This is a genomic window from Rhabdothermincola salaria (assembly GCF_021246445.1).
Taxonomy (GTDB): Bacteria; Actinomycetota; Acidimicrobiia; order Acidimicrobiales; family Acidimicrobilacustridaceae; genus Rhabdothermincola_A; species Rhabdothermincola_A salaria.
Genome location: NZ_JAJQXW010000002.1, coordinates 1 through 114,080, shown reverse-complemented (window position 1 = coordinate 114,080; position 114,080 = coordinate 1). Strand labels below are relative to the sequence as shown.

At 71.5% G+C, this 114,080-nt stretch carries 103 protein-coding genes and 1 tRNA gene (1 of these 104 running past the window's edge); 62 read left to right on the top strand and 42 right to left on the bottom strand.

The window, feature by feature from the left end; all coding sequences use genetic code 11:
* Window positions 1-55, top strand: the end of a protein-coding gene (locus LUW87_RS09815; RefSeq protein ID WP_232670998.1) for an ATP-binding protein. 3,326 nt of this gene lie to the left of the window's left edge; only the last 55 of its 3,381 coding nucleotides appear in the window; its start codon lies off the left edge, out of view; its stop codon occupies window positions 53-55.
* Between the two features lie 43 nt (window positions 56-98).
* Here LUW87_RS09815 and LUW87_RS09810 read toward each other — a convergent pair whose 3' ends face one another.
* Both LUW87_RS09810 and LUW87_RS09805 read right to left on the bottom strand, forming a co-directional pair.
* Window positions 99-1,904 carry an MFS transporter gene (locus LUW87_RS09810; protein WP_232670997.1) on the bottom strand — a complete coding sequence of 602 codons (1,806 nt, stop codon included), beginning with the start codon at window positions 1,902-1,904 and terminating at the stop codon, window positions 99-101.
* 146 nt (window positions 1,905-2,050) lie between these two features.
* Window positions 2,051-3,124, bottom strand: coding sequence for an NAD(P)H-dependent amine dehydrogenase family protein (locus LUW87_RS09805; protein ID WP_232670996.1), 1,074 nt, complete (start codon window positions 3,122-3,124; stop codon window positions 2,051-2,053).
* Window positions 3,125-3,278: 154 nt separating this feature from the next.
* Here LUW87_RS09805 and LUW87_RS09800 point away from each other — a divergent pair, with 154 nt between their 5' ends.
* Window positions 3,279-4,199 carry a carbon-nitrogen hydrolase family protein gene (locus tag LUW87_RS09800; RefSeq protein ID WP_232670995.1) on the top strand — a complete coding sequence of 307 codons (921 nt, stop codon included), beginning with the start codon at window positions 3,279-3,281 and terminating at the stop codon, window positions 4,197-4,199.
* Window positions 4,200-4,475: 276 nt separating this feature from the next.
* Here the strand turns inward: LUW87_RS09800 and LUW87_RS09795 are convergent, their stop codons facing one another.
* Window positions 4,476-5,318, bottom strand: coding sequence for an SDR family NAD(P)-dependent oxidoreductase (locus LUW87_RS09795; RefSeq protein WP_232670994.1), 843 nt, complete (start codon window positions 5,316-5,318; stop codon window positions 4,476-4,478).
* 339 nt (window positions 5,319-5,657) lie between these two features.
* A tRNA-Leu gene (locus tag LUW87_RS09790) sits at window positions 5,658-5,741 on the bottom strand.
* A gap of 123 nt (window positions 5,742-5,864) precedes the next feature.
* On the opposite strand from LUW87_RS09790, the gene LUW87_RS09785 reads away from it, so the two are divergent.
* From LUW87_RS09785 to pknB, 6 genes are read left to right on the top strand one after another with little or no spacing between them, the layout of a single operon-like run.
* Window positions 5,865-6,524, top strand: coding sequence for an FHA domain-containing protein (locus LUW87_RS09785; protein ID WP_232670993.1), 660 nt, complete (start codon window positions 5,865-5,867; stop codon window positions 6,522-6,524).
* A gap of 4 nt (window positions 6,525-6,528) precedes the next feature.
* The gene (locus tag LUW87_RS19215; protein WP_232670992.1) at window positions 6,529-7,014 is read left to right on the top strand and encodes an FHA domain-containing protein FhaB/FipA; all 486 of its coding nucleotides are present in this window, start codon (window positions 6,529-6,531) and stop codon (window positions 7,012-7,014) included.
* Window positions 7,011-8,306 (top strand): Stp1/IreP family PP2C-type Ser/Thr phosphatase, encoded by a 1,296-nt coding sequence (locus LUW87_RS09775; protein ID WP_232670991.1) that lies wholly within the window; start codon window positions 7,011-7,013, stop codon window positions 8,304-8,306. Before LUW87_RS19215 ends, LUW87_RS09775 begins: the two co-directional genes overlap by 4 nt.
* The gene (locus tag LUW87_RS09770; RefSeq protein WP_232670990.1) at window positions 8,303-9,652 is read left to right on the top strand and encodes an FtsW/RodA/SpoVE family cell cycle protein; all 1,350 of its coding nucleotides are present in this window, start codon (window positions 8,303-8,305) and stop codon (window positions 9,650-9,652) included. The genes LUW87_RS09775 and LUW87_RS09770 overlap by 4 nt, the downstream gene beginning before the upstream one ends.
* A complete protein-coding gene (locus LUW87_RS09765; protein WP_232670989.1) occupies window positions 9,649-11,121 on the top strand; it encodes a peptidoglycan D,D-transpeptidase FtsI family protein in 1,473 nt (490 codons plus the stop codon). The genes LUW87_RS09770 and LUW87_RS09765 overlap by 4 nt, the downstream gene beginning before the upstream one ends.
* Window positions 11,122-11,166: 45 nt before the next feature.
* Window positions 11,167-13,017, top strand: coding sequence for a Stk1 family PASTA domain-containing Ser/Thr kinase (pknB, locus tag LUW87_RS09760; protein WP_232670988.1), 1,851 nt, complete (start codon window positions 11,167-11,169; stop codon window positions 13,015-13,017).
* 66 nt (window positions 13,018-13,083) lie between these two features.
* Here pknB and LUW87_RS09755 read toward each other — a convergent pair whose 3' ends face one another.
* Window positions 13,084-13,665, bottom strand: coding sequence for an anthranilate synthase component II (locus tag LUW87_RS09755; RefSeq protein ID WP_232670987.1), 582 nt, complete (start codon window positions 13,663-13,665; stop codon window positions 13,084-13,086).
* Between the two features lie 66 nt (window positions 13,666-13,731).
* Here LUW87_RS09755 and LUW87_RS09750 point away from each other — a divergent pair, with 66 nt between their 5' ends.
* Window positions 13,732-14,064 (top strand): cell division protein CrgA, encoded by a 333-nt coding sequence (locus LUW87_RS09750; protein ID WP_232670986.1) that lies wholly within the window; start codon window positions 13,732-13,734, stop codon window positions 14,062-14,064.
* 181 nt (window positions 14,065-14,245) lie between these two features.
* Here LUW87_RS09750 and LUW87_RS09745 read toward each other — a convergent pair whose 3' ends face one another.
* The 3 genes from LUW87_RS09745 to LUW87_RS09735 all read right to left on the bottom strand — a co-directional run bounded on the left by LUW87_RS09745 (window position 14,246) and on the right by LUW87_RS09735 (window position 17,904).
* Window positions 14,246-14,572 (bottom strand): hypothetical protein, encoded by a 327-nt coding sequence (locus tag LUW87_RS09745; RefSeq protein ID WP_232670985.1) that lies wholly within the window; start codon window positions 14,570-14,572, stop codon window positions 14,246-14,248.
* 39 nt (window positions 14,573-14,611) lie between these two features.
* Window positions 14,612-16,624, bottom strand: a complete 2,013-nt coding sequence (locus tag LUW87_RS09740; protein WP_232670984.1) for an oxidoreductase — start codon at window positions 16,622-16,624, stop codon at window positions 14,612-14,614.
* Window positions 16,625-16,710: 86 nt separating this feature from the next.
* Window positions 16,711-17,904, bottom strand: a complete 1,194-nt coding sequence (locus tag LUW87_RS09735; RefSeq protein ID WP_232670983.1) for a thiolase family protein — start codon at window positions 17,902-17,904, stop codon at window positions 16,711-16,713.
* A 234-nt stretch (window positions 17,905-18,138) separates the two neighbouring features.
* Here LUW87_RS09735 and LUW87_RS09730 point away from each other — a divergent pair, with 234 nt between their 5' ends.
* Both LUW87_RS09730 and LUW87_RS09725 read left to right on the top strand, forming a co-directional pair.
* A complete protein-coding gene (locus tag LUW87_RS09730) occupies window positions 18,139-19,953 on the top strand; it encodes an AMP-dependent synthetase/ligase (RefSeq protein ID WP_232670982.1) in 1,815 nt (604 codons plus the stop codon).
* A gap of 18 nt (window positions 19,954-19,971) precedes the next feature.
* On the top strand, window positions 19,972-20,850 hold the full coding sequence (locus LUW87_RS09725; protein WP_232670981.1) for a PIG-L deacetylase family protein: 879 nt from the start codon (window positions 19,972-19,974) through the stop codon (window positions 20,848-20,850).
* 24 nt (window positions 20,851-20,874) lie between these two features.
* Here LUW87_RS09725 and LUW87_RS09720 read toward each other — a convergent pair whose 3' ends face one another.
* Together LUW87_RS09720 and zwf are read right to left on the bottom strand one after the other, a co-directional pair.
* Window positions 20,875-21,459: a histidine phosphatase family protein gene (locus LUW87_RS09720; protein WP_232670980.1), complete on the bottom strand. Its 585-nt coding sequence runs from the start codon at window positions 21,457-21,459 to the stop codon at window positions 20,875-20,877.
* Complete coding sequence (gene zwf, locus LUW87_RS09715) at window positions 21,456-22,865, bottom strand: glucose-6-phosphate dehydrogenase (protein ID WP_232670979.1); 1,410 nt, start codon at window positions 22,863-22,865, stop codon at window positions 21,456-21,458. The genes LUW87_RS09720 and zwf overlap by 4 nt, the downstream gene beginning before the upstream one ends.
* A 124-nt stretch (window positions 22,866-22,989) precedes the next feature.
* Here zwf and LUW87_RS09710 point away from each other — a divergent pair, with 124 nt between their 5' ends.
* The 4 genes from LUW87_RS09710 (at window position 22,990) to LUW87_RS09695 (ending at window position 29,248) form a co-directional block, all read left to right on the top strand.
* Window positions 22,990-24,852 carry a glycoside hydrolase family 15 protein gene (locus LUW87_RS09710; protein ID WP_232670978.1) on the top strand — a complete coding sequence of 621 codons (1,863 nt, stop codon included), beginning with the start codon at window positions 22,990-22,992 and terminating at the stop codon, window positions 24,850-24,852.
* Window positions 24,853-25,134: 282 nt separating this feature from the next.
* Window positions 25,135-27,855 (top strand): cation-translocating P-type ATPase, encoded by a 2,721-nt coding sequence (locus tag LUW87_RS09705; RefSeq protein ID WP_232670977.1) that lies wholly within the window; start codon window positions 25,135-25,137, stop codon window positions 27,853-27,855.
* A gap of 62 nt (window positions 27,856-27,917) precedes the next feature.
* Window positions 27,918-28,838, top strand: a complete 921-nt coding sequence (locus LUW87_RS09700; RefSeq protein WP_232670976.1) for a M48 family metalloprotease — start codon at window positions 27,918-27,920, stop codon at window positions 28,836-28,838.
* Window positions 28,838-29,248: a PGPGW domain-containing protein gene (locus LUW87_RS09695; protein ID WP_232670975.1), complete on the top strand. Its 411-nt coding sequence runs from the start codon at window positions 28,838-28,840 to the stop codon at window positions 29,246-29,248. The genes LUW87_RS09700 and LUW87_RS09695 overlap by 1 nt, the downstream gene beginning before the upstream one ends.
* A gap of 63 nt (window positions 29,249-29,311) precedes the next feature.
* Here the strand turns inward: LUW87_RS09695 and LUW87_RS09690 are convergent, their stop codons facing one another.
* Both LUW87_RS09690 and LUW87_RS09685 read right to left on the bottom strand, forming a co-directional pair.
* A complete protein-coding gene (locus tag LUW87_RS09690) occupies window positions 29,312-30,040 on the bottom strand; it encodes a maleylpyruvate isomerase family mycothiol-dependent enzyme (protein WP_232670974.1) in 729 nt (242 codons plus the stop codon).
* 31 nt (window positions 30,041-30,071) lie between these two features.
* Complete coding sequence (locus LUW87_RS09685; RefSeq protein WP_232670973.1) at window positions 30,072-31,370, bottom strand: class I SAM-dependent methyltransferase; 1,299 nt, start codon at window positions 31,368-31,370, stop codon at window positions 30,072-30,074.
* A gap of 171 nt (window positions 31,371-31,541) precedes the next feature.
* Between LUW87_RS09685 and LUW87_RS09680 the strand changes: the two genes are divergently transcribed.
* From LUW87_RS09680 to LUW87_RS09670, 3 genes are all read left to right on the top strand, one after another.
* Entirely contained in the window at window positions 31,542-33,251 is a 1,710-nt protein-coding gene (locus LUW87_RS09680) for a sensor domain-containing protein (RefSeq protein ID WP_232670972.1), read from the top strand.
* Between the two features lie 91 nt (window positions 33,252-33,342).
* Window positions 33,343-34,575: an amidohydrolase family protein gene (locus LUW87_RS09675; protein WP_232670971.1), complete on the top strand. Its 1,233-nt coding sequence runs from the start codon at window positions 33,343-33,345 to the stop codon at window positions 34,573-34,575.
* A gap of 32 nt (window positions 34,576-34,607) precedes the next feature.
* Window positions 34,608-35,075, top strand: a complete 468-nt coding sequence (locus tag LUW87_RS09670; RefSeq protein WP_232670970.1) for a MarR family winged helix-turn-helix transcriptional regulator — start codon at window positions 34,608-34,610, stop codon at window positions 35,073-35,075.
* Window positions 35,076-35,100: 25 nt separating this feature from the next.
* On the opposite strand, the gene LUW87_RS09665 is transcribed toward LUW87_RS09670, so the two are convergent.
* Window positions 35,101-36,015, bottom strand: a complete 915-nt coding sequence (locus LUW87_RS09665) for an SDR family oxidoreductase (protein ID WP_232670969.1) — start codon at window positions 36,013-36,015, stop codon at window positions 35,101-35,103.
* Between the two features lie 3 nt (window positions 36,016-36,018).
* Complete coding sequence (locus LUW87_RS09660) at window positions 36,019-36,801, bottom strand: enoyl-CoA hydratase/isomerase family protein (RefSeq protein ID WP_232670968.1); 783 nt, start codon at window positions 36,799-36,801, stop codon at window positions 36,019-36,021.
* A gap of 133 nt (window positions 36,802-36,934) precedes the next feature.
* On the opposite strand from LUW87_RS09660, the gene LUW87_RS09655 reads away from it, so the two are divergent.
* The gene (locus LUW87_RS09655; protein ID WP_232670967.1) at window positions 36,935-37,267 is read left to right on the top strand and encodes a hypothetical protein; all 333 of its coding nucleotides are present in this window, start codon (window positions 36,935-36,937) and stop codon (window positions 37,265-37,267) included.
* 61 nt (window positions 37,268-37,328) lie between these two features.
* Here LUW87_RS09655 and LUW87_RS09650 read toward each other — a convergent pair whose 3' ends face one another.
* Window positions 37,329-37,748 (bottom strand): Zn-ribbon domain-containing OB-fold protein, encoded by a 420-nt coding sequence (locus LUW87_RS09650; protein ID WP_232670966.1) that lies wholly within the window; start codon window positions 37,746-37,748, stop codon window positions 37,329-37,331.
* Window positions 37,745-38,908, bottom strand: coding sequence for a thiolase family protein (locus LUW87_RS09645; protein WP_232670965.1), 1,164 nt, complete (start codon window positions 38,906-38,908; stop codon window positions 37,745-37,747). The genes LUW87_RS09650 and LUW87_RS09645 overlap by 4 nt, the downstream gene beginning before the upstream one ends.
* Window positions 38,909-39,041: 133 nt before the next feature.
* Between LUW87_RS09645 and LUW87_RS09640 the strand changes: the two genes are divergently transcribed.
* The 5 genes from LUW87_RS09640 (at window position 39,042) to LUW87_RS09620 (ending at window position 44,235) form a co-directional block, all read left to right on the top strand.
* Complete coding sequence (locus LUW87_RS09640; RefSeq protein WP_232670964.1) at window positions 39,042-39,995, top strand: alpha/beta hydrolase; 954 nt, start codon at window positions 39,042-39,044, stop codon at window positions 39,993-39,995.
* Window positions 39,996-40,126: 131 nt separating this feature from the next.
* The gene (locus LUW87_RS09635; RefSeq protein WP_232670963.1) at window positions 40,127-41,317 is read left to right on the top strand and encodes an amidohydrolase family protein; all 1,191 of its coding nucleotides are present in this window, start codon (window positions 40,127-40,129) and stop codon (window positions 41,315-41,317) included.
* Complete coding sequence (locus LUW87_RS09630) at window positions 41,317-42,615, top strand: amidohydrolase family protein (RefSeq protein WP_232670962.1); 1,299 nt, start codon at window positions 41,317-41,319, stop codon at window positions 42,613-42,615. The genes LUW87_RS09635 and LUW87_RS09630 overlap by 1 nt, the downstream gene beginning before the upstream one ends.
* 38 nt (window positions 42,616-42,653) lie before the next feature.
* Entirely contained in the window at window positions 42,654-43,397 is a 744-nt protein-coding gene (locus LUW87_RS09625) for a class II aldolase/adducin family protein (protein WP_232670961.1), read from the top strand.
* 79 nt (window positions 43,398-43,476) lie between these two features.
* Window positions 43,477-44,235 (top strand): SDR family oxidoreductase, encoded by a 759-nt coding sequence (locus tag LUW87_RS09620; protein WP_232670960.1) that lies wholly within the window; start codon window positions 43,477-43,479, stop codon window positions 44,233-44,235.
* A 34-nt stretch (window positions 44,236-44,269) separates the two neighbouring features.
* Here LUW87_RS09620 and LUW87_RS09615 read toward each other — a convergent pair whose 3' ends face one another.
* On the bottom strand, window positions 44,270-45,196 hold the full coding sequence (locus LUW87_RS09615) for a Rieske 2Fe-2S domain-containing protein (protein WP_232670959.1): 927 nt from the start codon (window positions 45,194-45,196) through the stop codon (window positions 44,270-44,272).
* Between the two features lie 109 nt (window positions 45,197-45,305).
* Entirely contained in the window at window positions 45,306-46,910 is a 1,605-nt protein-coding gene (locus LUW87_RS09610; protein ID WP_232670958.1) for a FadD3 family acyl-CoA ligase, read from the bottom strand.
* Window positions 46,911-47,110: 200 nt separating this feature from the next.
* Here LUW87_RS09610 and LUW87_RS09605 point away from each other — a divergent pair, with 200 nt between their 5' ends.
* Window positions 47,111-48,742, top strand: a complete 1,632-nt coding sequence (locus tag LUW87_RS09605; protein WP_232670957.1) for an AMP-binding protein — start codon at window positions 47,111-47,113, stop codon at window positions 48,740-48,742.
* A gap of 160 nt (window positions 48,743-48,902) precedes the next feature.
* Here the strand turns inward: LUW87_RS09605 and LUW87_RS09600 are convergent, their stop codons facing one another.
* Together LUW87_RS09600 and LUW87_RS09595 are read right to left on the bottom strand one after the other, a co-directional pair.
* Complete coding sequence (locus LUW87_RS09600) at window positions 48,903-49,694, bottom strand: enoyl-CoA hydratase-related protein (protein WP_232670956.1); 792 nt, start codon at window positions 49,692-49,694, stop codon at window positions 48,903-48,905.
* Between the two features lie 130 nt (window positions 49,695-49,824).
* Window positions 49,825-51,102, bottom strand: coding sequence for an amidohydrolase family protein (locus LUW87_RS09595; protein WP_232670955.1), 1,278 nt, complete (start codon window positions 51,100-51,102; stop codon window positions 49,825-49,827).
* 167 nt (window positions 51,103-51,269) lie between these two features.
* Between LUW87_RS09595 and LUW87_RS09590 the strand changes: the two genes are divergently transcribed.
* From LUW87_RS09590 to LUW87_RS09565, 6 genes are all read left to right on the top strand, one after another.
* Window positions 51,270-52,613 (top strand): ABC transporter substrate-binding protein, encoded by a 1,344-nt coding sequence (locus LUW87_RS09590; protein WP_232670954.1) that lies wholly within the window; start codon window positions 51,270-51,272, stop codon window positions 52,611-52,613.
* 36 nt (window positions 52,614-52,649) lie between these two features.
* A complete protein-coding gene (locus tag LUW87_RS09585; RefSeq protein WP_232670953.1) occupies window positions 52,650-53,303 on the top strand; it encodes a TetR/AcrR family transcriptional regulator in 654 nt (217 codons plus the stop codon).
* 30 nt (window positions 53,304-53,333) lie between these two features.
* Window positions 53,334-54,176: a MaoC/PaaZ C-terminal domain-containing protein gene (locus tag LUW87_RS09580; RefSeq protein ID WP_232670952.1), complete on the top strand. Its 843-nt coding sequence runs from the start codon at window positions 53,334-53,336 to the stop codon at window positions 54,174-54,176.
* Between the two features lie 99 nt (window positions 54,177-54,275).
* The gene (locus LUW87_RS09575; RefSeq protein ID WP_232670951.1) at window positions 54,276-54,947 is read left to right on the top strand and encodes a GntR family transcriptional regulator; all 672 of its coding nucleotides are present in this window, start codon (window positions 54,276-54,278) and stop codon (window positions 54,945-54,947) included.
* Window positions 54,948-55,032: 85 nt separating this feature from the next.
* Window positions 55,033-55,821 carry an SDR family NAD(P)-dependent oxidoreductase gene (locus tag LUW87_RS09570; protein ID WP_232670950.1) on the top strand — a complete coding sequence of 263 codons (789 nt, stop codon included), beginning with the start codon at window positions 55,033-55,035 and terminating at the stop codon, window positions 55,819-55,821.
* Between the two features lie 77 nt (window positions 55,822-55,898).
* The gene (locus LUW87_RS09565; RefSeq protein ID WP_232670949.1) at window positions 55,899-56,897 is read left to right on the top strand and encodes a phosphotransferase family protein; all 999 of its coding nucleotides are present in this window, start codon (window positions 55,899-55,901) and stop codon (window positions 56,895-56,897) included.
* A 52-nt stretch (window positions 56,898-56,949) separates the two neighbouring features.
* Here the strand turns inward: LUW87_RS09565 and LUW87_RS09560 are convergent, their stop codons facing one another.
* Both LUW87_RS09560 and LUW87_RS09555 read right to left on the bottom strand, forming a co-directional pair.
* Window positions 56,950-57,921, bottom strand: a complete 972-nt coding sequence (locus tag LUW87_RS09560; protein WP_232670948.1) for an acyl-CoA dehydrogenase family protein — start codon at window positions 57,919-57,921, stop codon at window positions 56,950-56,952.
* Window position 57,922: 1 nt separating this feature from the next.
* A complete protein-coding gene (locus LUW87_RS09555; RefSeq protein WP_232670947.1) occupies window positions 57,923-59,113 on the bottom strand; it encodes an acyl-CoA dehydrogenase family protein in 1,191 nt (396 codons plus the stop codon).
* Between the two features lie 135 nt (window positions 59,114-59,248).
* Between LUW87_RS09555 and LUW87_RS09550 the strand changes: the two genes are divergently transcribed.
* A complete protein-coding gene (locus tag LUW87_RS09550; RefSeq protein ID WP_232670946.1) occupies window positions 59,249-61,015 on the top strand; it encodes a DEAD/DEAH box helicase in 1,767 nt (588 codons plus the stop codon).
* 31 nt (window positions 61,016-61,046) lie between these two features.
* Here LUW87_RS09550 and LUW87_RS09545 read toward each other — a convergent pair whose 3' ends face one another.
* The gene (locus LUW87_RS09545) at window positions 61,047-61,784 is read right to left on the bottom strand and encodes a hypothetical protein (protein ID WP_232670945.1); all 738 of its coding nucleotides are present in this window, start codon (window positions 61,782-61,784) and stop codon (window positions 61,047-61,049) included.
* Between the two features lie 94 nt (window positions 61,785-61,878).
* On the opposite strand from LUW87_RS09545, the gene LUW87_RS09540 reads away from it, so the two are divergent.
* Genes LUW87_RS09540 through LUW87_RS09520 form a run of 5 tightly spaced genes read left to right on the top strand, consistent with a single transcriptional unit; the run spans window position 61,879 to window position 67,028 of the window.
* Window positions 61,879-63,114, top strand: coding sequence for an amidohydrolase family protein (locus LUW87_RS09540; protein WP_232670944.1), 1,236 nt, complete (start codon window positions 61,879-61,881; stop codon window positions 63,112-63,114).
* Window positions 63,115-63,156: 42 nt separating this feature from the next.
* On the top strand, window positions 63,157-63,969 hold the full coding sequence (locus LUW87_RS09535; protein WP_232670943.1) for an enoyl-CoA hydratase/isomerase family protein: 813 nt from the start codon (window positions 63,157-63,159) through the stop codon (window positions 63,967-63,969).
* A gap of 1 nt (window position 63,970) precedes the next feature.
* A complete protein-coding gene (locus tag LUW87_RS09530; RefSeq protein WP_232670942.1) occupies window positions 63,971-65,308 on the top strand; it encodes an acyl-CoA dehydrogenase family protein in 1,338 nt (445 codons plus the stop codon).
* 2 nt (window positions 65,309-65,310) lie between these two features.
* On the top strand, window positions 65,311-66,195 hold the full coding sequence (locus LUW87_RS09525) for an enoyl-CoA hydratase/isomerase family protein (RefSeq protein WP_232670941.1): 885 nt from the start codon (window positions 65,311-65,313) through the stop codon (window positions 66,193-66,195).
* Window positions 66,192-67,028: an enoyl-CoA hydratase/isomerase family protein gene (locus tag LUW87_RS09520; RefSeq protein ID WP_232670940.1), complete on the top strand. Its 837-nt coding sequence runs from the start codon at window positions 66,192-66,194 to the stop codon at window positions 67,026-67,028. Before LUW87_RS09525 ends, LUW87_RS09520 begins: the two co-directional genes overlap by 4 nt.
* Before the next feature lie 5 nt (window positions 67,029-67,033).
* Here the strand turns inward: LUW87_RS09520 and LUW87_RS09515 are convergent, their stop codons facing one another.
* Entirely contained in the window at window positions 67,034-67,747 is a 714-nt protein-coding gene (locus LUW87_RS09515; RefSeq protein WP_232670939.1) for a 3-keto-5-aminohexanoate cleavage protein, read from the bottom strand.
* A gap of 84 nt (window positions 67,748-67,831) precedes the next feature.
* Between LUW87_RS09515 and LUW87_RS09510 the strand changes: the two genes are divergently transcribed.
* The gene (locus tag LUW87_RS09510) at window positions 67,832-68,188 is read left to right on the top strand and encodes a hypothetical protein (RefSeq protein WP_232670938.1); all 357 of its coding nucleotides are present in this window, start codon (window positions 67,832-67,834) and stop codon (window positions 68,186-68,188) included.
* Window positions 68,189-68,285: 97 nt separating this feature from the next.
* Here the strand turns inward: LUW87_RS09510 and LUW87_RS09505 are convergent, their stop codons facing one another.
* Window positions 68,286-69,119 (bottom strand): enoyl-CoA hydratase/isomerase family protein, encoded by an 834-nt coding sequence (locus LUW87_RS09505; RefSeq protein ID WP_232670937.1) that lies wholly within the window; start codon window positions 69,117-69,119, stop codon window positions 68,286-68,288.
* Between the two features lie 72 nt (window positions 69,120-69,191).
* Here LUW87_RS09505 and LUW87_RS09500 point away from each other — a divergent pair, with 72 nt between their 5' ends.
* Entirely contained in the window at window positions 69,192-70,112 is a 921-nt protein-coding gene (locus LUW87_RS09500) for an SDR family NAD(P)-dependent oxidoreductase (RefSeq protein ID WP_232670936.1), read from the top strand.
* A gap of 11 nt (window positions 70,113-70,123) precedes the next feature.
* Window positions 70,124-71,302 carry a thiolase family protein gene (locus tag LUW87_RS09495; protein ID WP_232670935.1) on the top strand — a complete coding sequence of 393 codons (1,179 nt, stop codon included), beginning with the start codon at window positions 70,124-70,126 and terminating at the stop codon, window positions 71,300-71,302.
* A 22-nt stretch (window positions 71,303-71,324) separates the two neighbouring features.
* Here the strand turns inward: LUW87_RS09495 and LUW87_RS09490 are convergent, their stop codons facing one another.
* Together LUW87_RS09490 and LUW87_RS09485 are read right to left on the bottom strand one after the other, a co-directional pair.
* Entirely contained in the window at window positions 71,325-71,996 is a 672-nt protein-coding gene (locus LUW87_RS09490) for a DUF998 domain-containing protein (RefSeq protein ID WP_232670934.1), read from the bottom strand.
* 154 nt (window positions 71,997-72,150) lie between these two features.
* The gene (locus tag LUW87_RS09485) at window positions 72,151-73,623 is read right to left on the bottom strand and encodes an aldehyde dehydrogenase family protein (RefSeq protein WP_232670933.1); all 1,473 of its coding nucleotides are present in this window, start codon (window positions 73,621-73,623) and stop codon (window positions 72,151-72,153) included.
* A 167-nt stretch (window positions 73,624-73,790) separates the two neighbouring features.
* Between LUW87_RS09485 and LUW87_RS09480 the strand changes: the two genes are divergently transcribed.
* The 3 genes from LUW87_RS09480 to LUW87_RS09470 all read left to right on the top strand — a co-directional run bounded on the left by LUW87_RS09480 (window position 73,791) and on the right by LUW87_RS09470 (window position 77,628).
* A complete protein-coding gene (locus LUW87_RS09480; protein ID WP_232670932.1) occupies window positions 73,791-74,618 on the top strand; it encodes an SDR family oxidoreductase in 828 nt (275 codons plus the stop codon).
* A 3-nt stretch (window positions 74,619-74,621) separates the two neighbouring features.
* Complete coding sequence (locus LUW87_RS09475; RefSeq protein WP_232670931.1) at window positions 74,622-75,812, top strand: cytochrome P450; 1,191 nt, start codon at window positions 74,622-74,624, stop codon at window positions 75,810-75,812.
* A 112-nt stretch (window positions 75,813-75,924) separates the two neighbouring features.
* Window positions 75,925-77,628 (top strand): class I adenylate-forming enzyme family protein, encoded by a 1,704-nt coding sequence (locus LUW87_RS09470; protein WP_232670930.1) that lies wholly within the window; start codon window positions 75,925-75,927, stop codon window positions 77,626-77,628.
* 69 nt (window positions 77,629-77,697) lie between these two features.
* On the opposite strand, the gene LUW87_RS09465 is transcribed toward LUW87_RS09470, so the two are convergent.
* Entirely contained in the window at window positions 77,698-78,786 is a 1,089-nt protein-coding gene (locus LUW87_RS09465) for an ecdysteroid 22-kinase family protein (RefSeq protein WP_232670929.1), read from the bottom strand.
* A gap of 179 nt (window positions 78,787-78,965) precedes the next feature.
* Here LUW87_RS09465 and LUW87_RS09460 point away from each other — a divergent pair, with 179 nt between their 5' ends.
* The 4 genes from LUW87_RS09460 (at window position 78,966) to LUW87_RS09445 (ending at window position 85,111) form a co-directional block, all read left to right on the top strand.
* Window positions 78,966-80,150, top strand: coding sequence for an amidohydrolase family protein (locus LUW87_RS09460; RefSeq protein WP_232670928.1), 1,185 nt, complete (start codon window positions 78,966-78,968; stop codon window positions 80,148-80,150).
* A 313-nt stretch (window positions 80,151-80,463) separates the two neighbouring features.
* Window positions 80,464-82,617: an acyl-CoA dehydrogenase family protein gene (locus tag LUW87_RS09455; protein WP_232670927.1), complete on the top strand. Its 2,154-nt coding sequence runs from the start codon at window positions 80,464-80,466 to the stop codon at window positions 82,615-82,617.
* Window positions 82,618-82,664: 47 nt separating this feature from the next.
* Complete coding sequence (locus LUW87_RS09450) at window positions 82,665-84,020, top strand: class I adenylate-forming enzyme family protein (protein ID WP_232670926.1); 1,356 nt, start codon at window positions 82,665-82,667, stop codon at window positions 84,018-84,020.
* 23 nt (window positions 84,021-84,043) lie between these two features.
* On the top strand, window positions 84,044-85,111 hold the full coding sequence (locus tag LUW87_RS09445) for an NAD(P)H-dependent amine dehydrogenase family protein (protein ID WP_249420163.1): 1,068 nt from the start codon (window positions 84,044-84,046) through the stop codon (window positions 85,109-85,111).
* 41 nt (window positions 85,112-85,152) lie between these two features.
* Here LUW87_RS09445 and LUW87_RS09440 read toward each other — a convergent pair whose 3' ends face one another.
* Complete coding sequence (locus tag LUW87_RS09440) at window positions 85,153-86,403, bottom strand: hotdog family protein (protein ID WP_232670924.1); 1,251 nt, start codon at window positions 86,401-86,403, stop codon at window positions 85,153-85,155.
* A gap of 224 nt (window positions 86,404-86,627) precedes the next feature.
* Here LUW87_RS09440 and LUW87_RS09435 point away from each other — a divergent pair, with 224 nt between their 5' ends.
* A complete protein-coding gene (locus LUW87_RS09435; RefSeq protein WP_346742549.1) occupies window positions 86,628-86,825 on the top strand; it encodes a ribbon-helix-helix protein, CopG family in 198 nt (65 codons plus the stop codon).
* The gene (locus LUW87_RS09430) at window positions 86,822-87,208 is read left to right on the top strand and encodes a type II toxin-antitoxin system death-on-curing family toxin (RefSeq protein ID WP_232670922.1); all 387 of its coding nucleotides are present in this window, start codon (window positions 86,822-86,824) and stop codon (window positions 87,206-87,208) included. The genes LUW87_RS09435 and LUW87_RS09430 overlap by 4 nt, the downstream gene beginning before the upstream one ends.
* Window positions 87,209-87,284: 76 nt before the next feature.
* Here LUW87_RS09430 and LUW87_RS09425 read toward each other — a convergent pair whose 3' ends face one another.
* The 4 genes from LUW87_RS09425 to LUW87_RS09410 form a co-directional block, all read right to left on the bottom strand.
* Window positions 87,285-87,725, bottom strand: a complete 441-nt coding sequence (locus tag LUW87_RS09425; protein WP_232670921.1) for a hypothetical protein — start codon at window positions 87,723-87,725, stop codon at window positions 87,285-87,287.
* Window positions 87,726-87,780: 55 nt separating this feature from the next.
* On the bottom strand, window positions 87,781-88,800 hold the full coding sequence (locus LUW87_RS09420; RefSeq protein ID WP_232670920.1) for a Vgb family protein: 1,020 nt from the start codon (window positions 88,798-88,800) through the stop codon (window positions 87,781-87,783).
* Between the two features lie 472 nt (window positions 88,801-89,272).
* Window positions 89,273-90,109, bottom strand: coding sequence for an enoyl-CoA hydratase/isomerase family protein (locus LUW87_RS09415; protein ID WP_232670919.1), 837 nt, complete (start codon window positions 90,107-90,109; stop codon window positions 89,273-89,275).
* 43 nt (window positions 90,110-90,152) lie between these two features.
* Window positions 90,153-91,718, bottom strand: a complete 1,566-nt coding sequence (locus tag LUW87_RS09410; protein WP_232670918.1) for a class I adenylate-forming enzyme family protein — start codon at window positions 91,716-91,718, stop codon at window positions 90,153-90,155.
* A 133-nt stretch (window positions 91,719-91,851) separates the two neighbouring features.
* Between LUW87_RS09410 and LUW87_RS09405 the strand changes: the two genes are divergently transcribed.
* Both LUW87_RS09405 and LUW87_RS09400 read left to right on the top strand, forming a co-directional pair.
* Complete coding sequence (locus tag LUW87_RS09405) at window positions 91,852-92,637, top strand: DUF2889 domain-containing protein (protein ID WP_232670917.1); 786 nt, start codon at window positions 91,852-91,854, stop codon at window positions 92,635-92,637.
* A gap of 105 nt (window positions 92,638-92,742) precedes the next feature.
* Entirely contained in the window at window positions 92,743-93,864 is a 1,122-nt protein-coding gene (locus tag LUW87_RS09400; protein WP_232670916.1) for an NDMA-dependent alcohol dehydrogenase, read from the top strand.
* Window positions 93,865-93,957: 93 nt separating this feature from the next.
* Here LUW87_RS09400 and LUW87_RS09395 read toward each other — a convergent pair whose 3' ends face one another.
* Entirely contained in the window at window positions 93,958-96,414 is a 2,457-nt protein-coding gene (locus LUW87_RS09395) for an MMPL family transporter (protein WP_232670915.1), read from the bottom strand.
* 75 nt (window positions 96,415-96,489) lie between these two features.
* On the opposite strand from LUW87_RS09395, the gene LUW87_RS09390 reads away from it, so the two are divergent.
* Together LUW87_RS09390 and LUW87_RS09385 are read left to right on the top strand one after the other, a co-directional pair.
* Window positions 96,490-97,461, top strand: a complete 972-nt coding sequence (locus LUW87_RS09390) for a magnesium and cobalt transport protein CorA (RefSeq protein ID WP_232670914.1) — start codon at window positions 96,490-96,492, stop codon at window positions 97,459-97,461.
* A 16-nt stretch (window positions 97,462-97,477) separates the two neighbouring features.
* Complete coding sequence (locus tag LUW87_RS09385; RefSeq protein WP_232670913.1) at window positions 97,478-98,410, top strand: alcohol dehydrogenase catalytic domain-containing protein; 933 nt, start codon at window positions 97,478-97,480, stop codon at window positions 98,408-98,410.
* 33 nt (window positions 98,411-98,443) lie between these two features.
* Here the strand turns inward: LUW87_RS09385 and LUW87_RS09380 are convergent, their stop codons facing one another.
* Window positions 98,444-98,851, bottom strand: coding sequence for a cupin domain-containing protein (locus tag LUW87_RS09380; protein ID WP_232670912.1), 408 nt, complete (start codon window positions 98,849-98,851; stop codon window positions 98,444-98,446).
* Window positions 98,852-98,909: 58 nt separating this feature from the next.
* Entirely contained in the window at window positions 98,910-100,124 is a 1,215-nt protein-coding gene (locus LUW87_RS09375) for an RDD family protein (protein WP_232670911.1), read from the bottom strand.
* A 132-nt stretch (window positions 100,125-100,256) separates the two neighbouring features.
* On the opposite strand from LUW87_RS09375, the gene LUW87_RS09370 reads away from it, so the two are divergent.
* The 3 genes from LUW87_RS09370 to LUW87_RS09360 are packed head-to-tail and all read left to right on the top strand — an operon-like array spanning window position 100,257 to window position 102,898.
* Complete coding sequence (locus tag LUW87_RS09370) at window positions 100,257-101,474, top strand: phytanoyl-CoA dioxygenase family protein (RefSeq protein ID WP_232670910.1); 1,218 nt, start codon at window positions 100,257-100,259, stop codon at window positions 101,472-101,474.
* Window positions 101,475-101,523: 49 nt separating this feature from the next.
* On the top strand, window positions 101,524-102,237 hold the full coding sequence (locus LUW87_RS09365; RefSeq protein ID WP_232670909.1) for a PIG-L deacetylase family protein: 714 nt from the start codon (window positions 101,524-101,526) through the stop codon (window positions 102,235-102,237).
* 58 nt (window positions 102,238-102,295) lie between these two features.
* Window positions 102,296-102,898, top strand: coding sequence for a hypothetical protein (locus LUW87_RS09360; RefSeq protein WP_232670908.1), 603 nt, complete (start codon window positions 102,296-102,298; stop codon window positions 102,896-102,898).
* 59 nt (window positions 102,899-102,957) lie between these two features.
* Here the strand turns inward: LUW87_RS09360 and ehuA are convergent, their stop codons facing one another.
* From ehuA to LUW87_RS09335, 5 genes are all read right to left on the bottom strand, one after another.
* Window positions 102,958-103,797, bottom strand: a complete 840-nt coding sequence (gene ehuA / locus LUW87_RS09355) for an ectoine/hydroxyectoine ABC transporter ATP-binding protein EhuA (protein ID WP_283251044.1) — start codon at window positions 103,795-103,797, stop codon at window positions 102,958-102,960.
* A complete protein-coding gene (gene ehuD / locus LUW87_RS09350; RefSeq protein ID WP_232670907.1) occupies window positions 103,781-104,677 on the bottom strand; it encodes an ectoine/hydroxyectoine ABC transporter permease subunit EhuD in 897 nt (298 codons plus the stop codon). The genes ehuA and ehuD overlap by 17 nt, the downstream gene beginning before the upstream one ends.
* Complete coding sequence (locus LUW87_RS09345; RefSeq protein ID WP_232670906.1) at window positions 104,677-105,411, bottom strand: amino acid ABC transporter permease; 735 nt, start codon at window positions 105,409-105,411, stop codon at window positions 104,677-104,679. The genes ehuD and LUW87_RS09345 overlap by 1 nt, the downstream gene beginning before the upstream one ends.
* Before the next feature lie 96 nt (window positions 105,412-105,507).
* Window positions 105,508-106,392 (bottom strand): ectoine/hydroxyectoine ABC transporter substrate-binding protein EhuB, encoded by an 885-nt coding sequence (gene ehuB / locus LUW87_RS09340; protein WP_232670905.1) that lies wholly within the window; start codon window positions 106,390-106,392, stop codon window positions 105,508-105,510.
* Between the two features lie 308 nt (window positions 106,393-106,700).
* Window positions 106,701-107,186 (bottom strand): RrF2 family transcriptional regulator, encoded by a 486-nt coding sequence (locus tag LUW87_RS09335; RefSeq protein WP_232670904.1) that lies wholly within the window; start codon window positions 107,184-107,186, stop codon window positions 106,701-106,703.
* Window positions 107,187-107,307: 121 nt separating this feature from the next.
* Here LUW87_RS09335 and cysD point away from each other — a divergent pair, with 121 nt between their 5' ends.
* Entirely contained in the window at window positions 107,308-108,222 is a 915-nt protein-coding gene (gene cysD, locus LUW87_RS09330) for a sulfate adenylyltransferase subunit CysD (protein ID WP_232670903.1), read from the top strand.
* Entirely contained in the window at window positions 108,222-110,153 is a 1,932-nt protein-coding gene (gene cysN, locus LUW87_RS09325; RefSeq protein ID WP_283251043.1) for a sulfate adenylyltransferase subunit CysN, read from the top strand. The genes cysD and cysN overlap by 1 nt, the downstream gene beginning before the upstream one ends.
* 22 nt (window positions 110,154-110,175) lie before the next feature.
* Here the strand turns inward: cysN and LUW87_RS09320 are convergent, their stop codons facing one another.
* Window positions 110,176-110,997 (bottom strand): enoyl-CoA hydratase/isomerase family protein, encoded by an 822-nt coding sequence (locus tag LUW87_RS09320; protein ID WP_232670902.1) that lies wholly within the window; start codon window positions 110,995-110,997, stop codon window positions 110,176-110,178.
* Window positions 110,998-111,167: 170 nt separating this feature from the next.
* Between LUW87_RS09320 and LUW87_RS09315 the strand changes: the two genes are divergently transcribed.
* From LUW87_RS09315 to LUW87_RS09300, 4 genes are all read left to right on the top strand, one after another.
* Window positions 111,168-112,064 carry an SDR family NAD(P)-dependent oxidoreductase gene (locus LUW87_RS09315; RefSeq protein ID WP_232670901.1) on the top strand — a complete coding sequence of 299 codons (897 nt, stop codon included), beginning with the start codon at window positions 111,168-111,170 and terminating at the stop codon, window positions 112,062-112,064.
* Window positions 112,065-112,190: 126 nt separating this feature from the next.
* Window positions 112,191-112,406, top strand: a complete 216-nt coding sequence (locus LUW87_RS09310; protein WP_232670900.1) for a YgaP family membrane protein — start codon at window positions 112,191-112,193, stop codon at window positions 112,404-112,406.
* Window positions 112,407-112,491: 85 nt separating this feature from the next.
* Entirely contained in the window at window positions 112,492-113,265 is a 774-nt protein-coding gene (locus LUW87_RS09305) for a sigma-70 family RNA polymerase sigma factor (protein WP_232670899.1), read from the top strand.
* 518 nt (window positions 113,266-113,783) lie between these two features.
* Window positions 113,784-114,080 (top strand): hypothetical protein (locus LUW87_RS09300; RefSeq protein ID WP_232670898.1); only part of this gene is annotated, 297 nt, incomplete at its 3' end.

The window sequence follows — 114,080 nt, the reverse complement described above, 5'->3', positions numbered from 1 at the left end:
CCGGGAGCGGATGGCGGAGCTGGGGGTGCTGGTGCCCGCCCGTCCGCCCGGCTGACCGGCTGACCGGCTGACCGGCTGACCGGAGCAGGCGGCAGGTCCTAGACGCTGCTGGGGCCGCTCACCTGGACGTGCACCTCGTGGCGCAGGAAGTCGGTGATGTCGTCGGCGACGTCCTCGGGGTCGATGTCGAGCGCGATGCGGTCGAGCACGAGCCGGGGTCGGGAGGGCGTGTCGGCCTCGTCGGCGGTGGTGACCTCGGCGGGATCGTCGACGAGGACCACGATGGCCTCCACCCGGTCGGGGTGCTCGGTGGCGAACCGCTGCGCCATCGCGGCCCCGCTGCCGCAGCCGACGACCGTGATCCACGGCAGCTCCAGGTGGCGCAGGACCCCGAGCAGATCGTCGAGGTCCTGGCGGTCGGGTTCGGCGGGCACGTCGTCGGCCGCGGTCGTGTCGTCGCGACCGCCGAGGAACGGGGCGATGGCCCGCAGGCCGTCGGCGGCGAGGGCCGGAAGGAGACCGGCCATGGAGGCGAAGCCGCGGTCGTGGTCGTGGATGAGGACCACGGGGGCACCGTTGCCCCTCTCGCGGTAGGTGAACCCCCGCCCGTCGAGCACGACGACCCCCTCGTGAGGGGGGTACAGCTCGTCGACGTCGGTCTCGACGAAGGGGGTGGTGGCGCCGAGGCCCACCGGCGAGGGCACGAATGGCGCCCGCTCGTCTTCGCTCACCGCCGCGCGGCGGGTCATGCGGTAGACGGCGTAGACGGCGATGACGAGGTAGGCGATCGCCACCACCACGAAGAGGCCACCGGGCCCGAACGCGCCCACCGCGGTGGCGCCGAGAATGGGGCCGGCCACCGAGCCGATGCCGTTGACGAGCACCATGCGGGCCCCGCCGGCCACCACGAGGTCGGAGTCGAGGTAGTCGTTGAGGTGGGCATTGCAGAGGGCGTACAACGGGAAGGTCACCCCGCCGGCGACCATGGTCATGGCGATGATGATCAGGCGTCGGTCGGCGTCGATGGTGGCGGCCACCAGGGCGACGACGGCCGCCAGCGTGGCGGCGACGGCGATGACGACCCGTCGATCGGTCCGGTCCGACCAGGCGCCGAGAGGCAGCTGCAGGAGCAGGCCGCCGGCGAGGGTGGCGGCGATGAACAGGGCCGTCGCGATGTTGTCGAAGCCGGACTGGGCGGCGTAGACCACGCCGGCGCCGATCATGGCCGCGCCCGTGAAGCCGGACAGCGCCGCGCCCACGGCGGCCAAGGGCGCAGTGGCGACCAGGGCCCGGAACGACAGCGGCGCCGGGTCCACCGTCGGTGGGGCCACGACGTCGGCCAGCGAGATCGGCACGACGGCGAGCGACACGAGCACCGACGCGATCACGAAGGCGCCGAACCCGGCGGGGTCGGTGACCGAGAACAGCAGCTGTCCGCCGAGCAGCGAGCCGCCCACGACGACCATGTAGATGGAGAACAGCGTGCCTCGGGTGCGGTTGGTGGCCGCGCCGTTGAGCCAGGTCTCGGTCACCACGTACAGCCCGGAGATGCAGATGCCGGTCACGGCGCGCAGGAGGAACCAGGTCAGCGGCTCGGGTCGGATGACGTGCAGGAGCACGGCGGCCGAGGCCAGGGAGGCGAGGCCGGCGAAGACCCGGACGTGGCCCACGCGGGTGATCGTGCTGGGAGCGACCATCGAGCCGACGGCGAAGCCGAGGTAGTACCCGGCCAGCACCACACCGACGATCCCGGGGGCGAAGCCCTCGAGCCCGGCTCGGATCCCGAGCAGGGTGGACGTCAGCCCGTTGCCGGCCATCAACAACGCCACGGCGACCAGCAACGGCACGGCGGCGAGCAGCGAGCCGCGCAGGTGCCGCTCGGAGCGTTCGAGCGTGGCGGTCATCCGGGTTGGAAGAGGGGTGTGGGCGCGAAGCCGCGCCGCCCCGATGGGAGAGGCACGAGACCGAACCTAGTGACGTGGCGAGCCGACGCCTCCCGGGACGGGCGTGGCGATCGCCACAACCGTTGGGCCGTGGAGGGCTCGCGCCCTCAGGAGTGCATCAGGCCGGTGGCCTGGGCGAGCGGGAGGTCGCGCACCGAGACCAGACCCGGTGGCGCGTCGCAGACGGCCTGGATGGCGTTGACGGCCTTGGCCGCGGTGGCGATGACGCCGGCGGTGTTGACGTCGGTGTCGCCCAGGCCGACGTGGGTGTTGATCTCGATGCCGGGATCGCCGGTGACGACGCAGCGGTGGACCCCGAGGTGTCCCTCCGGAGGGTAGGGCCAGTCGGGGGCGGCCGCCGGGGTGAGTCGGTTGACGTGCTCCATGACGATGGCCGGGCGACCGTCGACGATGCCCTCCACCGAGAAGCGCACGGCCGCCACCCGGCCGGGCTCGACTCTCATCATCGTGCAGTCGATGGGCTCGGGGGTGACCCACTTCTCGAGGTGCTCCTCGATGCCGTCGAGCTCCACGCCCAGTTCGTCGGCGAGCAGCCGGACGGGGCCGCCCCACATGGACGTGAGGACGCCGGGGTGGAACATGAGCGGCGTGTGGTCGGGGTCGGTGCCGAAGCCCATGGCCGCACCGGTGAACTCGGCGTCGTCGTAGGTGCCGTAGTCGCAGATCTCCTGGACCCTGATGGTGTCGGCCCGGGTGGTGAGGCTCAACGCGGCGAAGGCGAGGACGTCGCCCGAGAACCCGGGGTCGATGCCGTTGACGTACATGGTGGTGCCGCCCGCGAGGCAGGCCTCGGTGAGCGGGTTCACCAGCCAGGCATCGGCGTGAGGCGGGTAGATCAGCCAGACGAGTGACGTGGCCACGACGTTGGTGCCGGCCCGCAGGAAGCGGGTGAGCTCGGCGAGCGCCTCCTGGGGGCGCATCTCGGCCTGGGACGTGTAGACGACGCACTCGGCTTCGAGTGCCAGCAGCTCCTCGATGTCGTCGGTGGCGATGACGCCGGTGGGTTCGTCGAGCCCGCAGAGCCGGGCGGCGTCGCACCCGATCTTGTCGGGACTCGAGGCGTGGACCCCCACCAGCTCGAGGTCGGGTCGCTCGATCAGGGCCCTGAGGGCGTGGCGCCCCACGTTGCCCGTCGAGAACTGGATCACCCGTCGTGCCATCGTGCCCCTCACCTCGTGGAACCCCTGGCCCGGCAGTCTGGCCGACTGCGCCGAGGTGTGCTCCCCGCGGCAGGTGCGTCGGGGCCGGGAGAAGTCCCGGTCCGCTCGACGGGGGGCTCGGGGCGGACGCGATCGCCGTCGGGTGCCTTCTGCCATGATCGATCGCGTGCGTCCCGACGATCCTGCTCTCGGTCCCAGCGTCGTCACCGTGGCCTGCGCCAACTTCGCGTCGGTCCCTCGGGACAAGAAGGCGACGGTCGCCAAGGTCGTGTCCGTCATGGGCGAGGCGGCCGCCGGTGGGGCCGACCTGGTGGTGTTCCCCGAGCTGGCGCTCGGCACGTGGGGGGAGTGCGCCGACTGCGCGGCGGCCCATGCCCCGTGCGGTTGGCACCTCGAGCAGGCGGAGGTGGCCGACGGCCCGTCCTGCGGGACCATCGCCGAGGCGGCCCGCTCGCTCGGCGTGCACGTGATCTACGGCTTCGAGGAAGCCGACGCCCACGACCGCGGGGTCCTCCACAACTCGGCCAACGTGGTGGCTCCCTCGGGCCTGGTGGGCACCTACCGCAAGCTGCACCTCGGCATCCCGCTCGAGACCGACCGCTTCACCCCCGGCGACGCGCTGCCCGTGTTCGACACCGAGCTCGGCCCGATCGGGATCTCCATCTGCTACGACTTCTACAACAACCCCGAGCTGTGCCGGGTGCTCGCCCTCAAGGGAGCCCGGTTGCTGGTCAACCCCACCGGGCGGTCCGACCTCCCGCGTGCCCGCCAGAACCTCGAGCACGCCACGCTGGTCCGGGCCCAGGAGAACCTGGTGTTCGCGGCGTCGGCCAACCGGGTGGGCGACGCCCATGGCCCACCGACCTGGGCGGGGGGCAGCGTGATCGGTGGCCCCGAGTTCCCCGGGTTCGGCGTGGTGCTGGCCCAGGCCGGCGCGAACGAGGAGCTCATCAGCGCCGAACTCGACTTCCGCGCCCTGGCCCGCTGGTACGACTGGCTCCCCTGGCGCGAGTGGCGACTCGGGCCGCAGCGCGACATCACCCGACTCGTCGCCGACGAGCTCGGGCGCCTCTGACCGACGGGCCACCCGGGCTCCGACGTCCTGGAGATGGTGAGACGCGAGGTGCTCCGCCGGGGACTCCTGGAGCCGAGGCCCTCAGAAACCTGAGGACCCCGTCGTGGGGTCCTCAGAGAACCGCAATCGGACTGCTGTCGTTGGCGTCGCCAGCCCAGGCCGATTGATCCTTCACACGTCCGGAGCCGGCGCTTCACACCCTTCGATCCCGGTGCATGGGCCGCTACAGCTGGCCGAGCAGCTCAGGGTTCGTGACGTTGCGTGCCAGCTCGTTCGTCACCAGGCGGGACGATCGACGGCAGGCCAGTGGCCGGCGTACTCCCCGCCGTCGACCCGTAGGGCCACGCCGTTGACCCACCGGCTCGCGGGAGTGCAGAGGAAGACGATCGCAGAGGCGATCTCGGATGTCTCGGCGATGCGTCCTGCGGGGATCCCTGCGGCGACGTCACCGAGCAGATCAGCCAGGCCCGCCATGTCCTCTATGGGTCCAGCCTCGTTGTCGAGCATTCCCGCCGTGTCGACCGTGCCCGGGGCCACGGCGTTGACCCGGACGCCCGCCCTCCCGGCGAACTGAGCCAGGCTCTGGGTCAGGTTGACCACGCCTGCCCTGGCTGCGCCCGAGTGGACGAAGGCTGTCGCGCCGCGCTCGAAGCTGAAGATGTGCACGATGTTGACGATCGAACCTCTGCCGGCCTCGACCATGAGCGGCGCGATCCGACTGATCACGTTCCATGTCCCGTTGAGGTTGAGGTCCACCACGGATCGCCAGCCGCGGTCGCTGATGGAGCCGGGATAGGCCGGGAACTGGCCACCGGCGTTGTTCACGAGGATGTGGGGTGAGCCGAACCGATCCACCACGGCCTCGCGGAGTCGATCGACGTCGTCGGTGTCGCGGATGTCGGTGGGCACGGCCACGCAGGATCGTCCCGACGCCTCGATCTCCTGGGCGGTGACCTCCAGGTTCGAAGGGTCTCGCGATGCGATGACGAGGTCGGCGCCCAGCCGGGCGAGGGCGAGTGCCACCTCGCGCCCGAGTCCTGTGCCTCCGCCGGTCACGATCGCCGTCTGTCCTTCGAGGATGTCCGGGGCGAAGCAGTCGAGGGGACCCACGTCGTCCATGGCGCTCATTCTTGCACGGCAATCATTTCCTCGCCCGTGACTGGGGTGCCGCTCGCAGCCACGGAGGGAGGGCACCACCCACCGGCGCTTCGGCCGGTCGGCGGACTGGCGGCGGCGGAGGACCTGATTCGGGGCAGGTACGACGAATGGTTGGACGCGAAGGGACCAGCCCGATCGCCTGGGTCCGGTCTCCAGTCCGAGTGGGCCGACGATGGCCAAACGCCGGCGGTCCAAGACGCTGTCCAGCGGCCGGTCACCGAGCCCCGCCCCGGTTGCCTGAGCGCGAGGCCCTCAGAAGCCTGAGGACGCCGTCGTCGTCGTGTCGTCGTCGTCGTGTCGTGCGCGAGGGGGGACTTGAACCCCCACGTCCTTTCGGACACAGGAACCTGAATCCTGCGCGTCTGCCAATTCCGCCACTCGCGCGAGTGGAATCGTCAGGCTAGCCGGAGCCGGCTGACCCCACGAATCGTCGTGGCGGGGCAGCGCCAGGGAGTCGGAGGGAGCCGTGGCGACCGGTGCCGCAAGAGCCTGGGTAACGTGTCGGCCGTGGGACTGAAGGGCTTCGAACGCCGCCTCGAGCATGCCGTGGAAGGCATGTTCTCGCGGGTCTTCAAGAGCGGCGTGCGCCCGATCGAGATCGGGCGGCGCCTCACGCGGGAGATGGACGACCACCGATCGGTCGACGTCCGGGGCCGCGTCGTCGCCCCCAACTCCTTCACCATCCACATCTCCACCGACGACCACGACAGCTTCGCCGACATCGCCGACACGCTCTGTAGAGAGCTGTGCGACGCCGCTCGCGAGCACGCCCGCGACGAGGGCTACGCGTTCCTCGGCCCGGTCGAGGCCGAGCTGGTGGTCGACCCCGAACAGCGCACCGGCACCTTCCACATCGACGCCCGGCTCCGCGAGGGCCCCGGTGGCACGGGCGCCGGCTCGCTCATGTTGCCCACCGGCGAGCGCTACGTCCTGCGGGAGGGCACCATCAGCGTCGGCCGCCTGCCGGAGTGCGACATCACCGTCGTCGATCCCAACGTGAGCCGGCGTCACGCCGAGATCCAGTCGCGGGGCGACGGCTTCGTGGTCGTCGACCTCGGCTCGACCAACGGCACCCGGGTCAACGGGGTGCGCGTCACCGAGCGGGAGCTCCGCGACGGCGACGAGCTCGGCTTCGGCAACGTCCGCCTCACGTTCCAGGCGTCGTAGCCGGGTGTCCGACCAGCTGCTCTTCGTCCTGAAGCTGTGCCTGCTGGCGCTGCTCTACCTGTTCTTCTTCCGTGTGCTGCGCGCCGTGTGGGCCGAGCTGCGAACACCCGCACCCACTGCGGCCCCGGCTGCGCCGGCCGCCGGCCCGACCGCGGCGCCGCCTGGCCGGCGGGCCCGCAAAGCGGCCGAGAAGGCGGCCAAGGCGGTGCCCGAGCTGGTGGTGGTGGACCCCGCCGACCAGCGGGGCCGCGCCTACCCGCTGGGCAACGAGGCCTCGATCGGTCGGGCGGCCGGTTGTCAGATCACCGTGGACGACACGTACGTGTCGCAGATCCACGCCCGCGTCTTCACCCGCGACGGGCAGTGGCTGGTCGAGGACCTCGGCTCGACCAACGGCACCTGGATGAACCGCCAACGGGTCTCGGGCCCGATGGTCGTGCAGCGGGGTGACCGGGTCCAGGTCGGCAACACGGTGCTGGAACTGCGGTGACGCGCTTCGCCTGGGGTTCGGCCACCGACACCGGCAGGGTGCGTCAGGCCAACGAGGACGCGCTGCTGGCCGTCGACGGGCTGTTCGTCGTCGCCGACGGCATGGGCGGCCACCGCGGTGGGGCCACGGCCAGCGAGCTGGCGGTGCGCACCGTGCAGGAGCGCTTCACCTCGGCCGGCACCGAGGTCCTGGTGCAAGCCGTCCAGGACGCCAACGAGGCCGTGGTGGCCGAAGCCACCGCTGACCCCGACCTCGAGGGCATGGGCACGACGTTGTGCGCCATGGCCCTCGTCGACGACGACGGCAACGACGCCATCGCCGTGGTCAACGTGGGCGACTCGCGCCTCTACCTGCTGTCCGACGGCGAGCTCACCCAGATCACCGAGGACCACAGCCTGGTGGCCACCATGGAGCGCCAGGGCCGGTTGACCCGGGCCGAGGCCGCCGTGCACCCCCAACGCAACATCCTCACCCGGGCGCTCGGCATCGACACCAAGGTGATGGTGGACTCCTGGGAGATCACCCCGGTCGAGGGCGACCGCTACCTGGTGTGCAGCGATGGTCTCTTCAACGAGGTCGACGACAACCGGCTGGCGGCCACGCTGCGCCGACTCGCCGATCCCCAGGAAGCAGCGCACGAGCTCGTCCGTCTGGCTCTCGAGGGCGGTGGCCGCGACAACATCACGCTCCTCGTCGTCGATGTCCTCGCCGATGGCGGGCCCGGTCCCTCCGGCGCCCGCCCGGCGACCCGCATCACCGCCGCCGTCGCTGGGGAGGACCGCGTCGATGGTGCCGGGCCGCCCGACGGGGACGGGGAGGAGGCGGCGGTCGCCGACAGCGGCGCGGACGACGGGCAGGGTCGAGGCGACCTCGACCGCCCCCGAAGCCGCGTCACCTGGCGGGTGGCGGTGTTCGCGGTGGCCCTGTTGGCGGTCGTCGGCGTGGCCGTGGGCGCGGTGGTGTGGGCCGGCACGGGCACCTACTACGTGGCGCTCGACGGCGACCAGGTCGCCATCTACCGGGGCAAGCCCGGCGGGGTGCTGTGGATCCAGCCCGAGCTGGCCGAGACCACCGAGCTCGACGCCGACCAGGTGCCGGCCGCCTTCCGCCAGGACGTCGAGGCCGGCCACGAGACCTCCAGCCTCGACGACGCCCGCCGCTACGTCGCCAACCTCGTCGAGCAGTACGAGCGGACCACGACGACCACGACGACGACCACCACCACCACCACGACCACCGTCCCCGTCGAGCCCGCCGACCCGGTCACCCTGGGGCCGGTGATCGTGCCGTGACCAACCGGCGCAACACCGAGCTGGGGCTGATGCTCCTGGCCGTCATCATCACCGCCGGCGCCTACGTCCTCGCCAGCCTCGGGGCCGAGGCCCGCATCCCGGCCAACGTGGTGCCCTTCCTCGTGATCGTGCTCGGCCTGCTGCTCGGGGCCCACGTGGCGCTGCGTCGCCTGGCCCCGGACGCCGACCCGATCCTGTTGCCCGTCGCTGCCGTGCTCAACGGGCTCGGCTACGTGCTCATCGCCGGCCTGCCCCCGATGCCCAACATGCCCTCCGGCGAGGAGCTCGCCCGCCAGCAGGCGTTGTGGACCGCCATCGGTGTCGGGGCGTTCATCGCCACCCTCGTGGTGGTGAAGCGCCCGCGCGACCTCGAGCGCTACCGCTACACCTTCGCCCTCGTGGGCATCGGCCTGCTGCTGTTGCCTCTCATCCCCGGCATCGGCAGGGAGATCAACGGCAGCCGCATCTGGGTGGGCCTCGGGCCGGTCAACTTCCAGCCCGGCGAGGTGGCCAAGGTGGTGCTGGCGCTGTTCTTCGCGGCCTATCTGGCCGACCAGCGCGAGCTCATCGCCACCAGTGTGTGGAAGCTCGGCCCCCTTCGCCTCCCGGATCCCAAGTACCTCGGTCCGGTCGTCATCGCCTGGCTCGTGACCCTGGTGGTGATGGTGTACCAGAAGGACCTGGGGTCCTCGCTGATGTTCTTCGCCCTGTTCGTGGTGATGCTCTGGGTGGCCACGGACAGACCCTCGTTCCTCGTGCTCGGCGGCGGGCTGTTCGCGGCCGGGGCCTGGTTCGCGTGGTCCGCCTTCAGCCACGTGCGCCAGCGCGTCGACATCTGGCTCGACCCGTGGCAGGACCCGAGCGACTCCGGCTACCAGATCATCCAGGGCCTCTTCGCCATGGGGTTCGGTGGCCTGGCCGGCACCGGCCTGGGGCTGGGCAGCTCGGTGCGCATCCCGGCCAGCGAGAGCGACTACATCTTCGCCGTGGTGGTCGAGCAGCTGGGCCTGCTGGGCGGCACCGTCGTCATCGTCGCCTTCTTGTTGATGGTCGGCGCCGGGCTGCGCATCGCCTCGCTGGCCGAGCACGCCTTCGACAAGCTCCTCGCCACGGGGCTCACCCTGCTGCTCGGCGTGCAGGCCTTCCTCATCATCGGCGGCGTCACCCGCCTGCTCCCCCTCACCGGCGTCACCTTGCCGTTCATGTCCTACGGCGGTTCGTCGCTGGTGGTGAACTACGTGCTGCTGGCCCTGCTCCTGCGCATCAGCGACCGCAGGCGGGCCACGGTGCCGTCCGTGGACGCCGACACCGGCGCCATGCCCGCCGTGGGCGGGGGGCACGGGTGAACCGCAACATCCGGCGCCTCGGGGTGGCGCTGATGCTCTGCTACGTCGCGCTCTTCGTCAAGCTCAACTGGATCCAGGTCATCGACGCCGACGACCTGGCCAACAACCCCCTCAACACCGCCCCCATCCGCCAGGACTTCAACCGGGCCCGGGGCGCCATCACCTCCGGCGACGGCGTCCTGCTGGCCGAGAGCATCCCGAACCCCGACGTCGACTCCGAGTTCGACCGTCTCCGCGTGTACCCCGAGGGCGAGCTGTTCGGCCACGTCACCGGCTACTTCTCCTTCCAGTTCGGGGCGTCGGGCCTCGAGCGCGAGTACTCCGAGGAGCTCACCGGCCAGACCTTCGGCCAGCAGGTCCGGGGCTTCGCCGATCTCTTCGTGGCCAACGAGAACGTCGGCAACATGACCGTCTCGGTGCGCCAGGACCTCCAGCAGATCGCCAGGGACCAGCTCGGCGAGCGTGAGGGCTCCGTCGTGGCCATCGACCCACGCACCGGCGAGATCCTCAGCTTCTGGAGCTACCCGACCTTCGACCCCAACGCCTTGTCGGGCACCGACATCGAGGCCACCGAGCAGGCCTGGGCGCTGTACAACCTGGCTCCGGGCACGCCCCTGCGAGCCCACCAGTACCAGGACCGCTACTTCCCCGGCTCCACCTTCAAGGTGGTCACCGGGTCCGTCGGCCTCGAGACGGGCACCGTCACCAACGACGAGCCGTCCTACCCGTTCGTCTCGGGCTACACGGCGCCGCAGACCGACCTGGTCATCTCCAACTTCGGGGGGCGGGTGTGCGGTGGCACGCTGCCCGAGATCCTCGCCGTGTCCTGCAACTCCTCCTTCGCCCAGATGGGCACCGAGACCATCGGCGGCGAGCTCATGGTGCAGGGATCCGAGTCGTGGGGCTTCAACCGCGACGTGCCGATCGACATGCCGGCTCCGGCCCAGTCGTTCTTCCCCCCCGACGTGGTGTCCAACCCGCCCAAGCTGGCGCAGTCCTCCATCGGGCAGAGCGACGTCCAGGCCACCCCGTTGCAGATGGCGATGGTGGCGGGGGCCGTCGCCAACGGGGGCACCATGATGCGGCCCCACCTCATGACCGAGATCCGCAACCGCCAGGGCAGCCTCGTCGACGAGGCCGACCCGGAGCCCTGGCTCACCCCGCTGTCGCCGACCAACGCCGAGACCATGCGGGTCGACATGATCGGCGTCGTCGAGGACGGCACCGCCACTGCCCTGCGCATCCCCGGGTTCGAGGTGGGCGGAAAGACCGGCACCGCCCAGCTGGGCACCGATCCGCCCCGCAGCCACACCTGGATCATCGGGTTCGCGGGCCCGCCGGGCCAACCCGCCACCGTGGCTGTCGCCGTGGTGGTGCTGGACCAGGACGGCGGCAGCGAGGCCACCGGCGGTCGCGTCGCCGGGCCCATCGCCCGGGCCGTCCTCGAGGCTGCGCTGGCCCGTCCCTGAGGGTGCCCCGGTGGCCAGGGGGGCCATCGGTAGTGTGGCGGCCGTATGTCCGACACGCCGACGGGGCCCACCGTCTTCAACGACCGTTACGAACTGCACCGCAAGCTCGCCCGGGGCGGCATGGCCGACGTGTACCTCGCCCGCGACCTGCTGCTCGACCGCCCGGTGGCGGTCAAGGTGCTGTTCGCCGAGAACGCCAAGGACGAGACCTTCGTCGAGCGCTTCCGGCGTGAGGCCCAGGCGGCGGCCAACCTGAACCACCCCAACGTGGTCGCCGTCTACGACTGGGGCGCCCAGTACGACACCTACTTCATCGTCATGGAGTACGTGGAGGGACGCCCGCTGTCGGAGATCATCCGCTCCGACGGCCCGCTGCACCCCGACCGGGCCGCCGAGATCACGGCCGACTGCGCCGCCGCCCTCGCCTTCGCTCACCGCAACGGCGTGGTGCACCGCGACGTCAAGCCCGGCAACATCCTCATCACCTCCGCCGGTCAGGTGAAGGTGGCCGACTTCGGCATCGCCCAGGCCGGCCAGGCCGGCGAGGCTGCCGTCAACCTCACCCAGGCCGGGTCGGTCATGGGCACCGCCACCTACTTCTCACCGGAGCAGGCCCAAGGGCACGCCGTCGATCCCCGCAGCGACGTCTACAGCCTCGGGTGCGTGCTCTACGAGATGCTCACCACCCGGCCGCCGTTCACCGGCGACACCCCGGTGGCCATCGCCTACAAGCACGTGCAGGAGGCGGTGGTCCCGCCGACGCGCATCAACGCCAACGTGCCCGCCGCGCTCGAGGCCGTCACCCTGAAGGCGCTCGAGAAGGCACCCGCCGGGCGCTACGCCTCAGCCGAAGACCTGCGGGCCGACCTGCGCCGCTTCCTCGAGCGCAAGCCCGTCGTCGCCCTGAGCGGGGCCGCGGCCGCCGCCGCCGGCGCGGCCGCCGGGCTCGCCGCCGCAGGGGCGGGTGCCGATGCCACCGTGGCCGTCCCCGCCACCGGCGCCGGTGGCCCGGTGCTCACCCCGCCGCCCACCGGGCCCGTGGGCCCCGTCACCCCCGGGCAGGGCACGCCGGCCTACCCACCGTCCGACGACAAGCCCAAGCGCACCGGTCTCTACGTCGCCATCCTCATCTTGTTGCTCATCGTGCTCGGCGCCGGCCTGTTCTTCATCGGCTCGCAGCTCGACCAGCCCTCGGCCGAGGTGACGGTGCCCGACGTCGTGGGCCTGCAGATCGCCGATGCCGTGCCCCGCATCGAGGACGAGGGCTTCCGCACCGACATCCGGGAGGAGGCCAGCGACCGCCCCGTGGGCGAGGTGTTCCAGCAGACGCCGGAGGGCAACACCAAGGCCGAGGACGGCTCCACCGTCGTGCTGCGGGTCAGCTCCGGGCTGGGCGAGGTCGAGGTGCCCGACGTGGCGGGTCGCACCCGCGCCGCCGCCGAATCGCTGCTGCGCACCGAGCAGTTCGTGCCCGAGGTGCGCGAGCAGCCCGACTCCGAGGTCCCGGCCGGCGACGTCATCAGCCAGAACCCGGCGGGAGGCTCCATGGCCGAGAAGGGCTCGGTGGTGCAGCTGATCGTCTCGTCCGGCCCGCCGCAGGTGACCGTCCCCGACCTGTTCAACCAGAGCTCGTCGGCCGCGGCCAACACCCTGGGTCAGCTGGGGCTGCAGGTCGACACCCGCGAGGAGCCGTCGACCTCGGTCGCCGCCGGCAACGTGATCGGCACCGAACCGCCTTCGGGCACCGAGGTGGCCGAAGGATCCAGGGTGGTCCTGATCGTGTCGACCGGCCCGCCGCCCACGACGACGACGACCACCACCACCACCACCACGACCGCGCCGCCCACGACGACGACCACCACGGCGCCCACCACCTCGACCACCGCGGGCGGCTGATCCGTCGCCTCGGGGACGATCCGGTGCCGGCCCGACCGGCATCGCCGGGGCCGACCGGACCCGGGTTCAGCCCTCGCAGCGCTCGAGGAAGTTGGCCACCAGCTGGTGCCCGGACGCCGTGAGGATGGACTCCGGGTGGAACTGCACCCCTTCGACGTCGTGGGTGCGGTGGCGCAGACCCATGACCAGCCCCTCGTCGGTCTCGGCGGTGATCTCGAGCTCGTCGGGGACCGAGGCGCGGTCGACGACCAGGGAGTGGTAGCGGGTGGCCTCGAGCGGTTGGGGCAGCCCGGCGAAGACCCCGTGACCGTGGTGGCGCACCAGCGAGGTCTTGCCGTGCATGATCTCGGGGGCGCGGACGACCTCGCCGCCGAAGACCTGCCCGATGCACTGGTGGCCGAGGCACACGCCGAACACGGGACGACGCCCGGCGAAGTGGCGGATCACGTCGTTGGAGAGCCCGGCGTCCTCGGGTCGCCCGGGCCCGGGGGACACGAGCACGCCGTCGGGTTCGAGCTCCACGATCTGTTCGAGCGTGAGTTCGTCGCTGCGGTGGACGAGCGGCTCGGCCCCGAGCTCCCCGAGGTACTGCACCAGGTTGAACACGAACGAGTCGTAGTTGTCGAGCACGAGGATCCGGGCGGCCATCGCCCGCCAAGGTACCCGTGTCCCCGCGCCGTCCCTGCACGGGTTGGGCCGAAGTAGATTCCCGGCATGGCCAGCAGCGACAAGCGCCCCGCTCCCACCCGCCGCACCGGCGGGCGGGTCACCCCCAAGGGCGGCCCGTCCCCCAAGAAGGGTGATCCCGCGTCGGGAGCCGGTGGGCCCGAGGCGTCGACCCGCTACACGCCGCCGGTGCCCAAGTCCCAGACGGTGAGCCCCGTCTGGGTGCCCTGGCTGATGTTGGCGCTGTTCGCGCTCGGCGTGGTGGTGATCTTCCTGCACTACACCGAGGCGCTCCTGCCCGGTGCGGCCAGCAACTGGTGGCTCTTCGGCGGCCTGGGCTTCATCCTGGCCGGCATCATCACCGCCACCCAGTACCGCTAGCCGCGCCGGCCCGGCCCGGGCGCTCGGCCGGCGGCAGAAGGCCCGTCCGTGCTCTCCACAGGCTGTGGACAGCACTGGGGAGGGTCACATCGATGTAACTTGCCCGCCGCCCAGTTGTCACGTTCGTCGCACGGACGTCGTCTGGCCGTCGCCCTGGGCGGCTCGGTCGGCCCGGGACGCCTCAGAGGTCCTCGACGGGGGTCATGAGCGTCATCTCCTCCTGGCAGTGCCGGGGAGGATCGGGCTCCATGTCCGGCGCGATCGTCATGCGGACCTCGGTTCCGCAGATCTCGCAGCGGTAGGCGATCTTCACCTTGCGCAGCTCGCCGGCGGGTGGGGGCTCGGGGATCGGGCGGGCCATGCCCCCGAGCATCAACACGCCCACGCGCAGGATCAGCCAGCAGGCGAGGGCGGCCACGACCACCCGCCAGAGCTGGAACCCAGCGAGCAGGGCGGCCGCGGCGGCGAGGGCGACGAAGCCGAGGATGGCGGGGTGGCGCAGGCGCATCGCGGTCCAGGCTAGGGGGCCGGAGGGACGCCGCCGCCCTCAGAGGGCCAGGGCGACCCGGGCGCCCTCGAGGGTGGCGTGCATCATCCGTCGGGGCGCGAGGGCATCGCCCACCACGTGGACCTCGGGGACCCGACCCCGGAGCTCCCGGGCGAGCCGGTCGTCGGGGAGCGACCCGCAGGCCAGCACCACGGTGGCGTCGGCCAGGTGGCGTCGCTCGCGGGTCAGGGTGTCCTCGACGACGGCGCCGGCCTCGTCGACCTCGACGAGGCGGTGCAGCAGCGACACGGTCACGCCCTTGCCGGCCAGGCGCTGGCGCAGGGGCAGGCGGGTCCCGTCCTCGGCGCCGGACGCGAAGTCGAACTGCTGGGAGACGAGCTCGACCTGTGCGCCCCGGTCGGCGAGGAACTCGGCGACCGTGGGGGGCCCGAGGTGCTTCTCGAACTCGCCCACGACCAGCGCGGTCGAGCCGACCGGGGTCCCGCCGAGCACGTCGAGGGCGGTGACGACCCTTGGGTCGGCGATGCCGGGCACGTCGGGGACGAGGGGTCGGGCGCCGGTCGCCACCACCACCACGTCGGCCCCGAAGTCGACCAGCTCGTCGGCGGTGACCGCGTTGCCCAGCACGAGCTGCACGCCCAGGCGTCGCAGCTCCCCCTCGAACCAGGCGGCGTGGTCTCGCAGGTTGCGTCGGTTCGGGTCGAGGGCCAGCACCGCCGGGGTGCCGCCCAGCTGGCGGGAGGCGTCGGCCAGCCACACCTCGTGGCCCCGCTCCGCGGCCACCCGCGCCGCCTCCATGCCGGCCGGCCCGGCGCCGACGACCACGACCTTGCGGGCGGTCTCGGTGGGCACCAGCTCCATCTCGTCCTCACGGGCGGCCGCCGCGTTGACCGCGCAGGTGACGGGGACCCGGTGCGAGCCGATGGCGTGGCACTCGGACATCCCGAGGCACATGCGCACCTCGTGGGCCCGTCCCGCCCGGGCCTTGTTGGGCAGGTCGGGATCGGCGATGAGGGCCCGGACCATGCCGACCAGGTCGGCGTGGCCCTCGGCCAGCACGCTCTCGGCGATGGCCAGGTCCGCGATGCGCCCGGTGACGAGGACGGGCACGTCGGTGGCGGCGCGCACCGCGGCGGCCGCGGCCACGTTGAAGCCGGGCTCGCGGTACCAGGGGCTCACGTAGGCGACCTCGGGGCCGTCGCCGAACCCGGCGTAGTTGCCGCCGCTCACGCTGACCCACGCCACCTCGTCGCCCAGGTCGCCGGCGATGCCGGCCAGCTCCTCGATGGTGATCCCCCGCGACTCGCCGTCGCCGTCGGCGCCGATGCGGATGCCGATCGGGAAGTCGGGCCCGACCATCGCACGAGCCGCGGCGAGGACCTCCCGCACGAACCGGAGCCGGCGCTCCCGATCCCCGCCCCATCCGTCGGTGCGGCGGTTGGCCCAGGGGGAGAGGAACTGGTTGACCAGGTAGCCGTGGGCGCCGTGGATCTCGGCGGCGTCGAGACCGGCCTCGGCGATGCGTCGAATGGAGTGGGCGAACCCGACCACCAGCTCGGCGATCTCGTGCTCGTCGAGAGGGTGCGGGACCAGAGCCTCGTAGGGGTCGGCGACGGCGGAGGGCGCCATGAGCGGTCCGGGGATGGCCCCGTGGCGAGCCGCGCCCGAGTGGTAGACCTGCCCGTACCCGAGCGCCCCCTCGGCGTGGATCACCTCGGCCCGACGGCGCAGGGCGGGGATCGTGGTCTCGTCGTAGAAGGCGATGCCCGCAGCGCTCACGGGCGAGAGGGCCTTGTGGTCCCAGTCCGGTGCGGGTGCCTCCGGCCCCGGGCCGAGGGCGTAGCCGTAGACGCCGCCCCCACCGTGCACACCGAGCAGGCCCGCCCCGCCCCGGGCCCGCTCCTGCAGGTAGCGCACGTCGCGGTCGGCACCCAGCCCGGTGCCGTGGGTGGTGTTGACGATGCGGTTGCGGACGGTCAGGGGGCCGATGCGCAGGGGGCTGAAGAGCCGCGGGAAGGCGGCTGGTGCGGTGTTGCGCTCGTCATTCGGCATGTGGACCCCCATGGTGTGGCGGTCCCCATCATTGCAATCATTGGCACCGACCGCGGCACGGTCGCCGGAGTCAGCGGAGGGGCGAGTCAGCCCAGGCGTTCGATGATGGTGGCGTTGGCCAGGCCGCCGCCCTCGCACATGGTCTGCAGGCCGTAGCGGCCGCCGGTGCGCTCGAGCTCGTTGAGCAGGGTGGCCATGAGCTTGGTGCCCGAGGCCCCCAGGGGGTGGCCGAGGGCGATGGCCCCTCCGTTGACGTTCACCTTGTCCATGTCGGGGTGGAGCTCCTTCTCCCACGCCAACACGACCGAGGCGAAGGCCTCGTTGATCTCCACCAGGTCGATGTCGTCCATGGAGAGCCCGGACTTGTCGAGGATCTTCTGGGTGGCGGGGATGGGCCCGGTGAGCATGGTCACCGGGTCGACACCGGCCAGGGCGAAGCTGTGGAACCGGGCACGGGGGGTGAGGCCGAGCTGCGCGGCCTTCTCCTCGCTCATCACGAGTAGCGCCGAGGCCCCGTCGGTGATCTGGCTGGAGTTGCCGGCGGTGATCTTGCCGTCGGGCTTGAAGGCGGGCTTGAGGTTGGCGAGGGTGTCGGCGGTCGTGGTGTCGCGGATGCCCTCGTCGGCGGTCAGCGTGGCGTCGGACCGGATCAGCTCGCCCGTCTCCTTGTCGCGGGGCTTGGCCGCGACCGCGAGGATCTCGCGTTCGAAGCGACCCTCGTCGCGAGCCGTTGCCGCCCGCTGCTGGGACCGGGCGCCGTAGGCGTCGAGGTCCTCGCGGGACAGGTCCCAGCGGTCGGCGATGATCTCCGCCGAGATGCCCTGGGGCACGAGGCCGCCGGCTTCGGCGTAGCGGGCCTCCATGCGGGGTCCGAACGGGAAGCCCACGTTCTTGGAGACCGAGGCCCCCATCGGCACCAGGCTCATGACCTCGACCCCGGCCGCGATCACGACGTCGTGCACCCCGGCCATCACGGCTTGGGCCGCGAAGTGGGCCGCCTGCTGCGAGGAGCCGCACTGGCGGTCGATGCTGGTGGCCGGCACCGACTCGGGGAAGCCGGCGGCCAGCACGGCGTTGCGTCCGATGTTGAGGGCCTGGGCGCCGGCCTGCATCACGCAGCCCATGATCACGTCCTCGACCAGCGCCGGGTCGAGGTCGTTGCGGTCCACGAGGGCCCGGAGCGTCTCCGCGGCCAGGTCGGCGGGATGCCAGCCCGACAGGGAGCCGTTGCGCTTGCCGCCGGGGGTGCGGATGGCATCGACGATCACCGCGGTGGTCATGGTGGGTCCCTTCGGGCCGAGGAGCGGGAGCGTTCTTGACCGTTCGGTCAAGACTCTGCGGGGCCAAGTGTGCCGCCTCGTCGTCGGTCCCCACAACCGAGCGGCCCGGCCCGCCGCGGTGCCGCGCGCTCGCTGACGGAATCGTCACCCACGACGGGACAGGCCGGCCGACACTGGGCCACAATGGGCCCCTACTGTGACCCGCGACACAGCCCGTCGACCCGAGGAGACCCCATGGCCGTCACCGAGGTGACCGAATCCGACCTGGACGCGCTGGCCGACGGCCGCACCATCCCCGGGGAGTTCGCCGCGCTCAGCGCCCGCATCCCCGACCAGGTGGCCCTCCGCTGGCGCGGCGACGACGAGACCTGGCACCACTGGACCTACGCCGAGTACCGCGACCGCGTGGCCCGGTTGGCCACCGGCCTGCGCGACCTCGGCGTGCGGTCGGGCGATCGGGTGGTGCTCATGTTGCGCAACGTCCCCGAGTTCCACGTCGTCGACCTGGCCGTCGCCTCGCTCGGCGCCACCCCCGTGTCGATCTACAACTCGTCGTCGCCGGAGCAGATCGCCTACCTCGCCGGCCACTGCGAGGCGGTCGTGGCCGTGGTGGAGGACCGCGGTTTCCTCGACCGCTTCCTGGCGGTGCGCGACGAGCTGCCCCGCCTCCGCCACCTCGTGGTGGCCCAGCCCGACGGCGAGCTGCCCGACGACGGTGTCGCGCTGGCCGACCTCCTGCAGAGCGAGCCGCTCGACCTCGAGCCCGCCTCCGCCGAGGTCGACCCTGCCAGCCTGGCCACCATCATCTACACCTCGGGCACCACCGGGCCGCCCAAGGGCGTCACCATCACCCATCGCAACGCGGTGTGGACCCTCGAGAGCCTCAAGCCGCTCCTGCCGTGGGACGACCACGTCGGCAAGCGGGTCGTGTCGTACCTGCCCATGGCCCACATCGCCGAGCGGGTCACCTCCCACTACGCCGGGCTCATGCTCGGCTACGAGGTCACCACCTGCCCCGACCCCTCCCTGTTGTCGACCTACCTCAAGGAGGTGCGTCCCCACTTCCTGTTCGGTGTGCCGCGGGTCTTCGAGAAGATCCACGCCGGCGTGAACGCCGCCCTCGGCCTCGACCCGGAGAAGAAGCAGCAGTTCGACGACGCGATCGCCGCGGCCACGCCCATCGCCCGGGCCATCGACTGGGGGGAGGCCACCGAGGAGCAGCTGGCGACGTGGGCCTTCCTCGACGAGGTCGCCTTCCGACCCGTCCGTGAGCTGGTCGGGCTCGACCAGGTCCTGGGGGCCGTGAGCGGAGCGGCGCCGATCCCTGCCGAGGTGCTCACCTGGTTCCGCGCCATCGGTGTGCCCATGTCGGAGATCTACGGCATGTCGGAGTCCACCGGTCCGATGACCTGGACCCCCACGCGGGTCAAGGCGGGCACGGTCGGACCGGCGATCCCCGGGACCGAGGTGGCCCTGGCCGACGACGGCGAGGTGGTCTTCCGGGGCGGCAACGTCTTCGGCGGGTACCTCGACGCGCCGGAGAAGACGGCCGAGGCGCTCGACGACGACGGCTGGCTCCACTCCGGCGACATCGGCGTGATCGACGAGCACGGCTACCTGCGCATCGTCGACCGCAAGAAGGAGCTCATCATCACCGCCGGTGGCAAGAACGTGAGCCCGGCCAATCTCGAGGCCTCCCTCAAGCTCGTGCCGCTCATCGGGCAGGCCTGCGCCATCGGCGACAAGCGTCCCTTCGTGTCCGCCCTCGTCACCCTCGATCCCGAGGTGGCGCCCGTGTGGGCCAAGGGGCAGGGCATCGAGTTCGACGACCTCGACGACCTGGCCGCCCACCCCGAGGTGGTCGCCGCGGTCGACCAGGGCGTGCGGGAGGTGATGGCCGAGTTCAACAACGCCGAGGCCGTCAAGAAGGTGGCCATCCTCGGCGAGGAGTGGCTGCCGGACACCGACGTGCTCACCCCCACCTCCAAGCTCAAGCGGCGCGGGGTGCACGCCCGCTACGCCGATCGGATCGAGGCGCTCTACGCCTGAGGCCACCACACTGGGCGGGTGAGTCGCCTGCCCGCCTTCCTCGTCGAGCCCGGTCGCACGGTCGACGTGCTCGTGCCCGACGGCGCCGGCGTCGACGACGCGCTGGCGCGCACCACGGTGGTGGCCGTCGGGGCCCACCCCGACGACGTCGAGCTGCTCGGCCTGGCCGACATCGGTGCGTGCCGCGACGATCCCCTCCGCTGGTTCACGGGCCTGACCGTCGCCGACGGTGCGGGTGCCCCCGGTCCGCAGGCCACCGACGCGGCCGATCGCGACGGGCTGCCGGCGCGTCGTCGCCAGGAGCAGCGCAACGCCGCCCGCATCGGCCGCTACGGGCTGCAGCTCCAGCTCGGCCGGCCCAGTGCCGAGATCCTCGACCCACGAAGCCGCCTCGCCGTGGTGGGCGAGGTCGCCGAGCTCCTCCGCGCCGCTCGACCGACCCGGGTCCTCACCCACTCGCTCCTCGATCGCCACCCCACCCACGTGGCTGTCGCCCTCGCCGTGATCGACGCCTGCCGGCGACTGGGCCACGACGAGCGCCCCGCGGAGCTGTTGGGGGTGGAGGTCTGGCGGGGGCACGACTGGTTACCTGATGCGGCCAAGGTCCGCCTCGACGCCTCCGGCCACGGCGAGCTCGGGGCCCGCCTCCTGGCCGCTCACGCCAGCCAGGTGGCGGTCAAGCCCTACGACGTCGCCGCCGCCGCCCGACGGCGGGCCAACGCCACGTTCGACGATCCCCACCGGGCCGACGCGGCCGGCGAGGTGGTCCTCGCCGCCGACCTCACGCCTCTCCTCGACGAGGAGGGCCCGGACCCGGTCACCTACGTCGACGACCTCGTCGATCGCCTCCGCGACGAGGTCGTCGGCCTGGTGCGCTCGCTGCGAGGCGGCGACTGAGGTCGCCACCCGGTCGAGCCGCCCTCAGCCCCTGGCGTTCCAGAGGTGGACGCAGGGCATGTCGTGCTCCCAGCCCAGGCGCGACAGGGTGGCGGTGCCCAGCACGAACCGCCGCCCCTCGACCGGGTCGAGGCGGCACCATCGGGCGGTGAACACGCGCAGGAGGTGGCCGTGGGCGACGACGAGGCTGTCGCCGTCGACGGCCCGGAGGCGTTCGATCACCCGATCGCAGCGGGTCGCCACCTCCGCGAGGGTCTCTCCCCCGGGGATGGGACCCGACCAGACCGTCCAGTCGGGCACCGTGCGCTGGATCTCCCGGCTGGTGACCCCCTCGTAGTCGCCGTAGTCCCACTCGACGAGGTCGTCGTCGACCTCAGCGGCGGCGTGGCCGGCCAACTCGGCGGTGCGACGGGCCCGTTGCAGCGGGCTGGTGAGCACGGTCGAGAAGGTGCGACCGGCGAGCAGGGCGCCGGTCGCCCGGGCCTGCTCCTCGCCCTCGGGCAGCAGGGGGATGTCGGTGCGGCCGGTGTGACGTCCGTCGCGACTCCACTCGGTGGCACCGTGGCGGACGAGGTAGACGTCGGGCGGTCCGGCCGAACCGTCGCTCACTGGTGCTCCCCGGGGGGCTCCTCTGGCCAGCCCCCGTGGTGGCGCACGAGGTCGGCGGCCCGACGGGGCCCCCACGACCCCTGGCTGTAGCGCTGGACCTCGGGGTACTCGTCCAGGATCCGGTCGACGACGCGCCACGACTCGAGCACCGAGTCCTCGCGGGCGAAGAGGGTGGGATCGCCGGTCATGGCCTCCTCGATGAGGAGCTCGTAGGGCTCCGGGCCGATGTCGGCGCGCTCGTCGGGGGCCGGCGCCAACGTGACGGCGGTGGGCATCATCTCGTCGCCGGGCTCCTTGCGCAGCCAGGTGAGAGCGGCGAAGTTCTCGGGCTTGACCTCGATGCGGATCGAGTTGTGGGGCAGGTGCGAGTGCTCGGGGATCCACATCGGTCGGGGCGGAGCCTTGAACTCGATGGTCATCTCGGTGACGGTGCGCTCGAGCGCCTTGCCCGCCCGCAGGAAGAAGGGCACGCCGCTCCAGCGGGGGCAGTCGATGTCGAGGCGGAAGGCGGCGTAGGTCTCGGTGTCCGAGCCGGGACGGACACCGGGGACCTCGAGGTAGCCGTCGTACTGGCCTCGCACGAAGTGGGTCGGATCGACGGGCCGGCAGGCTTCGAGCACCTTGGCCTTCTCGTCGCGCAGGGAGCGGGCGTCCTCCTTCACCGGCTGCTCCATGGCCAGCAGCGCCACCATCTGCAGCAGGTGGTTCTGCATCACGTCCCGCATGGCACCGACCGAGTCGTAGAAGGCGCCACGGTCTTCGACCCCGAAGGCCTCGGCCATGGTGATCTTCACCGCGGAGACCACGTTGCGGTTCCAGAGCGGCTCGACGATCGCGTTGGCGAAGCGGGTGACCAGCAGGCTCCGCAGCGCCTCCTTGCCCACGAAGTGGTCGATGCGGAAGATGGCCGACTCGGGGAAGTGCTGGTGCAACGTGTCGTTGAGCTCGACGGCGGAGTCGTGGTCCCGTCCGAACGGCTTCTCGATGACGAGCCGGGCGCCGTCGGCCAGGCCGACCCCGGCGATGCCGTCGGCCACCGTGGCGAACATCGACGGGGGGATGGCGAAGTGGAAGATGGGGTGCTCGGCGGGCCCGGCGGCGGCCCGGAGCTTCTCGAACGTGGCCGGGTCGGTGTAGTCGCCCGACACGTACCGCAGGTTCGCCGCCAGGCGCTCGAAGGCGTCGTCGTCCCACTCCTCGCCTTGCTCGGCGATCGAGGCGCGAGCGTGATTGCGCAGGTCGTCGTCGGTCCAGTCGTCGAGCGCCACCCCGATGACCGGGATCCCCAACAACCCCCGCCGCTCCAGCCGGTAGATGGCAGGAAACAGCTTCTTCTTGGCCAGGTCACCGGAGGCACCGAACATGACCAAGAGGTCCGATCGCGGCCGATCCACGGAAAGGGGCATCGTCACTCCAGGCGAGGTGGGCGGTCGGAGTCACCGTACCGGTTGGGCACGCAGCGGACCGGCGGACCCCTCCGGTGTCGATCCCGGCTCCGTCGGCGCGGGACGACGATGCCAGGCTCTCGGAATGGCCCCCATCGAGGACTACGCACTGATCGGTGACGCGCGCACGGTCGCCCTGGTCGGCAAGGACGGCTCCATCGACTGGTGGTGCGCACCTCGCTTCGACTCGGCGGCCTGCTTCGCGGCCCTCCTGGGCGGACCCGAGCACGGTCGCTGGCGCATCGCCCCGACCGACGAGGTGGTGGAGGTGACGCGCTGCTACCGCGAGGACACCCTGGTGCTCGAGACCACCTTCACGACGGCGACCGGCCGAGCGATGGTCATCGACTTCATGCCCCGCCACGACCTCGAGCACCCGTCGATCCTGCGGATCGTCCGTGGCCTCGAGGGTGAGGTCGCCTTCCAGAGCGACATGGCGATCCGCTTCGACTACGGATCGCTGGTGCCCTGGGCCCGGCGCCACGACGGGGGCATCGAGGCTCGCGGCGGCGCCGACGGCGTGGTCTTCCACGCATCCGTGCCGACCCGGGGCCACGACATGACCAGCGTCAACACGTTCGGCGTCGATGCCGGCCACGAGGAGACGTTCGCCCTGGCCTGGTTCCCCTCCCACGAGGACCCTCCCGGCTTCCCTGCCCCCGACGAGGCGCTGGCGTCGACCGAGCAGTGGTGGCGGGACTGGGCCGGCGCCTGCCTCGACGTCGGGCGGTGGAGCGGCGCAGTGCGCCGATCGCTCATCACCCTCAAGGCCCTCACCTACGAGCCCACGGGCGGCATCGTGGCCGCCCCCACCACCTCGCTGCCGGAGTGGATCGGGAGCGTGCGCAACTGGGACTACCGGTACTGCTGGCTGCGCGACGCCACCTTCACCCTCGATGCCCTCGTGGAGTGCGGCTACGACGAGGAGGCACTGGAGTGGAGCGAGTGGCTGCGACGGGCCGTGGCGGGCAGCCCCGAGAAGATGCAGATCATGTACGGCGTGGCCGGGGAGCGCCGCCTGACCGAATCGGAGCTCGACTGGTTGCCCGGCTATGAGGACTCGACGCCCGTGCGCATCGGCAACGGGGCCCACGGCCAGTTCCAGCTCGACGTCTACGGCGAGGTCATGGACATGTTCCTCACGACCTCGCGCGCCCTCGACCGACCGCTGCCCCCGGACGCCTGGGCGCTGTCGCGCATGCTGGTCGAGCACGTGGCCGAGGTGTGGCGCCGGCCCGACGACGGCATCTGGGAGGTGCGGGGCCCGCAGCGGCACTTCGTGCACTCCAAGGTGATGGCCTGGGTGGCCATCGACCGGTGGGTGAAGCTCTGCGAGGAGGCCGAACGCCACGACGGCCTCGACCGTTGGCGAGCCCTGCGCGACGAGATCCACGCCGAGGTGTGCACCGAGGGGTGGAACGACGAGGTGGGGGCCTTCACCCAGTACTACGGCTCCTCGGCCCTCGATGCGTCGCTGCTCATGTTGGCCCTGGTGGGGTTCCTCGAACCCGACGACAGCCGCATCGTGGCCACCATCGAGGCCATCGAGCGCGACCTCCTCGTCGACGGCTTCGTCCTGCGCTACCACACCGACGTCATCGTCGAGGAGGAGGACCTCGACGGACATGACAACCCCCACGGAACGGTCGACGGCCTGCCCCCCGGGGAGGGCGCCTTCCTCCTCACCACGTTCTGGCTGGTGGACAACCTCGTCCTCATCGGTCGCGCCGACGACGCCGAGCGCCTCTTCGAGCGGCTGCTGTCGTTGCGCAACGACGTGGGCCTGCTGGCCGAGGAGTGGGAGCCCGACAGCCGGCGCCAGCTGGGCAACTTCCCACAGGCGTTCTCGCACATCGGTCTGATCAACTCGGCCGTCAACCTGCACCGGGGGATGGAGGGACCGGCGGCCCACCGCAGTGGCCGCACACCCTTCCGCCACCCCGGATGACGCCCCTTCGGTCACCTCTCGTGCGCCGCGGCGCCGGGGTGGGTGTCGACCGCGGCGGGGTTGGGGCATACTGCCCGGCAGTGAGGGGAGTACCCCGTCTCGATGGTGTCGTCATCACGGCGCCGGCCTCGGTCGGCACCCGGTGCCATCGGCCTTCACGGGTGGGGGAGACCTCCGGTCGCATCGAACAGGCCCGTCGGGTCCGTTCAAGCCACGTCACCACCTGACCGGAGTCCGTAGATGCCCGATCCCACCCCGTCCGCCTCGACCGAGGGCGGGTCCGTGTCCGTCGCCGAGGCCACCCCGCCGGACTGGCACGTGCTGGCCGCCGCAGAGGCGGCGGAGCGGCTGGAGGTGGACCCCACCGTCGGTCTCTCCTCGGCCGAGGTCGTCGAGCGCACCGCCCGCTACGGACCGAACCGCCTGGCCGAGACGCCCCCGCGGCCGCGCTGGAAGCTCTTCCTGGATCAGTTCCGCAGCGGCATCGTGGTCCTGCTGGCCGGTGCCGCGGTGCTGGCCGCCGTGTTCGGGGACCTGAAGGACCCCATCGTCATCGCCGTGGTGCTGTTGATCAACGCCGTCCTCGGCTACACGCAGGAGGCCAAGGCCAGCAACGCCCTCGCCGCCCTCGAGGAGATGCTGATCTCGCGGGTGCGGGTCCGTCGGGACGGGGAGGTGCGCGAGGTCGTCACCGACGACCTCGTCCCGGGCGACGTCGTGCTCCTCGAGGCCGGCGACCGGGTGCCCGCCGACGGCCGCATCCTCATGGCCGCCAACCTGTCCGTCGACGAGTCGGCCCTCACCGGCGAATCGGTGGCGGTGGAGAAGGACGGGTCGGTGGCCCCGGGCCCCGAGGTCCCCCTGGGCGACCGCGTCGGGTCGCTGTACATGAACACCACGGTCACCCGGGGCCGGTCCGAGATGGTCGTCACCGCCACTGCGATGGACACCGAGATGGGCAAGGTGGCCGACCTCCTCAACGCCGCCGAGGTGGGCGACACTCCGCTGCAGCGCCAGCTCGACGGCCTCACCAAGCGGCTGGCGGCCATCGCCCTGGTCGCCGTGGGGTTGGTGTTCGCCCTGCAGATGATCCAGGGAGAGACGTTCGGTGACGCGGCCCTGGGCGCGGTCGCCCTGGCCGTCGCGGCCATTCCCGAAGGGCTCCCCGCCGTGGTCACGGTCACCCTGGCGGTGGGCATCTCCCAGATGGCCAAGCGCAACGCCATCGTGAAGCGTCTGCACTCGGTGGAGACGTTGGGGTCCACCACCACGATCTGCTCGGACAAGACCGGCACCCTCACGCTCAACCAGATGACCGCCCGCGAGGTGGTTCGGGGTGGTCGTTCGTGGGCCGCCACCGGCGAGGGGTACCGCCTCGAGGGTGGGTTCGAGGACCCCGACGGGAGCACGGCCGACCCCGCCGAGCTGACCGAGACCCTCGTGCCCGCCGCCCTGTGCGCCGATGCCGTGGTGCGCACCGATGGCGACGGAGAGCCGGAGGTGGTGGGCGATCCCACCGAGGTGGCGCTCGTGGTCGTGGCCGCCAAGGCGGGGATCGACGTCGACGCCCTGCGTGAGGCCCGCCCCCGGCTGGGCGAGGTGCCGTTCGATTCGGCCACCAAGTTCATGGCCACCTTCCACCGGGCCGAGGACGACGACGACGCCGTCGTCGTCTACGTCAAGGGGGCCCCCGACGTGGTGCTCGAGCGCTCGACGGCGTTCCTCGACGGCGACGGATCGGTGCGCGAGCTCGACGACGAGTCCCGTTCGGCCCGCCACGCCGACAACGGCCGGATCGCGTCGGAGGGCCGACGGGTTCTGGCCGTCGCCTCGCGACGGCTCGCCGCATCGGAGGTGCTGGGGCCCGACGGGCAGGTGGCCGACCCCGACCGGTGGATCGACGAGTTGGTGTTGCACGCCCTCGTCGGCATCGTCGACCCGCCGCGGTCCGAGGCCCGCGACGCCATCCGGTTGTGCCACCGGGCCGGCATCGACGTGAAGATGATCACCGGCGACCACGCCAGCACCGCCGGGGCCATCGCCGCTGACCTCGGCATCGAGGGCCGGGTCGTGACCGGCGACGACCTCACCGCCATGAGCGACGACGAGCTGGCCCAGGCGATCGAGGGGATCGGGGTGTGCGCCCGGGTGTCGCCCGAGCACAAGGTCCGGGTGGTGAAGGCCCTCCAGGCGCGGGGGCACGTCGTGGCCATGACGGGCGACGGCGTGAACGACGCCGCCGCCCTGCGCACCGCCGACATCGGCGTGGCCATGGGCATCACCGGCACCGAGGTCACCAAGGAAGCCGGCGACATGGTGCTCACCGACGACAACTTCGCCACCATCGTCGGGGCGGTCGAGCGGGGCCGCACGATCTACGACAACATCGTGAAGTTCGTCCGCTTCCAGCTGTCGACGAACCTGGGCGCCATCGGCACCATCCTCACGGCCAGCCTCATCGGGTTGCCCGTGCCGTTCACGCCGATCCAGGTGCTCTGGGTGAACATCATCGCCGACGGCCCACCCGCCATGTCGCTCGGCGTCGATCCGCCCGCCCCCGGGGTCATGGACCGCCACCCGCGCCGGAGCGACGCGCCCATCCTCTCGCTCAGCCGGGTCGTCCGGTTGCTGTTCTTCGCCGCGGTGATGACCGTCGGCACGCTCGGCCTCTTCGTCTGGGCCCGCGAGGCCTACGGCGAGGCGGTCGCCCTCACCATGACGTTCAACACCTTCGTGCTCTTCCAGATGGTGAACGCCTTCAACGCCCGCACCGAGCACCGCAGCGCCCTGACCCGCTATGCCTTCAGCAACCCCAAGCTCTGGGCCGCCATCGGCGGCGTCGTCGCCCTCCAGGTGATGGCCACCGAATGGGATCCGGTCCAGCGGCTGTTCGACACCGAGACGTTGTCCGTCGCGCAGTGGGGCCTGTGCATCGTGGTGGCCCTGACCGTGCTGGTCGCCGAGGAGCTGCGCAAGCTCGTGGCGCGGTGGATCGGGCGCTGACAGGGGCCAGAATGGAAGAAGCAGAGTTCCGGTACGACCGCTCGAGAGGAGCCGTTCCCACGATGTTCGATGCCAGCACCAACCCCGGTGGTGGAACCGGCCGCAAGGTCGACAGTCGGGTGATGGGGGCCGGCAACATCGCCAAGACGGCGGTGCTGCTGGCGGCCATCGGCGGGCTGCTGATCGTGATCGGTGGCCTCCTCGGTGGCACCACCGGCGCCGCCATCGGCCTGGCCATGGGCCTCGGCATCTGCGGCGCGTCCTACTGGAAGAGCGACGCCTTGGCGGTGCGCTCGGCCGGCGCTGTACCCATCTCCGAGGCCGAGGCCCCCCGTCTGCACGAGGCGGTGCGCGAGGTGGTCGCGCGGGCGGGCACCCCGATGCCCCGGGTGTACTTCATCGACTCCCCCCAGCCCAACGCCTTCGCCACCGGCCGCAACCCCCAGCACGCCGTCGTCGCCGTCACCCGCGGGTTGCTCGACATCACCGACCGCGACGAGCTGATGGGTGTGCTGGCCCACGAGATGGGCCACATCCGCAACCGCGACATCCTCATCGGCTCGGTGGCCGCCGCCATCGCCATGGCCATCAGCTTCGTGGCCAACATGGCCATGTGGGCGTCGATGTTCGGCGGTGGTGGCGACGACGACTCCCCCAACCCCTTCGCCCTGCTGCTCATGGCCCTGTTGGCGCCGGTGGCGGCCGGGCTGTTGCAGATGGCCCTGTCCCGCTCACGTGAGTACGAGGCCGACCGAGCCGGCGCCGAGATCATGGGCGACCCTGAGCCCCTGGCCCGAGCCCTGCTCAAGCTCGAGGCCGTGGCCCAGCAGACCCCGGTCCACGTGAACCCGGCCCAGTCCACGGCCTACATCGTCAACCCGCTGCGGGGCCGGGAGGCCAAGGCCGCCCGTTGGTTCATGACCCACCCACCCGTCGAGGACCGGGTGGCCCGTCTCCGCTCGATGCAGGTCGGCGGGCTCTGATGGCCGACGACGAGCCGGGTCGACCGCACGGCCACCACGAGCACCCCCGGCTCGAGGCCCTCGAGGAGGCGGCGTTGGCCGCCGAGATGGAGACGGGTCGCCGCGAGGAGACCCGGGCCGAGGCCAAGCGCAGCCTGCTGCGGCGTCTGGGCCGGATGACCGCCGGGTCGTTCCTGTGCGTGCTCGGGCTGGTGCTGATGGTGCTGCCGGGTCCCGGGCTCCTCACCCTGGCCGCCGGCCTGTTGATCCTGTCGGTCGACGTGCCCTTCGCCGCCCGACTCCTCGAGAAGGTGCGGGCTCGCTTGCCGGCCGACGCCGACGGCAACGTGCCCCGTCACGTCGTCGTCAGCGGGGTGGGGGTCAGCGTGCTGGCCCTCGGGGCCAGCATGTGGTGGACGTTCCTGCGCTGAGCCCTGCCACCGAGCCGACCGGCCCGCGACGGCGGTCGCCGCCGTCGAGGCGTCCACCGGCCGTCAGGGGACGAGCTGGGTCCAGGCCTCGAGCAGCGCGGTGTCGCCGAAGCACTCGAGCCCGACGTCGGCCGGGTCGGCCCGGTTCCACGCCCACAGGAACATGCCCGCCGCCGGGCCGCGAACGGCCAGGTCGCCCTTTTCGTGGTCGCGGCTGACTGCGAGCGCGCCCTCCTCGAGGCGCAGCGTCCACTCGCCCGCCTGGTCGGTGCAGTGGAGGTGGATCGAGCCGTTCCAATCGGGCTTCTTGAGGCCGACCATCATGGGGAGCATGACCGTGACCAGCTCGTCGATGCCGTCGGCGGCCTGATCGGAGGGGACCGGGTCGGCGTCCTGGCCGGCGGTGCGCTGGGCGTCGATGCGGTGCACCGTGGTCTCGTGGGCCATGCGGCGCGGCCAGAACGCGTTGGTCCCGGACCCGCTGGTGAAGTTCCACGAGCGTCCCTCGGGGTCGGCGGCCTCGAGGGTGAGGCACAGCGCGTCGAGGGCGGCGCGGAACTGGGCGAACAGCCGGTAGTCGTCGTCGAAGCGGGGGAACTCGCTCGACGGGGGAGGGCTGTCGGCGCCGGTGCGCACCACCGCCTCGGTGCGCTGGTGCACCTTGGCCGTGTGCTGCAGCAGGCGGCGGACGTCCCACCCGGGGCAGGCGGCGACCGGCGTGTCGAGGCCGGCGGCCTCGGCGGCCTCGACGAGAGCGGTGCCCTCGCGGCGGATGGTCTCGACGTGGTCCATGCGCCGTTTCTACCAGTGAGGACCGCCGTCCTCAGAAGCCGGGGCGCCAGGGCATGCCGCTGGCGCCGCGGCTGCCGGGCTTGACGGCCAGGACCTGGTGGACCTGGACGCCGCCGAGGGCGAAGTTGAGCGCGCACGCCGCCATGTAGAGGCGCCACACCCGGGCCCGTCCCTCGCCCACCTCGTCGACGGCGTCGTCCCAGTTGGCCTCGAGGTTGGCCACCCAGGCCCGCAGCGTGAGGTCGTAGTGCTCGCGGATGGACTCGAGGTGGCGCACCTCGAAGCCGTTGTCCTGCAGGAGCGACACGACGACGCCGACCTCGTGGAGCTCGCCGTCGGGGAACACGTAGCGGTTCATCAGAGGGCTGTCGATGCGGGAGGTGAGGTCCGACCCGACGGCCGTGGCCAGGCGTCGGCGGAGGGCCTTGGCCCGTCCGAGGGGCGACTCGCCCTGGGGGCACCCGGGACGGGCGATGGCGTGGTTCAACAGCCGGCCCTCCGGCCGCAGGAGCCGGAACAGGGTCGTGTTGTACTCCTCGATGCGCCGCCGGCCCACGTGCTCGAACATGCCGATCGAGCTGACCGCGTCGAAGGGGCCGTCGCTGACGTCGCGGTAGTCCTGGAGGCGGATGTCGACGAGGTCGTCGACGCCGGCCTCCTTGACCCGCTCGCGGGCCAGCTCGGCCTGCTCGGTGGACAGGGTGACGCCCACCGCGGAGACCCCGTGGTTCTGGGCGGCGTGGATGACCATCGAGCCCCAGCCGCAGCCCAGGTCGAGCAGGCGCATGCCCGGCTCGAGGGCCAGCTTCTGGCACACCAGCTCGAGCTTGGCCGCCTGGGCGGCCTCCAGCCCGGCCTCGGGCGACTCCCAGACCCCGCAGGAGTAGACCATCGACGGTCCGAGGACCATCCGGTAGAACTCGTTGGACACGTCGTAGTGGTGGGAGATGGCGGCCCGGTCACGCCCCCGGGTGTGCAGCCCGCCGCGCAGGCGGACCTCCTCGGGGGGTGGTGGCGGGATGCGCCACAGGTCGGCCCCCGCCGCCGCCAGCAAGCCGGGCACGGCCTTGGGGTCGGGACGCAGTCCGGCGTCGACTGCGGTCTCGAGCAGGGCGAAGATGTCGCCCTCGAAGTCGACGTCGCCGCTCACGTAGGCCCGCACGATGCCGAGCTCCCCGGGTCGTTGGATGAGTCGGGCCAGGGCGCGAGGGCGGCGCACCACCAGGGTGCTGGCGGCGTCGGCGGGCCCGGCCGCGCTGCCGTCGTACGCCTCGATCCGCACGGGCACGGCGCCGCCGAACAACGCTGAGATCTGGTTCGCCACCCTCATGGGCGTCACCTCCTTGTCAGCCGTTGGGAGAGATTTGACCAAATCCGTGGCCGGCTCGCTCGGATTTCTCGTCGTCCCCCGTCGACTGGGCAAATTCTCCACCTCGCGCTCAACCTCCGCCGTCGACGCGACGATGACTCTTCGGTGACCGAGGAGAGGCTGCCTACCGGAGTGTCCGGTCTCGACGTCGACGTGCTGATGACGGCGATCGAGACAGCCGAGTCGTTGATCGTGGTGACGGATGCCGGGGGGTCGATCCTGTGGGCGAACCCCGCGTGCGAGCGGATCCTGGGGTGGTCCGTCGACGAGCTCGTCGGGCGCAGCGCGCTCGACTTCATGGCGTGCGACGAGCTCGACGAGGTCCTCGACGAGCACCTCAGCTTCCTCGACTCGGCGGAGCCTCGACGTCAGATCCGCCGGTGGCGCACCCGGGACGGAGGTGAGCGATCCATCTCGTTCACCCGGACGGGGGTCCGCGATGACACCGGCGTCGTTCGCCGGGTCGTGGCGACCGGTGTCGACGTCACCGCGGAGCACGTGGCCCGGGCCGCCCTGCTGGCCAGCGAACGGCGCCACCGGGCGCTGGTGGAGCACGCCTCGGACGTGGTGGTGGTCATCGACGACCGCGCCGTCATCACCTACGTCAGCGCCTCCGCCGAGACCCAGCTCGGATGGACGCCGAGCGAGCTCGAGGGCCGATCGGGGTTCGACCTCGTCGCCGAGCAGGACCGTGAGCTGGCTCTTCGGTCGTTCGACGAGACCCTGTCCGAATTGGGTCCGACCGTGCCACGCGAGCTGCGCATCGAGGACCGCTTCGGGCGCCCGGTCCTGATGGAGGTGGTGGCCAACAACCGCCTGCAGGACCCCTCGGTCGAAGGGGTGATCCTGCACATGCGCGACATCACCGAGCGACGCTCGCTGGAGGTGACGTTGAGCACGGCGCAGGAGCGCTTCCGACAGGCGTTCGCCAAGGCGCCGACCGGGATCGCCCTGGTGGACCTCGACGGGCGCTTCCTGGAGGCGAACCGGGCGCTGGCCGACATCCTCGGCCGCGAGCCCGCGGATCTGAGCCACCTGAGCTTCCAGGACATCACCCACCCCGACGACCTCGGAGCCGACCTCGACTACCTGGATCGGCTCCTGAGCGGACGGATCCCCGGCTACCGCATGGAGAAGCGCTACCTGCGGCCCGACGCCACCGTGGTCTGGTGCCTGCTCAACGTGTCGGTGCTGCGCGACGCCGAGGGCGCCCCCCAACACCTCCTCGCCCACGTGGAGGACATCACCTCGCGCAAGTCCCTCACCGAGGAGCTGGCCCACCTGGCCCACCACGACGGGCTCACCGGCCTCCCCAACCGCACCGCCGTGCACACCCGGGTCGGCGAGTCGCTGGCCCGCCGCCACCTCCACGAGGTCGGTGTGCTGTTCCTCGACCTCGACGGCTTCAAGGACGTGAACGACACCTACGGTCACGACATCGGCGATCGCGTCCTGTCGGTGGTGGCGCGCCGGCTGGCCGACGCCGTCCGGCCGACCGACCTCGTGGGTCGGGTCGGCGGGGACGAGTTCGTCGTGGTCTGCGAGCCGGCGTCGGCGACGATCCTGCAGAGCATCGCCGAGCGGATCGGCACCGCCCTGGAACGCCCCATCGAGCTGGCCGGCCTGCCGGCGATCACGACGGGGGCGACGGTGGGTCTGGCCGTGGCCGACCCCGTCGACGACACCGCCTCGTTGCTGCGTCGGGCCGACGAGGAGATGTACCGGGGCAAGGCCGGTCGCCGCCCGCCGACCCGCCGGCCGGACCCTCCGAGAGCCGGTCCGACAGCCGGTTCGCCGGCCCGTCCGACCGCGCCGCGGGTGTGGGCCCGAACTAGCGCTTGACCTAGTAGCTTTGGGCAAAGATAGTATGGGGGGGACCTGGTCTCCCCGACGCCGTCGGGCGGACCCGGGCCCGACGACCCTGGAGGACCCTGTGAGCCTGCTCCCCGACGTGACCCCCGCCGAGCACGAGCTGCCCGACATCATCTCCGTCGACGACCACGTCCTCGAGCCCAAGGACCTCTGGCAGCGAGAGCTCCCGGCGTCGATGCGCGAGCGCGGCCCGCGCACGGTGCGCGAGAAGGTCAAGCTCACCTTCACCGGCGGGCACTACGGCTTCGAACGCAACGCCGACGACGGCCAGTGGTGCGACGTCTGGCTGTTCGACGACCTGGCCGTGCCCACCGGCTTCCTGCACGCCCCGGCGGGCACCCCGCGGTCCCAGCAGCGCAACGTGCCCGCGGTCTACGAGGACTTCCGCCCCGGCACCTACGACCAGGCCGCCCGTCTGGCCGACATGGACACCAACCACGTCTCGGCGGCCATCAACTACCCCAACATCTTTCCGCGCTTCGCCGGCCAGGGCTTCGCCGAACGGCCCGACAAGGACCTCGCCGTCACGTCCCTGCGCATCTACAACGACTGGATGATCGACGAGTGGTGCGGCGGTGCCGGCCAGGGCCGGTTGATCCCGCTCACGCTGGTCCCCCTCTGGGACCCGCAGCTGGCGGCCGACGAGGTGCGCCGCTGCGCGGCCAAGGGCAGCCACGCCATCGCCTTCAGCGAGAACCCCTCCAAGCTCGGGTTCCCCTCGCTCTACAGCGGCGAGTGGGACGTGCTCTGGACGGCCTGCGAGGAGACCGAGACCACCGTGTCGATGCACATCGGCTCGTCCTCGTCGATGCCCACCACCTCGCCCGACGCCCCGCTGGCCACCTCCATGTCGCTGTACGCCCAGAACGCCCAGGGCTCGCTCGCCGACTGGGTGTTCTCGGGCACCCTCGGTCGTTTCGACTCGCTCAAGATCGCCTTCGCCGAGAGCCAGGTGGGCTGGATGCCGTTCCAGCTCGAGCGCATGGACAGCGTCTGGCGCGACGGCGTGGGCGGGGTCGACCTGCCCATCGCCCCGAGCGAGCAGGTGCGGGGTCGGGTGTTCGGTTGTGTCTTCGACGACCTGCACGGCCTCAAGTGCCGCGCGGACGTGGGCGTCGAGCAGATCCTCTTCGAGACCGACTACCCCCACTCCGACGGCACCTTCCCCCACTCCCGCAAGGTGGCGCGCGACCTCTTCGCCGCGGCCGGCATGGACGAACAGGCCTGCTACGCCGTGCTGCGGGGCAACGCCATCGCCGCCTACGGGCTCGAGCGGTTCGGCATCACCGAGTAGTGGGGGCCGTAGGCGTCGAGCGCAGCCCTGACGTGATCGCGTCCCCGGACCCTGCGCTCGACCTGCCCGAAGGCGACGACGACCTGCTGGGCCACGTGGTCCGACTCGAGATCCTCGTCGGCCAGGTGCTCGACCGCATCACCACCGCGCACGGCATCAGCGCGGCCGACTACCTGGTGCTGGGCGTCATCCGCCGTTCACCCGAGCAGCGCAGCGCTCCCACCGCCATCTGCGACGTGCTCGGCCGCACGACCGGTGGGATGTCGTTGACCCTCGATCGCCTCGAGCGGGCCGGTTGGATCCGGCGGCTGCCCGATCCCTCCGATCGACGCCGCATCGTGGTCGAGGCCACCGATGCGGGGTTGGCCCTGGCGACCTCGGTCAACGCCGACCTCCACGGCTGGGAGTCCGCCCTGGGGGTCGACGCGGTGGAGAGGGTGTCGCTGGCCGGTTCGCTGGCCCGGCTCACCCACCTGATCGAGGCCCACCCCCACCCCTGACCCCTCCGGGTCGGGGATGGACGGGTCATCCCAGGGAGAAGGGGTCCTTGCCCATCTGGTCGCGCACGGTGACCACGGGTGGGTTGGTGAGCGTGCGGCGCTGCCAGTTGGCCCCGTCGACCACCAGGGTGTGGCCGCTGATGAAGCGGGCGTAGGGCGAGGCCAGGAAGGTGGCGGCCCAGGCCAGCTCGCGAGGTCGCCCGACCCGCAGCGCCGGCTGGCAGGCGTCCTTGTCGTTGGTGCGCGCCAGGTTGCCCTGGATGTCGGCGGTCATGTCCTCGTGGGGCATGAGGCCGGGCACCAGGCCGTTGACCTGGATGCCGTAGGGGCCCCACTCGACCGCCAGGGTCTCGACCATGTTCTTGACGCCGGCCTTGGCCGCCGCCGAGTGGGCGAACCCCGGTCCACCGGTCCAGGCGTAGCTGGCGCCGACGTTGACGATCGACCCCGGGGTGCCGGCGTCGAGGTGGCGGCGGGCGAACTCGCGGGCGCAGAAGAACGTGCCGTTGAGGGTGATGTCGACCACCGTGCGCCAGGCATTGGGCGACATGTCCTCGGCCGGCACCGGGAAGTTCGCCGCCGCGTTGTTGACGAGCACGTCCGGGAGGCCGAAGGCCTCGACGGCGGCGTCGAACGCCGCCGCGATCTGCTCGGGGTCTCGGATGTCGCAGCCCACGGTGACGACCGGGGCCCCCAGCTCGGCGATGCGCTCGTGGCCGGCCTCGAGGTGCTCGGGCTTGCGGCTGGCGATCACGATGGAGGCGCCGAGGCGGGCGAACTCGGTGGCGATGGCCGCCCCCAGCCCGGTGCCGCCGCCGGTGACGAAGACCACGGTGCCGTCGTAGGTGCCCTCGGGGAGGGCCGACGCGCCGAGCGGTGGCGCGTCGGGGAGGCCGGGGGCGGGCGTGGGCGCGGGCGGGGTGGCGTCGGTGTCGGTCATGGGTCAGCTCCCCGTGTAGCGAGGCTCGCGGCCCTCGGCCCGGGCGGCGCGGAACTCGGCGAAGTCCTGGGACTGGTTGATGAAGGTCTGGTAGACGAGCTCATCGGCCATGGAGGTGCGGATCTCGGGTTCGGCCAGGTGCTGGATGACGCGCCGGGCCATCTTCACGGTGACCGCCGGGGCGGCGGCGACCTTCTCGGCCATCTCCCGCGCGGTGGCGTCGAGGTCCTCGGGGGCCACGATCCGAGACACGATGCCGAGGGCCAGCGCCTCCTCGGTGCCGAGGGGGCGGCCGGTGAGCACCATGTCGCTGACCACCCCGGGACCGCACATCTGGAACAGGCGGCCCATGCCGCCGGTGTCGGGGATCACCCCGTGGCCCACCTCGGGAAGCATGAACCGGGCTCCCTCGGCCGCGATGCGCACGTCGCAGAGGAGGGCCCGCTGGAACGACCCGCCGATGGCCCACCCCTGGATGGCCACGATGACCGGGGCGTCGAGGTCGAACAGCTGCTGGATGCCCTTGTGCCCCCGGGTCATCAGCTCGTGGTGGGTGAGCTCGGTCTTGTTGGTGCCGATGGCCGACACGTCTCGACCCGACGACCACGAGTGGCCCTCGCCCCGCCAGATGACGGCCCGGACGTCGGTGCGCTGACGCAGCTCGCCGAGGATGGCGAACAGCTGGGCATCCATGTCGTCGGTGAAGGCGTTGCGCTTCTCGGGGTTGTCGTTGGTGATGGTGGCGATCGCACCGTCGATGTCGAGTCGGACCTGTCCCGCGGCCATGTTCCCCCTGTCTCGCGACCCGGTTCCTCCGGGGCGCCCGGCCACTGTACGCGCCCGGCCCGCGACGGTCGCCGGGACTCCTGCCCGGTGGTGAGCGGTGCGGGATGGACACCCCGGGGGGTATAGTGGTTGCATGGCGACCGACGCTCCCCACCGCACCTCGTCGCTCCCGGTCGTCGACGGCCTCGTCGCCCCGGCCGCGGAGACGGTCGCGCTCGAGCGCCACGGCCGCCGGTGGTTGCTGTGGTCGTTCCTGTTGTGCCCCTGCCACCTCCCGCTGAGCCTCGGCGTGCTCGCCACCGTGCTGGCCGGCACGTCGGCCGGAGCGCTGGTGCGCGACCACGCCTGGGTCGCCGGCGGTGTGCTCACGCTCACCTGGGTGCTGGGCACCGGCTACGGGTTCCACCTCATCCGCCGGGCCCAACGCTCCGGCGGCGCCTGCCCGTCGCGACCTCGCCGCACCTGACCGCCCCGGAATACTCCGTCACCGCGCCGCCGGTGCGGGCCGACCACGCCCCGACGGACGCTCAGCGGCGCGGGGCGACGTAGGGGAGCTGCACGCCCCCGCCCACGGGGTGGAACTCCACCTCGACGGCCATGCCCACCTGCGGTTCGGTGTGGTCGACGCCGACGAGGTTGCTCAGCAGCTCCCACCCCTCCTGCATGGTCACGATGACCGGGGCGTAGGGCACGACGAAGTCGGCGGTCGGGGGTCGCCACACCACGGTCCAGCTGTAGACCTCACCGAGGCCGGACGACTGCTCCCACGTGAGTGACCGGGACGTGCACACCGCGCACATCACCGCCGGGGTGTGGGTGGCGGCCCCGCAGTCGCGGCAGCGCTGGAAGCGCAGCTCGCCCCGGGCGCACCCCTCCCAGTAGGTCTCGGAGAACTCCGACGGGGTGGGCAGGGGGATGCCTTCGGGTTGGGGGACCAGCAGGGTCACGGGCGCTCCTTGCCGAGCAGCATCACGTCGTTGAACAGCGCGCCGGAGCCCCCGCCCGAGCACATGGCCACCTCGGCGTCGGCCACCTGCATGGTGGCGCACTCGCCGCGGAGCTGGTGGACGCCACGGATCACCCGTTGCACCATCTGCACGGCGCCGCCGCCGTGGCTGAACGACAGCAGCCCTCCGTCGGTGGTGACCGGCCAACGTCCTCCCGGCTCGATGGCGCCGGAGAGCACCAGGTCGGCGCCTTCGCCCTCGTCGCAGAAGCCGAACGCCTCGAACTGCCGGATGATCTCGAAGCTGAAGGGGTCGTAGAACTCGCACACGTCGACGTCGTCGGGTCCGAGACCGGCCATGGCGAAGCTCTGGGCGGCGGCGCGGCGCCCCACCCAGCCGGCCACGGACCCGTCGCGCCCGGGGAGGTCCCAGGAGGGCGGGTGCTGGTAGGCGGGACCGACGTGGTCGGTGGTGCCGCCGAGGATCCACACCGGGGCACGGGCCGCTGCCGTGGCCCGGTCGGCGCGGGCCAGCACCAGGGCCGAGCCGCCCTCGGAGTTGATGGCGCAGTCGAGCAGGTGGAAGGGATCGGCGACCATGCGGCTGTCGAGGATGTCCTGGTCGGTGTACGGGCCGCGACCGGCGAAGACGGCCGCCGGGTTCACGTGGCCGTTGTTGCGGATGGTCGCCGCCACGTGGGCCAGGGCTTCGGGCGGCGTGCCGTAGGTGTGCATGTGGCGGCGAGCCATGAGGGCGAACTCGGCGGCGGTGAACATGCCGAACGGCAGCACGTACTCGTTGGTGGGCCGGGTCCACGGGGCGGTGGCGGAGCGGTCGCGGTAGGACCCGGCGCCGCCGGTGGCGTAGAGCACCACCGAGGCCAAGCCGCAGGCGATGGCCATGGCCCCGTCGAGCAGGGCGGGGATGCCGAACCCGGAGGTCGAGCGCCACATCGGCCCGCCACGCGACTGGTAGAGGAAGTCGGCGGTGGTGGGACCGACCACGCCGTCCACGTCGCCGGGGGCGAACCCGGCGTCGTCGAGGGCGCCGAGGGCGGCCTCGAGCGTGATGCTGCGAGCGTCGTGCCCCTCGAGCACCTTGGCCTGGGCGGTGTTGTGCACGCCGACGATGGCGACGTCGTGGAAGGGATGGCTGGCCATGGTCCCCCAGGTAGTGGTGGCGGGTCCCGGCGACCGGGGCCCCGGAGCCTTCCTACCATGGCCGCTGCGGCCGCTCTCGCCATGGCCGCTGCGCCGCTGCTGCCGGCGGCACACCGACTCTGAGGGGGCACCCGTGACCGACACCGACGCCGACGCGAACACCGACGCCACACCGGGGAGCGGTGAGGTGGCGCGCACCGACGTGGCCTTCAGTGCCACCGACGGCACGGTGCTGCGGGGGTGGCTGTACCTGCCGGCCACGGCGGCGGACGGTCCGGTGCCCGGGGTGGTGATGACGCACGGGTTCTCGGCCACCCGGCGCATGGGCCTGGCCGGCTTCGCCGAGGCGTTCGCGGCCACCGGGCTGGCCGTGCTGGTCTACGACCACCGCAACCTGGGCGACAGCGACGGCGAACCCCGAGGCGAGCTCGACCCCTGGGCCCAGATGCTCGACATGCGCGTCGCCCTCGGTTGGCTGGCCGACCGTGCCGAGGTCGACGCCGACCGCCTGGGCCTGTGGGGGTCGAGCTTCAGCGCCGGCGAGGCCCTGTGCGTGGCGGCCGTCGACCGGCGGGTGCGCGCCGTCGTGGCCAACGTGCCCTTCGCCGGCATCGGCGACGCCGCCGACCTCGACCCCGAGGTCGCCCGGGCTCGGTTCGAGGGCATCCGGGCCGCGCTCGAGGGCACGGTGTCGCCCGCCGTCGAGGTCACACCGGAGGGCCCGGTGGTGCGCGAGCCGGGGAGCGACGTGCCCGGCTTCCTCGACGACGCCGACTCCGCCGAGTGGTTCCTCGGTCGGGGACCCGACGCGGGGTGGGCGAACCGGTTCACCATGCGCTACGCCACCGACGTGGTGTTCGACCCGGCCGTGTGCGCCCCACGCCTCGACGGCACCCCCGTGCTGATGGTCGTGGCCACCGACGATCGGGTGGCGGCCACGGCTGTCGCCCTCGACACCTACGAGCGGGCGTCGGAGCCCAAGCAACTCGAGATGGTCGAGGGCCACCACTTCTGCGCCTACGACGGCCCCCAGCACCAGCGGGCGGCCGCCGTGACCGCCGACTTCCTGGGCCGTCACCTCGGCTGACGACCAGCCGTCGCCGGCCCCCCACCCACCCGCGGGGGGAACGCCGGGCGAGCAGCCCTGGGTCGACGGGCAACGCAGGGCCCGGTCGTGCGATGGTGGTCGGGCGACGTCGGCCGACCGTGGAGCCCCGCATGACCCTCGAACTCGACCCCGAGCTGTTCCTGCCCGAGCCCGAGCCCCGTCCGGTGCGCTACACGATCATCTCGGTCGACGATCACGTGGTCGAGCCCGGCTACCTGTTCGAGCGCTACCTGCCCGAGGGCCTCCAGGAGCGGGGACCCCAGATCGTGGCCAACGCCAACGGCCAGGAGGTCTGGCACTTCGAGGGCCAGGTCTTCCTCCAGGTGGGCATGAACGCCATCGCCGGCCGGCGCAAGGAGACCGTCAAGCTCGAGCCCTCCCGCTTCAGCGAGATGCGCCCGGGCTGCTACGACATCGAGGCCCGCATCCGCGACATGGACATCGCCGGGGTCTGGGCCAGCCTCAACTTCCCCTCCCAGATCACCGGGTTCTGCGGTCGGGTCTTCTTCGCCGCCCAGGACGTCGAGGTCGGCCAGGCGTGCACCCGGGCCTGGAACGACTGGCTCCACGACGAGTGGTACTCGGCGTACCCCACCCGCATCGTCCCCGGCGGCATCGCCTACCTGGCCGACCCTCAGGCGGCGGCCGCCGAGATCCGCCGCAACGCAGATCGCGGGTTCACGGCGATCAGCTTCCCCGAGCGGCCCCACAAGATCGGCCTTCCGTCGCTGTGGGACCGCGACCACTGGCGCCCCATCATCGAGGCCTGCGTCGACACCGGCACGGTCATCTGCCTGCACGTGGGCAGCTCGGGGGTGCACGAGGCGCCGCCGGGTGCTCCCAGCCTCCAGCTCGGCGCCACCCTCTTCGGCTCCATCTCGCTGGTGTCGGCCGCCGAGTGGCTGTGGTCGGGCTGGGCCGTCGAGTACCCGGACCTCAAGATCGCCATGAGCGAGGGCGGCATCGGCTGGGTGGCCATGCTGCTCGACCGCCTCGACAACATCATCGACCGCTCCGGGTACGGCCTGGGCTGGGACGTGCGCCCCGCCGACGTGCTGCAGCGCAACTTCTGGTTCTGCAGCCTCGACGACCCGAGCACCATCGACACCCGCCACCGCATCGGGGTCGAGAACATCATGGTGGAGACCGACTACCCCCACGGGGACGGCACCTGGCCCGACGTGCAGGACGTCATCCACGAGGCCTGGGGCCACATCCCCGACGACGAGCTGCGGATGATGTGCAGCGAGAACGCCGCGAAGCTCTTCCGCCACCCCCTGCCCGAGAGGACCCTCCCGTGATGCGTGCCGAGGATCTCATCCTGATCAGCGTCGACGACCACATCTGTGAGCCGGCTGACATGTTCGAGGGCCACGTGCCCGAGAAGTACCGGGAACTCACCCCCGTCGTGCGCGACGAGAAGGACGGGGCGGTGCAGCAGTGGTACTACGGCGACATCCGGGGGCGGAACCTCGGTCTGAACGCCGTGGCCGGCAAGCCGCCCGAGCTCTACAACGTCGACGCCCTGCGCTACGAGCACATGCGGCCGGGCTGCTACGACGTCGACGAGCGGGTGCGCGACATGAATGCCGGCGGACAGCTGGCCGGCCTCAACTTCCCCAACTGGACGGGTTTCGCCGGCCAGGTCCTCAACCAGGGACCCGACGCCGACGTCAACGAGGTCATGATCCGGGCCTACAACGACTGGCACATCGACACCTGGTGCGCGGCCCACCCCGAGCGCTTCATCCCCCTCGGCCTGGTGCCCTACTTCGACGTCGAGCGGGCGGTGGCCGAGGTGCAGCGCCTGGCCGACAAGGGCTGCCACGCCATCACCTTCCCCGAGAACCCCGAGCCGCTCGGGCACCCGTCGCTGCACACCGACCACTGGGACCGGCTCTTCGCCACCTGCCAGGACCTGGGCACGGTCATCTGCATGCACATCGGCTCGTCGGGCAAGAGCGCCTTCACCTCCCACGACGCGCCGGCCAGCGTGCCCATGACGCTCTCGGGCATGAGCTCGGCCTACGCCGCCGGCGACCTGGTCTGGGGGAACTGGTGGCAGCGCTTCCCCGACCTGCGCTTCGCCCTGTCCGAGGGCGACATCGGCTGGTTGCCCCACTTCCTGCAGCGGGCCGACCACGTCTACAAGCGCCACCACGGCTGGACCCAGGCCGAGATGCCCGAGGGCCGGCTGCCGTCGGAGGTCTTCCTCGAACGCACCTACGTGTGCTTCATCCAGGACCCGGTGGGCGCCGAGCTCATCGGGCACCTCGACGAGGACATGGTCTGCTGGGAGTCCGACTACCCGCACTCCGACTCGACCTGGCCCAACGCCCCCGAGTTCCTGATGGAGACCATCGACGCCGGGCTCACCCAGGAGCAGGCCGACAAGATCCTGCACGGCAACGCCATGCGGGCCTTCCAGTTCGACCCCTTCGCCGTCCGGCCCCGTGAGCGCTGCACCGTCGCCGCCCTGCGGGCCGAGTCGCCCGACGTGGACACCGTCACCCATGTCGGTCGCCGAGCCGACGAGCGCGACCTCGAGACCTGGCGCACCTACGCACCGCCGGCACCGGCCACCGCCGGCTCTCGCTGAGCGAGCCGCCACCACCGCCGATCGACCGAGGAGCCACCATGGCCTTCACCCCGACCGCCGAGAAGCTGCTGCCGGACGTCACGCCCCGCGAAGAGCTGGCGCTGCTGGCCCGGGCCCTGTGGCGCGAGGGGTACAACGACCACCTCGCCGGCCACATCACCATCAACCAGGGCGACGGCACCCTGCTGTGCAACCCCTGGCTGATCACCTGGGACGAGCTGCGGCCCGAGCAGGTGATCCGCATCGACCTCGAGGGCAACGTGGTCGAGGGCGACTGGCCGGTGCCCCTCGGGATCCCCCTGCACCTCGAGCTGCACAAGCTCCGCACCGACGTGGGGGTGGCCATGCACAGCCACCCGCTCTACGGCACCGTGTGGGCCGACATGGGCGAGGTGCCCCCGGCGCTCGACCAGAGCTCGAGCCTCGGCGGCGGCGAGCTGGTGCTCGTCGACGAGTACGAGGGCGCGGTCGACAACGCCAATGCGGCGCGGGCGGCGGTGGAGGCCATGGGCGGCGCCGAGCTGGCGTTGCTGGCCGGCCACGGCGTGTTCGTGCTCGGCTCCACCGTGCGGGCCGTGCACCAGCGGGCGGTGGCGCTCGAGCAGCGCTGCCAGCGGGCCTGGCACGTGCGGGCCGCCGGCGGGGAGCTGCGCACCTCGCTGCCGGCCTCGTGGCTCGACCGCATGGCCAAGAGCGACGGCAACGGCTTCATCGGCTTCTGGGAGGCCATGGTCCGCGCCGAGCTGCGGGCCGATCCCTCACTCCTCGACGGAAGGGCCTGACCCGCAGCGCCGCGTCCCGGCCGACCCCCTCGGGACGGGGACGTATATTGCATCCAACCGAGCGCACCGAGGGGGAGACATGGCGCAGTCGTTGTCGCTGGACGGGGTGAGGGTGCTGGTCGTCGGGGCCTCGTCGGGCATCGGGCGGGCCTACGCCTCGTGCGCCCACGCGCTCGGCGCCGAGGTGTGCGTGAGCTCGCGACGGGCCGACGCCCTCCAGGACCTGTGCGACGAGCTCGGCGCCGGTCACGTGGTGGCCGCCGACGTCACCGAGCCCGGGAAGGCCGAGGAGGTCGTCGCCCGGGCCGTGGCGCTCATGGGCGGCCTCGACGTCGTGCTCTACTCCGCCGGCTTCGCCACGCTGCGACCCCTCCGTGAGACCCAGGTCGACGACTGGACGGCGGCGTACCAGGTGAACGTGGTGGGCCCGTCGATGGTGGCCCAGGCGGCCGTAGAGGTGCTCTCCCCCGAGGGCATCGTGTCGTTCATCTCCTCGGAGTCCGCTGGTGAGGTGCGCTGGGGCCTGGCGCCCTACGCGTCATCCAAGGCGGCCCTTGACACCGCCATCCGGTACTGGCGCCACGAGCACCCCGAACGCCGCTTCCAGCGGGTGATCATGGGGGCCACCATGCCGACCGGGTTCGGCGACCTGATGGGCGCCTCCGAACACCTGGCGACCGCGCTCGAGCGCTGGGCCGCGGTGGGCATCTCGGGCACCGTGATGCACGTCGACGACGTCGGCCGTCAGCTGGCGGAGATCACCGCCTTGATGCTGGCGCACCCCGAGATCGACGTGCCCGACATCTACCTCGACCCACGAGGCGAGGCCCTGCGCTGAGGGGCGCCCCACCCGGTCGGGTCGGGGCATGCCATCAGGATGCGTAGAACTGGTCGGCCCACTTGCGGAACTCCATGATCGGCTTCTCGCTGGGGGCCAGGGCGGGCACCGTCAGGAACGTCTTGTGGGCCCAGATCGGGATGTCCTGGTCGAACTGGCGCTCGACCTCGGCGGCGAACCCGGGCGCGATCTTGCCGGCGATCTCGCTGCCGTCGGTGTAGAAGGTGAAGCGCACCCGGCACGACTCGTCGTCGATCGGGGTGGTGGACGACACCTGGGTGACCCGGCCCATGAGGTCGAAGTGGACGATGCCCACGCCCGGGCCGCAGCTGTTGGACTCGATGGTGCCGGGGAAGTCGCCCCGGGCCGAGCGGAACACCTGCTCGCTGCGCACGGTGCGGAAGGGGCCGTCCATCGTCATCTCTCCGATGGGGCTCACCTGGCCGGTGCCGTGGACCGACTTGAAGTGGGCCATGTCGACGGAGTTCTCGGCGATCTCCTGCCACACGGTGGGCACCACGCGGTCGAGGCGGCCCACCTCGACCATGTCGTCGGTGATGCGCTGGGGCACCTCGAACGTGGGCGTCACGTCGCGGTCGGGGTGGTACCAGGCCAGCAGGAGCCCGTTGCGCACCATGGTGGGATAGGTGCCCAAGCGGGCCTTGCGGTTGGGTCGGTCGGCGTAGGGGATGGCGACGTTGGTCCCGTCGGCCCCGAACGACCACTCGTGGAAGGGGCAGACCAGGCAGCCCTCCTCCACCCGGCCGCCGACGCCGAGGTGGGCACCGAGGTGGGGGCACACGGAGTCGACGGCGTGGTGGTGCTCGCCGTCGAACCAGACGACCACCTCGCGTCCGAAAGCCTCCACCGTGGTGACCGCCTCGGTGAACTCGTCGGTGCGGGCCAGACCGAACCAGCCGATCGGCAGGGGGCGGGGGAACGGGGTGCGCTTGGAGGCCACGGCGCGAGCTCCTCGTGGTGGGGGGGGACGCCACCGCCCGAACGGCGAAGACGCATCAAATATACAAGATGGGGACGTCCCCATCCTGCCCCGCGGTGGCGACCCCGGGTCAGCTGTCGAGGGAGGCGATGCCCTCGTCGCGCAGCTGGAACTTGAGCACCTTGTTGCTGGCGTTCATCGGGAGCGACTCGACGATGCGCACGTGCCGCGGCACCTTGTAGTTGGCCATCTGCTCGCGGCACCAGGCCACCAGCTCCTCCTCGGAGAGCTCCGCACCCGGGCGCAGCACCAGGAAGGCCATGCCCACCTCGCCCATGCGGCGGTCGGGCACCCCGACGACCGCCACCTGGTTCACGGCGGGGTGGCGCAGGATGACGCCCTCGATCTCGGCGGGATAGGCGTTGAAGCCGCCCACGATGAACATGTCCTTGATGCGGTCGGTGATGGTGAGGTTGCCGGCATCGTCCATGACCCCGATGTCGCCGGTGTGCAACCACCCGTCGGCGTCGATGGTCTCGGCCGTCGCCTCGGGGTTCTCGAAGTACCCGGGCATGACCACGTAGCCCCGCACGACGACCTCGCCGGCCTGGCCGGCGGGGAGGGGGTTGCCGTCCTCGTCGATCACGCGCACCTCCACGTCGGGGATGGCCCGCCCGGAGGTCTGCGAGATGATCTCGGGGTCGTCGCCGTGGCGGCACATGGTGGCGATGCCGTGGACCTCGGTGAGGCCGTAGCCGGTGACGATGGTCTTGAACGTGAGCTCCTCGCGCATGCGCCGGATCATCTCCACCGGCACCGCCGCCGCCCCGGTGACCGACAGGCGCAGCGACGACAGGTCGTGGTCGTTGAGGTTCGGGTGGTCGAGCATCGTCTGGTAGATGGCCGGGGGTCCGGGGAGCATGGTGACCTTCTCCTCCTCGACCCGCTTCATCACCGCCGGGACGTCGAACACGGCATGGGGGATGATCGTGGCGCCCTTGAGGTAGGCGGCCAGGATGCCCGAGTTGAGGCCGAAGGAGTGGAAGAAGGGGTTGACGATCAGGTACCGGTCGCCCTCCTCCAGGCCCACCACGCTGGCCCACGACCAGTAGGCCCGCACCAGGCTGCGGTGCAGCATGGGGGCTCCCTTGGGGGCGCCGGTGGTGCCCGAGGTGAACAAGATGCTGGCCATGTCGTCGCCGTCGATGGCGGCGGCCCGTTCGGCGGCGGCGTCGGGTGCCACCGAGGCGGCGCGGGCGAGGAAGTCCGACCACCCGACGGTGTCGCCACGGGCCGGGCCCCTCAGCACGACGACCTCCTCCACCGACGGCACGTCGCCGCGGTCGCCCAGCATCTCGACGTAGTCGGTGTCGAGGAAGTCCGACACCGTGAACAGCAGCCGGGCGCGCGAGGTGTTGAGGATGTAGGCCGCCTCGGGCCCCTTGAACCGGGTGTTGAGCGGCACCAGCACGGCGCCGACGCGGTGAACGGCCGAGGCGGCGACGACCCACTCGGCGCAGTTGGGGGCCCACATCGCCACCCGATCGCCGGGCTCGATGCCGCTGGCGACGAGGGCTCGGCCCGCGTCGTCGACGGCGTCGAGCAGCTGCGGGTAGCTGAGGCGGAGATCGCCCTCCACGAGGGCCTCGAGCTCCGGGAACCGGCGGGCCGCTCGCTCGAGGGCGCCGCCGACGGTGGTGGGCAGGTCGTCGGGAACGGGGATCTCGTCAGTCACCCGTTCAGGATCGCACGATCTGCGCTCGCACGTGGACGGTGCGGGCGGAGCGGTGCACCGGGGGAGCGGTGAGCGCCTCGGGGGCGCGAGCGGCGTCGCGGACCCCCGGACATCCGGATTGGATACATGATGCACGTAGGGTGGCGTCGTTCGGCAGGGGTGTCGGACTCGGCCTCCGACGAGCCCACGAAGGGGACTACATGGCTGGCGACGTCTGGGTGAGTGGCGAGCAGACCACGATCATCGAGCTGTTGGAGCATCGACTCGAGACGGATCCCTCGAGCGAGTACCTCGACGTGTGCGGCACCAAGGTGTCCGCCGCCGAGGTGCACGACACGGCGCGCCGCCTGGCCACGGCGCTCGCCGACCTGGGGGTGACCAAGGGCGACCGGGTGGCGACGCTCATCGAGAACTCCGCCGAGGCGATGTTGGCCTGGTGGGGGATCGTGTGGACCGGCGCCATCGCCGTGCCCGTCAACACCGCCTACAAGGGCGACTACCTGCGCCACCAGCTGCACGACTCGGGCGCCACCGTGCTGGTGGTCGAGGCCGATCTGGCCGACCGGGCCCAGCGGGTCGCACCGGACCTGCCGGACCTGGGCCACGTGGTGGTCATCGCCGCGGAGACGCCGACCATGGGGTCGGCGACGGTCCACACCTGGGCCGACCTGCTCACCGCCGACGCCGCCCCGCCGAGCGTCGACATCCGCCCGTCGGATCTGGGCACCTTCATCTACACCGGCGGCACCACCGGTCCGTCCAAGGGCTGCATGCTCAGCCACAACTACCACGAGGCCCTGACCCGCCAGATCGGGATCTGCTGGGAGCGCACCGCCGACGACGTGGTGTGGACGCCGCTGCCGCTGTTCCACTTCAACGCCATCACCACCGCGGTGCTCGGCCCGTTGGTGTGGGGCGGGCGCTCGGCCATCTACCGGCGGTTCTCGGTGTCGAACTTCTGGCCGGAGATGAACCGCACCGGGGCCACCGTCACCTCCACGTTGGGGACCATGGCCTACCTCCTGGCCCACGACGTCGACCGCCCCGAGATGCCCCGGTCGGGGGCACCGGAGGCCAACACGTCGCTGCGGCTCATCGGTGCCGCCCCGATGCCCGTCGAGGTCGACGACGTCATCCGCGAGCGCTTCGGGGTCACCACCTTCAGCGGCGCCTACGGCGTCACCGAGGCCAGCCTCATCTCCTGGCAGCCCCACGGCGTACGCAACAAGCCCAACGCCGCTGGCGTCATCAACGACGAGTACTTCGACGTGCGCATCTTCGACGACGACGACAACGAGGTGCCGCGCGGAACCGAGGGCGAGATCGTCATCCGGCCCAAGCGCCCCGAGGTGATGTTTGCCGGCTACTGGGGTCGGCCCGAGGCCACCGTGGCCACCAGCCGCAACTGGTGGTACCACACCGGCGACATCGGCCTCGTCGACGACGAGGACTTCCTCTTCTTCGTCGACCGCAAGGCCGACTACCTGCGCCGCCGGGGCGAGAACATCTCCAGCTTCGAGGTCGAGCGCATCCTCATGGGCCATGGCGCCCTCGCCGACGTCGCCGTGCACGCCGTGCTCAGCGAGCTCACCGAGGACGACCTCAAGGTCACCGCCACCGTCGCCGAGGGCCAGGCCGTCACCGAGGAAGAGCTCTTCCGTTGGTGCGTCGACGAGCTCCCCTACTTCGCCCTGCCCCGCTACATCGAGTTCCGCGCCGAGCTCCCGCGCTCCCCAGTCGGTCGCGTGCTCAAGCGCGAGCTGCGCGACGAGGGCGTCACCGACGCCACCTGGGACGTCGACGCCGCCGGCATCACCTACGACAAGCGCTGACCCCCCCCTCGCGTTCTTGCATGAGAACGGCGTCGTGGGGCACGCCGAAACCATGCAAGAACAGATCGTTGGACGTTCTTGCATGAGAACGGCGTCGTGGGGCGCGTCGAAACCATGCAAGAAGCGTGGGGTGGGGTGGGGTGGGGTGGGGTGGGGTGGGTCAGGGCTGGCGGGTGCGGCGGGCCAGGGAGTCCTGAAGCGCGGTGACGCGACCCGGGAGGTCGGGGTCGGCCATGGAGCGGCGTTGGGCCTCGAGCTCGAGGGCCATGGCCTCCTCGGCGCTGCCGATGGCGAGGCTGGCGTCGAGCGTCTGCTTGGCCCGGAGCACCGCGGCACGGGGGCGGCCGGCGGCGCGTCGCGCCAGCCGCAGCGCGGTGGGCACCAGGTCGTCGTCGGCGACGCAGCGCCAGGCCAACCCCTTGGCCTCGGCCTCGGCGCCGTCGAGCACGTCGCCGCACAACGACAGGGCGGCGGCGCCCTGGCGACCCACCCGGTCGACCAGACGCCACAGCTGGCCGCCGCCCGGGTGGATGCCGAGGTCGAGCAGACGGGGATCGAAGCGGGCCGCCGGCGAGGTGACGACCACGTCGCAGGCCAGCGGCAGGTTGACCCCGGCGCCGATGGCGGCGCCGCCCACCGCGGCCACCGTGACGACCGGGCAGTCGGCGAGGGCCACGAAGCCGGTGTAGGTCTCCTCCAGCGTGGCCCGGGGGGTGATGAGGTCGTCGAGGGCGCCCCCGGCGCAGAACACCGGGCCGGCGGCGCACAGGACGATCGCGCCCACGCCCGACGCGAGGGCTCCCTCGACCGCGGCGCCGAGGTCGAGGGAGAGCTCGATGCTCAGGGCGTTGCGGTGGTCGGCGTCGTCGAGGGTGAGCACGGCGACGTCGCCGTCGACCAGCTCGAGGCCCACGAGGGGGTGGCCGGCGGGGCGGGTGATCGTGGGGGTCATGGCTCCATCATCGACGTTCGTGGTGGCGGGCCGGTTCGCACGCGCTCCGGCCCCACCGGGAGGAACCTCGGTTCCTTCGTCGTGGGGCCGGGTGGGGACGAACGGGTTCGGGCGACCGGGTGCGGTCGGTTCAGGCGGTGGGGGCCAGCTTGCCGATCTCGATGCCGACGTGCTTCTCGCGGCGGCCCTTGTCGTAGGACTTGGTGGTCACGTCGTGGCCGCGGGCCTTCTCGCGCAGGGCGCCGACGGTGGACTCCTCGCGGGTGCGGCCGTTGGCGAACGGGTCCCAGTGGTACCAGCGCATGGCGTTCTCGTAGCCCATCTTGTGCAGGTCGGCGTCGGGGACCCCTTCGGCCACCTCGGCCAGCTCCTCGGGAGCGAAGGGCCACGAGGAGTCCGAGTGCGGGTAGTCGAGCTCCCAGGCGATGTTGTCGATGCCGATCTCGTCGCGGAGGCCGACGCCCACCGGGTCGGCGATGAAGCAGGTGAGGAAGTGCTTGCGGAAGATGTCGCTCGGCCGCTGGTCGCCGAAGTCCTGGCCGGTCCAGAGGTGGTGCATGTCGTAGGTGCGGTCGGCCCGGTCGAGGAAGTAGGGGATCCAGCCGGTGCCGCCCTCGGACAGGGCGATCCTGATGTCGGGGAACTGCTTGGGGATGCGCGACCACAGCAGGTCCGCCGCCGCGTAGGCGATGTTCATGGGCTGCAGGGTGATCATGACGTCGACCGGCGCGTCGGGGGCGGTGATGGCCAGCTGCCCCGACGAACCGAGGTGGATCGACAGCACGGTGTCGGTGTCGCACACGGCCTTCCAGAGCGGGTCCCAGTGGTCGCTGTGGAAGCTCGGGTAGCCCAGCGTGTAGGGGTTCTCGGTGAAGGTGAGCGAGTGCACGCCCTTCTTCGCCAGACGACGGACCTCCTCCGCGGCCAGCTCGGGGTCCCAGAGCACCGGCAGGCCCATGGGGATGAAGCGGTCCGGGTAGGCGCCGCACCACTCGTCGACGTGCCAGTCGTTGTAGGCCCGCACCACGTCGAGGGCCAGGTCCTTGTCGTCGCAGGCGGCGAAGAGGCGCCCGCTGAAGGCGGGGAAGGACGGGAAGTTCATGGAGCCGAGCACGCCCCCGGCGTCCATGTCCTTGACCCGCTCGTGGACGTTCCAGCACCCCTCGCGGATCTCGTCGAAGGCCGTCGGCTCGATGCCGTACTCCTCCTTGGGTCGGCCGGCCACGGCGTTGAGGCCGATGTTGGGGATGGTGGCGCCCTCGAACACCCAGACGTCGTCGCCGGCGTCGTTGCGCTCGACGCGGGGGAAGCGGTCCTTCCACTTGGCGGGGGTGTGGTCGTCGAACATGTCGGGCGGCTCGACCAGGTGGTCGTCCACGCTGATGAGGATCAGGTCGTCGGCATGCATGGTGGGTGCCCCCTACAGGCTGGAGTCGGGGTGCGCGGCGGCGCGCACCCGTTCGTGGAGTGAACCGTAACTCAATTGACTGAACCCTGCTACGTTCGGGCCCGCGGAGCCGAGTGGGTCCGCGCCACACCTCGGCGGCAGAGGCCGTCGCGAGCACGGGGGAACCAGTGAGCAACGACGAGATCGAGTACGCCCAGCGGATGTTCCCGGCCCCGGTCGACCTGGGCATCGCCCAGGAGGACCGCGCCGTCACCAACGTGGCCCACGGCACCCGGGCCCACCTCGAGGGGGGCTCCGGCGAGGCCGACACCCAGTACTGGTGGCAGGGCGGGGGCCCGGCGGTCGACGACGCCGTGCAGAACATCACGATCTATCCGCCGACGCGTGGCCTGCAGACCCAGGGGGACCCCTTCGAGCCGGTGAAGATCGGGATCCTCATCGACATGGACCTCAACCAGCTGCTCGCCGACTGGATCGATCCGACCATCCTCGCCATCGAGGACGCCCTCAACGAAGGGGTGTGGGCCCGCAGCCCCGTCCAGCTCGTCATCGCCGACGCGCGCGGCCTCCCTCGTGAGAACTACCGCAAGGTCATCGACGGCTACACGTGGCTCGTCGAGCAGGGCTGCGTGGTCGTGCTCGGGCCGATGATCTCCGACAACTGCCTGGTGGTGCAGGACACCGCCAACGAGCTCGGCGTGGCCTGCATCGGCTGGACGGGCGCCCACAAGTACGCCTCGGAGTACAACTTCACCGTCGCCAACGGCGACATCCCCACCGAGGGCGTGATGTGCGCGCAGTGGCTGGCCGCCCAGGGCCACGAGAAGGTCGGCCTGTTCTGGGAGGCGGGCTCGTCCGGCAAGGACTACGCCGACTACTTCCGCGACGAGGCTCTGCGCCAGGGCATGTCCGTCGTGCGTGAGGTGAAGCTCGAGCCCAACCCGGTGGGGCTCGCCGACGACCTCGCCATGATGCGCGACCTCGGTGTCGAGGGCATCTACTACGGGGGCTACGGCTACGCCACGTTCCACTTCGCCGAGGCGTTCAAGGCCATCGACTGGGATCCGCCCCGCGTCATGGGCACCGCCTTCATGTTCTATTCGAACTCCAACAAGTGGGCCGAGGGCCTCGAGGGCTGGCACGGGGTCGACCAGCTCGGTGAGGACGGGGCCAACCCCAACTACAACGCCCTGATCGAACGGTTCCAGAAGCGCTTCGGCCGCAAGACCGGCAACGTGGTCATCGCCCTCGCCTACGACACCGCCCGGGCCGCCATCCACGGCATCGCCAACGCCGCCATCCCCCATCCGCGCTGGGTGAAGGAGGGCCTCGAGAAGATCCGCTGGATGCCGGCCACCAACGGTGGCCCGGGCTGCTACGTGCAGTTCGGCCCCTACGATCACAAGGGCTACAAGGGCGACTTCCTCACCATCCGGGAGCTGCGCGGCGGCGAGCTGCGCTTCGACGGCTACCACCGCCCGGAGTGGCCCAGCAACAACGCGGCCGGATGACCCGGCCGGCGCCGACCCCCGACGGACCGTGATCGTGTGACCCCCCAGCCCGAAGCCGCCCTCGACGTCGCCGGCCGCCGTGAGCAACGCCGGGCCCGCCAGCAGGAGCTGGCGCGCCAGCAGCTGCTCGACGCGGCCGAGGAGGTCTTCGGGGCCAAGGGGTTCCACGACACCACGCTGAAGGAGGTGGCCGGCCTCGCCGAGTACTCGGTGGGGTCGGTCTACTCCTTCTTCGCCAACAAAGACGACCTGTTCCTGAGCATCTGGCTGCGGCGGGGGGCGGACTTCACCCCCGGCATCGAGGCCGCGGTCGCCGCCGCCGCCGATGCCCTCGACGCCCTGCACCGCATCGTCGACTTCGAGGTCGGCTTCTTCCGGGCCCACCCGCACTTCGGGCGGCTCTACCTGCGCTCGGCCGGCACCACGGTGCTGTCGCCGGAGATCCCCCGGTCCCCGGAGCTGTCCGGCAACCTCCAGCGGGTCATCTCGCTGCAGGCCGACGTGATGGCACGGGGCCAGCGCGAGCGGTCCATCCGCCCGGGAGACCCGTGGGCCATGGCCCGGGTGCTGAGCGGTCTGGTGCAGGCCTTCCAGGGCATCGACCCGGAGGTGGTCGGCGGATCGTCGGCGGGCCGCATGTCGCTCGACGAGCTCCACGCCATCGTCGACGGTGCCTTCCGGGTGCCATGATCGTCGTCACCGAACGACCCAGGAGCTGAGATGCCCATCAACCCCGACGCCGTCGGCGCCACCGCCGACCCGGTCGAGCAGAGCTGGACCTCCAAGGACGCCCTCCTCTACGCCCTCGGCGTGGGCGCCGGCACCGACGAGCTGCAGTTCACCACCGAGAACACCGCCGACACGCCCCAACGGGTGCTGCCCACCATGGCGGTCGTGTTGATGCTCGGGGGCACCGGTGCCCTGCGCGAGATCGGCTCGTTCAACCCGGCCATGCTGGTCCACGGCTCCCAGGCCATCGAGCTGTACGGCGAGATCCCGGTCGAGGGCACCGTCTCCAACCAGGGCACGATCACCGGCATCTACGACAAGGGCTCCGGTGCGCTCGTCGTGGCCGACGTGGTCTCCACCGACGTGGCCACGGGCAAGCCGCTGTTCAAGAACACCACCTCGCTGTTCATCCGGGGCGAGGGCGGCTGGGGCGGCGACCGTGGGCCCTCGACCGACGCCACCCCGCCGGAACGGGCGCCCGACCACGTGGTCACCTACGCCACTCGTCCCGACCAGGCCCTGCTCTACCGCCTCTCCGGCGATCGCAACCCGCTGCACTCCGATCCCACGTTCGCGGCCAAGGGCGGCTTCGACCGGCCCATCCTCCACGGCTTGTGCACGTACGGCTTCACCGGACGGGCCTTGCTGCACAGCCTCTGCGAAGGCGACCCCGCCCGGTTCACCTCCATGACGGGCCGCTTCGCCAAGCCGGTCCTCCCGGGCGAGGAGCTCACCGTCGAGATCTGGTCCGACGCCGCGGGCGAGGCGGTCTTCCAGACCAAGGGCGGCGACGGCCGGGTGGTCATCGACACCGGCCGCTGCACCTTCGCCTGAGGCGCAGACCCCTGGTCTTCGCCGATGGTGGGGCCGGGGCCGGAGCGCCCGGCCCCGCCATCGGCCAAGGTTGGATTTGATATTTCGTATACTCGCCCGATGGACCGACGCAGCAGTGGTGACCAGGTCGCCGCCCACATCCGCCGGATGGTGTTCGACGGCGACCTGCGTCCGGGTGACCGTGTGCGTCAGGACGAGATCGCCGAGAACCTCGGTGTGAGCCGCATCCCGGTGCGCGAAGCCATCATCGCCCTCGACCGCGAGGGATGGGTCACCATCGAGCCCCATCGGGGCGCGTACGTCAACGGCCTCGATCCCGACTACGTCCGCGACCACTACGAGCTGTTCGGCTCGATCTTCGCCCTCGTGGCCCGCCGGGTGGTCGAGCGGGGCGACGCCGCCGGCATGGCCGACATCGTGGCCGCATCGGCCGACGTCGCGGCCGCCCAGGACCCCGAGGCCTTCAACCTCGCCAACCGGGCCTTCCTCGGTGCGCTGCACCGGGCGGCCCGGGCTCCCCGCCTGCGCTCCGTCGCCCGGGTCATGACCAGCATCGTGCCCGGCAACTTCTTCGCGGTGGTGCCCGGAGCCCTCGAGACCCAGCGCGAGGGGCTGGCCGCCGTCACCCGCAGCCTCGAGGCCGGCGATGCCGACGCCGCCGCCGAGGAGTTCCGCCGGGTGCTGGCCCGCCAGGGCGACGCCGTGGTGGCGCTGCTCGACGGGCGCGGCCTGTTCGCCGACACGGGCGAGCGCGACCTCGCCGCCCGCTGACCCCGATCCGCCGCCCGCCCACCCGGTGGCGCCGGCCCCTGGGTCGGTCGTCGCTCTCGTCGGGCCCGTCCCCCGTGAGGAACCCATGACCGCTCCCACCGTCCCCGACCCGACGAACCGCGTCGCTCTCGTCACCGGCGCCGCCTCCGGGCTCGGCGAGGCCACCGCTCGGCACCTCCACGCCCTCGGCCATCCGGTCGTGCTGTTCGACCTGAACGCGGAGGGGCTCGACGCCGTGGCGGCCGACCTCGGGGATCGGGTGGCGGCCGTGGCCGGCAGCGTCATCGATGCCGACGACACCCAGCGCGCGGTCGACGCCGCCGCCGACCTCGGCGGGCTGCGCATCGCGGTGGCCTGCGCGGGAGGTGGGGCCCCGGCCTCGCGGGTGGTCGACCGCAAGGGCAACCCCCACCCGCTCGACTCCTTCACCCAGACCCTCGACCTCAACGTGGTGGGCACGTTCAACACGCTGCGCCTGGCGGCGGTGGCCATGAGCGCGCTCGAGCCCGACCCCGACGGCGAGCGGGGGGCCGTCGTGCTGGTGACCTCCGGTGCCGCCTTCGAGGGCCAGATCGGCCAGATCGCCTACGGGTCGGCCAAGTCGGCGCTGCTGGGCATGACGCTCATCGCCGCCCGAGACCTCTCCAGCCAGGGCATCCGGGTCAACGCCGTCGCTCCCGGGGTCATGGACACGGCCGGCTGGGCCCAGGCGCCGGCGGAGCTGCGCGACCAGCTGGCGGCCACCGTCCCCTTCCCGCACCGACTGGGGCACCCCGACGAGTTCGCCCGCCTGGTGCAGCACCTGGTCGAGAACCGGTACCTGAACGGCCACGTCGCCCGCATCGACGGGGGCCTGCGCTTCGGACCGAGGTAGCACCACGTGATCAGGCACGGCCTCGCGGCCTCGACCGGCCATGCTGGTGGTCGAGGCCGTTGGAGAGGAGCACTGGCGTGGCCGAGGTGGATGACCTGACGCTCGCCGATCCCGAGCGTCTCGCCCCGTGGCTCGACCAGGCGGGGGTGGCGCCCGGGAACGCGCTGGCGGTGGAGCCGCTGGTCGGGGGCGCGTCCAACGCCATGTTCCTCGTCCATCGAGGGGGGCACACGTACGTGTTGCGCCGTCCGGCCCAGGTGGCCGTGGACCGGGCCGACGAGGGCATGCGGCGGGAGTTCCGCTTCCTCTCGGCCCTCGCCGGGACCGACGTCCCGCACCCGGAGGCGGTGGCCTTCTGCGACGACAACGAGGTGCTCGGTTGCGCCTTCTACCTGATGGCCCGGGTCGAGGGCTTCAACCCGATGCCCGCTTCCTTGCCCCCTGCGTTCGACGACCCTGCAGGCCGGCGCGCCATCACCGAGGCCATGGTCGACGCGCTCGCCGCCCTGCACGACGTCGACTGGCGCGCCGCCGGACTGGGCGACCTCGACCGCACCGCCGGGTTCCACGACCGCCAGGTGTCACGGTGGGTGGGCCAGCTCGAGTCCTACGAGGGGCGGGACATGCCGGGCACCGACGAGATCGGCCGATGGCTCGACGGTCACCGTCCCACGAGCTTCGTGCCCACGATCATGCACGGCGACTACCACATGATGAACGTGCTGGTGGGCCCGGACCGGCCGGCCCGGGTGAGTGCCATCCTCGATTGGGAGACGTCCACCATCGGCGATCCGTTGCTCGACCTGGCCGGCTACTGCGAGATCTGGGCCCCCATGACGGACCCGGCCGACGGGTGGCCCGACCGGGCCGAGATCGTGGAGCGCTACGCGGCCCGTCGCGGGATCGAGGTCCCACCGCTGCGCTACCACCAGGTCCTCTACAACTTCCGCATGACGGTGCTGCTCGAGGGCATCTACCAGCGCTCGCTGAAGGATCCGACCCGGCCCGCCATGGACATGGTGGGCGATCAGGCCCTGCGCTTCCTGCGCCGGGCCACCGAGCTCGTCACCGGCTGATCCGCCCGCCCGCCCGGCCCCGATCGGGCGCCGATCGGCGGGCGGGCGCGCGCTACCCGACGAGGGTGTCGGCCACGGCCTCGGCGGCCCCGTCGGGGTCGCCGAACTGGGTCTCGAGGACCCATGCCCGCTTCAGGAAGAGGTGGGCGTCGACCTCCCAGGTGAAGCCCATGCCGCCGTGCACCTGGATGCCGGTCTTGGCGTTCTCGGTGCCGGCCTTGGCGGCCAGCACCCGGGCGCCGGCCACCGCCCGGGCCAGGTCTCCGGCCTCGGGCTCGTCCGCGATCACGCCGGCGGCCCACACCGAGGAGCGGGCCACCTCGGTGCGCACCAGGCAGTCGGCCAACAGGTGCTTGAGGCCCTGGAACGAACCGATGGGACGCCCGAACTGGTGGCGCTCCTTGGCGTACTCGACGGCCAGCGTGGTGCTGGCCTCGGAGTTCCCGACCAGCTGGGCCGAGGCGTAGAGCGAGCCCAGCAGGCGGAGGCGGGCGACGAGGGCGGCGCCGCCGATGGGGGCCTCGTCGGGGAGGGCTTCCACGACCGAGACGGGCGTGGCCGGATCGGTGGGGTGGTCGATGTGGCGGGCGGTGACCGCAGCGGCGGGCAGCACCCGCAGGCCGTCGTCGTCGACGACGACGAGGACGTCGGCGTCGCGGAGGTGCTCGACGACGATGGGCCCGTGGGTGGGCCGGTCGACGATGGCGGGCACGACCTCGCCCTCGAGGACGCCGGGGACGAGACCGGCCAGGAGGCTGGCGGCCACCAGCGGGCCGGGGGTCAGCGCCCCGCCCAGGGTCTCGTGCACCAGGACCATGTCGACGACCGGCAGGCCCACGCCGCCGTCGTCCTCGGGGAGGGCGATGCCGAAGGTGCCCAGCGCGGCCAGCTCGCCCCAGCGGGCGCGGTCGAAGCCGCCGGGCTCGCCGAAGGCGCGCACGGTCTCGGTGGGGAAGCGGTCGTCGGCGAAGCGCCGGATCATGTCGGTCAGGTCGCGTTGGTCGTCGGAGAGTGCAAAGTCCATGTCAGCGGGCCTCTCGGGGAAGACCGAGCACCCGCTCGGCGAGGATGTTCTGTTGGATCTGTGACGTGCCGCCGCCGGTGGAGACCCCGAAGCCGTGCAGCTTGCCGTGCACCTGGGCGCCGGTGGGCAGGCCGCCGATGTCGTCGAAGCTGAGCGACGCCCGGTCGAGGACGCGCAGGGCCAGGTCGCCGAGTCGGTGGACCAGCGCGCCGTAGGCGAGCTTGAACCCGGAGCCGCCGCTGATGGGGATGCCGCCCCGCTCGCCGGCGCTCACGTTGCGCTTGGTGAAGGCCCACAGGGCGTCGAGCTCGGCGGCCAGCGCACCGAACTCGCGCCGCAGACCGACGTCGTCCCACGCCGTGCCCGAGGCCCGCGGCGTCTGGCGGGCGATGCGGACCAGTTCGCCGTGCAGGCGGGTGGTCTCGAGCATCTCGCCCACGAACCCGGTGCCCCGCTCGAAGCTGAGGGTCACGTTGGCCACCCGCCAGCCGTCGTTCTCGGCCCCGACGCGGTTGGTCACCGGCACCCGCACCTCGTCGAGGAAGAGCTCGGCGAACTCGGCCGAGCCCTGCACGGTGACCAGGGGGCGCACCTCGATGCCCGGGGTGTCCATGGGCACGATGAGCCAGGTGATGCCCTTGTGCTTGGGGGCCTCGGGATCGGTGCGCACGAGCATCTCGCAGTAGTCGGCCACCTGGGCGTGCGAGGTCCAGATCTTCTGGCCGCTGATGACGTAGTGGTCGCCGTCGCGCACGGCCCGGGTGCGCAGGCTGGCGAGGTCGCTGCCGGCCTCGGGCTCGGAGAAGCCCTGGCACCACACGTGGTCGCCGGTGAGGATGCCGCGCAGGTGGTGGTCCTGCTGCTCGGGGGTGCCCTCGGCGATGAGCGTGGGGCCGGCGTGCATCTGGCCGACGAAGCCCACGCCGACGTCGGGGGCGCCGGCCCGGTTGGCCTCCTCGAGGAAGATCAGGTGCTCGGTGGGGGTGGCGCCCCGGCCGCCGTACTCCGCGGGCCAGTTGATGCCGGCGTAGCCGGCGTCGAACAAGAGGCGCTGCCACTGGGTGTCGCGCGTTCGGCGAGCCGGCCAGTCGGTGGGGTCGGGCTCGGGGGCAAGGGTGGGCACGGCATCGGCCAGCCAGGCCCGGGCCCGGGCCCGGAAGTCGGCGTCGGCCTCGGAATCTCGCAGCTGCACGGGTGGATCTCCTCGTGACGGAACCGTCCCTTTCTACAAGGCCGGGCGCACCCCCGAGGAGCCGGCACCTGGTTGCCGTAGGCTCGAACGTCGCCGTGCGCCCCCTCGCTCGGCTCAGGAAACGGAAATCGAGCCATGCCCCCCACCGCTGACCCCGCCGCTCCGGTCACCTTCGCCGACCTCGGCCTCCCCGACGAGCTGCTCACCGCCCTCACCGCCCTCGGCTACGAGGAACCCACGCCCATCCAGCGTGAGGCCATCCCCCCGCTGATGGAGGGCCGCGACCTGCTCGGCCAGGCGGCCACCGGTACCGGCAAGACGGCGGCGTTCGCCCTGCCGATCCTCGAGCGGATGGCCACCGTCGGCGACCGGGGCACCACCGCTCCGTTGGCCCTGGTGCTGGTGCCCACCCGCGAGCTGGCCATGCAGGTCTCCGAAGCGGTGCACAAGTACGGCCGGGCCCTCGGGGCGCGGGTGCTGCCCGTCTACGGCGGCCAGCCCATCGGTCGCCAGCTCCAGGGCCTCGGTCGGGGCGTCGATGTCGTGGTGGCCACCCCCGGGCGGGCCGTCGACCACATCAAGCGCCGCTCGCTGGTGCTCGACGACGTGGCCCTGGTCGTGCTCGACGAGGCCGACGAGATGCTCGACATGGGCTTCGCCGAGGATCTCGAGGCCATCCTCGGTGCCACGCCCCCCACTCGCCAGACCGTGCTGTTCTCGGCCACGCTGCCCTCTCGCATCGCCGGTCTGGCCAAGCGCCACATGTCCGATCCGGTGAAGATCCAGATCGCCCGGGAGGCCATCGCCGAAGGCGAGGCCCCCAAGGTCCGCCAGACCGCGTACGTGGTGCGCCGCGCCGACAAGGCGGCCGCGTTGGGCCGCATCCTCGATGTCGAGGCTCCCGGGGCGGCCATCGTGTTCTGCCGCACGCGGGGCGAGGTGGACGAGCTCACCGAGACCCTCAACGGCCGCGGCTACCGGGCCGAGGGCCTGCACGGCGGCATGAGCCAGGAGCAGCGCGACCGTGTCATGGGACGCCTGCGCAGCCGCACCGCCGACCTGCTCATCGCCACCGACGTGGCGGCCCGCGGCCTCGACGTCGACCACCTGACCCACGTCGTGAACTACGACGTGCCGTCCGCGCCCGAGTCCTACGTGCACCGCATCGGCCGGGTGGGTCGGGCCGGTCGCGAGGGTGTGGCCATCACGCTGGCCGAGCCCCGCGAGCACCGCCAGCTCAAGAACATCGAACGCCTCACCAAGCAGCAGGTCAGCGTCGAGAAGGTGCCCACCGTCGCCGACCTGCGCAACAAGCGCATCGAGATGACGCTCGCCACCCTGCGCGACACCCTCGTGGCCGACGACCTCGACCACTACCGCAGCGTGGTCGAGACGCTCTGCGACGAGTTCGACGTGATGGAGGTGGCCCTCGCCGCGGTGAAGCTGGCCCACGAGGCCACCGGCGCCGTCGAGGACGACCGCGAGATCGCCGAGGTCTCCCTCAAGGGCGACAAGCCGTCGGGCTACGAGGGCAAGAAGAAGTGGGACAAGCCGGGCAAGGGCGACAAGGGCACCGGGACGACCAACTGGGCCAACCGCGCCGAGTACGAGGCAGCCAAGAAGGGCAAGAAGAACAAGAAGAACAAGCACACCGGCAGCGACATGACGACGGTCTTCGTCGGGGCCGGCAAGGAGTCGGGTGTGCGCCCCCAGGACCTGGTGGGCGCCTTCACCGGCGAGACCGAGCTGAGGGGCGCCGACATCGGCGCCATCAAGATCTTCGACCGCTTCTCGCTCGTCGAGGTGCCCGACCAGGCGGTCGACGACGTGGTGCACACCATGGGCAAGGCCCTCATCAAGGGACGCAAGGCCAAGGTGCGCCGCGAGCGCGAGCGGGGCTGACCCCGGTCGCGCGCACGGCGACCTGCGTCGTCTACAGGTCCGACCAGCCCTCGTGGCGGTCGCTGCGGGCCGGCTGGCGGCCGATCTTCATGGGTGACAGCGGGGCGTCGGACATGAGGAAGCGCTCGAAGTCCTCGGCGCCCCACTGGATGTCGCGCCAGGCCCGCAGGCCCGGGTCGGCGTAGACGGCCTTCTCGAGCTCGGCCCACTGGGGCCACGACGGGATGGCCCAGATCACGATGCACTCGGTGTCGGCCCGCATCGAGGTCTTGAGGGCGCCGACCAGCTCGAGGCCGAAGGGGGCCACGGCGCCGACGGCCACGTCGCGCACGGCCGACAAGAAGTCGTCGGCCCCGCCGCGCTCGACCCGGTAGGTCTCGTGGGCGTAGGTGGTGCCCTTGACCCCGTCGGCGCACAGCTCGGTGATGGTGCGCGTCCACGGCGCGGGGATGAGCACCCGGTCGAAGCCGCCGTTGCGGTAGGTGGCCGCCTCCTTCCACCACTTCTCGAGCTTCACGTCCTGGAGGTTGGGGCGCCCGGTCTCGTGGCCGAGCCCGGCGGCCAGGCCGTCGAAGCCGTCCTCCTCCCACATGTTCACCACCTGCGGCCAGTGGCCGGTGGTGCCCACCGTGCCCCACACGCCGAAGCAGAGCTGGTTGCGCTCCTCCTGGCCGATGGGCGACCAGTTGGCGGTCATGTGGTGCATGTAGTTGGGCCGGTTGGCGCCCCGGATGTCGATGAACTCGTGGGTGTAGACCTTGTCGTTCACTGCAACCTCGTCAGATCGATCTGGTGCCGGCGGGTCGACGGCTCCCCTCCTGGGATCGTATATTGCATCCAACTCGAGTGGTGAGGTGCCAGCGATGACCCAGCAGTCGGAGATCACGGCGTCGGACGCCCTGCTCGAGCGGATCCCGCCCATCGTCGACCTCGATGCCCACGTCGTCGAGCCACCGGACCTGTGGACCAGCCGCCTGCCCGCCAAGTACCGCGACGTGGGCCCTCGCATCGTGCTGGCCCCGGCCCCCGACGCCATCGAGCTCGACGGGGCCGTGTACAAGGAGGCGCCCGGCACCAGCGGGCCCGACGTGGCCTGGTGGTTCTACGAGGACCACCGCGCCTCCATCAAGCGGCCCATCGCCGCCTCCGGCTACCCGGTCGAGGAGGTCACCATGAAGGGCATCACCTTCGACGACATGCGCCCGGGCTGCTTCACGGTGGCCGACCGCCTGGCCGACATGGACATCAACGGCGTCGAGGCCCAGCTCTGCTACCCGAACTACCCGCGCTTCGCCGGGCAGATCTTCTCGTGGGGGCAGGACAAGGAGCTGGGGCGGCTGTGCATCGAGGCCTACAACGACTGGCAGGTCGAGGAGTGGGCCGCCGAGAGCGGTGGCCGCCTCATCCCGCTGTGCCTGGTGCCGCTGTGGGACGTCGAGCTGGCCGCCGCCGAGGTGCGCCGCAACGCCGCCCGGGGCGTGCGGGCGGTGGCCTTCAGCGAGATCCCGGCCTACCTCGGCCTGCCGAGCATCCACTCCGGCTACTGGGACCCCTTCTTCCGGGCGTGCGACGAGACCGGCACGGTGGTGTGCATGCACATCGGGTCGGGCACCAAGACGCCGCAGACCTCGCCCGACGCGCCCGAGGTGGTGGGCGCCACCATCATCTTCGGCAACAGCGCCGCCAGCCTCACCGACTTCCTCTTCTCCGGGGTGCTCGAGCGCTACCCGAACCTCAAGCTGATGTACGCCGAGTGCCAGATCGGCTGGATCCCCTACGTGGTCGAGCGCTGCGACGACGTGTGGATGACCCACCAGTGGGCCCGCCGGGAGCTGAAGCTGGAGGAGATGCCGTCGTTCTACTACCGCCGCCAGGTGTTCAGTTGCTTCTTCAAGGATCCGGTCGGGGTGGAGCTCATCGAGCGCGTCGGCGTCGACAACGTCACCTTCGAGACCGACTACCCGCACCAGGACTCCACCTGGCCGCACTCGCGGGAGGCCGCGGCCATGCAGTTCGGCCACCTCGAGCAGGACGTGATCGACAAGATCGCCCGCAACAACGGGATCAAGCTGCTCGGTCTCGACCTCACGCCCGCCTGATGCCCGGCGTCACGTCGGCGACGGCGCAGTAGACACGTGCACATGAGTGCGTACGACACAGACATCCCGGGACTGGTGACCTCGCTCGACGACGGCGTCCTGCGGCTCACCTTCGCCAAGCCCGAGAAGCGCAACGCCCTCGACGACGACGTGGTGGCCGGGCTCATCGACGCCGTCGACACCGCCGGTCGCGACGAAGCGGTCCGGGTGATCGTCCTGGCCGGGGAGGGCGACCACTTCTGCTCCGGCTTCGACATCGTGTCGCGCAACGCGGCGGGTGCACCCCGGCCCCGAGCCGGCAGCATCCAGCGGCGTCTGCCCTCCCAGGCCCATCGCCTCATCCCCCTGATCCTGCGCACCCAGGTGCCGGTCGTCTGCATGGTGCGGGGGTGGGCCGCCGGCATCGGCCTCAACCTGGCCGTGGCCGCCGACTTCACCGTGGCCGCCAGTGACGCCCGCTTCTGGGCACCGTTCGTGGGTCGGGGCTTCACGCCCGACAGCGGCGCCACGTGGATGCTGCCGCGACGCATCGGCGACGTGCGCGCCCGCGACATGATCCTGCTCGGTCGCGTGGTCGACGGCGCCGAGGCCGCCGACTGGGGCCTGGTGCACGCCGCAGCGGCCACCGACGACGTCGACGAGGTCGCCGAGGAGCTGATCGGCCGCCTGGCCCAGGCCCCCACCGTGGCGCTGGGTCTGGCCAAGTGGCTGATGCACAGCGGGCGCACCAGCCCGCTCGACGACCACCTCCACGACGAAGCCTTCGCCATGGAGCTCTCGTCGCGCAGCGACGACTTCAAGGAAGGGCTGAAGGCGTTCACCGAGAAGCGCGAGCCCCAGTACCGAGGGCGATGACATGAGCGACCTGATGCACCCGCCCCCCGGCGTGTCCACCGACGAGCTGGCCATGGCTGCGGGCCTGTCGCTCGACGACGCCGTGGCGGCGGCGCGGGCGTGGGTGGAGGCCAACGTGCCCGAGGCGTGGCGGGAGGCGTCGGCTCGTGGCGGAGCGGCCGCCATCCGCGAGGTGCGTCGCTTCGACGACTACCAGTCGTGGTATCCCACCTTCGCCCGTTCGGGGCTGGCGGTGGCCACCTGGCCCGTCGCCTACGGCGGCCTCGACCTGGCCCCGAAGGTGGCCCGGGCGGTCGAGGCGGTGCTGGCCCCGTACAACCTGGGCCGGCTCAACCCCCTCGGCCTCAACCTGGCTGCTCCCGCGTTGTTCGCCCACGGCACCGAGGAGCAGCGCCTGCGGTTCCTCCCGCCCATGGTGCGCAACGAAGAGGTGTGGTGCCAGCTGTTCAGCGAGCCCGGAGCCGGCTCCGACCTGGCGTCGCTGGCCTGCCGGGCCGAACGCGACGGCGACGAGTGGGTGCTCACCGGCCAGAAGGTGTGGAGCACCTGGGCCCACAACGCCGACTTCGGCGTGCTGCTGGCCCGCACCGACCCCGACGCCCCCAAGCGCAAGGGCATCACCTACTTCCTCGTCGACCTGCACCAGCCCGGGGTCGAGGTCCGGGCCCTGCGCCACATCACCGGCGAGATCGACTTCAACGAGACGTTCCTCGACGGCGCCCGGGTGCCCGACTTCCAACGGGTGGGCGAGATCGGCGACGGCTGGAAGGTGGCCAACGCCACGCTGTCGGGCGAGCGCCAGATGGTGTCGGGCTCGGGATCAGGTGGCGTCGATCGCATCGGCGGGTCCGGGGCCGAGTCGCTGGTGGCGCTGGCCCGGCGGCGTAGCGAGGCCGGTCGGCCCGGAGGCTGGGACGACCCGGTCGTGCGCGACCAGATCATGAGGGTGCTGAGCGAGGAGCGCATCCGGGGGTGGACCAACCAGCGGGTCCGCTCCACCGTCAAGGCCGGTCGGGCCCCAGGGCCGGAGAGCTCCATCGGCAAGGTCCACCAGGGTTCGCTCAACCAGCGGATCCAACTCCTGGCCACCGAGCTCCTCGGTGCCGAGGCCATGGCCTGGGAGGGCACCGTGCCCGACGGCACCGACGACGATCCCGCCGTCGTGTACGGCGCCTCGTTGCCCCGCGAGGTCAAGGGCATGTTGCGCAGCCGGGCCAACACCATCGAGGGGGGCACCAGCGAGGTCAACAAGAACATCCTCGGCGAGCGGGTGCTGGGCCTGCCCCGCGAGCCCGACCCCTACCAGGGGGCCGCCTGGCGCGACGTCCCCCGGAGCTGACGGTGAGCGATCCCGTTCCCGTGGGGGACCAGCCGTTCGAGACCCTCGTCGTCGAGCGACGGGGTCCGGTCGGCTGGCTCGTCTTCGACCGCCCGAACGCCGGCAACGCCATGGACGCCACCATGCTGGCCGAGCTCGAGCGGGCGTGGCGCGTCCTCGACGACGACCCCGACGTGCGCGTCATCGTCAACACCGGCGCCGGCCGCAACTTTCAGACGGGCCTCGACGTGGTGCAGCTCAGCCGCGACCCCGAGGCCCTGCGCGAGCAGTCGCGCCGCACCAAGCGGGCCGAGCTCAAGCTCTCGGCCTGGCACAACGACGTGGCCACCCCCGTCATCGCCGCCGTCAACGGGGCGTGCGCCGGCGGCGGGCTCCACTTCGTCGCCGACGCCGACATCGTGATCGCGGCGGCCGACGCCACCTTCCTCGACCCCCACGTCTCCATCGGGCAGGTCACCGCCTACGAGGCCATCGCCCTGGCCCGCAAGGCGCCCTTCGAGGCCATCATGCGCATGGCGCTGGTGGGTCGCCACGAGCGCATCACGGCGGCGCGGGCGCACGACCTCGGCGTGGTGAGCGAGGTGGTCGACCCCGCCGAGCGCCTCCGGGAGCGCGCCCAGGAGCTGGCCGAGACCATCGCCCAGAACTCGCCCGCCGCCATGGCGGTGTCCAAGCGGGCGCTGTGGCGAGCCCTCGAGCTCGGCCTCACCGACGCCTGCCGGGCGGGCGCCCGCGACCTGGTGTCGCTGTGGGGCCATCCCGACCAGAACGAAGGACCGCAGGCGTTCGCCGAACGCCGCCCCGCCCGATGGGCGCCCTTCACCGGGCTCCCCGCCGACCCGCACGACACCGATCCCACCGACGCACCGACCGGAGACCCGCAGTGAGCGACGCCACCTACACCGACTACACCTGCCTGCAGCTCGAGCGCCACGGGCCCGTCGGGTGGCTCATCAACGACCGGCCCGACCAGCTCAACGCCATGAACAACACCATGCGCGACGAGTTCGCCGACGCCTGGCTCGAGCTCGACCGCGACCCCGCCGTGCGCGTCATCGTGCACACCGGCAACGGCCGGGCCTTCCAGACCGGCGTCGACGTCTCCGAGATCGCCTCCGACGGCGTGGGCATGGAGCGCTACCGCGACTCCATGGAGAACTTCGACGTGCACTTCACGGCCTGGCACCAGGGCGTGCAGAAGCCGGTCATCACCGCCGTCAACGGGTTGTGCGCCGGCGGGGCCTTCCACTGGGTGGCCGACGCCGACGTGGTCATCGCCGCCTCCGACGCCCAGTTCTTCGACCCCCACGTCTCGGTCGGGCAGGTCGTCGCCATCGAGGCCATCGGGCTGCTGCGCAAGATGCCGTTCGAGGCGGTCATGCGCATGGCCCTCATGGGTCGCTACGAGCGCATGAGCGCCGAGCGGGCCCTGCAGCTGGGAATGATCAGCGAGATCGTCGATCCGCCCGAGCGCCTCCGTGAGCGGGCCCAGGAGCTGGCCGAGACCATCGCCAAGAACTCACCGACGGCCATGGCCGCCTCCAAGCGCGCCCTGTGGGGCGCGCTCGAGATGGGGCTCACCGACGCCTGCCGGGCCGGCGCCAAGGATCTGGTGTCGATGTGGGGCCACCCCGACCAGAACGAGGGCCCGGCCGCCTTCGCCGAGAAGCGCGAGCCGCAGTGGGCCGACCCCGAACCCGGTGACGGCCCCCAGCACTGAGCGGCTCAGCGGATGCGGCCGACGACGGTGCGGACCAGTTGGGCGTTGTCGGTGGCGAGTGAGCCGTCCGGCAGGGTGACGGTGTCCTCCATGCCGATGCGGGTGTCGTAGCCCCGCTCGATGGCCACGTCGACCACCGCCCAGGCCGTGGCCTGGTAGCCGTGCAACAGTCGGGGCACGCCCGGGGCCACGTCGCCGAGGGCCGCCTCCATGTCGGCCACCGCGGCCAGGGCGTCGTCGAGGTCCTGCATCAGCGGCTCGAGCAGGATGCGGGTGCAGCGCTCTGCCAGGCCGCTTTCCACCAGCAGGGCGGCGGCCTCGCCGTGCCACAGGCCCGCCTCGACGCCCACACCCTTGGCGAGCAGGGCGTCGGCGATGTCGAGCGCACCCGGCTCGTGGATGTTCACCGAGGCGAAGTCGGGCCGCTCGGTCCAGGTGGCGATCGCCGCCAGGCGGTCGGCCGGGTCGGGCAGGAACCAGGCCCCGGTGGAGACGCCGAAGGGCACGTCCACCGCAGCGCGCACGGCGGCCACCGCAGGGTCGATGGCGGCCCCGTCGAGGCTCTCGGCCCCGTCGTCGCCTCGAGGGTGCATGTGGATCGCACCTGCCCCGGCGGCCACGACCGCACGGCCGGCGGCGGCCAGCTCCTCGGGGGTGACGGGGACGCCGGGATGGTCGGTGCGGCGGCGGGCACCGTTGAGGCAGGCCTTGACGAGCATCCCCCGATCATGGCCGCCCCAGGCGCCGCAGGTGTGCGAGTCGGCCCGGTCGGGCGCCGCTCGCCCATCGACCAGGATGGGCGGGTGACGTTCGGATCGCCGATCGAGTGGAGCACCCGGGCCAAGGTCGGGGCCATCGTGATGGTGGCCGTGCTGTTGGTGGCCGTCGGCGCGGCGTCGCACGCCAGGGCCGTGGTGGAGGCGAGCTACACCTGCCCGGTCGTCGAGGGCGACGCCGGCGAACTGGCCTACAGCCTGTTCGATCCGAGCACCTGCACCTACGCCGACGGAGGAGCCACGCTCCCTGCCGTGCGTGGCGAGCGCGACTGGCTCGACCCGCTCGTCTCGGCGCTCGTCTTCGGCATCGGAGCCGTCGTGGTGATCGCCGGCGCTGCCCTGGCCGTGCGTACCGTCCGCCGGGACGCTCGCCACCACTCCTAGCCGGCCAACCCTCGTCGAACCTGTCGGACTTCGGCGCTACCTGTGGGCGCTCTTCTCCGACAGGTTCGCCGATGCCGCGGGTCGGAGGGTCAGGGGGTCAGAGGCGGCCGTCGGTGCGGATGTCCTCGGCGACCCAGTTGGGATTGCGGCGCTCCTTGAAGGCGGTGAAGCCCTCGACCGGTTCCGGGCCGGCCAGGCTCTTCTCCATGGTCATCTTGTCGTAGTGGCCGTAGACGTCGCCGATGATGCGCTTGACCTCGCCGTAGGCGTCGGGGGCGCAACGACAGCACCACTCGAGCGCATCGGTGGCCTCGGCCATCAGCTCGTCGTGGGCCACGACGCGGGTGACGATGCCCCAGTCGAGGGCCTGGGCGGCATCGACCACCCGGCCGGTGAACAGCATGTCCTTGGCCCGGGCCGGGCCGATCTGGGCCGGGAGGTACGTGGCGTAGCCGGTGTCGGCGATGCCCCGGAACAGCTCGGGCGCCCGGAAGGTGGCGTGTTCGCTGGCCACGGCGATGTCGGCGAGCATGGCGATGAGCATGCCGCCGCCCTGAGTGAGGCCGTTGACGGCGCACACCACCGGCTTGCGGGAGCGGCGAACGGCGTCGAAGGGCGTGTTGTCCATGCTGAGGTAGCCGGGGCCGCCCCAGTCGTCCACCGGGTCGGCGCCGAGGTCGCCACCGGGGATGAACACGTCGCCGGTGCCGGTGATCAACAGTCCAGCCAGCGAGTCGTCGGCGTTGACGTGGTCGATGGCGTAGCGGATGCCGAAGTACATGGCCCCGGTGAGGGCGTTGCGCCGTTCGGGGCGGTCGACCACGCAGTGAGCGATGCTGCCGTGGCGTTCGAAGCGCAGGAAGGGCGTGCCCAGCCAGTCACCTTCCGGCGGCCGTGGCCGTCCGTCGCTCGTGTGGTGGCTGTCCGTCATGTGACCCCCGATCGGCGTGTTGCATAAGGTATCCGAACCCCTGATGACCTGATGGTGGAGGAACCGACGCACATGGGCATGCTCGACGGCAAGGTGGCAATCGTGACCGGAGCGGGTCACGGCATCGGTCGGGGCCACTCGATGGAGCTGGCCAAGCACGGCGCCAAGGTCATCGTGAACGACCTCGGTGGCAGCGAGCGCGGCGAGGGCGAGGGCCGCGACGCCGACCAGACCGTCGACCTGGTGAAGGCCCGCGGCGGTGAGGCCAGCGCCAACTACGGCGACGTCTCCGACCACGAGCAGTGCGGCGAGATGGTGCAGCAGGCCATCGACACCTACGGCCGCCTCGACATCGTGGTCAACAACGCCGGCATCGTGCGCGACGCCGCCATCTGGAACATGCCGGTCGAGGACTTCGACAAGGTCCTGGCCGTGCACCTGCGAGGCACCTGGTCCACCAGCCACCACGCCGCCACGTACTTCCGGGCTCAGGCCAAGGCCGGCAACCGCATCAACGGCCGCATCATCAACACCACCTCGGGTGCCGGCCTCACCGGCAACTTCGGCCAGACCAGCTACGCCACGGCCAAGGCCGCCATCGTGGGCCTCACCCTCACCCTCGCCCAGGAGCTGGCCAGCTCGGGCGTCACCTGCAACTGCGTCGGCCCCTCCGGGCTCACCCGCATCACCGCCACCATGCCCGGCATGCCCGATTCCTTCGAGCCCGACGAGATCGGCGACGACGAGTTCCACCCGATGGACCCGGCCAACTCGTCCCCGCTCGTGGCCTGGCTGGCCAGCGACGAGGCGGGCTACGTGAACGGCCAGGTCATCCGCTCGCTCGACGACCGCCTCATCTGGATGCAGGGCTGGCGCGAGAAGAAGACCATCTCCAACGACGAGAAGAAGTGGGACGCCACCAAGCTCGGCGCCCGCCTGGGCGGCGAGGTCTTCGGCCTGCAGCCCACCGGCCTCAAGTTCGAACAGGCCTGAGGAGGCCCGCCGTGCCCGCCACCGATGCCGTCATCGTCAGTGCCGCCCGCACCCCCATCGGCCGGGCCCGCAAGGGCTCGCTGATCGGGGTCGACGCCTTCCAGCTCGCCGAGGTCGCCGTGGGGGCGGCCATCGAGCGCAGCGGCGTCCCCGCCGCCGACATCGACGACATCGTGGTGGCCGAGTCCCTCCAGGGCGGCGGCGTCATCGCCCGCCACGTCGCCGTCGACCTGGGCCTGACCGGCGTGCCCGGCCTGGCCGACAACCGCCACTGCGCCGCCGGCCTCTCGGCCATCCAGATCGCGGCCAGCTCCATCATGGCGGGCATGGACTCGGTGGCCGTCGCCGGTGGCACCGAGAGCCTGTCCACCTCGCCGTCGGCCATGAAGCGCCTCAGTCTGGGCGCCGATCCCGTGCCGTGGATGTCGCCCAGCCACCGCGAGACGCCCGACGCCCCCGCCTTCGACATGACCATCACCGTGGGCGACAACTGCGCCAAGGAGGCCGGCCTCACCCGTCGCGACCTCGACGAGTGGGCCGCCTACACCCACGGCCGGGCCATCGAGAGCATCGACAACGGTTGGTTCGAGAGCCAGATCGTGCCGGTCGAGGCACCCCAGCCCGACGGCTCCACCCTCACCTTCGCCGTCGACGAGCACCCCCGTCGGGGCACGACCGTCGAGGGCCTGGCCGAGCTGAAGCCCCTGCACCCCGAGATCGACGGCTTCACCATCACCGCCGGCAACTCGGCCGGCCTCAACGACGCCGCCGCCGCAGTGATGTTGACCAGCTCCGACTACGCGACGTCCCACGGCCTCGAGCCGCTGGCCCGCATCGTGGCGTGGGCGTCGGTCGGCATCGAGCCGGCCCGCACCGGCATGGCCCCCACCCTGGCCATCCCCAAGGCGCTCGAGCGGGCCGGCATGGCCATCGGCGACATCGAGCTCTGGGAGATCAACGAGGCCTTCTGCTCGGTGCCGGTGGCCGCGGTGCGGGCTCTCGGCATCGACCCCACCATCGTGAACACCAACGGCAGCGGCTGCAGCCTGGGTCACCCCATCGCCGCCACCGGCGCCCGCATGGTGGTCACCATGGTCCACGAGCTGCGTCGTCGAGGCCTCACGCGAGGCCTGGTCTCCATGTGCGCCGGCGGCGGCATGGGCTCGGCGCTGGTCCTCGAGATCCCCTGACCCCGACCGACGCCCGGACGGATCAGCGCGCCGGCTCGGCGGGATCGGTGGGCGCCACTGCCGAGGCGGTGGGGCCCACGCGACCGGTGAGGAGGGCGGCGGCCGTCACCATGATCCAGAGGTCGGTGACGGTGAGGCCGAGGCGCTGGAAGACCCCGGTGGGGAGCTCGGTGGCGGTCAGGACCAGCGCCGCGCCCGAGACGGCGCCGGTGGCCACGCCCAGGCGGGCGAGGAGCCGATGTCCGCGGCGCCACAGAGGCCGGGCCGCCAGCAGCGGCGTGGCGGCCAGGGTGAGGTAGCCGAGGCCGGCGAACACGGCGTGCCACTGGTCGACGAGGGTCGAGCAGTCGAGCGGCGTCAGTGCCACGCCGAGGGTGGCCAAGCCGGTTGCCGCCGCGGCCGCGCCGGCCCAGGTCGCTCCGGGCACGGCTCGGCCCAACGCCACCCCGTAGGCAGGGAGGCTCACGCCGAACACCACGAAGCCGGCCGTCATCAGGGCGCGGGTGTCGGCGTCGACGGCCGCCAACCGGCTGATGGCGTCGTCGACGGGGGAGTACCCCGCCCCGGCGACGGCCCCGCCGACCAGCCAGGCACCGATGAACGCCGCCGGCCCCACCAACCCGCCGAGCGCGGCCACCCGGCACGCGGTCGACGGGCCGGGATCGGGGCCGGCGCCGGGGTCGGGATCGTCCATCGGGCCACGGTATGGCGGCGGCGTGGTGGCGGCGGTTCTCGGCCGGCGCGAGTGTCGACTCGATCGACAACGCTGTCGGCGCGCGCTCCCCGCCTCGGTGCGCCACGCCGACGGCACCCCCCCCCAGGCCAGGGCCCGGTGGTGCCGCCGGGCGTCAGCCGGCGGGCTCGGCGTAGGCCTTCTGCTCGAGGTACTCCTCGAAGCCGGCCACACCCATCTCGCGGCCGACGCCGGACTGCTTGTAGCCGCCGAAGGGCACGTCGGCGCCGTACCAGAGGCCGCCGTTGATGGCCATGGTGCCGGTGCGGATGCGTCGGGCCACGGCCAGGCAACGCTCGCGGTCGGCGCCCACGACCGCCCCCGAGAGCCCGAAGACGGAGTCGTTGGCGATGGCCACGGCTTCGTCGTCGCTGTCGTAGGCGATGGCCACCAGCACCGGCCCGAAGATCTCCTCGCGGGCGATGGCCATGTCGTTGGTGACGTCGGCCAACAGGGTGGGCTGGAACCAGAAGCCCTTGTCGAACTGCTCGGCGATGCCGCCGCCGACGACGACCCGGGCGCCGTCGGCCACGGCCTGGCGGACCATGGCGTCGATGCGGGCCAGCTGGGCGGCGTTGACGATGGGGCCGGTCATGTTGCCGGGCTCGGTGGGGTCGCCGTAGGGGAGCGCCGCGATGAGGGCCCCGGCGGCCTCCACGCCTTCCTCGTAGCGGTCGCGGGGGATGAGCAGGCGGCTGGTGGTGGCGCAGCCCTGGCCCCCGTGGGTGCACACCTGGAAGCAGGCCCCGCCGACGGCGGCACCGATGTCGTCCATGTCGTCGAGGGCGATGTGCACCGACTTGCCGCCCAGCTCGAGGAACACCTTCTTGATCGTCTCGGCGCCCGCTTCCATGATGCGCCGCCCGACCGCGGTGGAGCCGGTGAAGCTGACCATGTCGACGGCGGGCGAGGTGGTGAGCACCTCGCCGATGGCCTTGTCCGAGGAGGTGACCACGTTGAGCACGCCGGCCGGCAGGTCGGTGTGCTCGGCGGCCAGTCGACCGAGGGCCAGACCGGACCAGGGCGTGTCCGGTGCCGGCTTCAGCACCACGGTGCACCCGGCGGCCAGGGCCGGGGCGAGCTTGGCCATGTTGATCTGGGTCGGGTAGTTCCACGGCGTGATGGCGGCGACGACGCCGGCGGCCTCCTTGGTGACCCAGCGGTGCATCCGGCCGGCCATGGTGTCGGCCTCGCCGAGGTCGGTGGACCAGTCGTAGGACTCGGCCAGGTCGGCGTAGAAGATGAGGTAGTCGCGGGGGGTGGCCAACTGGGGGCCGTCGATGAGCAGCCGGGGGGCGCCCACCTCGGCGATGGTGAGGTCGCCCAGCTCGGTGTGGTGCTCGACCATGGCCTGGTGGAGCTGGCGCAGGCACCGCACCCGCAGCGCGACGTCGGTGGACCACCCGGACTCGTCGAAGGCGCGCCGGGCGGCGGCGATGGCCCGTTCGAGGTCGGCGGCGCTGGCGTCGGCTGCGACCCCGATGACCTCCTCGGTGGCCGGGTTCACGTTGTCGTAGACCTTGCCGCCCTCGGCGTCGACCAGCTCACCGTCGATGTAGAGGCGTTCCTCGTGCCACAACTCGCCCATGTGGTCCATTCCCCCTCGGGCCCCGGGGCCCGGTTCGTGCCGGGAGCGCGACGCCCCCGCGGCACCCTTCGGTCGGAGCGCATACTGTATACGGACGTGGGGAACGGGCGTGTGGGCCGACCCCGGGAACGGGCCGTCCCGGCCCGTGAGAACACGAGAGGGGCGACATGGGCGCTGCGTCATACCGCTACGACGGCAAGAGGGCACTGGTCGTGGGTGGAGCCACGGGGATGGGCGCGGCCACCGCGCAGCTGGTCAAGGACCTGGGGGCCGAGGTCGTGGTCATGGACCATGCGCCCGTCGAGCTCGACGGGGTGACGGCGATCTCGCTCGACCTGCGCGACAGAGCGGGCATCGACGCCGCCGTCGACGAGTGCGGCGGGCGCATCGACGCGCTCTTCTCCTGCGCCGGCGTCGCCGACGGCACGCCGGGCATCGAGAAGATCAACTTCATCGGGCACCGCCACCTCATCGACCGGGCCATCGACGCCGGGATGCTGGGGCGCGGTTCGGCCATCGGCATGATCTCGTCGTCGGCGGGGCTGGCCTGGGAGAAGAACCTCGAGCGCCTGAAGGAGTACCTCGACACCCCCGACTTCGACAGCGCGGTGGCCTGGGTCGAGGCCCACCCGGGCACGGCCGACTACATGTGGTCCAAGCAGGCGGTGTGCGCCTACGTCGCCCGCCAGTCCTTCGCCATGCTGCAGAAGGGCATCCGGCTCAACGCCATCCTGCCCGGGCCCACCGAGACCCCGCTCGCCCTGGCCAACAAGGACCTGTGGCTCGAGTTCGGCAAGGACTTCCGCGACGCCGCCGGGGTCGACGCCTCCACTCCCGAGGAGCAGGCCGACGTGCTCGCCTTCGTGTGCAGCGACGCGGCGCGCTACCTCAACGGCCAGACCATCATCGTCGATGCCGGCTACACGGTGGCCGGTGCCACCGGGTCGTTCCCGGCGGCCACCCCGGCCGTCGACTTCCTCTACGGCAGGTACTGATCCATGAGCGACATCTACTGGGATCCGTTCGACACCGAGATCGACACGAACCCCCACCCGGTCTGGACGCGCATGCGCGACGAGGCCCCCGTCTACCGCAACGACCGGTTCGACTTCTGGGCCCTCAGCCGCTTCCACGACGTCGAGGCTGCCCACCGCGACCCGGGCACCTACAGCTCGGCCCACGGCACCGTGCTCGAGATCATGGGCCCCGACCTGAGCAACACCGGCCAGATCATCTTCATGGACCCGCCCGAGCACACCATCCACCGGGCCCTGGTGTCGCGTGCCTTCACCCCGCGGCGCATGGCGGCCATGGAGGACGAGGTGCGTGGGCTGTGCGCCGAGCTCCTCGACCCGCACGTGGGCTCGACCGGGTTCGACTTCGTGCAGGACTTCGGGGCCCAGCTCCCCTCTCGGGTGATCGCCCGGCTGGTGGGCGTGCCCGACGAGGACCGCGAGGAGCAGCGCCACAACATCGACGGCATCTTCCACATCGAGCCCGGCGTCGGCATGATCAACGAGACCGCTCTGGGGTTCCGCATCAAGCTGTACGAGTACCTCGATGCCCTGGTGGAACGGCGCATGGCCGATCCCACCACCGACGACCTCATCAGCGTGCTCTGCCACGCCGAGATCACCGACGAGCACGGCGAGGTGCGCAGCCTCACCCGCTCGGAGATCACCGACTTCACGCTGCTGTTGTTCACCGCCGGCACCGAGACGGTCATGCGCCTGTTGGGCAACGCCGCCGTCCTGCTGGCCGAGCACCCCGACCAGCGGTCCGACCTGGTGGCTCACCCCGAGCTCGTCCCCAACGCCATCGAGGAGCTGCTGCGCTTCGAGGCCCCCTCGCCGGTGCAGGGTCGCTGGACGACCCGGGAGGTCACCGTCCACGACGTGACCATCCCCGAGGGCTCCAAGGTCTTGTTGCTCACCGGCAGCGCCGGGCGCGACGAGCGGGTCTACCCCGATCCCGACCGGTTCGACGTGCGGCGCCAGTTCGCCCACCACGTCTCGTTCGGCTACGGCATCCACTTCTGCGTGGGCGCCGCCCTGGCTCGCATGGAGGGCCGCATCGGGCTGGAGGAGGCCCTGCGCCGCTTCCCCGACTGGCAGGTCGACCCCGATCGGGTCGTGCGCCAGCACACCTCCACCGTGCGCGGGTACTCCCAGGTCGGCGTGCTCGTCTGATCATCGCAAGGGGCCGTGCCACCGGCGTGACGACCGGCCCGCTCGGTTGCGCGATCCTCTTTTGCTCGCGCCGTTCTTCGCGACCGTTCGACGACCACCAGGGGGAACCACCATGACCGAGCCCGCTCGCCTCACGTGGCAGGGAGCTGCCTTCCTGTCCGACGATGCGCGGGAGCGCCTCCTGGGGGAGGGGGCACCGTTCGAGATCGTCGTGGAGGACGTCCTCGGCGCGCCGGCCGAGGTCTACGCCCAGCGGATGCCGAACCTGCGAGCGGCTTTCGAGAACGCCGTCGAGCAGTGGGGCGACCTGCCGTTGCTGGTCGACGCCGACACCGGCCGCACGCAGACCTTCGCCGAGACCCTGGATGCCGCCTACGCCGTGGCCCGCCTGCTGGCCGACGAGTACGGGATCGAGAAGGGCGACCGGGTGGCGGTGGTGGCGGCCAACTGCCCCGAGTACCTCGTGGTGGCGTGGGGCGTGCTGTCCATGGGGGCCATCCTCACCGGTCTCAACGGTTGGTGGACGGGCCCCGAGATGGTCCACGGCATCGAGCTCACGTCGCCCAAGGTGGTCACCGGCGACGAGCGCCGCCTGGCCCGCCTCGACGAGCTCGAGGCCGAGGTCCACGTGCCCATCGTCGAGATCCACGAGCTCGTCGAACGGGCGGTCGCCGGTGGACCGGGCACCCGGCCCGACGTCGACCTCCACGAGGACGACCCCGCCATCATCTTGTTCACCAGCGGCACCACGGGCCGGCCCAAGGGGGCCACCCTCACCCACCGGGGCTTCCTGCACTTCGGCCAGTCGAACCGGCTGTCGGCTGCCGTGGCCGCCGAGTTCGCGCCGCCGGCCGACCCCGATGCCGGCCCCCGGCCCCAGCCGGCGACCATCATGGCCAGCCCCATGTTCCACATCTCCGGTCTGGTGGCCACCCTCATCGGGGGCCCCCAGCTGGGGAACAAGCTGGTCTTCCCGCCGCCCGGCCGCTGGGAGGAGAAGGCCCACCTCGACCTCACCGTCGAGCACGGGATCACCAACTGGAGCGGGGTGCCCACGCAGTTCTGGCGCCTCCTGCAGTACGAGCACTTCGACGACTACGACCTCACCGGCGTCACCAGCGCCGGCGGTGGCGGCGCCGTGTTCCCGCCCGAGCTGTTCCGCCTCTTCCGCGAGAAGATGCCCTGGATCGGCCTCGGCTGCGGCTACGGCATGTCCGAGAGCTGCGGCATGGGCACCGGCATCGGTGGCCCCCTGCTCGAGGCCCGGCCCGAGGCGGTGGGCATCGCCAACCCCACGACGGAGGTCGAGGTCCGTGACCCGTCGGGGCGTCCCCTGCCGGAGGACGAGGTGGGCGAGGTCCACCTGCGCCACGCGTCCATCTTCCGCGGCTACTGGAACAACGACGAGGCCACCGCCGACTCCCTCGACGATGATCGCTGGTACAGCACCGGCGACTTCGGCCGCATCACCGACGGCATGCTCGTGCTCGAGAGCCGCATGCGCGACCTCATCATCCGTGGCGGCGAGAACATCTACCCCATCGAGATCGAGAACCGCCTCGTCGAGCACCACGAGATCGACGACGCCGCCGTCATCGGCGTCGACCACCAGGTGCTCGGCCAGGAGGTGAAGGCGTTCGTCGTGCGCCGCCCGGACTCGGGTCTGACCGAGGACGACGTGAAGGCCTGGGTGGCCGAGGCGCTGGCCAAGTACAAGGTCCCGGAGTACGTCGAGTTCCGCGACGCCCTGCCGTACAACCAGACCGGCAAGCTGCTGAAGAACCAGCTCGAGAAGGAAGAGGCGGGCGAGGGCTGACGCTGCGGGCCCGGTCGACCGGTGGGGTCGACCGGGCCGGGTGTCTGGGCCGGGCTCGCCGGCCCGGGATCACTCGAGCAGGTCGAAGGGGCGCAGGTCGCGGATGGCGGCCAGCGAGCGGGTGATCATGGCGGTGAACATGGCGTCGCTGGCCTCGGTCGGGTCAGTGGCGTACACGGCGCCGAGCACGGTGATGAGCGGACCCTGCACCACCCCCAAGCGGTAGTCCTCGAAGCACTCCTCGAGGGTGAAGTCGTCGACGCCGTGGGCGATCAGCGCCTCGTGGTAGGCGCCGACGAGGCTGCGCTCGTGCTCTCGGCGGACCGGTACCTCGAGGCTGGTGGCCAGGAAGTAGCCCACGTCGCGCCCCGGCAGCCCGAGCGCCAACGTCTGCCAGTCGACGGCCGAGACGCCGGGGCCGTGGGCGGGGAACATGAGGTTGTCGGGGCGGTAGTCGCCGTGGATCACGGCGAAGCGCTCGGGACGGGTGAGCAGCCAGTCGGCCAGGTGCTCGGGCACCTCGCCGAGGGTGGTGGGGTCCTCGGCGGCCATGCGATCGCCGAAGCGGTCGAGGAAGGTGGGGATGGCCCCGGCCAGGACCTGGGCGTAGAATTCGGCTCCCTCGCGCTCGTGGCGCGAGAGCCAGGGCAGCTCCAGCAGGGCCTCGTCGCGCCAGCGGGGGCCGTGCAGGCCGGCGAGGTTGATCACCGCATGGGTGGCCTCCTCCACCGAGCAGCCCCGAACCTGGTCGCCGGGGGTGGCGGGCGCCAGGTCGTCGAGCAGGAGGACGAAGCAGGTGTTGTCGTCGGTGATGTCGGCGTACCAGCAACGAGGGGTGCGCACGGCCAGGGTGTCGGCCAGCTCCTGGTAGAAGCTCACCTCGTTGCGGTAGCCGTCGCCGATGACCGCCCGGGTGGCCGCATCGCCCGCGGCCATCTTGGCCACCAGTGTGGCGGGGGCGCCCTCGGCGGCCGCGGCCTCGGGATCGGCGTACTCGAGCCAGAGGCGGTAGCTGGTGCCCATCTGGCCGGTGCCGACCCGCTCGAAGCGGCTGGCGGTGACGGGGGTGGCGACCCCGGCGGTGCCGAGGGCCGCGGTGAGCCAGGCCGCCGTGAGCTCCTCGGGCGTGTCGCAGACGGTCAGTGGGCTGTCGGTCACGGTGTCCCCCCGGTGGACGGTGCGGCGCGCCCGGTCACGCGCTGCCCCCGAAGGGTACGGCGGCGTCCGACCGCAGGAGAAACCCCGGCGGGCGTTGGTCGTCCGGCCCTCCTGGACTAGAATCAGAGTTCAGTCAGCGCCGGGGATCCAGAGTCCGGCCGGGGAGAGGGGACCACCAGATGTCCGACGAGATGCGCGTGTTCGACGCCGACAACCACTACTACGAGGCGCTCGACGCCTTCACCCGCCACATCGAGCCGGAGTACGCCAAGCGGGCCATGCAGTGGGCCGAGGTCAACGGCCGCCAGATGCTGCTCGTCGGCGGCAAGATCAACCGGTTCATCCCCAACCCCACCTTCGACCGCCTCAGCGCGCCGGGCAGCCTCGAGCAGTACTTCCGGGGCAACAACCCCAAGGGCGACAGCGTCAAGGACCTCTTCGGCGAGCTCGAGCCGTGCGATCCCGCCTACCGCGACCGCGAGATCCGGCTCAAGACCATGGATCAGCTGGGCATCGAAGGGGCCCTGTTCTTCCCCACGCTGGGCGTCGGCATGGAGATGGCCCTGCGCGATGACCTGCCGGCCGCCCGGGCCGCGTTCCGCGCCTTCAACAAGTGGATGGACGAGGACTGGGGTTTCGCCTACGAAGAGCGCATCTTCGCCGTGCCCTACCTCACGCTGTCCGACGTCGACAACGCCATCGAGCAGCTCGAGTGGGTGCTCGAGCGCGACGCTCGCGTGATCCTGCTGCAGACCGGTCCGGTGCTCACCGCCGAGGGCATGAAGAGCCCGGCCGACCCCCGCTTCGACCCGTTCTGGGCCAAGGTGCAGGAGTCGGGTGTCACCGTCGCCTACCACGGCGGCGGCAACGCCTACATGGACCTCATCACCATGTGGGGCGAGGGCGCCGAGATGGAGGCCCACCGCTTCGAGCCCCTGCGCGCCGCGCTGTCGCACGACGCCGTGGCCGACACCTTCGCCGCCCTCATCCTGCACGGCCTCATGGGGCGCTTCCCCCACATCCGCTTCGCCACCATCGAGACCGGTGCCGACTGGGTGGCGCCGCTGCTCAAGCGCCTGGGCAAGCTCTACAGCCAGACCCCCAAGGCCTTCGCCGAGGACCCCCGAGAGGTCTTCAAGCGCAACGTGTGGGTGTCGCCGTTCTACGAGAACGACCTCGCCGCGCTGCGCGGCATCATGGGCTCGGACCACCTGCTGTTGGGCTCGGACTGGCCCCACACCGAGGGCCTGGCCGATCCGCACTCCTTCACCGACGACCTCACCGAGGCCGGGTACCCCGAGGACGAGCAGCGCCTCATCATGTACGACAACTGCAAGAGCCTGGTGCAGCGCCGCCCGGCCTGATCCACCCACCCGGTTCCCGCTCGAGGCCAGGGCCGTCGGTCGTCTCGACCGACGGCCCTGGCGCGTCGGGCGAGAGGCTGCGGCCGCTCATGGCACCGTCGTATGTTTTATACTTCGACGGCCGACCATCGGGGTCCGCCGGCTCCGCGTCGGCTGGCGGTCGACGGCACGCACGGCGGCCGGCCACCTCCGCAGCCGAGCACCGATCATCCACCACCGGGGAAATCCGGCTCTCGCCGGGCGCCCCGCTCGCTCGTCGGCCCATCATGGGCTCGCCCGCCACCGCTCCGTTCGAGTACTCGAGGTCGCAACCATGTCCATCGCCCTGACCGAGGACCACATCGCCCTGGCCGAGGTCGCCGCCGATGTCGTCACCAAGCACGACGCGCTCGGCGCGGCCCGACAGCTGTTGGAGTCCGACACCGAAGAGCTCCCGCCGTTCTGGTCCGCTCTCGCCGAGCTCGGATGGCTGGGCCTGCACCTCCCCGAGGCCCACGGCGGGTCCGGCTTCGGTCTGCTCGAGCTGGCGGTCGTGGTCGAACAGCTCGGTCGGGTCGTGGCCCCCGGCCCCTTCGTGCCGACCGTGGTGGCCAGCGCCACGCTCGCCGAGGTGGCCCCCGACGACATGGTGGCCCGGCTGCTGCCCGGCCTGGCCGACGGCTCCGTCGTGGCCGGCATCGCCCTCGAGGGTGAGATCGACGTGTCCGACGGCAAGGCGTTCGGTTCCGCCGTCGCCCTCGGTGCGGGCCTCGCCGATCTCCTGGTGCTCACCGCCGGCGACGACGTGGTCGTGCTCGACGCGAGCGTCGACGGCGTCACCGTCACGGTCCCGCCCAACCTCGATCCTGCCCGCCGGTCCGCGCGGGTGGTCCTCGACGGCGCCCCGGTCGACGTCCTCGCCGGCGGGGCCCGGGTGCTGCGCGACCTGGCCCGCATCCTGCTCGCCGCCGAGGCCGCCGGGGTGGCCGGGGCCTGCACCGATCTGGCCGCCGCCTACGCCAAGGAGCGTCAGCAGTTCGGCCGGCCCATCGCCACCTTCCAGGCGGTCAAGCACCACTGCGCCAACATGTTCGTGGCCGCCGAGAAGGCCCGCTCGCTGGTGTGGGAGGCCGCCCGGGTCGGCGGCTCCACCGGCGACGACCGCAGCTACGCGGCGGCCATGGCCGCCGCCTCGGCCGTCCCCGCGGCCGACCTCACCGCCAACCTCGACATCCAGGTGCACGGCGGCATCGGGTTCACCTGGGAGCACGACGCCCACCTCTACCTGCGCCGGGCGCTGGCCATCGCCGCGGTCGTCGACGCCGAGGCCGCCGCCCGCGACGTCACCGACCTGCACCGGGCCGGGGTCCGCCTGGCCCGCTCGGTCGAGCTCCCGCCCGAGGCCGAAGCCATCCGCGACGAGGTGCGCGCCTTCGTCGCCGAGGTCGCCGACCTCGACGACGCCGCTCGCACCAAGGTCATGGTCGACAAGGGGTACGCCGTGCCTCACTGGCCCACCCCGTGGGGCCGCGGGGCCGGGCCCGTCGAGCAGCTCGTCATCGAAGAGGAGTTCGCCGCCGCCGGGGTCAAGAAGCCCTCGTACAGCATCACCGGCTGGGTCATCCTCACGCTCATCCAGCACGCCACCGAGGACCAGATCGCCCGCTGGGTGCGCCCGGCGCTCGACCAGGAGCTGATCTGGTGCCAGCTCTTCTCCGAGCCCGATGCGGGCTCCGACGCCGCCGGCGTGAAGACCAAGGCCACCCGGGTCGACGGTGGCTGGCTGATCAACGGCCAGAAGGTCTGGACCAGCGGGGCCCACGTGGCCCGCTGGGGCCTGGCCACCGTGCGCACCAACCCCGACGTGGCCAAGCACAGCGGCATCACCACCATGGTGATCGACCTCGAGTCGTCCGGCGTCGAGATCCGTCCGTTGCGCATGCCGAGCGGCGGGTCCGAGTTCAACGAGGTCTTCTTCGACGACGTGTTCGTGCCCGACGACGACGTGGTCGGCCAGGTCGACGACGGCTGGACCGTGGCCCGGGCCACGCTGGGCAACGAGAGCGTGAGCCTCGGCGACGGCCAGGGCGCCATGAACATCCCGGGCGAGCTGCTCATCGCCGCGCTCGACGAAGCGCCTCACCTCCTGGCCGGGGGCGCCGGCCGGGTGGGGCGCTACGTCGCCGACGCCCAGTCCATCGCCACCATGAACGTGCGCCGGGCCCAGCGGGCCGTGGCCGGTGGGGCGCCGGGCCCGGAGGGGGCGGTGACCAAGCTGGTGCTCACCGAGAACGCCCACGAGGCGGCCGCCGTCCTCCAGGCCCTCGCCGGCCCGGAGGGCACGTTCCTCGACGGGCCCGGTTCCATCGCCGCCAACGTGTCGCTGATGCACCGGGCCATGTCCATCGCCGGCGGCACCTCCGAGATCAAGCGGAACCAGATCGGCGAGCGCATCCTCGGCCTGCCCCGAGACCCCCTCATCCGCTGAAGCCACGACCCGGGGCGGCGCCGCGCGCCCGCACGGAGGAGGTGCTGGTGAACCTGGCCGATCTGTTGCTCGAGCACCCATTCGCCGACGACGAAGGGCTCCTGCACACCGTCACCACCTCGACGAGCGCGGGGGAGGCCCGGGCCCGGGTCCGGGAGCTGGCCGCCGAGCTGGCCATCGAACCCGGTCAGGGCGTGGCGGTGATGTTGCCCAACGGTCCCGAGCTGGTGTGCACGATGGCCGCGGTGTGGGCAGCCGGTGGGGTGTACGTCCCGGTGAACCCCCGCCTGCCCCGCCGCGAGGTCGACGCCGTGGTGGCCGAGACCCGCCCCGCCCTGCTGGTCACCGAATCGGGCAGCACGGTGCTCGACGGCGAGCCCCGACGCTTCGATCCGGGCGTGGCCTTCGTGGTGTGGACCTCCGGTACGACCGGTCGGCCCAAGCCGATCCTGCACACCCACGAGGCCTACCTCGAGCTGCTCGACCGCGTGCTGGGTCCGCTGCGCGCCGGCCGAACCTCCGACCGGCCGCCCACCCCCAACCTCATCCCGGTGTCGATGGCTCTCAACGCCGGCATCTACAACGCGCTGTTCGGTCTGCGGGCCGGCGCCGCCCTGGTGCTCATGGACCGCTTCGAACCCGGCGCCTTCGCCGAGCTCGTCGATCGGTTCCAGATCCGCTCCACCGTGCTCCCGCCGGCGGCGATGTCGATGCTCACCGACTCCGACGTCGACGACCTCGCCCCGCTGCGCTACGTCCGCTCCATCACCGCTCCGCTCTCGCCGCTGCAGGCCCGGCGCTTCGCGGCGAAGTTCGAGGGTGTGCACGTGCTGAACAGCTACGGCCAGGCCGAGATGGGCGAGGTCGTCGGCTGGACCGCGGCCGATGCCAAGGCCCACCCCGAGAAGGTCGGTGCCGCCGGTCGCCCGCTGCCGGGCGTCGAGATCCGCGTCGACGCCGACGACCACCTCTGGGTGAAGCCGCCCAACGCCGCGGTCGGCCTCGACGAGCGCCGCGACGTCGACGGCTTCCTCGACACCGGCGATCTGGCCCGGGTCGACGACGAGGGCTTCGTGTGGATCGAGGGGCGGGCCAGCGACCTCATCAACCGGGGCGGCAACAAGGTCTTCCCCGATGCGGTGGAGGAGGTGCTGCGCCTGCACCCCCAGATCGCCGACGCGGCCGTCGTGGGGGTGCCCGACGAGCGCCTGGGCGAGGTGCCGGTGGCGTTCGTGGTCGGCGAGCAGGTCGGCGACGACGAGCTGGTCGCCCACTGCCGCGAGCACCTGGTGCCCTACAAGGTGCCGGTCGCTGTCCGTTGGGTCGACGAGCTCCCCCGCAGCGAGGTGGGCAAGGTGCTGCGTCGACAGTTGGCCGCCACCTACCAGGAGGGGACCCCGTGAGCACGCACGAGGCCACGACCGAGATGACCGCCGACCGCCCGCTACGGGTGGTGGTGTGGGGCACCGGGGGCGTGGGCGCCCGAGCCGTCGCCGCCGTCGCCGACCGCCCCGACCTCGAGCTCGTCGGGGTGTGGGTGCACGCCGCGGACAAGGACGGTCGGGATGCGGGCGAGCTGGTCGGCATCGGGCCGATCGGTGTGACCGCCACGGGCGACGCCGAGGCGCTGGTGGGCCTGGCCCCCGACTGCATCTGCTACGCGGCCAGCGGTCCGGGGCTCGACGCCGCCGCCGCCGATGACTACGAACGGTTCTTGGCCGCCGGCATCGACGTGGTCACGGTGACCTCGGCCGGCCTGGTGTTCCCGCCCGCCTACCAGCCGGCATTGCGTCGACGGCTCGAGGACGCAGCCGCCGCCGGCGGGGCCACGTTGTACGCGTCGGGCATCGAACCCGGCTTCGCCGGCGACCAGTTCGTGCTCACCCTGCTCACCATGTCCCGACGGGTGGAGTCGGTGCGCGTCCAGGAGATCTTCGGCTACCACGGCTACCCGGTGGAGTTCACCATGCGCGAGGTGTTCGGGTTCGGCCAGCCGCTCGACCACACGCCGCTGATGGCCACCCCGGGTGCACAGGCCGGCACCTGGGGCCCACCGGTGCGCATGGTGGCGGCCGCCATGGGGGTCGAGCTCGACGAGGTGCGCGAGACCTACGAGCGGGCCGTCACCCCCCGACGTCTCGAGGTGGCCTGCGGGGTCATCGAGGCCGGGACGGTGGGGGCGGTGCGCTTCGAGACCATCGGCGTGGTGGGCGGACGCGACGCCATCGTCATCGAGCACGTCAACCGCATGGCCGCCGATGTGGCTCCCGAGTGGCCCACCGCGGATCGCGACGGCACCTACCGGGTCGTCGTCGAGGGCGATCCGGGGATGCAGGCCGAGCTCACCGTGGGCACGCCGGAGACGTTCAGCGACGAGGGCATGGTGGCCACCACCATGCGGATCGTCAACGCCATCCCGGCGGTGGTCGACGCCGAGCCCGGGCTGGTGAGCTCGCTCGACCTGCCGCTCACCCTCCCCCGCCACGCGTTCTAGCGGTCGCCCGTCGTCGCGCCTCGCCCGTCGGGCCTCGCCCCTCAGGCCTGCTCGTCGGCGGCGAAGCGGGCGGCCAGGGCGTCGAGGGTCTCCTGGCAGGTGGTGGCCCCGCCGGGAGGGTCGGGCAGGCGCACCTCGCCGTGCTCACGGGAGGGCAGCAGCACGGTGGCGTGGCCGGGGGTGGTGGTCTCGCCGCGCTGGTTCTCACCCCACACGTCGAGGTCGACCGCAGGGCGGTCGCCCTCGGCGAGGTACTTGCGGGTGACCGTGCCCCGCATCCAGTGGGTGTCGCCCACGTAATTGAACTTGCGGAACTGGCAGTCGAGCTTCCAGAGCCAGGCGTCGTCGCCCATCCAGTCGGTGCACAGGTGGATGAGCCAGGTCTCACGCATCCGGCCGTAGTCGTAGGAGGTGGGGTTGCCGGCCCGCTTGGCCCACTCGGGATCCCAGTGGAGGCGTTGCTGCACATCGGGCACGTTGAGCTCGTCGCGCTTGAAGAACCGGGGCATGCGCCGGTGGTGGTCGACGTTCTGGCGTAGCCCCGACACGCCGTAGAGCCCCATGCCCACACCGGTGTGCCACACCACCATGTCGGTGATGCGCAGCGGGCCCTTGACCAGGGTGGGCAGCTCGTCGCCCTCCTCGACCTCCTCCCACCAACGGGGTTCGGCGCCCCGACGACGGTCGCGTTCGCCGGCCACGGCCTCTTCGATGGCCTCGATCTCGTCGTCGGTGTAGGGCCGGATCTCGACGTCGTCGTTGGCCTTGCGCTCGCGCGCCTTCTGGCGCTCGGTGCGGATCATGAGCCGGTACTGGCCCGAGAGCATGGGGCCGTCGACCGCGCCGAAGACCTCGGCGAACCACTCGTGCACCGCTCGCTCGGCGAAGTCGCTGGCCTTGTCGTGGACCCCGACGAGGGCGTTGCGGCGGCTGACCCGGGTGTCCGGCAGCAGTGGGTTCCACCACTCCCGGTGCGAGCCCGAGTAGAAGGCGTGCACGCCGCCGAGGGGGTCGCCCTTCATGAGGGCCCTGGTGTCGCCCTCGAGGCGGGTGACCTCGTCCTCGCCGATGAGGGTGTCGCCGCCCACCAGGTGGGGCGAGGCGATGGGGCCGCCCCACCGGGTGGAGGCGCCGTAGGAGGGGTCGCACCACAGAGGGTTGTCGTCGCCGTAGGCCAGGGCCACGTGGCGGAAGGCGTCGCTGTTGGGGCTGAGGTAGCGAGGCGGTGCCGAGTGCGGGCGGGGCACCCCGATGCGCCGGCGGAGCTGGGCGATGCCGTCGTCGGTGATCACCGAGGCATCTTTGCATATTTCATCCAGAGCGCCGCCGGGGCGCCCGCTCCCGCTCGCCGGTCGGCGGCGAACAGGATCGGTCCACTGGCGGGCAACAACCGCGGCCCAGCGATGGCCACGTCGCCATGGTCGGTGGTAGCGGGTTGCACCGATGCTGCCCTCGGAACCGTCACTCGACGGCGCATCATGGGAAGTGTCACTTTGATACCATCGGGCCCGTGCCCATGACCCTGCGACTGACCGACGAGGAGCAGGATGCGCTGCGTGAGCAAGCGCGTCACGAGGGGATCTCGATGCAGGAAGCGGCCCGTCGTGCGGTTCGCGAGTATGTGGATCGGTCACAGCACCGGGCGCGGGTCGCGACCGCGTCCACGCGGGTTCGCACGGCTCACGCCGAGGCCCTGGACCGCCTCGGGCAGTGACCGACGAGGTCGAGTACCTCGACGTCGACGACCTGGTGGGCCTGGCAGTCGATCTGCTCGGTGAGCCGGCCCCACTTCGCGACGCCGGTCTGCTGGCCTCGGCCGCAGCCCGCCCTCAGGCGACGGTCGGGGGGCAGGACGCGTACCCGGACCTTTGGTCCAAGGCCGCAGCACTGTTGCAGTCGCTGTTGGCGAACCACGCCCTGGTCGACGGGAACAAGCGCCTCGGGTGGTTGGCGACGGCGGTGTTCCTTGAACTGAACGGCGTCACCACGACCCGGGTTCCCAACGTCGCCGTGTACGAGTTCGTGATGTGGGCGACGACGAGTCGCTCCGAGGTCGGCGACATCGCTGCCCGTCTCCAGTCACTGATCGAACCCTGAGCTGCCACCTACCGCCGGGAACGTGGCCACCCTCCGGCACATCGAGGCACCGGCAGGCTCGTCTCGAGGTACAGCTTCATCGGCCATCACTGCCCCTGGTCGCCGCTTGCTCCGCCCAGACCCGAACGTTCTCCGCGCGCTCCGGGGGGTTCAGCACCACGCTGATTCGGCAATGCCCTGATTCGATCGGCACCGAATCCACCCCGTCGGCGTCACCGATCGACAGTGAACCTGATCTGACGAGGACGACGTGCTGAAACGTCGTCGGACCAGTCGGAGGGCCTGCGATCACGTCGATGGCTACTTCTGCGAGACGAACGCGTTCATCCGCGTCAATGTCATCCAGGTCAGTGTCCTGCGCGTGGCGCACTGCGAACGCGAGTGTCGTGCCCGACGTTGCGAAACCATCCTCATCCAGCTCGACAGGCACGTCGGGATCGTCCCGATCGCCCACGACGACGATGCCCCAGTTGAACTGCCGCCGGATCGACAACAGGAGGTCGCCCTGAGCTGCCACTCGCGCATGGTGCCGGTTGGGAGCTCAGTGCGCGATCGGCCATCGCAAGGGGCGGTCAGTCCGGCTGGAGTCGGCCGATCTTGTCGGTCGCGAGTTCGGTGAACCAGATGCCGCCGTCCGGGCCCTCGATGATGCGATGCAGGACCGACTTCTCGGTCGGCACGGCGTAGAAGGTGAAGTCGCCGTCCTGCAGTCGGTCGGGGTCACGGGTCAGGGCGTCCGCGGCGAGCCGCACGAGATGGTCGTCTCCGCCAGGCCCCTGCGGACCGATCTCCGGATCCTGGTTGACGTACTGCTGGATCCACAGATCGCCGTCGCTGGCGAAGGTCAGGGCCCCGAGGATGACGTTGCTCTGCGACCGGGGGACGGGGTATTCGGTGATCGTGCCGTCCAGGTCGATGCGGGCGACCTTGTTGCCCGCCTCCTGGGAGAACCACAGCGCATCACCCCGGGGATCGGGGACGATGGCGATGGGCCGACTGTCCGGCGTGGGGATGGCGAACTCGCTGATCGAGCCGTCGGGAGCGATCCGTCCGATCTTGTTGCCGGTGAGCTCGGTGAACCACATGTGCTCGTCACCGTCGGGCCCGGGGGTGATGTAGATGGGCATCGCCTCCGGTGTCGGAAGGGGCCACGTGCTCACCTCTCCTCGGGCGGTCACGCGGCCGACCACGTTGCTCAGCTTGCCGGTGAACCACACGGTTGCGCCGTCCGAGCCGATACTCATCCCATGCGGATCGGCTCCGACGGCGTGCGTCTCGAGCACGGCGCCCGTCTGCGGGTCGACCCTGGCGATCTGCCCACGGTCGTCGGGTCCGTCGGCGTACTGCAGGCCGACGTAGAGGTTGGCGTCCGCATCGAAAGCCACGCCGTGCGGAGTGCTGCCGGCGGGCATCGGGAAGAAGTCCGTCGCCGTTCCGTCCAGGCCGATCTCGACGAGGCTGTCGTGCATCATCCCGGTGACCCACAGGGTCTTCCCACCCCGCTGGTCGTAGGTGATCTCGTGGGTCGAGGGCATCGACTCGTCGGTCGTCGGGTAGCCCAACGCGTAGTCCGTGATCCGCGTGTCGCCCATGGCGGGTTGGTCCGATCCACACCCGGAGGCGCCGAGTGCGACGCCCAGCACCAGCAGCGTCGCAACGGTGGTTCGAGCCGCTCGGGAGGTCGCGTCACGTCGAGTCGAGATCATGGGCTCTCCTGACTCCTCATACAGCCTCGAACCTACGCCAGCCGATGCGCCCCGAACGCCGGGATCTGGCCGGGAGGGAATCGACCCTTCCTGTCGGCCCTGGAGATCCAGGGCCCGCACCGGGCCGGTCCGCCCGTGCCACTCGCCGATCTGCCCACGTCATGGCGACAACCTCGTCGGCCATCTCGCATTGTCGCTACGACGTGGGCAATTTCACCCTCGGCGTCCCCGATCGCCGATCCACGGGCGCAGCCCGACCGCCAGCGACATCACGCACCGTGGTCGGCACTCGCCCCACACAGCCGATTGCCACTGGACCGAGCGTTGGCCGCCAACCCTCGCCCCCTGCAGATCTGGTTCAGAGGGGCTTCCACTCGGCCGGGCGACCCTCGCGGAAGGCGGCGAACGCCTCGGTGAGCTCCCCCGTGGCGGTGCACATGATCTGGGTGCGGTTCTCGATGTCGAGGGCGTGGCGCAGGCTCGGCGCGTCGACCGTCTGCCACATGGTCTCCTTGGTCATCCACACCGCCAGGGGCGGGTTCGACGCGATCTCGCGTGCGGTGACCATGGCCCGCTCCACCACCTCGCCGTCGGGCACCACGTCGAGCACCAGGGCCATCTCGCGGGCCTCGGCCGCATCGAACACCCGCCCCGTGAGCATCAGCTCGGCTGCTCGCGACGCGCCCACGAGGCGAGGCAGGTGGTAGCTGGTGCCCATGTCGCACGCCGAGACCCCGCGCTTGATGAACACCGCGCCGAAGCTGGCCGACTCGGCGGCGTAGCGGATGTCGCAGGCCAGGGCCAGGGCGAAGCCGCCGCCGTGGGCGTGGCCGTTCACGGCGGCGATGACCGGCAGGCGCATGCGGTGGACCCGCTCGAACAGCCCGGCCATGAGCTCCTGGGCCAGGAAGGTCCGGGTGAGGTCGCCCTGCACCCGCGACAGCAGTTCACCGGTGGGGGTGCCCTGCACGGCGTCGGCGTCCTCCGGCCCGGACTTCACGTCCGCCCCGGTGCAGAACGACACCCCTTCGCCGGTCAGCACCACCACGCGGGCGGCCGGGTCGCCGGCCAGGGCGTCGAACACCCCGTGCAGCTCGGCCAGGACGTTGGAGCTGAGCGCGTTGCGGCGGTGGGTGCGGTCGATGGTGACCACGTGGATGCCGGGCTCGGCCTCCTCGACGCGGACCTCGTTCATGGTTCCTCCTCTGGTTCGGCCCGGGCGGGCCGCACCTCGTGGGTCAGGCCGTGAGCTCGTCGCGCAGGTCCTGGACCAGGACCTTGCCCATGGCGTTGCGGGGGATGGAGGTGACGACGTGCACCTGTTCGGGGGTCTTGTAGCGGGCCAGCCCCTGCGCCGTGCAGTGCGCGCCGAGCTCGGCCACGCTCGGGGCCTCGGCGTCGTCGGCGGGCACGATGACCGCCACCACGCGTTCGCCGGTGCGCTCGTCGGGGACGCCGAGCACCGCCACGTCGGCGACGGCGGGGCACGTGAGCACCACGTCCTCCACCTCCTTGCCGGAGATGTTCTCGGCGTTGCGGACGATCACGTGCTTGAGGCGGCCGGTGATGGCCACATGGCCCGTCGGCCAGATCACCCCGAGGTCGCCGGTGCGGAACCACCCCTCCGCGTCGAAGGCGTCGGCGTCGAGCGACGGGTCGACGTAGCCCAGGCACACCTGGGGCCCCTTGACCCGCAGCTCGCCTTCCTCGCCGGTCGCGCACACGTGGCCGTCGATGGCGACGGCGCGGATCTGCACCCCCGGCGCCGGGCGGCCCTCGGTGCCGTCGAGCTGCTCGTCGCTGTCGTCGAGGGCGGCCTGGGTCACGACGGGTGCCTCGGTGAGGCCCCATGCCGACACGACCCCCGCCCCGCCGAGCACCTCCCGGACCCGGGCGTGGTGACCGCTGGGCTTGGCCGCCCCGCCGCTCGTGCACGCCTTGAGGCGCGGGTAGAGCGGCTCGGCGCCGTGCCGTTGTTGGGCGGCCATGTAGGCCTGGTGGAACGGCAGCGCCGAGCCCAGCAGCGTCGGCGAGAACGACGCCATGGTGTCGGCCGTCGACGCGTCGAACGTGTCGAACAGGGCCAACGTGCAGCCCGAGCGCAGGGCCATGGCCAGCATCGCCGCGCCGCCGATGTGGGAGAGGGGGAAGGCGATCGGGTACAGGTCGTCGGGGCCCATGCGGAGCCGCTCGAGCATGGCGTCGCACGCCGCCATCACCGAGGTGTCGGTGTGGCGCACCCCCTTGGGGGCGCTGGTCGTGCCCGACGAGTAGTAGATCCAGCGGGTCTCGGCGTCGCCGCCCGGCAGGGGAGGGGCGAGGATCGCGGGGTCGCCGAGGGGGAGGGCCAGACCCCCTTCCGCCGCAGCGAGGCGGTGGTCGACCACCACGGTCTGGGCCGAGGGGTCGAGGGCCTGCACCATGGCGTGGTGGTCGAACCCCTTCCAGGTGCCCGGCACCAGCACCAGCGCGGGGTCGACCTGGTCGACGACGATGCGCATCTCGCGTTCGCGCAGCACCGTGATGGCAGGGTTCTGCACCGCCCCGAGCCGGGCGAGGGCGGCCGTCACCACGGCGGCCTCGATGCTGGTGGGCAGCTGCCAGGTGACCGCCACGCCCGCACCCACGCCGTGCTCGGCCAGGCCGGCGGCCACCGCCTCGGCCGCGTCGCGGAACTGCCGGGCGGTGAACGACCGGCCCAGGTCGTCGACCACGAGCACGCCGTCCGGCGTGTCCGCCGCCCGTTCCTCCACCGCGGCCCAGAAGGTCCTCGGGCGGCGAGGCACCGCCTCGTCGACGGTCATGACCCCCGCGTCTGCATCCCAACCCATGGCCGACAGCCAATCACGCGGCGGCGGTGCGAGGGGTGGGACCCGCGTCGGCGGCGGGGTTAGCGTGCCCGGTCAGCGCACGAGGCGGGACACCGGAGGGATCCTCATGGCCGAGCAGTTGGAGTCGCACCCTGGGATCGGTGTCGGGTTGCGTCGCGGGCCGCTCACCTACCGGCGCCGCATCGAGATCGTCCCCGGTGCGGGCTCGGTCGACGCCGCCATGGAGGACTACATCCACCACTTCCGGGTGCGCCTCGCCCACGACGGCACCCGGATCACCGCGGCCGAGGCGGTCGGGGTGCGGGTGCCCTGGTCCACCTGCCCCGTCGGCGCCGCGGGGCTGGCGGCGCTCGCCGGCACCTCGCTCGACGACGCCGTGCTGGCCGACCGCTGGGTCGACGACCGCCGGACCCAGTGCGTGCACACCGTCGACCTCGCCGCCCTGGCCGCCGCCCATGCGCTCGACGCCCAGCCCCTGGTGTACGAGGTCCACATCGAGCTGGCCTCCTTCGTCGAGCGGCGGGCCCGGCTGACCCGCGACGGGGTGGAGCTGCTCGACTGGGAGCTGCACGGCCAGGAGGTGGTGGGCGACGGGCCCTACGCCGGCATGGCGCTCGACCGCCGGCCGTTCTCGCAGTGGCTGGAGACCAGGGTGCCCGCCGACGAGCGCGAGCCCGTGGTGGTGCTGCGCCGGGCCTGCAGCATCGGCCTCGGGCGACTCATGGACCTCGACGCCATCGAGGTGGCCTCCGACGCCCGGCCCGCCGACGAGTCCTGCCACACCTACCGCACCGGCGTCCCCGAGCTCTCCCGCCGCTGCACCGGCACGGCCCGTGAGACCGAGGTCGATCCGCCGGGCACACCCATCCCCGGCGGTCCGCTCGCCCGCTGACGATGGTGCCGAGCCGCCCTGGGGCGACGGACGTCACGGCCGGGGAGGACTAGATTCCAGCCCGTCCCGGTCAGGTGGCCGGCCGATCGACCCAGGGGGAGACGCGTGAAGAGCAGAGCCGCGATGTTGTGGGGGCCCGACGACACCGAGTGGAGCGTCGAGGACATCGAGATCGACCCGCCGCAGGGCAAGGAGCTGTTGGTCCGCAACGTGGCCTCGGGGCTGTGCCACTCCGACGAGCACTTCATCACCGGTGACATGCCCCACGGGGGCTACCCGTGGATCGCTGGCCACGAGGGCGCCGGCGTGGTGGAGGCCGTCGGTCCCGAGGTCACCAACTTCGCCGTCGGCGACCACGTGGTGTACTCCTTCGTCGCCGCCTGCGGGCAGTGCCCCTCGTGCGCCGAGGGCCACTCCAACCTGTGCGACAACGGGTGGATGATCATGGGCGGCAAGATGATGGACGGCACCGCCCGCATCCACGTGAAGGGCGAGGACGCCCTGGTGATGGCCGGCCTGGGCACGTTCGCCTACCACTCGGTGGTGCACGAGTGGTCGGCGGTCAAGGTGCTCGACGACCTGCCCCTCGACAAGGTCTGCCTGCTCGGCTGCGGCGCCACCACCGGGTGGGGTTCGGCCGTCTACGCCGCCGAGGTCGCGCCGGGCGACAACGTGGCGGTGGTCGGCGTCGGCGGTCTCGGCTCCGCCGCCGTGCAGGGCGCCCGCCTGGCCGGCGCCGAGCGCATCTTCGCCATCGACCCGGTGGAGTTCAAGCGGGAGACGGCGCAGAAGTTCGGCGCCACCCACACCGCCAGCAGCGTCGAGGAGGCCACCGAGCTGATCCGCGAGGAGACCTGGGGGCGCATGTGCAACAAGGTCATCCTCACCATGGGGGTGGGCAAGGGCGACGAGATGGCCCAGATCATGGGCATCACCTCCAAGCGGGGACGGGTCGTGGTGACCAACATCCACCCGTGGAACGAGCCCTCCAACAACATCCCCCTCATCGACCTGACCCTGTCCGAGAAGCAGGTCGTGGGGTCGCTGTTCGGGTCGGCCAACCCGCGCTCCGACATCCCCAAGTTGGGCGAGCTCTATCGCAAGGGCCAGCTCGACCTCGACGGCATGGTCACCAAGACCTACACGCTCGACGAGATCAACGAGGGCTACCAGGACATGCGCGACGGCAAGAACATCCGTGGCGTGCTGATCTACCCGGAGGCCTGAGCCGGGAACGGCCCGTCGCCCGCTCGACACCTTCGCACGGAGCCCGCCGCCCGGCGGGCTCCGTCGCGTCCGGGCGTCGTCGAGGACGCGGGCTCAGCGCTCGGCGTCGGCGCCGGTGGCTGATGGGGGAGTCGGCCCCGCCGCAGGGGTGGCCGGGGTGGCGGCCGGAGCCGGAGACGACGGGCCCTCCACGTCGAGTTTGGGAAGCCACTCGAGCCACGTCGGGAACCACCAGGCCCGCTTGCCGAGCAGCTCCATGATCGCCGGCACCAACACCATGCGCACGATGGTCGAGTCGATGAGCACGGCGACCGCCATGCCGAAGCCGATGAGCTTCACCGTGGGGTTGGCGTTGGTGATGAACGAGGCGAACACGGCGATCATGATCAGCGCCGCAGTGGTGATGACGCGCGCCGTGTTGGCCACCCCGAGCACGACCGACGTGCGCGGTTCATGGGTGCGGTCCCACTCCTCGCGGATGCGCGACATCAAGAAGACCTCGTAGTCCATGGAGAGCCCGAAGAGGATCACGAACATCACGAGCGGCACGAACGACACGATCGGGATCGTCTCGGAGAGGCCCACCACCTGGCGGGCCCAGCCCCACTGGAAGACCGCCACGACCACGCCGTAGGCCGCGCTGATCGAGATGAGGTTCATGAAGGCGGCCTTGAGCGGCACGAGGATGGACCGGAAGACCAGGGTCAACAAGATGAACGAACCCAGCACCACTGCCGCGATGACGTAGGGCAGGTACTGCACCACCAGCTTCGTGAGGTCGATGAGGGTGGCGGTGTTGCCGCCGACGTGCGCCTCGAGCTGCGTGCCCGACGTGGCCGTGGCCAGGTCGGACCGGAGGCGTTCGACGAGCTCGGTGGTGGCCTGGTCGTCGGGTCCCGTGGTGGGGGTGAGGCTGTAGATCACCGCGGTGGTGGCGTTGACGTCGTTGGGGATGGGGCCCACCGAGTACTGGATGCCCTCGACGGTGTTGGGGGGCTGGAGCGCGGCGACGGCTTTGCTCACGGGGTCGAGCGTGGTGAGGGCCGACTCGAAGTTGCCCGGGTCGTCGGTGGGCAGGGCGACGGCCACCACCAGCGGACCGTTGGTGCCCGGACCGAACGCCGAGTCGATCTCGACGAAGGCGGTGCGTTGGGAGAGGTCCGACGGCTGGGAGCTGTCGTCGGGCATCCCGAAGTCGATGCTGAGGAAGGGGAAGGCCAGCACGACCAGCACGGCCAGCCCGCCGAGGAGCGAGAACCAGGGACGGTTCGACATGGTGTGGGCGAAGCGGCCCCAGAAGCTCTTCTCGGGATCGGCGTCGGGGTCCTCCTTGTTGAAGGGGAGCCGGACCCGGTCGATCTTGTTGCCGGCGAAGCCCAGCAGGGTGGGCAGCAACGTGGTGGCGGCCAGGATCATCACGGCGACGCCGATGGCGGCGGCCACCCCGAGGGTCTGCACCAGTGGGATGGGCACGAGCAGGAGCCCCAGCAGGGCGATGCAGACGGTGAGACCGGCGAACACGGCCGCCTTGCCGGCGGAGGCCATGGCCATCCCCACGGCATCGTGGGGCTCGTAGCCCTCGGCGAGGAACGACCGGTAGCGGGTGACGATGAGCAGCGAGTAGTCGAGCCCGACGCCGATGCTGATCATCAAGGTGACGGGAGGGGCGGCTGACGAGACGCTGATGATGCTGGCCAGCAGGTAGACGAACCCGCTGGCGACCACGGCGCCGAACAGGGCGGTGGCGATGGGGATGGCCATGCCGAACAGCGAGCCGAAGGCGACCAGCAAGAGGATGGCGCCGAGGGCGAGGCCCACCTCGTCGGCGTGGTTGGCCCACCACGACACGGGGGCGTTCCAGCTGTCGGCGACCGGGCCTCCGATGGCGACGGTCACGGGGCCGGTGTCGACGCTGTCGACCGCCTTCTGCAATGTGTTGTACGGGTTGTCGTAGGCGGTGGCTTCTTCGTCGGGGTTGATCGGTTGGGCCTCCATGAGGTCCACCAACGTGTCGGTGAACGTGACCGTGGCGTAGGCCGTGCGTCCGTCGCTGGACAGCGACGGAGGGAGGTCGGGAGCGAGCGCGTTGACCGCGGCTGCTTGGTCGGCGTCGAGGTTGGCGGCGTACTGGGCCAGGGCCTCTTTGGGGTCGGAGGAGATCGGGTTCGGGACCGACGCCACCCCGTCGGCCTTGGAGAGGGCGTCGGTGACGTCGGCGACGACCTTGGCGTTGGCGGCGTCGGTGAGCGACTGGCCGTCGGGGACCTGGTAGACGACGGTGGCCGTCGCCCCCTCCTGGCCCTGGAAGCGGTCGGCCATCAAGTCGTAGGCGGCCTGGGAGTCCGTGCCGTTGATGCGGAAGCTGTCCGACAGGCTCTTGCCGTAGAGGCCGTTGAGGTAGCCGGCCAGCACGATCAGCAGCACCCAGACGATGGCGAACCAGCGGTGGTGGCGGGAGACGAAACGCCCACCGCGTCCGAGGAACCCCAGTGGTGGAGCGGTCTTGGTGGGGGCGGGCGATGAGCGGCGGTCTCGGCGGTGCTTCGTCACGGGCCGTCACGCTAGTAGCGCCCTCAGTCGCCGGATTGCATGCCTGAACGGAGGGGTGCGGCGTACGATGCCGCGGTGATCGTCGACTGCGCCGCGTACGAGCACGGCAAGCGCGTGACCGGCCGGCTGCACCTCGCCGAGATCGGCGACTGGATGGGACGGCCCGACACCTTCGTCTGGCTGGGCCTGCGCATGCCGTCGGAGGAAGAGCTGGCCGAGGGCTTCCAGCTGTTCGGGGTCCAGGACCTCGAGGTCGAGGAGGTGCTCGCCCCTCACGAACGACCCGTCTTCGCGGTCGACGGCGACCAGTCCACGCTGGTGCTGCGCACCGCCCACATGAACACGGCGCTCGGTGAGGTCAAGCTCGGCGAATTGTCCGTGATCATCGGCACCTCGTTCGTGCTGTCGGTGCGCCACGGCCAGGCCAGCCCGCTCTCGGGCACCCGTCGCGAGCTCGAGGCCGACCCCGAGCAGCTGGCCCTGGGGCCGCCGGCGGTGCTGGCCGCCATCGTGAGCCAGGTGGTGGAGGACTACCGCCCCGTGCTCGATGCCTTCGAGCGAGCCGCTCTCGACGTGGAGAAGGAGGTGTTCGACGAGTCGCCCCGACGGCCCGTGAAGCGGGTGTACCAGCTGAAGCGCCAGGTGCGGGAGATGTCGGTCGCCACCGACGCCCTCGACGAACCGCTCGACCGGTTGGTCCGCCGGCGGCGGGTGTTCTGGTCGCCCGACGTGATCGCCGAGCTCGAGGAGGCAGCCGACCTCCTCGACCGCAGCGTCAACCGGGCCCGCACGCTGTCGGACCTGCTGACCAGCGCGCTCGATGCCTCCCTGGCCCAGATCTCGGTGCAACAGAACCGGGACATGCGCAAGATCTCGGCCTGGGTGGCCATCGCCGCGGTGCCGACCATGATCGCCGGCATCTACGGCATGAACTTCGAGAACCTCCCCGAGCTCGACTACCAGTACGGCTACTTCCTGGTGGTCGGGTTCATGGTGGTCGTGTGCGGGTTCATGTACTCCCGGTTTCGCAAGGCGGGCTGGTTGTGACGGGGGTGCGGTCCTGATGCGGGCGGTGCGCTGCCACGAGGGCCACCCGGTCGTGGTCGACGTCGATCCGCCCGTCGGCGAGGGCGTCCGGGTGACGGTGGCCTCGGCCGGCATCTGCGGGTCCGACCTCCACCTGTTGGGCCTCGGGCTCCCCCTCACCTTCGGCCACGAGGTGGCGGGCACGCTCCCCGACGGCACCCCCGTGGCCGTCGAGCCCCTGGCCCCGTGCGGCGTGTGCCCGGCCTGCGTGGGCGGCGACCACGCCCGCTGCGTGCTCGGCCCGGCCATCGTCCTGGGCGTGGGTCTCGACGGCGGCATGGCCGACCAGGTGCTCGTGCCGGAGTCGGCCGTGGCCCGCCTGCCCGGCGGCGTCGCCCTGGCCGACGCCAGCCTGGTCGAACCCTTGGCGGTCGCCGTGCACGGTGTGCGCCGCGGCGGCGTCGGCGGGGGCGACCGCGTCGCCGTCGTCGGGGGCGGCACCATCGGGCAGATGGCCCTGGTGGCGGCCCAGGCCGCCGGGGCCACCGTCGACCTCGAGGCCCGCCACGACCGTCAACGTGAGGCGGCCGCCCGTCTGGGGGCCGGGGAGGTCGAGGGCCACTACGACGTGGTGGTCGAAGCCGCCGGCTCCGTCTCGGCGCTCGCCCGGGCCGTCGACGCCACCCGACCCGGTGGCACCGTCGTCCTGCTCGGGAGCTACTGGGACGGCGACGTCACCATGCCCGGCCTGGCCGTCACCATGAAGGAGGTCTCCCTGGTCCCGTCCACCATGTACGGCCGGGTGGGGCCCTCCCGCGACATCGACGTGGCCGCCACGATCCTGGGGGCCCGCCCCGACCTGGCCGATGCGGTGATCACCCACCGCTTCCCGCTCGACGCCGCGGCCGAGGCGTTCGCGGTGGCGGCCGATCGGGCCGCCGGCGCCATCAAGGTCGTGTTGGAGCCCTGACCGCCACCGGGGCCCCACCCGCGCCCGCGGCGGTCACCGCGGGCGGTGCTCGGTCCCGACCCCGGCGGTCACGAACAGGGCGATGGCCCGCTCGTCGACGTCGGCGGTGTGCCACACGCCCGGCGCGTTGACCACGGCGTCGCCGGGGTGCAGCACCGCCATGGACTCGGTCCCGTCCGGGTGCTCCTGGTGCAAGGTGATGGTGCCCGTCAGGCACACCACCAGCTCGTCGCCGCTGGGGTGCACCTCCCACACCACCCAGGGCGCGTCGAACGTGGCCATGGACACGAGGCGGCCCTCGCTGCCGTCGGCGTCGGTGCGCTCGACGTAGCGGTCGTACCAGGCGAGGGACCCGTCGAAGCGCTCCTGGGGCACGGCGCGGGCCCCGAGGCCCAGGTGCACGGGCACGTCCGGCAGGTGGAAGACCTCGGGATCGCTCATGGCCCCATGCTGGCAGGGACGCCGGCGGGCCGGCGGGCGCTCGCCTGGAGGGCGGCGATCAGGCGGCCGAAGGGGTCGACGGAGGGTCCGACGGCGGCGACACCCCGGCCGGGGCGGGCTCGTCGAGGTCGATGCCGGCCTGACGGCGCAGGAAGGCGGTGAGCGGCGCGGGCATCTCGGCGGGTCGGTCACCCCAGTCGTAGAGCACGACGTCGCGACCGGCCACGTCGTGGAGCGCCCGATGGCGACGACCGGTGACGATCGGGATGAGGCCGAGCCCCAGGATGAAGCTGAAGGGGTAGACGATCATGCGCACCGCGGCGCGCCCGGGGGTGATGGGGGACCGGTCGTTGGCCACCACCCGAAGGCCCACCAGGCCCTTGCCGACCGACTTGCCCGTGATGCTGAGACCGATCCAGTAGTAGAGGAAGCCGAGGAACGTGTAGCTGCCCACGACGGCCGCCCCGAGGTCGGGCGCCTCCACGGATCGTCCCGTGATGGCCTGGGCGACGAACACGAAGAAGGCGGCGAAGAGGCCGTAGGCGAGGCTGAGCAGCGCGGTGTCGATCACGAAGGCGACCAGGCGGCTGATCGGTCCCCCGACCCGTCCGGTGACCGTGCCGCTGACGAGGGTCGTCTGGTCGGGCGCCCGCCGGAAGACCCGGGCGACGAGCCTGGTCGCGAGGAAGTCCAGCCCCACGAGCTGCCGGCGGACGAGGTCGATGGTGGTGGCGAACACGCCGCGGCTGGCGTTGCGCACGATGGCGTCGATGTTGGCCCGACGGACGAGCGTCTCGACGTCGACGCGGGCCAGCACGGCGTCGAGGTCGACGCGAGCGAGCAGCTGGTCGAGGTCGACCCGGGCGAGGAGGTCGTCGAGGTCGACGCGGGCCATGAGGGCCTCGACGTCAACCCGGGCCATCAGCTCGTCGACGTCGAGGCGCGCGACGAGGGCGTTGGGGTCGACGCGGGCCACGAGCGCGTTGGCGTCGACGCGATCGACGAGACCGTTCACGTCGACGCGTTGCACCACCCCGTCGACGTCCACCCTGTCCATCACCGAGTTCACGTCGACGCGCCGGATCACGTCGTCGACGTCGACGCGCTTGACCACGTCGTCGACGTCGACACGCCGGATGACGGCGTCCACGTCGACCTCCGCGACGAGTTGGTCGATGTCGACCTGGCTCACCACGTCGTCGACGTCGACCGCGCCGACGACGGGTTGCACGATGGCGCCCAGCACTCGTTCCAGCGGTCCCCGGTGGGTCATGGGCCCAGTCTCGCCGGGATCGGCCACGACCGGAGCGGATCCCCGGGGTGGGGGTGGGCCCCGGCCGCGGGTCGCCCCGGGGTCAGGTGAGACGCCCGTCACATGTGAGCGGCGGCGCCCTAGGCTGGACCGATGGCTGCGACCGCCACGCCCTTGACCGCCGACGCCGGGTCGTTCCAGTACTTCCACACCGTCGAGCTGCCGGCCCGACTCGCCGCCGGCAACGGGCCGCTGGCCCTCCCCGACGTCGTGGCCCTCGGCTCGCTGGCCATCTCCACCCCGGCCGGCGCCTACACCTTCGTGCCCGAGGACGGCACCGTCACGGTGCGGCCCGGCGACGATGCCGACACGGTGATCGAGATGGACCTCGACTCGTGGTTGGGTCTGATCTCCGACCTCGACACCGCCCCCGGGCTCTTCTACAGCGGTCGGGCCACCGCCACCCGGGGCAAGCCGCTGCGCTTCGTGCGGTGGGAGCCGGGCCTGCGAGCCATGTTCCACGGCCTGCCCCCGTTCGACCCCGACCGCGTCGACCTCCGCGACACCGACGGGTCCCCACTCGACCCCACCCGGTCGTTCACCCTCGACGACTGCGAGCGTCGGCCCGACACGCTGCGCCACTTCCTCACCACGGCCGGCTACCTGGTGGTGCGCGGGGTGTTCGCCGCCGAGGAGGTCGAGGCGATGCTGGCCGACGCAGAGGTCATGCAGGCCGAGGCGACCCCGGGCGACGGCGCGTCGTGGTGGGGTCGCGACAGCTCGGGACGCGAGGTGCTGTGCCGGGTCCTCGACGCCAACCGCTTCGAGCGGTTCCGGGGCCTCTCCGACGATCCCCGCATCGCTGCCCTCCGTTCGGTGGTGCCCGAGCCGCTCGTAGGCCGCGATCCCGACGCCCTCGACAGCGGCACCGTGCTGTGGAAGCGGCCCGACGTGGTGGAGGGCCTGGCCGACCTTCCCTGGCATCGCGACTGCGGCCTCGGCGGGCACGCCCTGAACTGCCCCACGGTGATCGTCACCATCTGCCTCACCGAGGGCACCCCGGAGGCGGGGGAGCTGCGGGTGCTGCCCGGTTCGCACCGGGGGACGTTCCCGTTCGTCGACGGACGCCACCACGCCGCCCCCACCGGGGTCCCCGTCACCGTCGCCGCGGGCGACGTCTCGCTGCACTACTCCGACCTCATGCATGCGTCGCTGCCCCCGACCTCTTCCCAGGGGCCCCACCGGGTCAGCGCCCTGCTGGCCTTCGTCCCGCCCGAGGGCGGCCACCACCGCGGCGGGCGCCACTACAACGACGTGCTGCTCGATCACCACGACGGCCAGGTCGAGCACCTCGCCGACCGCTTCGGCTGACACATCCCGTCCGTCCGCCCGTCCCTGGGCCGGATCACTAGGGTTGGGCATGGTCGTCGAACAGGTACCGGAGGACTGGCAGCGGGCGTTGGCGGTGGTGGCCCACCCCGACGACCTCGAGTACGGCGCGGCGAGCGCGATCGCCCGTTGGACCGGTCAGGGCAAGACCGTCGTGTACTGCCTGGTCACGTCCGGCGAAGCCGGCATCGACTCGCTGGCGCCCGACGAGTGCGCCCGACTGCGCCAGGAGGACGAGCGTCGTTCGGCCGAGGTCGTCGGGGTCCAGGAGGTGGAGTTCCTCACCCATCCCGACGGGTTGGTGGAGCCCTCCATCGAGCTCCGGCGGGATCTGGCCGCGAGCATCCGCCGGCACCGACCCGACGTGCTGATCGGCATCAACTTCCGCGACCGGTGGCCGGCGGGGTTCAACCACGTCGACCACCGGGTGGTGGGCACGGCCCTGATCGACGCCGCCCGCGACGCGGGCAACCGGTGGTTGTTCCCCGGGGCGGGGGGCGACCCGTGGAGCGGGACGCGCTTCGCCGTGTTCGCCGGATCGCCCGAGGTGACCCACGCGGTCGACGTCACCGACACCATCGATGCTGGAGTGGCGTCGCTGCGCGCCCACCAGTCCTACCTCGACGCCCTCCCGGAGGGCACCGTGGGCAAGGACCCCGAACCCTTCCTGCGGGGCATGGCCGAGGAGTCCGGTCCCCTCCTCGGCGTGGCCGCCGCCGTCGGCTTCGAGCTGGTCCCGCTCTGATCCCGGCAGGCCGCCGGGGAGCCGGTCGTCAGCGCACCTGCTGGGGTAGCGTTCGGGCGTGACGTCCACCCCGCCCTCACGCCGGCCGTCGGTGCCCGTGACCATGCCCCGGTGCCCCGACTGCGGCCTGGAGCTCCGGCTCGGCAGCCACGGCGCGCTCGACCGGTGGTCGTGCCCTGCCGGCCATGGGCTGGCCATGACCCTGTCGGAGTCCTACGAGCGCCTCCAGGAGGACGAGATCGCCCGCCTGTGGGAGCTGGCCCGGGCGGCCGGACCGGGCACCCGGCCGAGCCCGTTCGACGGGCGGCCGATGGCCCACTTCGTGCTGCCCTACGACGACGACGAGGCCCTCGAGGGCGAGCCCGGCGACGGGGTCGACACCGGTGAGGTCCACCTCGACGTCGACGTGGCCAACCAGTTCATCTGGTTCGACGCGGACGAGCTCGACGAGCTGCCGCTCGACCTCCCGAACCCCGAGCCCACCGCCGAGGTGCTGGAGGCCGAGCGTCGGATCGTGGCCCAGTTCGGCGCCGATCTCGAGGCCGCCGCCGAGGCTCGTGAGGCCGACGACCTCGCCGAGCGCCTCTATCGGCGAGTGGCCCGCAACCCCCGGGCGCTGTCCACGCTCGACCGCCTCGGCCGCACCCTCACGGCCTACTGAGCGCTCGCGCGGCATCACGGCGCCGGTCCGCTCCGTCGCCAGCGGGCGGCCTTTCGTGGTCAGTGCTCGAACACGGCGCCCAGGAAGGCCTTGGTCCGCTCGTTCTGCGGGTCGCGCAGCACCTCGCTGGGGGTGCCCGACTCGATCACCTGGCCGGCGTCGAACATGAGCACCCGATCGGCCACCTCGCTGGCGAAGCCCATCTCGTGGGTGACGAGCATCATGGTGGTCTTGCCGTCCTCGGCGATGTCGCGCAGCACGGTGAGCACCTCGCCGACCAACTCGGGGTCGAGGGCCGAGGTGACCTCGTCGAAGAGCATGACCGCCGGTTCGGTGGCCAGGGCCCGGGCGATGGCCACCCGCTGCTTCTGACCGCCTGACAGCTGGCCGGGGGTGTGGTTGGCGTGGGCGGACAGGCCGACCTTCTCGAGCAGCTCCATGGCCATGGTCCGCGCGTCGTGCTTGGACATGCCCTTGACCTTGATGGGGGCCAGGGTGATGTTCTCGAGCGCCGTCATGTGGGGGAACAGGTCGAAGTGCTGGAAGACCATCCCGACGTCGGAGCGCACCTCCCGGATGTGCTTCTCGCCGGCGGGCTTGAGCTTGCCGTGCTTCACCTCGTGGTAGAGGTGCCGTCCGTTGACCTCGATGGTGCCCGAGTCGGGGCGCTCGAGGGTCATGATCACCCGCAGGATGGTCGTCTTGCCCGAGCCGCTCGGGCCGATGATGACGACGCGCTCGCCGGATCCCACGTCGAGGTCGAGATCACTGAGCACGACGTTGTCCCCGAAGGCCTTGTGGACGTTGCACATGCGGACCGCAGGCACGTCGGAACCGGAGGTCGGCACGGCGCCCGTGGTCGGCCCCCCGCCGTCGATGGGGTCAGTTGGTTCGTTCATACGCGAGTCGCTTCTCCAGTCGTCGAACGGCGAAGGCCGAGGGGATGCTGACCATCAAGAAGCCGATGCCGATGAGCGTGTAGGGCTCGACTCCGGCGTCGAAGCTGCGCCCGGCCGCGGCGGTGGCGAAGGCCAGGATGCCGGTCACCTGGATGGACGCGCCGAGGGGGGCGTCCTTGAAGGCGGCGATCAGGTTGTTGCCGAGCGCAGGCAGGACGTTGGGGATGGCCTGGGGGATGATCACCGACGACCAGGTGGTGATCGGGCCGAGGTTGAGGGCGGTGGTGGCCTCCCACTGCCCCTTGGGCACGCTGTCGATGCCGGCGCGGTACGCCTCCGACGCGTAGGTGGCGTAGTGGATGCCGAGCCCCAGGATCAAGGTGACCAGGGCCTCCATCGTGAAGCCCCACCCGGGCAGCACGTAGTAGAGGAAGAACAGCTGGATGAGCAGTGGCGTGCTGCGCACGAACTCGATGAACCCGGCCACCGGCCAACTGATGACCTTGATCGTGGAGCGGCGGGCGATGGCCAGCACCAGGCCGAGCACGGCGGCGAGCGCGAACCCGGCCAGCGTGGCCTGGACCGTGACCGCCAGACCTCGGAGCATGTCGGGGACCAGGGCCCAGAAGTAGCTCCAGTCGAAGGTGCTGCCCGGCGCGGGCCGGGAGTCGGTGCTGAAGCGGACGTCCCCGCCGCCGAAGCGCCACAGCACGGCGAGCACCACGATGGCGATCCCGGCGCCGATGAGCGCCTTGGGGTGCAGCCACCAGGGGCGGACCTTCGGTGGGGTCAGGTCGTGGTGGGCGGGCGCCTCCCCGCCGGCCACGTCGTCGTCGTGCCCGGACGAGGGGGTGAGCTCGGGGTCGGTGGTGGAGGTCATCAGCCCGCCCCCGCGGTCGTCGTGGTGGCGTCCGGCAGCTCGACCTCCGTACGCGCTCCCTCGAAGCGCCGGTTCACACGCCACTCGGCCAGGCGGTACAGGCCGCTGATGATCTGGGACAGGACGAAGTAGATGAGCAGGATGTTGAGGAACAACATGGCGGCCGACGGGGCGTCGGGGTTGAGGCGGCCGCTCGTGCGCAGCTTGGTGCCCTCGAAGGCCAGGTCCGACAGGCTGATGAGCGACACCAGAGCGGTGCCCTTGAGGATCTCGATGGTGAGGTTGCCCATGGGCGGGAGGATGACCCGCAGCGACTGGGGCAGGACCACGTAGCGGAGGCGCTGGAACTCCGAGAGGTTGAGGGCGATGCTCGCCTCCGTCTGCCCCTTCGGCACGGACTGGATGGCGCCGCGGACGATCTCACCGCCGTACCCGCCCATGTTGAGGCCGAGCGCGATCGAGCCCATGAGCAGCAGGCTGGGCTGGCGGATTCCCAACAGGATCGGGAGGGCGTAGGCCATCCAGAACAGCAGCACGATCGACGAGATGCCGCGGGTGAACTCGATCCAGATCAGCGACAGGGTGCGGGCCGTCTTGCTCGAGGACAGGCGGGCGACACCGAGGATGATCGAGAGGGCCACGCCGATGAGGAAGGCGTAGAGCAGGACCTGCAGGGTGACGAGCATGCCCTCGAAGAGGCGCTCGTAGTAGAAGCTGGGAAGGGCGACGTCCATGATGAGGAGCCGACGGCGCTCGTCCCCGGCCGGCGGACCGGCCGGGGACGAGAGGGGGGCGAGGCCCGTGGGCCAGGCCACCCTGCGTCAGTGGGTTCAGCTGGTGAGGTCCGACACGGTCAGGTCGGCCGCGGCCTCGACGTCGGCCTCGGCGAAGCCGAAGCCGGTGACGATCTCCATGACGGTGCCGTCCTCCTGGAGCTCGTCGAGCTTCAGGTTGAACGCATCACGGAACTCTTCGTCGGCGAAGCCGAAGCCGCCGCAGCCGAGGATCTCCTCACCGTTCTCGTCGAGCGGGAAGAAGCCATCGACGGCCTCGAAGCCGTCCATGGCGTCGGCCTGGGTCTGCACGGTGAGGTAGGTACCGGTGACCGCGTCCACGCGATCGGCGGCCAGGGCGTCGTACTGCTGGTTGACGTCACCGAAGAGCTCGATCTGGCTGTCGGGCACGCCCGCAGTCTCGAGGTAGCCCTCCTCGACCGCGCCCTGGAGCACGGCCACGGTGACCCCCGAGTCGATGATCGACTGGTAGTCGCTCAGGTTGTCGGGGTTGCCCTCGGGTACCAGCAGGGACTCCGACACGCAGTAGTCCGGATCGGAGAACAGGATCTGCTCGGCGCGTTCGGCGTTGATGAACATGCCGGCGGCGATCATGTCGAACTGGCCCGCCTGCAGGCCGGGGATGAGGTTGCCGAAGTCGACGACCTCGGCGCTGATGGACCCGATGCCCAGCTCGCACAGCACGGCACGGGCCACCTCGGGCGCCTCACCGGTGACGTTGCCGGACTCGTCCTCGTAGCCGTAGGGCACCTCGTTGGCGATGCCGACCTCGACCGAGCCGGCGTCCTGGAGGCCGGCCAGCAGCCCGCCCTCTTCGCCCATGACCTCGTCGGACGCGGTGCAGTCGTCGCTGCCTCCGCCACCACCGCCGGCCTCGTCGTCGCCGTCGTCGCTGCCGCACGCGGCCAACAGGAGGGCCATCACCGCGAAGAGGGCGACGAGAGGCCAGAAGCGTGATCCTGTACGTCGGGATCGTGATGCGGGCATAGCCGGGTTCCTTCCGTCGGGAGTCGTGACACCGGCCAGGTGTCCTCCCCTACGGCCCCACCCATACGGCAACGTTGCCGCAGCACAGACAGTGACGCGCAGGGCGACGAGACCCAGCAGCGGTGGCTACTGACTACCAGCACCCCGTAGGGCGGCGCAGGATCGACACGAATCGTAACGTGGCCGAAACATCACGCGAAGCCTTGTTGAACATCGCCCGAACGCCTGTTGGCGACGAGTCGTCAGTCGGCGAACTGCTCGCCACCCGCCCAACGGGCCTCGGTGGTGGAGCGGTACTCCTCGGCCAGGTCGGCGACCGTCGTCGGCAGGGAGCCGTTGGCCAAGTCGGCGACGGTGGTGGTCTCGAGCACGCGGCGCAGGCTGGCCCGCACCGCCATCCACACCACGGGCAGCTCGGTGGCCGGGCCCTGGTAGGACATGGCGCTCAGGCTCTGGTCGCGCACCTCGGCCAGAGGGCCGTCCACGGCGCGGAAGATGTCAGCCAACGAGATCTCCGCAGCCGGGCGACCCAGGACGAAGCCGCCCTCGGGGCCTCGGTGGCTGCGCACGATCCGCACCCTCCGCAGCTCGCGCATGATGTCGCGCAGGAAGTTGATCGGGATGTCCTGGGCGTCGGCGAGCTGCTCGGCCTTCACTGGACCTTCGCCCGCGATGGCGAGCTCGGCGAGGGCACGGATCGCGTAGTCGACCTTCGCGGGGATCCGCATGGGGCCAGTCTGACACCACCGGCAGGGGCCACCCGCGGGTCCCGGCCCGTCGACGCGCCGTCGGCCGAGAACACCGTCGCTCGTTCCGCTATCGTGCCTTTCTCAGCAAGGTCACCTCAGAATGGGGAAAATCGTCGTGGCCCACCTCACCCACCTCCAGCGTCTGGAGGCCGAGAGCATCCAGATCCTCCGCGAGGCCGTCTCCGAGAGCGAACGGCCGGTGATGCTCTACTCGGTCGGCAAGGACAGCTCGGTCATGTTGCACCTGGCCCGCAAGGCGTTCTTCCCGTCGGCGCCGCCCTTTCCGCTGATGCACATCGACACGACCTGGAAGTTCTCGGAGATGTACGAGTTCCGTGATCGTGCCGCCGCGGAGGCCGGCATGGAGCTCCTGGTCCACCAGAACCCCGAGTGCGTGGAGAAGGGCATCAACCCGTTCGACCACGGGTCGGCCACCCACACCGACATGTGGAAGACCGAGGGCCTCAAGCAGGCACTCGAACGGCACGGCTTCGACCTCGCCTTCGGCGGGGCGCGGCGCGACGAGGAGAAGTCGAGGGCCAAGGAGCGCGTCTTCTCGATCCGCTCGGCGCAGCACCGCTGGGATCCCAAGGCGCAGCGCCCCGAGCTCTGGCGCCTCTACAACGCCCGCAAGCAGCCCGGCGAGAGCGTCCGGGTCTTCCCGTTGTCGAACTGGACCGAGCTCGACGTGTGGCAGTACATCCACCTCGAGCAGATCCCCATCGTGCCGCTGTACTTCTCGGCGCCGCGGCCGGTCGTCGAGCGGAGCGGCACGCTGATCATGGTCGACGACGACCGCATGCCCGTCGACCCGGCCGAGATCACCCATCGCTCGGTGCGGTTCCGCACGCTCGGGTGCTACCCGCTCACCGGCGCCATCGAGTCCGAGGCGGCCACCCTGACCGAGATCATCCAGGAGATGTTGTTGACGACGAGCTCCGAGCGCCAGGGGCGGGTCATCGACCACGACTCGTCGGCGTCGATGGAGAAGAAGAAGCAGGAGGGCTACTTCTGATGGCTCACATTTCGAACGAGATGCTGGCCGAGGACATCGACGAGTACCTGCGGGTCCACGAGCACAAGTCGATGTTGCGCTTCATCACGTGTGGCAGCGTCGACGACGGCAAGTCCACGCTCATCGGGCGCCTGTTGTACGACTCGCACCTGGTCTTCGAGGACCACCTCACGGCTCTGGAGTCCGACTCCAAGAAGGTCGGCACCCAGGGGGGCGAGCTCGACTTCGCCCTGCTCGTCGACGGTCTGGCGGCCGAGCGCGAGCAGGGCATCACCATCGACGTCGCGTACCGGTTCTTCTCCACCGAGCTGCGCAAGTTCATCGTGGCCGACACGCCCGGCCACGAGCAGTACACCCGCAACATGGTCACCGGCGCCTCCACCGCCGATCTGGCGGTCATCCTGATCGACGCCCGCAAGGGCGTGCTCACCCAGACCCGGCGCCATTCCTTCCTGGTGTCGTTGCTCGGCATCCGTCACGTGGTGGTGGCCATCAACAAGCTCGATCTCGTCGACTACTCCCAGGAGGTGTTCGACACCATCGACGCCGACTACCGGGCGTTCGCCGCCGAGGTCGGCCTCCACGACATCGTGTGCGTGCCGATCTCCGCGCTGCGCGGCGACAACATCACCGAGCCCTCGTCGAACACCCCGTGGTACGAGGGCCCCACCCTCATCGGGCACCTCGAGGCGATCGAGATCGACCGCGAGGTCGAGCAGCTCCCGCTGCGCCTGCCGGTGCAATGGGTGAACCGTCCGAACCTCGACTTCCGGGGCTTCTCGGGCGAGATCGTCGGGGGGACCGTGCGCCCCGGCGACCCCGTGCGCATCGTCCCGTCAGGTCGCGAGTCCACCGTCAGCCGCATCGTCACGGCCGACGGCGACCTCGACGAAGCCGTCGCCGGCCAGTCGGTCACCCTGTGCCTCGCCGACGAGATCGACATCTCCCGGGGCGACGTCATCGCCGCGGCCACCAGCCCGCCCGGGGTGGCTGACCAGTTCGAGTGCCACCTGGTGTGGATGAACGAGGACGCCATGCTCCCCGGGCGTCCCTACCTGCTCAAGCTGGGGGCCCGCACCGTCACCGCGACGGTCGCCCAACCCAAGTACAAGGTCAACGTCAACACCCTCGAGCACACCGCCACCAAGACCCTCGAGCTCAACGAGATCGGGGTGTGCAACCTCAGCCTCGACCAGCCCATCCCGTTCGACGCCTACGCCGAGAACCGGGACATGGGCGGCTTCATCCTCATCGACCGGTTCACCAACGCCACGGTGGCCGCCGGCCTGCTCCACTTCGCCCTGCGACGGGCCGACAACGTGCACTGGCAGGCGGTCGAGGTCGACAAGACGGCCCGGGCCGCGCTCAACGGCCAGCGCCCGGCGCTGGTGTGGTTCACCGGCCTGTCCGGCGCCGGCAAGTCGACCATCGCCGACATCGTCGAACAGAAGCTCCACGAGCTGGGCCGGCACACCTACCTGCTCGACGGCGACAACGTGCGCCACGGCCTCAACCGCGATCTCGGCTTCACCGACGCCGATCGGGTCGAGAACATCCGCCGGGTGGCCGAGGTCGCCCACCTCATGGTCGACGCCGGCCTCATCGTGCTGGCGTCGTTCATCTCGCCGTTCCGGGCCGAACGCCAGATGGCCCGCGACCTGCTCGACGAGGGCGAGTTCGTCGAGGTGTTCGTCGACTCCGGGCTCGAGGCTGCCGAGTCGCGCGACCGCAAGGGTCTCTACGCCAAGGCCCGCCGGGGTGAGCTGAGCAACTTCACCGGCATCGACTCGCCCTACGAGGCACCCGAGAGCCCCGAGGTCCACCTCGACGCCAGCGGGACGATCTCCCCGGAGGAAGCCGCCGATCTCGTCATCGAGCACCTGCGCCAGACGGGGGTGCTGTCGCCCCCACCGCCGCACGCGGCGTCGTAGGGCGCCGACCCGCGGGCCCGCGTCAGCGCAGGCGCCACTCCGGGCGCTTGCCCGACGCGAAGCGGGCCTGTCCCTCCTTCAGCGCGTCGGCGTCGCCACCGATGCGGGTGAAGTAGTGGGCGATCTCGATGGCCTGTTGGCGCGACAGCTCGAGCCCGGCCCACAGCGCCCGCATGGTGCCCTGGATGGCCAGGGCGGGCGCCCCGGCGATGACGCCGGCCGCCCACTCGGCGCGCTCCATCAGCTCGTCGCGGGGCGCCACCTCGGTGACGAGGCCGATCTCTCGGGCCCGCTCGGCCGACATGCGCTCGTCGGCCCCGAGCAGCGAGAGCCGCATGATCTCCTGGAACGGCATCTTGGCCAGCATCTGGATGGGCTCGAAGGACGCGGTCATGCCGTAGGTGACGTGGGGGTCGAAGAAGGTGGCGTCGTCGGAGGCGATGATGAACTCCACCTCACCGAGGAGGTAGAAGGCGCCGCCGCAGGCCATGCCGCTGACGGCGGCGATGACCGGCTTCCAGCAGTCGCGGGACTTGGGGCCGATGTCGCGGCCCGGGTCGTCGAACACCCACGGGGTGGGATAGCCGGGGAAGTCGCCGCGCGCCATGGCGTCGGTGTTGTCCTCGGAGATGGCCTCGCCCCGGTCGATGCCGGTGCAGAACGAGTGGCCTGCGCCGGAGAGGATGACGCAGCGCACATCGTTGTCCTGGCGGACGTCGTCCCAGATGTCGCGGAGCTCACGCTGCATCGTCTCGCTGATGGCGTTGCGCACCTCGGGGCGGTTGAGCGTCACGCGGGCGATGCCGGTGTCGTCCTTGCTGTAGAGCACGGTCTCGTAGGTCACCCGTTGATTCTCACCGACCGTCTCGGGGGGCGTCTACTCGGTCCACGCCCGCCACGGCGGCCGGGGCCGTCGACCGGCGGGCCGTCGGGCGGCTCCGGCACCTCGACCTCGGCGGGATCGGTACGGTCGTCGTCAGCCGCCCGCCGGCGCGGCGAGAGGGGGACGAGGACGTGACCGAGACGACGAGCGCGGGAGCGGGCGTGGGCCCGCTCCTGCAGGGGCGGGTGGCACTGGTGACCGGCGGCGGCGGCGCCATCGGGGCGGCCAGCGCCCAGGTGTTGGCCGCCCACGGAGCGGACGTCGCCGTGGTGGACGTGGTGGCCGAGCGGGTCGACGAGGCCGTGGAGGGGATCGAGCGCCAGGGCGGCCGCGGTCTCGGCATCGTGGCCGACCTCACCGAGGCCGGCGCAGTGGAGGACGCGGTCGAGCGGGTGCGAGCCGAGCTCGGTCCCATCGAGGTGCTCGTCAACGCCGTGGGCGAGCACCTGCGGCTGTCGGGCCCGTTCGAGGAGTCCGACGAAGCGGGCTGGGACGCCCTCTACCGGGTCAACCTGCTGCCGGTCATGCGGGCCAGTCGGGCCGTCATCGCCGAGATGAAGGAACGGGGGTGGGGTCGCATCGTGAACTTCTCGTCCGTCGAGGGGCTGCGGGCCATGCCCCACGCTGCGCCCTACACGGCGTTCAAGGCCGCCGTCGACGGCTTCACCAAGAGCCTGGCCGTCGAGGTGGCCGGTGCCGGGGTGCGGGTGAACGCCATCGCCGTCGACAAGACCAGGGCCCATCAGGTCGGCTTCTACGACCTCGGCGAGGAGTACGACCCGCACGTCCCGGTCTGGGTCCCGGCCGGCCGCTACGGCGAGGGAGCCGACGTGGCCAACGTGGTGCTGTTCCTCGCCAGCGACCTGTGCTCGTGGGTGGTGGGCGAGACGATCGCCGCCGACGGCGGCACCCTCCGCGCCGGCGGCTGGTACCGGACGCCGGTCAAGTGGACCAACTCGCCGTTGCTGGTGCAGTGGTGCGAGGACGATCCCGAGATCAACGCCGCCCGCCCCCGGCCGGTGCAGTGAGCCACGGGCCGGCCCGTCAGACGGTTCCCCGGTTCGGATCTCAGGAATCCGGTATCCCTGCGGCACCTTCGTTCGTCTTCTCGGTGAGGGTCTGAGAGACAGCCCCCTCGTGGAGGAGTGAACGTCATGGTGAACGAAGCTGGTTGGGACCGTGTGGCCCGGATCGTGGTCGGTGTGGTGCTTCTCGTCGTCGGGTTCGGCGTGCTCGACGGCACGGTCGGCATCGTGGTGGGTGTCGTGGCCCTCGTGCCGTTGCTCACCGGGCTGATCGGCTGGTGCCCGCTGTACTCGGTGTTCGGCATCCGCACCAACAAGGGCGATCGCCGCGCCGACGCCCGCTGAATGCCGGCCGCGATGAGCTCCGCGGGGTCCGGGACCAGGCCGTCGCGCAGGCACGGAACGGGCTGACGCGGCGTTGAATGGTCCGATGGGGCTCGACGCCGACGACCTGACCGAGCATCTCGACACGATCTACCGCTATGCCTTGGGTGTCACGCGAGACCCCGACCTCGCCGCGGACGTGGCCCAGGACACCGTCGTGCGGGCGCTCGAGCGCGGCGGTCAGTATCGAAGCGACGCCCCGTTGGCCCACTGGTTGATCCGCATCGCCCACAACCTGATCATCGATCGGGCCCGCCGGGCGGACCGAGAGGTCCTCGTCGAGGTCGTGGAACAGGACTGGCGCGACGACTCCTACACCGTCGACGCGGCCGCCGTCGTCGAACGGGCGGCGACCCGAGCCGAGCTCCTCGATGCCTTGGCTCGGGTCCCGTTCATCTACCGCTCGGCTGTTCTGCTGCACGACGTGGAAGGACTCCGCGTCATCGACATCGCGGAGATCACCGGCGTCTCGCTGCCGGCCGCCAAGCAGCGACTGCGGCGAGGCCGGATGGCGCTCGTCAGCGCGCTCGCCGCCGGTCACCAGCGTCGCCTGGCCCTCGAAGGAGTACCCATGCCGTGCTGGGACGCCCGACAGCACGTGAGCGACTACCTCGACGGCGACCTCGACGCGGATACCGCCACGCTGGTCGCCACCCACCTCGCCGTCTGCCCGACCTGCCCGCCCCTCTACGCCGCACTCGTCGGGGTGAACGGCGAGCTCGGTCGCCTCCGCGACCCCGATTCCGTCATCGCCCCCGCCGTCGAGGCCCGCATCCGAGCCGCGGTCACGGCCTCCGGGTCCGGCGGCCCTGCTGGCTGAGACCAGCGACGAGGCCCATCGGGCTCGCGCCTCGACCGAACGACGGGCATCGCTCGATCGCCTGGTCGTGATCGCAGACGAGGCTGACAGGTACGAGCTGGCTGCGACACCCGAGCACACTCGGTGATCCGCAGCGCCGTTCTCGGTCGTGCTCGACCCGTGCGTGCTCTACCCGGTGGATCTCCGCGACCCCTGCTCCGACTCGGTGAACGTGGTCCGTCGGCCTCGTCGCCACCCCCCGCCACGCATCCGGGCGCTCGACGCCACGCGGTGCGGCCGCTGTGGTCGGGCCGGCGTTCCCGGTGCCGGGGAGAGGTCTGTGGGAGAGGCGGTGGTCCGGGACAGGACGTCCTCGGCCGTCAGTGCGGCAGGTGGTCTCCTCGGTGCGACCGGTTCCAGGCAGGGCAGACGTGAGCCGGCGCCCCCGCATCGCCCGGTGTCGACTCGAACAGAAATATACATACGAATCCCGCCGTTTCGGGGTGGACATCGAACACCTGTCCTGTAGACTTCACTGCATGGTCACCACCACGCCGGGGGAACTGGAGGAAGCGGTCGGCGAGTTGACCGTGGCCCCGGTGTCGGCCGACGTGGTCGACCTGTTCAGCCTGCGCGAGCGGGTCGAGGTGACCGTGCTCGAGACCCTGTGCGGGTTCTTCGCCACCGGTGGTCACGACGTCGACGGGTTCCGCTCGGCGGTGGGTTGGTTGAAGGCTCATGTGGCGCTCACCGACGGCGACGCCAAAGCCCTCGCGGCGCGTGCTCGACGCCTGGCGGTGTGGCCCACCCTGGCCAAGTTGCTGTTCGACGGGTCG

Excerpts from the sequence above, each read along its gene's own strand:
- LUW87_RS09420 (WP_232670920.1), bottom strand. The coding sequence starts at position 88,800 with ATGGGCGACACGCGGATCACGGACTACGCGTTGGGCTACCCGACGACC.
- LUW87_RS09795 (WP_232670994.1), bottom strand. The coding sequence starts at position 5,318 with ATGGACGACGTGGGTCCCCTCGACTGCTTCGCCCCGGACATCCTCGAA.
- LUW87_RS09805 (WP_232670996.1), bottom strand. The coding sequence starts at position 3,124 with ATGGCACGACGGGTGATCCAGTTCTCGACGGGCAACGTGGGGCGCCAC.
- LUW87_RS09580 (WP_232670952.1), top strand. The coding sequence starts at position 53,334 with ATGCCCATCAACCCCGACGCCGTCGGCGCCACCGCCGACCCGGTCGAG.
- LUW87_RS09635 (WP_232670963.1), top strand. The coding sequence starts at position 40,127 with ATGACCCTCGAACTCGACCCCGAGCTGTTCCTGCCCGAGCCCGAGCCC.
- ehuD (WP_232670907.1), bottom strand. The coding sequence starts at position 104,677 with ATGACCTCCACCACCGACCCCGAGCTCACCCCCTCGTCCGGGCACGAC.
- LUW87_RS09370 (WP_232670910.1), top strand. The coding sequence starts at position 100,257 with ATGGCTGCGACCGCCACGCCCTTGACCGCCGACGCCGGGTCGTTCCAG.
- LUW87_RS09750 (WP_232670986.1), top strand. The coding sequence starts at position 13,732 with ATGGCCAGCAGCGACAAGCGCCCCGCTCCCACCCGCCGCACCGGCGGG.
- LUW87_RS09810 (WP_232670997.1), bottom strand. The coding sequence starts at position 1,904 with ATGACCGCCACGCTCGAACGCTCCGAGCGGCACCTGCGCGGCTCGCTG.
- LUW87_RS09505 (WP_232670937.1), bottom strand. The coding sequence starts at position 69,119 with ATGACGGACAGCCACCACACGAGCGACGGACGGCCACGGCCGCCGGAA.
- LUW87_RS09305 (WP_232670899.1), top strand. The coding sequence starts at position 112,492 with ATGGGGCTCGACGCCGACGACCTGACCGAGCATCTCGACACGATCTAC.
- LUW87_RS09710 (WP_232670978.1), top strand. The coding sequence starts at position 22,990 with ATGGCCCCCATCGAGGACTACGCACTGATCGGTGACGCGCGCACGGTC.
- LUW87_RS09745 (WP_232670985.1), bottom strand. The coding sequence starts at position 14,572 with ATGCGCCTGCGCCACCCCGCCATCCTCGGCTTCGTCGCCCTCGCCGCC.
- LUW87_RS09560 (WP_232670948.1), bottom strand. The coding sequence starts at position 57,921 with ATGGACTTTGCACTCTCCGACGACCAACGCGACCTGACCGACATGATC.
- LUW87_RS09695 (WP_232670975.1), top strand. The coding sequence starts at position 28,838 with ATGGCCGACGACGAGCCGGGTCGACCGCACGGCCACCACGAGCACCCC.
- LUW87_RS09550 (WP_232670946.1), top strand. The coding sequence starts at position 59,249 with ATGCCCCCCACCGCTGACCCCGCCGCTCCGGTCACCTTCGCCGACCTC.
- LUW87_RS09365 (WP_232670909.1), top strand. The coding sequence starts at position 101,524 with ATGGTCGTCGAACAGGTACCGGAGGACTGGCAGCGGGCGTTGGCGGTG.
- LUW87_RS09575 (WP_232670951.1), top strand. The coding sequence starts at position 54,276 with ATGGACCGACGCAGCAGTGGTGACCAGGTCGCCGCCCACATCCGCCGG.
- LUW87_RS09595 (WP_232670955.1), bottom strand. The coding sequence starts at position 51,102 with ATGCATGCCGACGACCTGATCCTCATCAGCGTGGACGACCACCTGGTC.
- LUW87_RS09735 (WP_232670983.1), bottom strand. The coding sequence starts at position 17,904 with ATGACCACCGCGGTGATCGTCGATGCCATCCGCACCCCCGGCGGCAAG.
- LUW87_RS09530 (WP_232670942.1), top strand. The coding sequence starts at position 63,971 with ATGAGCGACCTGATGCACCCGCCCCCCGGCGTGTCCACCGACGAGCTG.
- LUW87_RS09415 (WP_232670919.1), bottom strand. The coding sequence starts at position 90,109 with ATGAACGAGGTCCGCGTCGAGGAGGCCGAGCCCGGCATCCACGTGGTC.
- cysN (WP_283251043.1), top strand. The coding sequence starts at position 108,222 with ATGGCTCACATTTCGAACGAGATGCTGGCCGAGGACATCGACGAGTAC.
- LUW87_RS09500 (WP_232670936.1), top strand. The coding sequence starts at position 69,192 with ATGGGCATGCTCGACGGCAAGGTGGCAATCGTGACCGGAGCGGGTCAC.
- LUW87_RS09445 (WP_249420163.1), top strand. The coding sequence starts at position 84,044 with ATGACCGCCGACCGCCCGCTACGGGTGGTGGTGTGGGGCACCGGGGGC.
- LUW87_RS09730 (WP_232670982.1), top strand. The coding sequence starts at position 18,139 with ATGGCCGTCACCGAGGTGACCGAATCCGACCTGGACGCGCTGGCCGAC.
- LUW87_RS09625 (WP_232670961.1), top strand. The coding sequence starts at position 42,654 with ATGGCCTTCACCCCGACCGCCGAGAAGCTGCTGCCGGACGTCACGCCC.
- LUW87_RS09700 (WP_232670976.1), top strand. The coding sequence starts at position 27,918 with ATGTTCGATGCCAGCACCAACCCCGGTGGTGGAACCGGCCGCAAGGTC.
- LUW87_RS09485 (WP_232670933.1), bottom strand. The coding sequence starts at position 73,623 with ATGGGCGAGTTGTGGCACGAGGAACGCCTCTACATCGACGGTGAGCTG.
- ehuA (WP_283251044.1), bottom strand. The coding sequence starts at position 103,797 with ATGAACGAACCAACTGACCCCATCGACGGCGGGGGGCCGACCACGGGC.
- LUW87_RS09380 (WP_232670912.1), bottom strand. The coding sequence starts at position 98,851 with ATGAGCGATCCCGAGGTCTTCCACCTGCCGGACGTGCCCGTGCACCTG.
- LUW87_RS09540 (WP_232670944.1), top strand. The coding sequence starts at position 61,879 with ATGACCCAGCAGTCGGAGATCACGGCGTCGGACGCCCTGCTCGAGCGG.
- LUW87_RS09690 (WP_232670974.1), bottom strand. The coding sequence starts at position 30,040 with ATGGACCACGTCGAGACCATCCGCCGCGAGGGCACCGCTCTCGTCGAG.
- LUW87_RS09535 (WP_232670943.1), top strand. The coding sequence starts at position 63,157 with ATGAGTGCGTACGACACAGACATCCCGGGACTGGTGACCTCGCTCGAC.
- LUW87_RS09410 (WP_232670918.1), bottom strand. The coding sequence starts at position 91,718 with ATGACCGTCGACGAGGCGGTGCCTCGCCGCCCGAGGACCTTCTGGGCC.
- zwf (WP_232670979.1), bottom strand. The coding sequence starts at position 22,865 with ATGCCCCTTTCCGTGGATCGGCCGCGATCGGACCTCTTGGTCATGTTC.
- LUW87_RS09655 (WP_232670967.1), top strand. The coding sequence starts at position 36,935 with ATGGCGACCGACGCTCCCCACCGCACCTCGTCGCTCCCGGTCGTCGAC.
- LUW87_RS09470 (WP_232670930.1), top strand. The coding sequence starts at position 75,925 with ATGACCGAGCCCGCTCGCCTCACGTGGCAGGGAGCTGCCTTCCTGTCC.
- LUW87_RS09800 (WP_232670995.1), top strand. The coding sequence starts at position 3,279 with ATGATCGATCGCGTGCGTCCCGACGATCCTGCTCTCGGTCCCAGCGTC.
- LUW87_RS09515 (WP_232670939.1), bottom strand. The coding sequence starts at position 67,747 with ATGCTCGTCAAGGCCTGCCTCAACGGTGCCCGCCGCCGCACCGACCAT.
- LUW87_RS09740 (WP_232670984.1), bottom strand. The coding sequence starts at position 16,624 with ATGCCGAATGACGAGCGCAACACCGCACCAGCCGCCTTCCCGCGGCTC.
- LUW87_RS09405 (WP_232670917.1), top strand. The coding sequence starts at position 91,852 with ATGGCCGAGCAGTTGGAGTCGCACCCTGGGATCGGTGTCGGGTTGCGT.
- cysD (WP_232670903.1), top strand. The coding sequence starts at position 107,308 with ATGGGGAAAATCGTCGTGGCCCACCTCACCCACCTCCAGCGTCTGGAG.
- LUW87_RS09455 (WP_232670927.1), top strand. The coding sequence starts at position 80,464 with ATGTCCATCGCCCTGACCGAGGACCACATCGCCCTGGCCGAGGTCGCC.
- LUW87_RS09645 (WP_232670965.1), bottom strand. The coding sequence starts at position 38,908 with ATGGCCAGCCATCCCTTCCACGACGTCGCCATCGTCGGCGTGCACAAC.
- LUW87_RS09345 (WP_232670906.1), bottom strand. The coding sequence starts at position 105,411 with ATGGACGTCGCCCTTCCCAGCTTCTACTACGAGCGCCTCTTCGAGGGC.
- LUW87_RS09685 (WP_232670973.1), bottom strand. The coding sequence starts at position 31,370 with ATGAGGGTGGCGAACCAGATCTCAGCGTTGTTCGGCGGCGCCGTGCCC.
- LUW87_RS09665 (WP_232670969.1), bottom strand. The coding sequence starts at position 36,015 with ATGACCGACACCGACGCCACCCCGCCCGCGCCCACGCCCGCCCCCGGC.
- pknB (WP_232670988.1), top strand. The coding sequence starts at position 11,167 with ATGTCCGACACGCCGACGGGGCCCACCGTCTTCAACGACCGTTACGAA.
- LUW87_RS09310 (WP_232670900.1), top strand. The coding sequence starts at position 112,191 with ATGGTGAACGAAGCTGGTTGGGACCGTGTGGCCCGGATCGTGGTCGGT.
- LUW87_RS09660 (WP_232670968.1), bottom strand. The coding sequence starts at position 36,801 with ATGGCCGCGGGACAGGTCCGACTCGACATCGACGGTGCGATCGCCACC.
- LUW87_RS09630 (WP_232670962.1), top strand. The coding sequence starts at position 41,317 with ATGCGTGCCGAGGATCTCATCCTGATCAGCGTCGACGACCACATCTGT.
- LUW87_RS09435 (WP_346742549.1), top strand. The coding sequence starts at position 86,628 with ATGACCCTGCGACTGACCGACGAGGAGCAGGATGCGCTGCGTGAGCAA.
- LUW87_RS09375 (WP_232670911.1), bottom strand. The coding sequence starts at position 100,124 with ATGACCCACCGGGGACCGCTGGAACGAGTGCTGGGCGCCATCGTGCAA.
- LUW87_RS09335 (WP_232670904.1), bottom strand. The coding sequence starts at position 107,186 with ATGCGGATCCCCGCGAAGGTCGACTACGCGATCCGTGCCCTCGCCGAG.
- LUW87_RS09480 (WP_232670932.1), top strand. The coding sequence starts at position 73,791 with ATGGGCGCTGCGTCATACCGCTACGACGGCAAGAGGGCACTGGTCGTG.
- LUW87_RS09600 (WP_232670956.1), bottom strand. The coding sequence starts at position 49,694 with ATGACCCCCACGATCACCCGCCCCGCCGGCCACCCCCTCGTGGGCCTC.
- LUW87_RS09475 (WP_232670931.1), top strand. The coding sequence starts at position 74,622 with ATGAGCGACATCTACTGGGATCCGTTCGACACCGAGATCGACACGAAC.
- ehuB (WP_232670905.1), bottom strand. The coding sequence starts at position 106,392 with ATGGCCCTCCTGTTGGCCGCGTGCGGCAGCGACGACGGCGACGACGAG.
- LUW87_RS09570 (WP_232670950.1), top strand. The coding sequence starts at position 55,033 with ATGACCGCTCCCACCGTCCCCGACCCGACGAACCGCGTCGCTCTCGTC.
- LUW87_RS09755 (WP_232670987.1), bottom strand. The coding sequence starts at position 13,665 with ATGGCCGCCCGGATCCTCGTGCTCGACAACTACGACTCGTTCGTGTTC.
- LUW87_RS09460 (WP_232670928.1), top strand. The coding sequence starts at position 78,966 with ATGTCCGACGAGATGCGCGTGTTCGACGCCGACAACCACTACTACGAG.
- LUW87_RS09385 (WP_232670913.1), top strand. The coding sequence starts at position 97,478 with ATGCGGGCGGTGCGCTGCCACGAGGGCCACCCGGTCGTGGTCGACGTC.
- LUW87_RS09490 (WP_232670934.1), bottom strand. The coding sequence starts at position 71,996 with ATGGACGATCCCGACCCCGGCGCCGGCCCCGATCCCGGCCCGTCGACC.
- LUW87_RS09620 (WP_232670960.1), top strand. The coding sequence starts at position 43,477 with ATGGCGCAGTCGTTGTCGCTGGACGGGGTGAGGGTGCTGGTCGTCGGG.
- LUW87_RS09605 (WP_232670957.1), top strand. The coding sequence starts at position 47,111 with ATGGCTGGCGACGTCTGGGTGAGTGGCGAGCAGACCACGATCATCGAG.